This window comes from Vibrio sp. JZG10 (assembly GCF_054064075.1).
This window is the reverse complement of record NZ_JBSUGE010000002.1, coordinates 346,029-461,371: the sequence shown is the minus strand read 5'-3', so window position 1 is coordinate 461,371 and position 115,343 is coordinate 346,029. Positions and strand designations below refer to the sequence as shown.

The 115,343-nt window shown below is 44.5% G+C and carries 102 protein-coding genes and 3 pseudogenes (1 of these 105 only partly in view); 61 read left to right on the top strand and 44 right to left on the bottom strand.

Annotation, left to right across the window (positions count from 1 at the left end):
• Together ACWYVB_RS04585 and torT are read right to left on the bottom strand one after the other, a co-directional pair.
• Positions 1–109 carry the 5' end (the start) of a methylglyoxal synthase gene (locus tag ACWYVB_RS04585; RefSeq protein ID WP_005376571.1) on the bottom strand. It extends 347 nt beyond the left edge of the window, so the window shows 109 of its 456 coding nt (coding positions 1–109); its start codon is at positions 107–109; the stop codon falls past the left edge of the window.
• Positions 110–173: 64 nt separating this feature from the next.
• Positions 174–1,223 carry a TMAO reductase system periplasmic protein TorT gene (gene torT / locus ACWYVB_RS04580; RefSeq protein WP_080936816.1) on the bottom strand — a complete coding sequence of 350 codons (1,050 nt, stop codon included), beginning with the start codon at positions 1,221–1,223 and terminating at the stop codon, positions 174–176.
• 43 nt (positions 1,224–1,266) lie between these two features.
• On the opposite strand from torT, the gene torS reads away from it, so the two are divergent.
• Positions 1,267–4,230: a TMAO reductase system sensor histidine kinase/response regulator TorS gene (gene torS / locus ACWYVB_RS04575; protein ID WP_457528124.1), complete on the top strand. Its 2,964-nt coding sequence runs from the start codon at positions 1,267–1,269 to the stop codon at positions 4,228–4,230.
• Positions 4,231–4,279: 49 nt separating this feature from the next.
• Here torS and ACWYVB_RS04570 read toward each other — a convergent pair whose 3' ends face one another.
• The 3 genes from ACWYVB_RS04570 to ACWYVB_RS04560 form a co-directional block, all read right to left on the bottom strand.
• Entirely contained in the window at positions 4,280–4,471 is a 192-nt protein-coding gene (locus ACWYVB_RS04570; RefSeq protein WP_005376565.1) for a hypothetical protein, read from the bottom strand.
• Positions 4,472–4,489: 18 nt separating this feature from the next.
• Positions 4,490–6,844, bottom strand: a complete 2,355-nt coding sequence (locus ACWYVB_RS04565) for a fatty acid cis/trans isomerase (protein WP_317410458.1) — start codon at positions 6,842–6,844, stop codon at positions 4,490–4,492.
• 89 nt (positions 6,845–6,933) lie between these two features.
• Positions 6,934–7,305, bottom strand: a complete 372-nt coding sequence (locus ACWYVB_RS04560) for a winged helix-turn-helix domain-containing protein (protein WP_256954912.1) — start codon at positions 7,303–7,305, stop codon at positions 6,934–6,936.
• 330 nt (positions 7,306–7,635) lie between these two features.
• On the opposite strand from ACWYVB_RS04560, the gene ACWYVB_RS04555 reads away from it, so the two are divergent.
• Positions 7,636–9,183, top strand: coding sequence for an arylsulfatase (locus ACWYVB_RS04555; RefSeq protein ID WP_046875994.1), 1,548 nt, complete (start codon positions 7,636–7,638; stop codon positions 9,181–9,183).
• Between the two features lie 123 nt (positions 9,184–9,306).
• On the opposite strand, the gene ACWYVB_RS04550 is transcribed toward ACWYVB_RS04555, so the two are convergent.
• The gene (locus ACWYVB_RS04550) at positions 9,307–10,164 is read right to left on the bottom strand and encodes a LysR family transcriptional regulator (protein ID WP_206192075.1); all 858 of its coding nucleotides are present in this window, start codon (positions 10,162–10,164) and stop codon (positions 9,307–9,309) included.
• 139 nt (positions 10,165–10,303) lie between these two features.
• On the opposite strand from ACWYVB_RS04550, the gene ACWYVB_RS04545 reads away from it, so the two are divergent.
• The 11 genes from ACWYVB_RS04545 (at position 10,304) to yegS (ending at position 22,434) form a co-directional block, all read left to right on the top strand.
• Positions 10,304–11,830: an arylsulfatase gene (locus tag ACWYVB_RS04545; RefSeq protein ID WP_317410461.1), complete on the top strand. Its 1,527-nt coding sequence runs from the start codon at positions 10,304–10,306 to the stop codon at positions 11,828–11,830.
• A 115-nt stretch (positions 11,831–11,945) separates the two neighbouring features.
• The gene (locus tag ACWYVB_RS04540; RefSeq protein ID WP_258646294.1) at positions 11,946–13,247 is read left to right on the top strand and encodes an anaerobic sulfatase maturase; all 1,302 of its coding nucleotides are present in this window, start codon (positions 11,946–11,948) and stop codon (positions 13,245–13,247) included.
• Positions 13,248–13,332: 85 nt separating this feature from the next.
• Positions 13,333–14,316, top strand: a complete 984-nt coding sequence (locus ACWYVB_RS04535) for an AAA family ATPase (RefSeq protein ID WP_005396657.1) — start codon at positions 13,333–13,335, stop codon at positions 14,314–14,316.
• A gap of 12 nt (positions 14,317–14,328) precedes the next feature.
• Positions 14,329–15,291, top strand: a complete 963-nt coding sequence (locus ACWYVB_RS04530) for a DUF58 domain-containing protein (RefSeq protein WP_317410463.1) — start codon at positions 14,329–14,331, stop codon at positions 15,289–15,291.
• A complete protein-coding gene (locus ACWYVB_RS04525; RefSeq protein WP_317410465.1) occupies positions 15,292–15,870 on the top strand; it encodes a DUF4381 domain-containing protein in 579 nt (192 codons plus the stop codon).
• Positions 15,863–16,933 (top strand): vWA domain-containing protein, encoded by a 1,071-nt coding sequence (locus ACWYVB_RS04520; protein ID WP_317410466.1) that lies wholly within the window; start codon positions 15,863–15,865, stop codon positions 16,931–16,933. The genes ACWYVB_RS04525 and ACWYVB_RS04520 overlap by 8 nt, the downstream gene beginning before the upstream one ends.
• On the top strand, positions 16,926–18,656 hold the full coding sequence (locus ACWYVB_RS04515) for a vWA domain-containing protein (protein ID WP_317410467.1): 1,731 nt from the start codon (positions 16,926–16,928) through the stop codon (positions 18,654–18,656). Before ACWYVB_RS04520 ends, ACWYVB_RS04515 begins: the two co-directional genes overlap by 8 nt.
• Positions 18,653–19,969 carry a BatD family protein gene (locus tag ACWYVB_RS04510; RefSeq protein WP_317387997.1) on the top strand — a complete coding sequence of 439 codons (1,317 nt, stop codon included), beginning with the start codon at positions 18,653–18,655 and terminating at the stop codon, positions 19,967–19,969. The genes ACWYVB_RS04515 and ACWYVB_RS04510 overlap by 4 nt, the downstream gene beginning before the upstream one ends.
• Positions 19,970–20,018: 49 nt before the next feature.
• Positions 20,019–20,444, top strand: a complete 426-nt coding sequence (locus tag ACWYVB_RS04505) for a bifunctional diaminohydroxyphosphoribosylaminopyrimidine deaminase/5-amino-6-(5-phosphoribosylamino)uracil reductase RibD (protein WP_005498583.1) — start codon at positions 20,019–20,021, stop codon at positions 20,442–20,444.
• Between the two features lie 173 nt (positions 20,445–20,617).
• A complete protein-coding gene (locus ACWYVB_RS04500) occupies positions 20,618–21,523 on the top strand; it encodes a LysR family transcriptional regulator (RefSeq protein WP_264912288.1) in 906 nt (301 codons plus the stop codon).
• Positions 21,524–21,531: 8 nt separating this feature from the next.
• Positions 21,532–22,434 carry a lipid kinase YegS gene (yegS, locus tag ACWYVB_RS04495; RefSeq protein WP_048624961.1) on the top strand — a complete coding sequence of 301 codons (903 nt, stop codon included), beginning with the start codon at positions 21,532–21,534 and terminating at the stop codon, positions 22,432–22,434.
• 76 nt (positions 22,435–22,510) lie between these two features.
• Here yegS and ACWYVB_RS04490 read toward each other — a convergent pair whose 3' ends face one another.
• From ACWYVB_RS04490 to ACWYVB_RS04475, 4 genes are all read right to left on the bottom strand, one after another.
• Positions 22,511–22,846, bottom strand: coding sequence for a NirD/YgiW/YdeI family stress tolerance protein (locus ACWYVB_RS04490; protein WP_074190591.1), 336 nt, complete (start codon positions 22,844–22,846; stop codon positions 22,511–22,513).
• A gap of 15 nt (positions 22,847–22,861) precedes the next feature.
• The gene (locus ACWYVB_RS04485; protein ID WP_256952547.1) at positions 22,862–23,509 is read right to left on the bottom strand and encodes an AcfA family outer membrane beta-barrel protein; all 648 of its coding nucleotides are present in this window, start codon (positions 23,507–23,509) and stop codon (positions 22,862–22,864) included.
• A gap of 166 nt (positions 23,510–23,675) precedes the next feature.
• Positions 23,676–25,289 (bottom strand): VRR-NUC domain-containing protein, encoded by a 1,614-nt coding sequence (locus tag ACWYVB_RS04480; protein ID WP_317410472.1) that lies wholly within the window; start codon positions 25,287–25,289, stop codon positions 23,676–23,678.
• A 67-nt stretch (positions 25,290–25,356) separates the two neighbouring features.
• Positions 25,357–26,589, bottom strand: coding sequence for an L-lactate MFS transporter (locus tag ACWYVB_RS04475; protein ID WP_041853136.1), 1,233 nt, complete (start codon positions 26,587–26,589; stop codon positions 25,357–25,359).
• Between the two features lie 577 nt (positions 26,590–27,166).
• Here ACWYVB_RS04475 and ACWYVB_RS04470 point away from each other — a divergent pair.
• Positions 27,167–27,523 carry a hypothetical protein gene (locus ACWYVB_RS04470; protein ID WP_005398137.1) on the top strand — a complete coding sequence of 119 codons (357 nt, stop codon included), beginning with the start codon at positions 27,167–27,169 and terminating at the stop codon, positions 27,521–27,523.
• 68 nt (positions 27,524–27,591) lie between these two features.
• Here ACWYVB_RS04470 and ACWYVB_RS04465 read toward each other — a convergent pair whose 3' ends face one another.
• From ACWYVB_RS04465 to ACWYVB_RS04450, 4 genes are all read right to left on the bottom strand, one after another.
• Positions 27,592–29,481: a M48 family metallopeptidase gene (locus ACWYVB_RS04465; protein ID WP_170901751.1), complete on the bottom strand. Its 1,890-nt coding sequence runs from the start codon at positions 29,479–29,481 to the stop codon at positions 27,592–27,594.
• Complete coding sequence (locus tag ACWYVB_RS04460) at positions 29,481–30,071, bottom strand: LemA family protein (RefSeq protein WP_317410474.1); 591 nt, start codon at positions 30,069–30,071, stop codon at positions 29,481–29,483. The genes ACWYVB_RS04465 and ACWYVB_RS04460 overlap by 1 nt, the downstream gene beginning before the upstream one ends.
• Positions 30,072–30,297: 226 nt before the next feature.
• Positions 30,298–31,665, bottom strand: a complete 1,368-nt coding sequence (gene dcuC, locus ACWYVB_RS04455; protein ID WP_317410476.1) for an anaerobic C4-dicarboxylate transporter DcuC — start codon at positions 31,663–31,665, stop codon at positions 30,298–30,300.
• Between the two features lie 355 nt (positions 31,666–32,020).
• On the bottom strand, positions 32,021–33,145 hold the full coding sequence (locus tag ACWYVB_RS04450; protein ID WP_005398197.1) for an acyl-CoA desaturase: 1,125 nt from the start codon (positions 33,143–33,145) through the stop codon (positions 32,021–32,023).
• 272 nt (positions 33,146–33,417) lie between these two features.
• Here ACWYVB_RS04450 and ACWYVB_RS04445 point away from each other — a divergent pair, with 272 nt between their 5' ends.
• Positions 33,418–33,966, top strand: coding sequence for a GNAT family N-acetyltransferase (locus tag ACWYVB_RS04445; protein WP_005398196.1), 549 nt, complete (start codon positions 33,418–33,420; stop codon positions 33,964–33,966).
• Between the two features lie 86 nt (positions 33,967–34,052).
• On the opposite strand, the gene ACWYVB_RS04440 is transcribed toward ACWYVB_RS04445, so the two are convergent.
• Positions 34,053–34,670, bottom strand: coding sequence for an HAD family hydrolase (locus ACWYVB_RS04440; protein WP_074190595.1), 618 nt, complete (start codon positions 34,668–34,670; stop codon positions 34,053–34,055).
• Between the two features lie 367 nt (positions 34,671–35,037).
• On the opposite strand from ACWYVB_RS04440, the gene ACWYVB_RS04435 reads away from it, so the two are divergent.
• Positions 35,038–37,083, top strand: coding sequence for a response regulator (locus ACWYVB_RS04435; protein ID WP_006742321.1), 2,046 nt, complete (start codon positions 35,038–35,040; stop codon positions 37,081–37,083).
• Positions 37,084–37,186: 103 nt separating this feature from the next.
• On the opposite strand, the gene cqsA is transcribed toward ACWYVB_RS04435, so the two are convergent.
• Together cqsA and ylqF are read right to left on the bottom strand one after the other, a co-directional pair.
• Positions 37,187–38,368 (bottom strand): alpha-hydroxyketone-type quorum-sensing autoinducer synthase, encoded by a 1,182-nt coding sequence (gene cqsA / locus ACWYVB_RS04430; RefSeq protein ID WP_006742320.1) that lies wholly within the window; start codon positions 38,366–38,368, stop codon positions 37,187–37,189.
• Positions 38,369–38,708: 340 nt separating this feature from the next.
• Positions 38,709–39,653 (bottom strand): ribosome biogenesis GTPase YlqF, encoded by a 945-nt coding sequence (gene ylqF, locus ACWYVB_RS04425; protein ID WP_005395264.1) that lies wholly within the window; start codon positions 39,651–39,653, stop codon positions 38,709–38,711.
• A gap of 678 nt (positions 39,654–40,331) precedes the next feature.
• Here ylqF and ACWYVB_RS04420 point away from each other — a divergent pair.
• The 3 genes and pseudogenes from ACWYVB_RS04420 (at position 40,332) to ACWYVB_RS04410 (ending at position 44,033) form a co-directional block, all read left to right on the top strand.
• Positions 40,332–41,487, top strand: a pseudogene (locus ACWYVB_RS04420) (EAL domain-containing response regulator).
• Between the two features lie 160 nt (positions 41,488–41,647).
• Positions 41,648–43,009: a GGDEF domain-containing protein gene (locus tag ACWYVB_RS04415; protein WP_317410477.1), complete on the top strand. Its 1,362-nt coding sequence runs from the start codon at positions 41,648–41,650 to the stop codon at positions 43,007–43,009.
• A 136-nt stretch (positions 43,010–43,145) separates the two neighbouring features.
• Positions 43,146–44,033, top strand: coding sequence for a LysR family transcriptional regulator (locus ACWYVB_RS04410; protein ID WP_074190599.1), 888 nt, complete (start codon positions 43,146–43,148; stop codon positions 44,031–44,033).
• On the opposite strand, the gene ACWYVB_RS04405 is transcribed toward ACWYVB_RS04410, so the two are convergent.
• Entirely contained in the window at positions 44,030–44,638 is a 609-nt protein-coding gene (locus ACWYVB_RS04405; protein ID WP_005395257.1) for a response regulator transcription factor, read from the bottom strand. The genes ACWYVB_RS04410 and ACWYVB_RS04405 overlap by 4 nt on opposite strands.
• A 478-nt stretch (positions 44,639–45,116) precedes the next feature.
• Between ACWYVB_RS04405 and ACWYVB_RS04400 the strand changes: the two genes are divergently transcribed.
• Positions 45,117–46,097, top strand: a complete 981-nt coding sequence (locus ACWYVB_RS04400; RefSeq protein ID WP_025998672.1) for a chemotaxis protein — start codon at positions 45,117–45,119, stop codon at positions 46,095–46,097.
• A gap of 51 nt (positions 46,098–46,148) precedes the next feature.
• On the opposite strand, the gene ACWYVB_RS04395 is transcribed toward ACWYVB_RS04400, so the two are convergent.
• Positions 46,149–46,673: a prepilin-type N-terminal cleavage/methylation domain-containing protein gene (locus tag ACWYVB_RS04395; RefSeq protein WP_074190600.1), complete on the bottom strand. Its 525-nt coding sequence runs from the start codon at positions 46,671–46,673 to the stop codon at positions 46,149–46,151.
• Between the two features lie 446 nt (positions 46,674–47,119).
• Between ACWYVB_RS04395 and ACWYVB_RS04390 the strand changes: the two genes are divergently transcribed.
• The 4 genes from ACWYVB_RS04390 (at position 47,120) to ACWYVB_RS04375 (ending at position 49,970) form a co-directional block, all read left to right on the top strand.
• Complete coding sequence (locus tag ACWYVB_RS04390; protein ID WP_005395248.1) at positions 47,120–47,842, top strand: sulfite exporter TauE/SafE family protein; 723 nt, start codon at positions 47,120–47,122, stop codon at positions 47,840–47,842.
• Between the two features lie 101 nt (positions 47,843–47,943).
• Positions 47,944–48,849 (top strand): EamA family transporter RarD, encoded by a 906-nt coding sequence (gene rarD / locus ACWYVB_RS04385; protein ID WP_005395245.1) that lies wholly within the window; start codon positions 47,944–47,946, stop codon positions 48,847–48,849.
• A 207-nt stretch (positions 48,850–49,056) separates the two neighbouring features.
• Positions 49,057–49,443, top strand: a complete 387-nt coding sequence (locus ACWYVB_RS04380) for an MAPEG family protein (protein WP_012842326.1) — start codon at positions 49,057–49,059, stop codon at positions 49,441–49,443.
• Entirely contained in the window at positions 49,437–49,970 is a 534-nt protein-coding gene (locus ACWYVB_RS04375; RefSeq protein WP_258684735.1) for a DNA mismatch repair protein, read from the top strand. The genes ACWYVB_RS04380 and ACWYVB_RS04375 overlap by 7 nt, the downstream gene beginning before the upstream one ends.
• A 291-nt stretch (positions 49,971–50,261) precedes the next feature.
• Here the strand turns inward: ACWYVB_RS04375 and ACWYVB_RS04370 are convergent, their stop codons facing one another.
• Positions 50,262–51,626 (bottom strand): endonuclease/exonuclease/phosphatase family protein, encoded by a 1,365-nt coding sequence (locus ACWYVB_RS04370; RefSeq protein WP_005395241.1) that lies wholly within the window; start codon positions 51,624–51,626, stop codon positions 50,262–50,264.
• Positions 51,627–51,978: 352 nt separating this feature from the next.
• Between ACWYVB_RS04370 and ACWYVB_RS04365 the strand changes: the two genes are divergently transcribed.
• Positions 51,979–54,084, top strand: a complete 2,106-nt coding sequence (locus ACWYVB_RS04365; RefSeq protein ID WP_317410481.1) for a M4 family metallopeptidase — start codon at positions 51,979–51,981, stop codon at positions 54,082–54,084.
• A 150-nt stretch (positions 54,085–54,234) separates the two neighbouring features.
• Complete coding sequence (locus ACWYVB_RS04360; RefSeq protein WP_005395239.1) at positions 54,235–54,549, top strand: DMT family transporter; 315 nt, start codon at positions 54,235–54,237, stop codon at positions 54,547–54,549.
• A gap of 82 nt (positions 54,550–54,631) precedes the next feature.
• Here the strand turns inward: ACWYVB_RS04360 and ACWYVB_RS04355 are convergent, their stop codons facing one another.
• Positions 54,632–55,537, bottom strand: a complete 906-nt coding sequence (locus tag ACWYVB_RS04355; protein ID WP_317410482.1) for a DMT family transporter — start codon at positions 55,535–55,537, stop codon at positions 54,632–54,634.
• Positions 55,538–55,721: 184 nt separating this feature from the next.
• Between ACWYVB_RS04355 and ACWYVB_RS04350 the strand changes: the two genes are divergently transcribed.
• From ACWYVB_RS04350 to ACWYVB_RS04340, 3 genes are all read left to right on the top strand, one after another.
• On the top strand, positions 55,722–56,180 hold the full coding sequence (locus tag ACWYVB_RS04350; RefSeq protein WP_048624976.1) for an NUDIX hydrolase: 459 nt from the start codon (positions 55,722–55,724) through the stop codon (positions 56,178–56,180).
• Positions 56,181–56,294: 114 nt separating this feature from the next.
• Positions 56,295–56,867, top strand: coding sequence for a GNAT family N-acetyltransferase (locus tag ACWYVB_RS04345; RefSeq protein ID WP_049873552.1), 573 nt, complete (start codon positions 56,295–56,297; stop codon positions 56,865–56,867).
• Between the two features lie 125 nt (positions 56,868–56,992).
• Entirely contained in the window at positions 56,993–58,405 is a 1,413-nt protein-coding gene (locus ACWYVB_RS04340; RefSeq protein WP_317410483.1) for a coniferyl aldehyde dehydrogenase, read from the top strand.
• A 165-nt stretch (positions 58,406–58,570) separates the two neighbouring features.
• Here the strand turns inward: ACWYVB_RS04340 and ACWYVB_RS04335 are convergent, their stop codons facing one another.
• The gene (locus ACWYVB_RS04335; RefSeq protein WP_006742302.1) at positions 58,571–59,050 is read right to left on the bottom strand and encodes an aminoacyl-tRNA deacylase; all 480 of its coding nucleotides are present in this window, start codon (positions 59,048–59,050) and stop codon (positions 58,571–58,573) included.
• Positions 59,051–59,207: 157 nt separating this feature from the next.
• Between ACWYVB_RS04335 and ACWYVB_RS04330 the strand changes: the two genes are divergently transcribed.
• From ACWYVB_RS04330 to ACWYVB_RS04315, 4 genes are all read left to right on the top strand, one after another.
• Positions 59,208–60,749 carry a glutamate synthase-related protein gene (locus ACWYVB_RS04330; RefSeq protein ID WP_301640238.1) on the top strand — a complete coding sequence of 514 codons (1,542 nt, stop codon included), beginning with the start codon at positions 59,208–59,210 and terminating at the stop codon, positions 60,747–60,749.
• Between the two features lie 185 nt (positions 60,750–60,934).
• Positions 60,935–63,106, top strand: coding sequence for a catalase/peroxidase HPI (katG, locus tag ACWYVB_RS04325; protein WP_152814591.1), 2,172 nt, complete (start codon positions 60,935–60,937; stop codon positions 63,104–63,106).
• 177 nt (positions 63,107–63,283) lie between these two features.
• Positions 63,284–63,736, top strand: a complete 453-nt coding sequence (parS, locus tag ACWYVB_RS04320) for a type II RES/Xre toxin-antitoxin system antitoxin (RefSeq protein ID WP_006742299.1) — start codon at positions 63,284–63,286, stop codon at positions 63,734–63,736.
• 1 nt (position 63,737) lies between these two features.
• Complete coding sequence (locus tag ACWYVB_RS04315; RefSeq protein WP_005376497.1) at positions 63,738–64,208, top strand: RES family NAD+ phosphorylase; 471 nt, start codon at positions 63,738–63,740, stop codon at positions 64,206–64,208.
• Positions 64,209–64,288: 80 nt separating this feature from the next.
• Here ACWYVB_RS04315 and ACWYVB_RS04310 read toward each other — a convergent pair whose 3' ends face one another.
• Positions 64,289–66,139, bottom strand: a complete 1,851-nt coding sequence (locus ACWYVB_RS04310; protein ID WP_317410484.1) for an acyltransferase family protein — start codon at positions 66,137–66,139, stop codon at positions 64,289–64,291.
• Between the two features lie 241 nt (positions 66,140–66,380).
• Between ACWYVB_RS04310 and ACWYVB_RS04305 the strand changes: the two genes are divergently transcribed.
• On the top strand, positions 66,381–66,656 hold the full coding sequence (locus ACWYVB_RS04305) for a nitrogenase-stabilizing/protective protein NifW (protein ID WP_005498697.1): 276 nt from the start codon (positions 66,381–66,383) through the stop codon (positions 66,654–66,656).
• Positions 66,657–66,775: 119 nt separating this feature from the next.
• On the opposite strand, the gene ACWYVB_RS04300 is transcribed toward ACWYVB_RS04305, so the two are convergent.
• Complete coding sequence (locus ACWYVB_RS04300) at positions 66,776–67,876, bottom strand: alkene reductase (protein WP_457528104.1); 1,101 nt, start codon at positions 67,874–67,876, stop codon at positions 66,776–66,778.
• 11 nt (positions 67,877–67,887) lie between these two features.
• Positions 67,888–68,275: pseudogene (gloA, locus tag ACWYVB_RS04295) on the bottom strand (lactoylglutathione lyase).
• Positions 68,276–68,486: 211 nt separating this feature from the next.
• Between gloA and ACWYVB_RS04290 the strand changes: the two are divergent.
• Complete coding sequence (locus tag ACWYVB_RS04290) at positions 68,487–68,915, top strand: PaaI family thioesterase (protein ID WP_104970650.1); 429 nt, start codon at positions 68,487–68,489, stop codon at positions 68,913–68,915.
• A gap of 26 nt (positions 68,916–68,941) precedes the next feature.
• Entirely contained in the window at positions 68,942–69,331 is a 390-nt protein-coding gene (locus ACWYVB_RS04285; protein ID WP_025559410.1) for a MazG nucleotide pyrophosphohydrolase domain-containing protein, read from the top strand.
• Positions 69,332–69,376: 45 nt separating this feature from the next.
• On the opposite strand, the gene ACWYVB_RS04280 is transcribed toward ACWYVB_RS04285, so the two are convergent.
• Positions 69,377–70,252: a universal stress protein gene (locus tag ACWYVB_RS04280; RefSeq protein ID WP_104970652.1), complete on the bottom strand. Its 876-nt coding sequence runs from the start codon at positions 70,250–70,252 to the stop codon at positions 69,377–69,379.
• 211 nt (positions 70,253–70,463) lie between these two features.
• Here ACWYVB_RS04280 and ACWYVB_RS04275 point away from each other — a divergent pair, with 211 nt between their 5' ends.
• The 9 genes and pseudogenes from ACWYVB_RS04275 (at position 70,464) to def (ending at position 78,066) form a co-directional block, all read left to right on the top strand.
• Entirely contained in the window at positions 70,464–71,810 is a 1,347-nt protein-coding gene (locus ACWYVB_RS04275) for a magnesium transporter (protein ID WP_021448459.1), read from the top strand.
• Between the two features lie 269 nt (positions 71,811–72,079).
• Complete coding sequence (locus ACWYVB_RS04270; protein ID WP_258614571.1) at positions 72,080–72,616, top strand: AAA family ATPase; 537 nt, start codon at positions 72,080–72,082, stop codon at positions 72,614–72,616.
• A gap of 113 nt (positions 72,617–72,729) precedes the next feature.
• Positions 72,730–74,175, top strand: a complete 1,446-nt coding sequence (locus tag ACWYVB_RS04265; RefSeq protein WP_258614570.1) for an AGE family epimerase/isomerase — start codon at positions 72,730–72,732, stop codon at positions 74,173–74,175.
• A gap of 100 nt (positions 74,176–74,275) precedes the next feature.
• Positions 74,276–74,527: a DUF2999 family protein gene (locus ACWYVB_RS04260; protein ID WP_005395194.1), complete on the top strand. Its 252-nt coding sequence runs from the start codon at positions 74,276–74,278 to the stop codon at positions 74,525–74,527.
• A gap of 239 nt (positions 74,528–74,766) precedes the next feature.
• Positions 74,767–75,537 carry a hypothetical protein gene (locus ACWYVB_RS04255; protein ID WP_457528098.1) on the top strand — a complete coding sequence of 257 codons (771 nt, stop codon included), beginning with the start codon at positions 74,767–74,769 and terminating at the stop codon, positions 75,535–75,537.
• 1 nt (position 75,538) lies between these two features.
• The gene (locus tag ACWYVB_RS04250) at positions 75,539–76,078 is read left to right on the top strand and encodes a tetratricopeptide repeat protein (RefSeq protein ID WP_256954155.1); all 540 of its coding nucleotides are present in this window, start codon (positions 75,539–75,541) and stop codon (positions 76,076–76,078) included.
• Positions 76,079–76,520: 442 nt separating this feature from the next.
• A complete protein-coding gene (locus ACWYVB_RS04245) occupies positions 76,521–76,850 on the top strand; it encodes a YceK/YidQ family lipoprotein (protein WP_080253353.1) in 330 nt (109 codons plus the stop codon).
• 31 nt (positions 76,851–76,881) lie between these two features.
• Positions 76,882–77,340: an ABZJ_00895 family protein gene (locus ACWYVB_RS04240; RefSeq protein ID WP_457528095.1), complete on the top strand. Its 459-nt coding sequence runs from the start codon at positions 76,882–76,884 to the stop codon at positions 77,338–77,340.
• A 220-nt stretch (positions 77,341–77,560) separates the two neighbouring features.
• Positions 77,561–78,066, top strand: a pseudogene (gene def / locus ACWYVB_RS04235) (peptide deformylase).
• Between the two features lie 64 nt (positions 78,067–78,130).
• On the opposite strand, the gene ACWYVB_RS04230 reads toward def, so the two are convergent.
• Positions 78,131–78,538: a helix-turn-helix domain-containing protein gene (locus ACWYVB_RS04230; RefSeq protein ID WP_457528093.1), complete on the bottom strand. Its 408-nt coding sequence runs from the start codon at positions 78,536–78,538 to the stop codon at positions 78,131–78,133.
• Positions 78,539–78,622: 84 nt separating this feature from the next.
• On the opposite strand from ACWYVB_RS04230, the gene ACWYVB_RS04225 reads away from it, so the two are divergent.
• The 4 genes from ACWYVB_RS04225 (at position 78,623) to ACWYVB_RS04210 (ending at position 82,280) form a co-directional block, all read left to right on the top strand.
• Entirely contained in the window at positions 78,623–79,126 is a 504-nt protein-coding gene (locus tag ACWYVB_RS04225) for a DUF2938 domain-containing protein (protein WP_457528091.1), read from the top strand.
• Positions 79,127–79,359: 233 nt separating this feature from the next.
• Positions 79,360–80,388 carry a phospholipase A gene (locus ACWYVB_RS04220; protein ID WP_457528089.1) on the top strand — a complete coding sequence of 343 codons (1,029 nt, stop codon included), beginning with the start codon at positions 79,360–79,362 and terminating at the stop codon, positions 80,386–80,388.
• Between the two features lie 94 nt (positions 80,389–80,482).
• Entirely contained in the window at positions 80,483–80,941 is a 459-nt protein-coding gene (locus tag ACWYVB_RS04215; protein WP_005454292.1) for a hypothetical protein, read from the top strand.
• 334 nt (positions 80,942–81,275) lie between these two features.
• Positions 81,276–82,280, top strand: coding sequence for a metal-dependent hydrolase (locus tag ACWYVB_RS04210; RefSeq protein ID WP_457528087.1), 1,005 nt, complete (start codon positions 81,276–81,278; stop codon positions 82,278–82,280).
• A gap of 40 nt (positions 82,281–82,320) precedes the next feature.
• Here ACWYVB_RS04210 and ACWYVB_RS04205 read toward each other — a convergent pair whose 3' ends face one another.
• From ACWYVB_RS04205 to ACWYVB_RS04195, 3 genes are all read right to left on the bottom strand, one after another.
• Positions 82,321–82,713, bottom strand: coding sequence for a hypothetical protein (locus tag ACWYVB_RS04205; protein ID WP_150916693.1), 393 nt, complete (start codon positions 82,711–82,713; stop codon positions 82,321–82,323).
• Positions 82,714–83,217: 504 nt separating this feature from the next.
• Positions 83,218–84,978, bottom strand: a complete 1,761-nt coding sequence (locus ACWYVB_RS04200) for an ABC transporter ATP-binding protein/permease (protein ID WP_457528084.1) — start codon at positions 84,976–84,978, stop codon at positions 83,218–83,220.
• A gap of 173 nt (positions 84,979–85,151) precedes the next feature.
• Positions 85,152–85,766, bottom strand: coding sequence for a 3'-5' exonuclease (locus ACWYVB_RS04195; RefSeq protein ID WP_457528082.1), 615 nt, complete (start codon positions 85,764–85,766; stop codon positions 85,152–85,154).
• Between the two features lie 195 nt (positions 85,767–85,961).
• Here ACWYVB_RS04195 and ACWYVB_RS04190 point away from each other — a divergent pair, with 195 nt between their 5' ends.
• Positions 85,962–86,222 (top strand): DUF5062 family protein, encoded by a 261-nt coding sequence (locus ACWYVB_RS04190; protein ID WP_005376453.1) that lies wholly within the window; start codon positions 85,962–85,964, stop codon positions 86,220–86,222.
• 240 nt (positions 86,223–86,462) lie between these two features.
• Positions 86,463–86,957, top strand: coding sequence for a YcxB family protein (locus ACWYVB_RS04185; RefSeq protein ID WP_457528078.1), 495 nt, complete (start codon positions 86,463–86,465; stop codon positions 86,955–86,957).
• A gap of 331 nt (positions 86,958–87,288) precedes the next feature.
• Here the strand turns inward: ACWYVB_RS04185 and ACWYVB_RS04180 are convergent, their stop codons facing one another.
• The gene (locus tag ACWYVB_RS04180) at positions 87,289–87,579 is read right to left on the bottom strand and encodes a 3'-5' exonuclease (RefSeq protein ID WP_408678757.1); all 291 of its coding nucleotides are present in this window, start codon (positions 87,577–87,579) and stop codon (positions 87,289–87,291) included.
• Between the two features lie 193 nt (positions 87,580–87,772).
• On the opposite strand from ACWYVB_RS04180, the gene ACWYVB_RS04175 reads away from it, so the two are divergent.
• Positions 87,773–88,432: a hypothetical protein gene (locus ACWYVB_RS04175; RefSeq protein ID WP_025505871.1), complete on the top strand. Its 660-nt coding sequence runs from the start codon at positions 87,773–87,775 to the stop codon at positions 88,430–88,432.
• 99 nt (positions 88,433–88,531) lie between these two features.
• Positions 88,532–89,260 carry a hypothetical protein gene (locus ACWYVB_RS04170; protein ID WP_457528075.1) on the top strand — a complete coding sequence of 243 codons (729 nt, stop codon included), beginning with the start codon at positions 88,532–88,534 and terminating at the stop codon, positions 89,258–89,260.
• Positions 89,261–89,546: 286 nt separating this feature from the next.
• Here the strand turns inward: ACWYVB_RS04170 and gcvP are convergent, their stop codons facing one another.
• The 3 genes from gcvP to ACWYVB_RS04155 all read right to left on the bottom strand — a co-directional run bounded on the left by gcvP (position 89,547) and on the right by ACWYVB_RS04155 (position 94,269).
• On the bottom strand, positions 89,547–92,411 hold the full coding sequence (gcvP, locus tag ACWYVB_RS04165) for an aminomethyl-transferring glycine dehydrogenase (protein WP_258621955.1): 2,865 nt from the start codon (positions 92,409–92,411) through the stop codon (positions 89,547–89,549).
• Positions 92,412–92,539: 128 nt separating this feature from the next.
• On the bottom strand, positions 92,540–92,920 hold the full coding sequence (gene gcvH / locus ACWYVB_RS04160; protein ID WP_046876056.1) for a glycine cleavage system protein GcvH: 381 nt from the start codon (positions 92,918–92,920) through the stop codon (positions 92,540–92,542).
• Positions 92,921–92,973: 53 nt separating this feature from the next.
• The gene (locus ACWYVB_RS04155; protein ID WP_005395177.1) at positions 92,974–94,269 is read right to left on the bottom strand and encodes a serine hydroxymethyltransferase; all 1,296 of its coding nucleotides are present in this window, start codon (positions 94,267–94,269) and stop codon (positions 92,974–92,976) included.
• A 377-nt stretch (positions 94,270–94,646) separates the two neighbouring features.
• On the opposite strand from ACWYVB_RS04155, the gene ACWYVB_RS04150 reads away from it, so the two are divergent.
• Both ACWYVB_RS04150 and gcvT read left to right on the top strand, forming a co-directional pair.
• A complete protein-coding gene (locus ACWYVB_RS04150; protein ID WP_005395176.1) occupies positions 94,647–95,270 on the top strand; it encodes a helix-turn-helix domain-containing protein in 624 nt (207 codons plus the stop codon).
• 260 nt (positions 95,271–95,530) lie between these two features.
• Positions 95,531–96,649, top strand: coding sequence for a glycine cleavage system aminomethyltransferase GcvT (gene gcvT, locus ACWYVB_RS04145; protein ID WP_457528072.1), 1,119 nt, complete (start codon positions 95,531–95,533; stop codon positions 96,647–96,649).
• A 133-nt stretch (positions 96,650–96,782) separates the two neighbouring features.
• Here gcvT and vdeR read toward each other — a convergent pair whose 3' ends face one another.
• Positions 96,783–97,511, bottom strand: a complete 729-nt coding sequence (vdeR, locus tag ACWYVB_RS04140; protein WP_006742273.1) for an efflux transporter transcriptional repressor VdeR — start codon at positions 97,509–97,511, stop codon at positions 96,783–96,785.
• Between the two features lie 161 nt (positions 97,512–97,672).
• Between vdeR and ACWYVB_RS04135 the strand changes: the two genes are divergently transcribed.
• From ACWYVB_RS04135 to ACWYVB_RS04120, 4 genes are all read left to right on the top strand, one after another.
• On the top strand, positions 97,673–98,746 hold the full coding sequence (locus ACWYVB_RS04135) for an efflux RND transporter periplasmic adaptor subunit (RefSeq protein ID WP_457528070.1): 1,074 nt from the start codon (positions 97,673–97,675) through the stop codon (positions 98,744–98,746).
• Positions 98,746–99,807 carry an efflux RND transporter periplasmic adaptor subunit gene (locus tag ACWYVB_RS04130; protein ID WP_457528068.1) on the top strand — a complete coding sequence of 354 codons (1,062 nt, stop codon included), beginning with the start codon at positions 98,746–98,748 and terminating at the stop codon, positions 99,805–99,807. Before ACWYVB_RS04135 ends, ACWYVB_RS04130 begins: the two co-directional genes overlap by 1 nt.
• Positions 99,807–102,866 carry an efflux RND transporter permease subunit gene (locus tag ACWYVB_RS04125; protein WP_253658085.1) on the top strand — a complete coding sequence of 1,020 codons (3,060 nt, stop codon included), beginning with the start codon at positions 99,807–99,809 and terminating at the stop codon, positions 102,864–102,866. The genes ACWYVB_RS04130 and ACWYVB_RS04125 overlap by 1 nt, the downstream gene beginning before the upstream one ends.
• A gap of 175 nt (positions 102,867–103,041) precedes the next feature.
• Positions 103,042–103,755, top strand: a complete 714-nt coding sequence (locus tag ACWYVB_RS04120; protein ID WP_104970828.1) for a hypothetical protein — start codon at positions 103,042–103,044, stop codon at positions 103,753–103,755.
• Positions 103,756–103,837: 82 nt separating this feature from the next.
• On the opposite strand, the gene fruA is transcribed toward ACWYVB_RS04120, so the two are convergent.
• Genes fruA through fruB form a run of 3 tightly spaced genes read right to left on the bottom strand, consistent with a single transcriptional unit; the run spans position 103,838 to position 107,710 of the window.
• The gene (gene fruA, locus ACWYVB_RS04115) at positions 103,838–105,577 is read right to left on the bottom strand and encodes a PTS fructose transporter subunit IIBC (RefSeq protein ID WP_457528065.1); all 1,740 of its coding nucleotides are present in this window, start codon (positions 105,575–105,577) and stop codon (positions 103,838–103,840) included.
• Positions 105,578–105,595: 18 nt separating this feature from the next.
• A complete protein-coding gene (gene pfkB, locus ACWYVB_RS04110) occupies positions 105,596–106,567 on the bottom strand; it encodes a 1-phosphofructokinase (RefSeq protein WP_104972548.1) in 972 nt (323 codons plus the stop codon).
• Between the two features lie 9 nt (positions 106,568–106,576).
• On the bottom strand, positions 106,577–107,710 hold the full coding sequence (gene fruB / locus ACWYVB_RS04105) for a fused PTS fructose transporter subunit IIA/HPr protein (RefSeq protein ID WP_005397987.1): 1,134 nt from the start codon (positions 107,708–107,710) through the stop codon (positions 106,577–106,579).
• 374 nt (positions 107,711–108,084) lie between these two features.
• Here fruB and cra point away from each other — a divergent pair, with 374 nt between their 5' ends.
• Entirely contained in the window at positions 108,085–109,065 is a 981-nt protein-coding gene (gene cra, locus ACWYVB_RS04100) for a catabolite repressor/activator (protein WP_006742265.1), read from the top strand.
• A 9-nt stretch (positions 109,066–109,074) separates the two neighbouring features.
• Here cra and ACWYVB_RS04095 read toward each other — a convergent pair whose 3' ends face one another.
• Positions 109,075–110,028 (bottom strand): endonuclease/exonuclease/phosphatase family protein, encoded by a 954-nt coding sequence (locus tag ACWYVB_RS04095; RefSeq protein WP_257897903.1) that lies wholly within the window; start codon positions 110,026–110,028, stop codon positions 109,075–109,077.
• 226 nt (positions 110,029–110,254) lie between these two features.
• On the opposite strand from ACWYVB_RS04095, the gene ACWYVB_RS04090 reads away from it, so the two are divergent.
• Positions 110,255–110,788 (top strand): RNA-binding S4 domain-containing protein, encoded by a 534-nt coding sequence (locus ACWYVB_RS04090; RefSeq protein ID WP_053808449.1) that lies wholly within the window; start codon positions 110,255–110,257, stop codon positions 110,786–110,788.
• A 102-nt stretch (positions 110,789–110,890) separates the two neighbouring features.
• On the opposite strand, the gene ACWYVB_RS04085 is transcribed toward ACWYVB_RS04090, so the two are convergent.
• The 5 genes from ACWYVB_RS04085 to ACWYVB_RS04065 all read right to left on the bottom strand — a co-directional run bounded on the left by ACWYVB_RS04085 (position 110,891) and on the right by ACWYVB_RS04065 (position 115,163).
• A complete protein-coding gene (locus ACWYVB_RS04085) occupies positions 110,891–111,709 on the bottom strand; it encodes an EAL domain-containing protein (protein ID WP_046876068.1) in 819 nt (272 codons plus the stop codon).
• 92 nt (positions 111,710–111,801) lie between these two features.
• Positions 111,802–112,722 carry an amino acid ABC transporter permease gene (locus tag ACWYVB_RS04080; RefSeq protein ID WP_317410496.1) on the bottom strand — a complete coding sequence of 307 codons (921 nt, stop codon included), beginning with the start codon at positions 112,720–112,722 and terminating at the stop codon, positions 111,802–111,804.
• An 81-nt stretch (positions 112,723–112,803) separates the two neighbouring features.
• A complete protein-coding gene (locus ACWYVB_RS04075) occupies positions 112,804–113,622 on the bottom strand; it encodes a transporter substrate-binding domain-containing protein (RefSeq protein ID WP_046876070.1) in 819 nt (272 codons plus the stop codon).
• A 9-nt stretch (positions 113,623–113,631) separates the two neighbouring features.
• Complete coding sequence (locus ACWYVB_RS04070) at positions 113,632–114,429, bottom strand: amino acid ABC transporter permease (RefSeq protein ID WP_005397640.1); 798 nt, start codon at positions 114,427–114,429, stop codon at positions 113,632–113,634.
• Positions 114,429–115,163, bottom strand: coding sequence for an amino acid ABC transporter ATP-binding protein (locus ACWYVB_RS04065; protein ID WP_005397638.1), 735 nt, complete (start codon positions 115,161–115,163; stop codon positions 114,429–114,431). Before ACWYVB_RS04065 ends, ACWYVB_RS04070 begins: the two co-directional genes overlap by 1 nt.
• Positions 115,164–115,343 lie beyond the last annotated feature (180 nt).

Here is a 115,343-nt window from a genome sequence, read left to right as displayed (position 1 = left end):
GTTTTTCTTTGTTTTCTTTTACCCAGCGAAGTAGCTCAGGTTTGCAGTTGTCATGGGCAACCAAAGCCACATGTTTGTGGGTTGGCATGGTACGAATGGTTTTTTGCATCAAGATGTTTCCGTTTGTATGATTTTAAAATTGTTGTTATTCAATAGAACACGTTTTTTGTCTTTCAATCAACAGCCTTAACACGGAATGTCGGCCTATATTCTGACGGAGATAACGATTCTTCGATCGTATCGTCATGAAGTGTCTTCGGAGTCAGTGGCTTGATCGTTGGTGAGGCATGTTTGTCATACTCTTCACCCCTCAAGTAATGCGCTGCTTGCATGACGGAAAGCCTGCCTTGCTGCACCATTTTATCTGTTGGTGCGAAGAGCACTTTGTTACGCAATAGTCCTCGGTAAACACCATGACTTAAGTACACAGAAACCAAACCGATCTCCTCAGCTTTGCCTGCGCTACGCAGTTCACTGATAGCGGCTTCAATCGCAACCGCGCTGCCAACGATATAATCTATATTTCCCATATCAATCACACGTTGAACCAAGTTACGCTGTAACTCTTTGTCGTTGTCTGCCCAAAACGAGTCAACGATGTTGATATCACTTCCTTGGATCGCTTCATAAAATCCGGCAGTCACGGGCTTCGTGCCTCCACGAGTACGCGGCCCCAAAAGTAAGGCAATGTTTGTTTTTCCTGATCCCTTTGGATGGCGAGCAGCGAGATATTTTCCTGCTTCGTATCCCATCCAGTGCCAGTCAACACCGACCGTACCTTTTAACAGCTCACTTTGCTCTTCATCCAGATCGAGTTGGTTCACAGTAGCAAAGACAGGAATGTTTCCGACCCAATTCTTAAGCGAATGTTCATAGGCTTGTGGGTCCACGGTCCCAAGGACAATCGCATCTGCTCCCCATTGGCTGCACAGTGCGAGTTGTTGCTCTTGACGCGTTTTGTTTGGGTAGCCACCCGCTTCAAGGACTCTCAGCTCGACGCCTTCTTTTTTCGCTTCGGACACCATTCCATAGTTTACTGATAACCAGTATGAATCCTTTAGGTGAGGGTAAATGGCACATACTTTTTCTGCTGCAACCACTGGTAAAGAAGCGACAAGGGCTAATGTGACTGCAGAATGTTTGAAAATTGTGCGAAATGCGTGTTGATTTTTAACCATGAAATGAAGTTCGTTGGCATAGATTAAGTAAACACTGCAAAATATAACGTAATATGTCGCTGAACACGAACATTAAGGTCATGAAAATATGTTGCTAGCAACCGCAAGCATCGGTCGTAAACTCTTGTTGTCTTTCATTGCGATGGCAATGCTGGTTATGTTATCGGCACTTATTGGTGTGTCTGGATTTTCTTTAGTTGCCAAGACGGAAAGAAATGTCGTGGATTCTGCAATTCCCGCCATGATTGAAGCGAGGCAAGTCTCTGAGTTGAGTACTCGCATCATTTCGTCTGTACAACTGTTATCGAACGCAAGAAACGAGCAGGAAAGAAAAGAGTCTGGGCATGTGCTTTTCGAACAGCTCGAATCATTGCTTACTCATATCAAAGAGCTGGGGAGTGAGTCGTTTGATTCTCAATTGCTAGAAGATCTCGAGAATAACGTCCAGAACGTTATCGACAACTTGGCAGAACTTGGTGTTTCGGTTGAAAGAAAGCTGTGGCTGGCAAAAGAGATTGATACTCGTGTCGAAGAGATGCGCTTACTGAGTGAAGAGTTGGAACAGCTAACTCGGACGCAAGTTCAGAACACGAGCACCATTGCCGTTGCTAACGTCACACATATCTATGACTTATTAGAATCGAATAAAAAATCGCAAGTTTATCAGGCACTAGATGCGCTGGTGGAAGTGGATCTAGATCTGACAGAGCGATTGCATGAGCTGCACTTATTGGCTTTTAAAATGCTGAATCAAATTGAAGAAGCTCGCACATTAACCAATATTGAGCGCATCCAGCAGGTGCAAAGTGATTTTGAAAGTAATCTCAAAATCATGAAGCGCCGTGTGCTTGCCGTGGAAGATCCCACTCGCTCTAAACAAATGAGCCAACTACTAACAGAGCTCGGTAAGCGTCAGGTCGTGTTCACTATTTTGATGCAGCAGTATGAGAATAACGAACAATCTCAACAACTGATGCAAAAGACACTGGAATTGTTTTCGGAGCTGAATGGTACCGTAAACAAATTGGTTGATGATTCAAACAAAACGACAACCGTCGCTGTGGATGAATTGACGAGCACGCTGAAATTCGCTCAGTGGTCTCTAACGGTGATTTCAATTGTTGGTTTGATTGTGTTGGTGCTGATTTTATGGCGTGTTGTATACCTTTCTGTGGTTAAGCGATTGGCAGAGTACTCTGCTGCGTTGCTTTCTGTGGCGCAGGGTAACTTAGCCGTCGAGCTGGAGGTAAAAGGCAAAGATGAGCTAGCGCATATGGGGCAAGCTATCATCACGGCTCGAAATACAGCGCAAGCGCTAAAAGTGGTCGCAGAGGGAGAAGCTCAAGCCAAGCGAGAGCTCGAAGAGCACAAAGAGCATTTGGAAGAGCTCGTTGAGCAACGCACTTCGCAGTTAAAACAAGCGAACCGCCGTTTGAATGAAGAGGTTTTGAATCACGCGAAAGCTCGTAAGCAAGCAGAGCAAGCGAGTCGAGCTAAATCAGCATTCTTGGCGACCATGAGCCATGAGATCAGAACGCCGATGAATGGGGTGCTCGGAACGGCACGTCTGTTGATTGACTCCGGCCTCAATCCTATTCAAAAGCGTTATGCGGAAATCATCAACCGCAGTGGTAAAACGTTGCTCGCGATTCTGAATGATGTGCTGGACTACTCCAAGATTGAAGCTGGGCATTTAGAGATTCGCCACATGGGCTTCGATTTACACCAAATGGTTGAAGACACTTTCCAGTTGATGAACAGTCGAGCTCAAGAGAAGAGGCTGTTGTTTTCCTATCATATCGAAAGTGATGTAAGTCGCTATTGGAAAGGGGATGTCACCAGAATCAGTCAGGTGCTGAACAACCTCGTCGGAAACGCGATTAAATTTACTGACGAAGGTGAAATTGATATCTATGTTAGCCTCAACCCAGAGGATGAGTCGCAAGTCCTATTCGAAGTATCAGATACCGGGATAGGTATTGCCAAAAAAGATCAGAGAACGTTGTTTGATGCCTTCACGCAAGCCGAAGGTGGGATGAGTCAAACTGGAGGAACGGGGCTTGGCCTTGCCATCAGTAAACGAATCATTGAAGCGATGGGCGGTATTTTAGAAGTCGATTCTGAAGAAGGACATGGCAGTCGATTCTGGTTCTCCATCCCATTAGAGGAAAGTGAGCCTGTTGAAACCGGTGCAGTGGCAACCGCGCGCTGCAAAGTGAAAGCGAAAGTCTTGTTGGTAGAAGACAATGAAGTAAACCGAGTGGTTGCGGAAGGCTTTTTAGAAAGCATGGGCCACCAGGTCGTGATGGCAGAAAACGGCTCACAAGCAGAGCAACTGATCAGCACGCAGGATTTTGATATCGCTTTAGTCGACATCAACTTGCCAGACTGTGATGGAACCGAGTTAATCCAACGTTTGAAACAAATTGAATGTAACAAACCAGCCAATAAAGCCCTTGCTGCTACGCCTATGATCGCAGTGTCTGCACACGTTTTTGCCGAAGAAGTTGAGCGCTATTTAGCTGCAGGTTTTGACGGGTATTTACCTAAACCATTGGCAAAAGAAGCTCTAGCGGCATTGATTCAGGACGTGCTGGATGGAAAACCGTTGTTGTTGCCACAAAATGCCGACTGTACCCCGTTTGATCAAACTTCGCCTCAAGAACAAGCGATACAATCAAAGGTTGTTCAAGTCCCTAAAACAGAGGAATCAGATGTGGTCATCATTAACCCGAGCGTAATTGAGTCCGATATGAAAATCTTGGGCAGAGAGAAGATGTTGCACATCATTAATCTGTTTAGAACGACCAGTGCCGATGTACTAAGCAAGCTGCAAGCGTCTGCTGGTGGTAATGACAGTAAAGAAGTGAAGAACCTTGCTCACAAACTAAAAGGCAGCGCAGGGAGTTTAGGGCTTACGGCATTAATGAACTCATGCCAAGAAATTGAAGCTGCGCCTCAACCTTTAGATACCTACATGGCGACTAAAGATCAATTGGCATCTCAAGTGTCTGAATCAATTCAAGCTCTTGATGAGTTGATGGCGAAGTAAATCAATTGCATCCCAAAAACAAAAACCTCCGGCAAGCCGGAGGTTTTTTCTATTCGGTCATGTCATCTTCCCACTCGAATCGAGTGTCTAGGGCATAAGGGTCGTCATCAAAAGGATGCTCCACTTTGCCACGCAAGTATTCGAGTTGATGCTCAAGCATGTTGACCGTTTCGTAGTCTCCCTCAGAACAAGCAACGTAAATCTGTTGTTCAAGAGCGGCAATGTTATCTCGGATACCCATGAGAACCCCCTTAAATCATTATCGATTCTCAAAACGATTATAGTCAAGTAATCCAAATTCGATCGGTTGTTTTGTACGGTACCAATTGTGCAGACGATCGCTAAACGGCCAGAATTTTTCTGAGCTTCTGCGAATCGCAAAATTATCCAATAACTTAACGTAATCGGATTCATTTTGGATGGCACTAAATTGATCGACAAATTCTTTTACTTGATTTTCGTTGATCGAGAAAAATGCCGCAGGGTAGCTTCCCACAACGCCACGTACGATGGTCATATCATCGTTAGCAAAGTCCCGGTTGCTTTCTTCATCAAACAAGCTAGAGATATTCGTGTGTGCATTATTGTGAAGTAGGGTGAACAACTCATCTTTTCCAGATTGGCTTCTCACCATAAGCATGGTGATTTGCGGAACGGTTTTCAAGCCTCCTCCACGAACTTGGCCAATACGTTGGAGCTGTTTTTCACTTTGAGCAGAAAGCTCAGTATCTTTAATCTCGTAGCGCGGAAGAAGAACATCTGAGACTCGTTCTCTAAGCAACTCGACTAACTCTGTTTTTGGATCGTCAGTTTTGTACTCGACGCTGGTTGGTTGGTTAAATGGCTTCACGTTGCGTTGTAAAAAGTCACTTAACTGTGGACTTTGATCTTTATACCAGCTTGATTGCAGTTCATGACGCATGTCGGTTGGCAGCAACGAGATAAAGTTACTTTCGCCTTCCAGACGCAAGAAGTCCATGAACATTCGTGTCATGAGTTGGTGGCCGAAGTTGCCGTACACATCAAACCCAGCAACGAGCAAATAGTGGATGCGTTCTAGTAACGCGTAGTCAAGAATCCATACCGTTTTCGGCTGCTCGCCAACTAACCCTTGTACGACTGACGCGCTGTCAAAGTGGCGGAAAATGGTTAATGCCGCATTGTGGTTGGTGCCATTACCGTCCCAAATTACGTCGGTGGATAGGTTTTCGCCTTCCTTAAACCAGTTATTGGTAAATTCAGACTTGGCTTCTAGGTAGCGAGCTTGCTGACGCGCGTATTTAACCCAGTTGGTAACAGGCAGCGTATTGCTTTCCTGCTCTGCTGGCAGTCTTAGGTTATCAGCCTGAGATCGGTAAAACTCATTTACTTCAGGGATATCTGCTTTATCTGGATCTAGAAAGAATATCCAAAAGCGATCATTGATAACGTTCAGTGCAAGTTGGCCACGACAAACAGGCCCTTTAATGTAAGCCATGATCGTGTTTTGCGCGTTGTCCAACATAAACTTGAAGCGTGATTTAACCGGAAGATCGATAAATGATGTCATCGGGTTTGCAGCAACTTCAGGTTCATAACTCGGTAGTTGATTAACCATGTAATCAGCATCGATAAACCATGTGTTCCAGTTTTCAATACGTTGCTTGTTTAACGCGAACGGCATGTGCGTTTTATCTACAATCGTCCCTTGTTCTGGAATAATTCGATAAAACACGCGCTCAACCCCGGGATCATCGTATGGGCGACGTGTTGAAATACGTTTTACTGGTTGCCCCGGTGGAGTAGAAGAACGAACTAACGTAAAGAATCGAGGATCTTCAGTGAGTTCTGAAAAGTAGAGGTGAGACAAAAACAAATGCTCGTAAATATAGCGAGCCATCAGTTGATTTTTTAGATCAGCGCGATTGAGCAAAGTTTCATACTTGTCGATTTGAGCTTGCTCTTGTTCACTAATTGGTTGGTGAACGTTCATTATCGCGCCGTTTTCCAGCCAAGTCATCAGTGTGTGGTATTCACTGTTTGATAGGTTTGGCATACCAAAAGGCATTCCCCAGGTTGGGTTATCTTTTTCGTACTGTTCGTACTCTTCAATTGTTGGACAGGTTTGTTCTCGATCTATCGAAAAATCAAAACCTTCTAACTGGACTTGATCAGGCAGCGGGTGGCGTTCTTTTTGTTGTAGCAAACGTGCAATGAGGCCTGCATCAATGTTGGCCGCCATGCTCTGATCACGTTCGTTAAGTACCGGATGAAAACCCGCATCGCGCCACTCTTGGGTTGTTTCTGCATCTTCGAATAAGCGTGTTGGCGCGGCGGCAGTAAGTCTTGTTCCTTCATATACCAGTGCTTTGCTCGCGCCACGGTCAATACCCTCAACGGAAGAAAGCTTAAGCTGACATGGTGCATCGTAGCACGCATGACAGACGACACAGCGGTTATCCATAATGGGTTTGACTTCGCTTTGGAAGAAGTTTGCTTGAGGTGTAGCTACGTCCGCCGTACGTTCACGAACGAGCTGTGGACCAAACAGTTGGTCATAGTTAAGGCCCGCATAGGTTGCACAGCCAGCAAACAATGTAGCAATGCAAAGTATAAAAATTAAGCGCAAATTCATTGAGTTATTTTACGTGATTAGAATTTGCATTAATTAAAGCAAAATAAGCGGTCAATTACCAAAAGTTGGAGCAATTCGCCGCGATTTCTTTACTTTTTCGCATGCTTAAATACATAACCTTGTCGATGAACGGTCTGAATTCGATCCGCGTTAATCCCTTCGCTAACCAGTCGTTTTCTTATTCTACTAATGTGCATATCGAGTGCGCGGTCATGCTCTGAGAACGTGCGCTTCAGTACCGTTTCATAAAGGAAAGGTTTGCTAAGCACTTGATCTTGATAATGAGTCAGAGTACGGAGCAGCTCGAATTGAACGCTTGTGAGCTGAACAAACTTTTTGTCTGACGGACGATTTATCATCACAGTATGGCTGTGCTTATCCAGTACGAGCTCATATTCATTATTGAGACCGTTATCGGAAGCTGACGTCTTAGGAGCAGACGAAAGGGTAGACTCAAACATATTGGCATTTCAATTATTAATGATAGTAAAAACTATTATCATTAATGTTGGCGTGAGATCAATGCTGTATTTTATTTGTAATGCAATATGTCGGAGTCATATCAAAATTCTGATATGGAAGAAATAACTCTACGACGGAAAGAGCACCAATTTAAACCGCCAAATCAATAAGTACTACCACAATTTCTAAAGTAAATAATCAGCTACTTTGGGGACTAGAGCAGCTGTTAATGTCTCTAAAGTTCTTATTTCTAAGATTCGCTTATCCACTATTTCTAGACTATACATTCTGTTGCAAGAAGCTCTTTTCTAATACACACAGAGGTTTATATGACAGCGAAATATGGCGTAAAACGTCGATTAGCGATTCTTGCCGCCGCCTTAATTGGCGCGACAAGTAGCAGTATCGCGGCAGAGAAACCTAACATTCTCGTCATTTGGGGTGATGATATTGGCCAGTCCAATCTCAGTGCTTACACCTTCGGTTTGATGGGATACAAAACACCAAACATAGACAGCATCGCGAAAGAGGGCATGATGTTCACGGATTATTACGGTGAACAATCTTGTACTGCGGGCCGTTCTACTTTTATCACCGGCCAGACCGTCCTTAGAACGGGTTTAAGTAAAGTAGGGCTTCCTGGCGCAGATCTTGGCTTGAAGGAAGAAGATGCCACCATTGCCGAAATGTTGAAGCCGATGGGTTATATGACGGGTCAATTTGGTAAAAATCATTTAGGCGACAAAGACGAACACCTGCCTACTAACCACGGCTTCGATGAATTTTTTGGCAACCTTTATCACTTGAACGCCGAGGAAGAACCAGAAAACGTCGATTACCCTAAAGATCCAGAATTTCGTAAAAAATTTGGTCCACGAGGTGTTATTCGCTCGTACGCTGACGGCAAAATTGAGGACACCGGGCCTCTGACTCGCAAGCGTATGGAAACCGTGGATGAAGAGACGTTGGATGCGGCTCTCGATTTTATGGATCGTGCCGTCAAAGCTGAAAAACCTTTCTTCGTCTGGTGGAACGCAACGCGTATGCATTTCCGTACCCACGTGAAAGAAGAGAACTCGGGAAAAACAGGTATCAGTGAGTATGCAGATGGCATGGTCGAGCATGATAATCATGTCGGCCAACTACTGAAAAAAGTGGACGATTTGGGCATAAAAGACAACACGATAGTCTTTTATTCAACCGATAATGGTCCGCACATGAACTCGTGGCCAGATGCAGGTACAACGCCATTCCGTGGAGAGAAAAATACCAACTGGGAAGGTGCGTACCGAGTTCCTGCGATGGTACGTTGGCCGGGTAAAATTAAAGCTGGCTCTGTCTCGAATGATATCATGCACCATATGGACTGGATGCCAACTTTCGTTGCTGCCGCGGGTGATGACAGTATCAAAGAGAAATTACTCAAAGGCTATAGTGCGAATGGTAAGAAATTCAAAGTGCATCTCGATGGTTACAACTTCCTGCCATATTTAACTGGCAAAGAAGAGAAAGCACCGCGTGAAGAGATTTTTTACTTCTCGGATGATGGAGACTTAACCGCACTTCGTTATAACAAGTGGAAACTGGTTTTTATGGAGCAACGAGCAAAAGGTACGCTGCGCATTTGGGCGGAACCATTCACTACACTTCGAGTTCCTAAGATCTTCAACTTACGTATGGACCCTTACGAAGTGGCTGATATCACTTCCAACACCTACTATGATTGGATGCTAGACCGTGCTTATATGCTGGTTCCTGCCCAAGCTTACGTAGGACGATTCCTCGAAACGTTTAAAGAGTTCCCACCAAGGCAAAAAGCGGCAAGCTTCTCGCTCGATCAGGTGATGGAGAAATTAAAAGAGAACCCAAATAAGTAGGCTAGTGCTACGTAAGCAATACGATGCAACCATATAGAAAAGAGGCTCATATGAGCCTCTTTTTTCCATCTAATAAAAGCTTTCAGAGCAACGAATGGCAAAGAAAATGCGAATCAACAAGCACTATAAGGAAACAGGCTCGTAGTGGGCTGCCGTTAAGTTGGCTTTAATTTTTTCACGTAGCGCAATATGAGCAGGGTTGTTTACCTCTCGCTTATGGTAGACGAACTTGTAAGGGATAGAGCGTATCGAAATGGGGCAGGACAAAATTTGAAGTTTGAGCGCTTTTCTCCACTTGTTTGCAAAAGATTGAGAAACGATCCCTAAACTATCTCTTTGGGCGACATACAGCGCCATGCCCGCTAGCGAAGATGTGATCAAGTCGACTTTTCTTTCTTGAATTGTTTCCTTTGCTAGCTGCTCGAACCCCGACATGTTGTTCCATTTCCCTGAAAATAAACAGTGAGTTTCCTCATAAAATTGCTCTTTTGTGAGCGTGCCCTGAACACGGGGATGGTTCTCACGACAGATAATCACCGCCTCTTCTTCGTAGGCATCTTCAATAATAAACGCTGCATCTTTTGTGATAACAGTATCAATGACAAGATCGACTTTTTGTTGTCTTAGAAGCTCAAATAATAAGAACTTTTCGGGTGGCGATTCATAAAAAATAGTGTTCTTTATCGGGTCCATAATGTGCAATAAAATTTCGGAACAACACACTTCAAAATGATTCTTATCGGATATCGCATTATCAATGATATTAACCGCTTGCTGGAATTGCGGTAGTAGCTGATAGGCGGTAGATGTTAGTGCGATACCTCGCCCTTTTTTGACAAATAATTGCTTATCGACCACTTGTTCTAAACGCTTTATTGCAGCGCTCACAGCAGGTTGTGTCAGCCCCAATTGTTCCGCGGCTTTTGTATAAGATTGGAACTCCGCGACAACAAGAAAAGTTTGGATCAAATTCAAGTCCATAACGTTACTCATAAATTTAATTTATAGGTTAACTAATTCTGACTGCATTTATCGCCTGAAATTAGTGCTTTATCTTATATCAACAATGGTATTGAAAAGCGAATACCATTTTATGCACTAGCGAACTCTTGGAGATAATATGAAAAATGCGACCAAAACGAGCAGTAAAAAACTCGTACTTAACGCATGTACGTTAGCATTAGGCGCTGCATCTGCAGTTGCACACGCAGCGGACAAACCCAACATTCTTGTCATCTTTGGTGATGATGTTGGTTACTGGAACCTTAGTACCTACAACCAAGGCATGATGGCGTACAACACGCCGAACATCGATAGCATTGCTAAAGAAGGTGCGAAGTTCACTAACTTCTACGCACAGCAAAGTTCGACAGCAGGCCGTTCTGCATTCATTACTGGTCAAATGCCAAAACGTACTGGTCTATCAAAAGTGGGCTTACCAGGCGCTCCGCAAGGTATCTCGGAAAAAGATCCAACGATTGCAACCGTGCTTAAGCAAATGGGTTATGCAACCGGACAATTTGGTAAGAACCATTTAGGCGACCGAGACGAACACCTTCCTACCAACCACGGTTTTGATGAGTTTTTCGGCAACCTATATCACTTGAACGCGGAAGAAGAGCCAGAGAACGTGGATTATCCTAAAGATCCAGAGTTCAAGAAGAAATTTGGCCCTCGTGGCGTAATCCACTCTTACGCTGACGGCAAAATTGAAGATACCGGTCCACTTACCCGTAAGCGTATGGAAAATGTTGACGGTGAATTCCTTGATGCCGCGGAAACCTTCATAGAAAAACAAGTAAAAGCGGATAAGCCGTTCTTTACTTGGTTTAACACCACTCGCATGCACAACTTCACGCATGTTCCTGAAGAATACCAAGGTAAAACAGGCGCTGGTTTTTATGCAGATGGCGTGAAGCAGCACGATGATCAAATTGGTCACCTACTTAACAAGATCAAAGAGTTGGGTGTGGATGACAATACAATCATTGTTTACACCACTGACAACGGCCCTATGGTTGATTTGTGGCCTGATGCAGGGATGACACCATTCCGCTCTGAGAAAAACACTGGCTGGGAAGGCAGTTTCCGTGTGCCGATGTTGATTAAATGGCCAGGAAACATCGAAGCAGGTAAAACGTTCAACGGCATGATGTCATTAGAGGACTTCTTCCCGACATTGGTTGCTGCAGCGGGTGACACCAAAGTTAAAGATGAATTACTAAAAGGTAAGAAAGTTGGTGATATGGACTATAAAGTTCACCTAGATGGTTACAACCAACTGCCATATCTAACGGGTAAGTCAGACAAATCTGCTCGTAACGAATTCGTTTACTGGAGCGATGACGGTGATCTTGTGGCATTACGCCAAGGAAAGTACAAGTTCCACTTTATGATTCAAGAGAATGAAACAGGCATGGATGTATGGCGCAAGCCGTTTACTAAACTTCGTGTTCCATTGATTTTCGACTTGAGTATCGACCCATTCGAACGTGGTGACCAAGGTATGGGTTACTCTCGTTGGATGTACGAGCGTTCATTCCTAATGATGCCAGCGGTAGAGAAAGTGAAAGAGGTAATGGGTACGTTTAAAGAGTTCCCACCTCGCATGGAAGCAGGTTCATTCGTACCTAAGTCTTCTAAGTAATAAAGAACATCGATAATCCATAGCGCTTTTCGGAGCGCTATATACCCAAATAGCTTCAATTCCTGCTGAAATGTGATTACGAGGTTATTTGGGTATATTAAATAGTGAGAAACGTATGAGTAAAATTTCCCCTCGCCATTCTACTACCATGCCTATTGTTCCTCTTAAAACGGCGTCTAAAGCACCGGTTTCGGGTGCGTACGATCGTCGATTCCATGTGATGGCAAAGCCAGGCGGAGCAAAATGCAATATCGATTGTCAGTACTGCTTTTATCTGCATAAAGAAAATCTACTGCACCAAGAAAAGCAGCCAAAAATGGACGACGCAACATTGGAAGCGTTCGTGAAAAGCTACATCGAAAGTCAGGATGGCGAAGAAATTGTTTTCTCATGGCAGGGCGGTGAGCCAACGCTACTTGGGTTGGACTATTTCCGCAATGTTGTAGCTCTGCAAAAGAAACATCAGCCGAAAGGCGTTCGCATTGAAAACGACCTTCAGACCAACGGCATTTTGCTAAACGATGAGTGGTGCGCGTTTTTAAAAGAGCACAACTTCCTAGTTGGCTTGTCGATTGATGGGCCACGAGAGCTGCACGACAAATATCGCAAAACCCGCAGCGGTAAGCCGACGTTTGATCTGGTGATGAAAGCGGTAGATAAGCTCAAAGCGCATGGCGTGAAATTCAACGCGTTGGTCACGGTGAATCGTCACAATGCGAAATACCCGCTCGAAGTGTATCGATTTTTAACCCAAGAATTGGGTGTGACATACATTCAGTTTGCACCGGTGGTTGAAGCGAACGACTTCCAAACAACCGCGCCGCAGTTTTGGAACGAACAGATGATTCCAACCAAAGGCTGTGATCTGGCGAAACCGGGTCATCCAATGTCTGTTGTGACGGATTGGTCGGTTGATCCTGAAGACTGGGGACGCTTTTTAATGGCGACCTTTGAAGAGTGGGTGAATAACGATCTTGGCCGTGTACTGGTTAACCTGTTTGAAACCGCGGTAGCGCAAGTAATGGGGAAACCGTCTCAGCTTTGCGTGACGGCTGAGTTTTGTGGCAAAGGCTTGGCGATTGAGCACAATGGCGATGTGTTCAGTTGCGACCACTATGTGTACCCAGAATACAAACTCGCCAACATTCATGAACACTCATTGAATGACATGGCCTTCTCTACACGACAATACACCTTTGGCATGGCAAAACGCGAATCTTTGCCGACGTATTGTAAGCAGTGTCCCTACTTGCCTTATTGCTGGGGCGAGTGTCCGAAAAACCGTCTGATCAAAACGCCGAATGGCGAGCCTGGACTAAACTATCTGTGTTCGGGAATCAAAATGTTCTTTGATTACGCGTTACCGATGTTGGTTGGTCTTGCACAGCTTCTCCAATCTCAAGAACCGCAAAGATAACATAGTGAATATAACCTTAAGTTATTTCATTTGTTCTTATACTTAACTATCGAAAAGACGGCTTAAACCATTGAAAAGGTATCCTATGAACCACGCACAACAAGCGATAAAAGAACTCATCGAACAAACAGAAAAAAGCGTCATTGGACAAAGCCACGTGGTTCGAGCTTTAGTCATCGGGTTATTAACAAATGGGCATATTCTTCTAGAAGGTTTACCGGGAACGGCAAAAACACGTTCTGTAAAATCGTTGGCCAACTTGTTAAACACCAGTTTTGGTCGAATCCAGTTTACGCCGGACCTTTTGCCATCGGACGTGACGGGAACCGAGGTTTATCAAGAGTTGGATGGCAAGCCGCAGCTCCATTTTCAACCAGGGCCAATTTTTAACAGCATAGTGCTTGCCGATGAGGTCAACCGTGCGCCAGCCAAAGTACAAGCAGCACTACTTGAAGCCATGGCCGAAGGCACAATCACGGTAGGCGATAAAACTCACGTATTGCCAGACTTATTTATGGTGCTTGCAACTCAAAACCCAGTAGAACAAGAGGGCACGTACCCGCTGCCAGAAGCGCAAATGGACCGTTTTATCATGAAGGTTACCGTCGATTACCCAGAAGATGAAGCTGAACGTGACATCATTCGTTTGGTGCGCAGTGAAGAATTAGGTGCGGAAACCAGCAGCGAAATTATTACGCCAAAACACATCGAGCCAGACGTGGTGCTAGAAGCGCGCCGTCAGTTACCAAACATCGTGGTATCAGACCTAGTGGAGAACTACATTGTCGCGTTGGTGATGGCGACTCGTAAGCCAGAGCGTTATGCAGATTCAAACTTAGCAAAATGGATTGAGATTGGCTCTAGTCCTCGTGCTTCCATCGCACTAGACAAATGCGCTCGTGCGTATGCGTGGATGCAAGGACGTGACCATGTCACTCCTGATGATGTGCGAGCCATGGTTCCGTCTGTACTGGGCCACCGTTTTTCTTTGACCTACGATGCACTAGCAGACGGAGTCGATCACCAACGCGTCGTGCAAGAGCTGCTAGATTGTGTAGAAATTGGGTAAGCGGGAGGCATTATGGCTAAGCCAACTCTTGCGCCAAAATCACAGGGGATGGATCCCCGTTTGTACTGCGATTACGCTCGCTTAGTACGTCTGCAAGCACAAGCAGAATCATTCAGTTTACTTCCTCACCTAAAAGCGGGCAGCGTACTCTCAGGCCGCCACAATTCGCTGTTTCGTGGTCGTGGATTGAACTTCGAAGAGCTGCGCCATTATCAATTGGGTGACGACATTCGTAACCTAGATTGGAAAGTCACGATGCGCACAGGCAAACCGCACGTGCGCAGTTACACCGAAGAAAAAGATCGCAACGTGATCGTGTGTGTCGACCAGCGCAGCGCAATGTTTTTTGCTTCGACACAAGTCATGAAATCGGTTGTCGCGGCAGAAATCGCGGCCATGTGCGGGTGGCGTGTGTTAAAAGATGGCGACCGAATTGGTTTTGTCATTGCATCCCAACAGGCGTTGTTTCACAGCAAGGCGCAGCGTTCGCAAAACGATCTTCTGGCTCAACTTAAGCGTCTCGCTAAAGCCAATCAATCGCTCAATGTGGACTCCCGCAATTCCGAAAAAGTGACGTTCAGTCAATGGATTGAGCTCATTAAACGCATGAAGATCAAACAATCCACATTGATTTTTATCAGCGACTGGAGCGACTGCGAGGAGCACCATCTTGACCACCTTAAACAGCTACAACAGCACAACGATGTTCTCGCAGTGATGGTCAGTGACCCATTAGAACAAGCGCTACCAGACGATTTGGCAAAATCGAAATGGGTGGTTGGTGATGGGCAGTATCAACTCAATTTAGACAGCAAAGCAAAGGTAGAAGCCGCGAGCGCAAAGCTTGAGGCTCGAACCAGCTTACAGCGTCAATCACTCTCTCAACTTATGGCGATGAAACACCTTCCGCACATTGAACTCGATACGACTGGCGAGCACATTAAACAATTTCAAAAACTGGTAGGAGGGCGTTAAATGAGTGGTCTTCCTACGCCTCCGAGTACCTACATACTCAGAGAGTTACATGATGTGGCCGTGCCACCAAGCGTGAGTTGGTATCCGCAAACTATTGGCTGGAAAATTTTAGCGGCGGTTGCGCTCATTGCATTAGTGTATGTTGCGTATTGTTTGGCTCAACAGTGGTGGTGTAACCGCTACCGACAAGAAGCTCTGTTGACGATTTCGCAAATCAAACCGAGCGACAAAGGCATGCCTAAAGCATTGTTCTCTGTGCTTAAAATTGTGTTGATTCATGTTGATAGCCGTAACGCGAAATTGTTTGATACCGCCTTTTTGCGAAAGCTCGATGCGCTATATCCGCAAACCGGAGATTCTCAAGCAAACTCGCAAGTGGTCTTTAACGATGAGCTTTCAAAGCGCTGGCTACAAAGTATTGTTGACCCAAGCATTATGCTAACCAACGAAGAGCGAGTAACGCTTATTGCTCGTGCGAAAAACTGGGTGAGTGAGCACCGTTGTGATGCTAAAAAAAGCGCGGCAAAGAAATCTCCATTATTGAAACGCAAAGCAAATCAGGGAGGTCAACATGAATGATCTTCTTGTATCGCTAACTGGTTTGTCTGGTTTTGAATTTGCTCACCCAATGTGGTTTCTGATTTTGCCGCTGCCATTGGTGGTGTACTACTTGGTGCCTGCATATCGCACTAAGCAAATGGCGATCAAAGTGCCGTTTTTTAGTCAGTTGGTGGAAGCGATTGGCGAGACGCCGTCAGAAGGTGCAAGCCAGTTAACCCCAAGCTGGTGGCAACGAGCAACGTTAATTCTCTCATGGCTTTTGGTGGTGTGTGCGATGGCAAAACCCACCGTGTTAGGCGAGCCTCAAGTTCGCGAGAGTTTAGGGCGCGATGTTATGGTGGTGGTGGATCTTTCGGGTTCCATGGCTGAGCCTGATTTCACGTCTCGTACAGGTGAAAAAATTTCTCGCCTTGATGCGGCAAAAGAAGTGCTGACGGAGTTTGTTCAGTCTCGTAAAGGTGACCGATTAGGCTTGGTTCTTTTTGGTGATGCCGCTTTTGTGCAAACGCCATTTACCGCAGACCAAAAAGTGTGGCTCGAACTGCTTAACCAAACCGATGTGGCGATGGCAGGGCAGAGTACCCATCTTGGTGATGCAATTGGCTTAGCGATTAAAGTTTTTGAGCAAAGCGATAAGTCGCGTAGTGCTTTAGAACAAGATCAAAACCGTGAAAAAGTCGCGATTGTATTAACCGATGGTAACGACACGGGCAGCTTTGTCGAACCGATTGATGCGGCGAAAGTTGCGAAAGCCAAAGGCGTGCGAGTGCACGTGATTGCGATGGGCGATCCGGAAACGATAGGTGAAACCGCGTTGGATATGGACACGATTCATCGCATTGCAAAAGAATCCGGCGGTGAAGCGTTTGAAGCACTCAACCGTGATGAACTGTCGGCTGCCTACGACGAGATTGGCAAACTGGAACCTCAACTTTACGAAAGCACCACATACCGCCCAAAACAAAGTCTTCACCATTACTTGATGGCGTTAGTGGTCATCATGCATTTACTCGCGTTCAGCGTCGCGACACTCAAAAGAAGGGCTGCAACACGATCATCATTAGGAGAGAGCGATGTTTGATTCTCTTAGTTGGACGCAATTCTTTACGCAGTTTCATTTTATCCGACCGCTGTGGTTATTGGCTTTGATCCCTATGTTTTTCTTGGTGTGGTTGCGCTGGCGAGAAGAAAGCAAACCAAGCTGGAAGGATATTCTGCCCGAACATTTACGCAATGCTTTGACGATAGGCGAGCGAGGTTGGCGCAAGCAACTGCCGCTTAAGCTCTTGATGCTGATTGTGCTAATCGCCATTGTGATTTGTGCAGGCCCAACGTGGCAACGTGAATCTTCTCCCTTTGGTGAAGATAAAGCCTCTCTGCTTGTGGTGTTTGATAACAGCGATTCGATGCTGCAAAAAGATCTCCCACCAAGCCGCCTTGAGCGTTCCAAACAGAAAATACGCGATTTGTTAGTTGCGCGAAAAGGCGGAAAAACGGGTTTAGTCGTGTTTGCGGGCAGTGCTCATGTGGCGATGCCTGTGACTCAAGACAGCAAAGTGTTTGACCCATTCTTGGCGGCCATTACGCCAGAAATCATGCCCGTGCAAGGTAAGCTTGCTGAAAAAGCCTTGCCGTTAATTGATCAACAATTGCAAGGTCAACCAGGCTCCACCGTTTTGTTGGTGAGCGACGGCGTGAACCCGGCCACGATTAAGCAATACCAAGCGTATTTTTCAGGCAAACCTTATCAACTGTTAATTCTTGCTGCGGGGAATACAGACATCGTGAGTAACAACCCGATGGATTTGGATTCTCTGCAAAAACTGGCCAGCCAGACCAATGGTCGATTGGTGGAAGTGACGGTCGATAACAGTGACATCGAACAACTGAATCGATACGTTGAGCGCAATATGCAGCTTAATGGCGAATCTTCAATGCCTTGGAAAGACATGGGTTATCAACTGCTGTTCCCAATCGCGTTGGTCATGATGCTGTGGTTTAGAAAAGGGTGGTTAGTGCAGTGGTGCGTGATCGTAATGGTGAGCGGTACACTGTTGATGCCGACCAGTGCAATGGCGGAGAACATTTCTGTGAAAGCCGAGCAGCCACAAGTTGTGCAAAAAGTGACGACCTTCGACAAGGTGGCGCAATGGTGGTGGGATTTGTGGCTGACGCCAGACCAACAAGGACAGCGTTTGTTCAACCAACAAGCGTATTTAGAAGCTGCAAAACACTTTGTCGATCCATTACGCAAAGGCACGGCGTACTACTACGCTAGCGAGTTTGAGCTCGCGCACAGTGCGTTTTTGGAAATGCAAAACGACCCGTCCGAAGAGCTTAGAGATTACGGTCTTTACAATGCGGCGAGCGCATTGGCGCGTCAGCGAGAATATTTGGCTGCTCGTGACTTGTTAAAATCCCTAGCCAGTAAGCCAACGTTGAGCGATTCGTTAAGACCTGATGTTGAGCACAACTTGAAAGTGATTGCTGGCATCGTCGATGAGATAAATCAGATGAGTGAAAGTCAAGCCGGAACAGAGCAAGAGGCGTCAACCGAGCTAGGCGATAACCCTCAAACCGCAGAAGGAGCGGATGAACAAACGTCAGCAGAGTTGATGATTAAAGAGACGTTAAGCGCAGACGACATATTAGGCAGCCAAGAGTTAGCCGACAAGTGGCTAAAGCGAGTCGAAGCGGATCCGAAGTATTTCTTACGCGCTAAATTCCAAATTCAATTACGCTCGCCAACAACGGGTAGCTCGACTACGACAACGGAACACAATACAGAGGAGGCTGCCCAATGATGATGAATGCCCATCGCGTTACCTCTTTTGCACTTCCTGCAAGGATAGTGGCATGGTTAGTGGTTTGTTTGAGTCTGTTCGTAAGTCGTCACGTTTTCGCTCAGGACATTTACGATCTTCAACGCAATCATGGTGTTGAGTTGCAAGCGTGGGTTGGTCAACAACCAACGGCTGGAGAAAAGCGTAAAACGCCAAGTTTTAGTGTCAATGAGCAAGTCATTTTAACCATCGAAGTGGCAACGCCGCGCTGGTTTACGGGGGGGACGCGAATTGGCAGTATTGAAATGCCCAATGTTATCGCCAAACAGCGTAATCAGTTAGCCACTAACTTCACGGAGCACAAGGGCGGACAAACTTGGTCGCGTCAACGCTGGGAAGTGACTTTGTATCCGCAAGCATCTGGTGATTTTGTGATTCCACCTGTCGCAGTGGGCGTTCAGGTGTCAGCGCCGGACGGCGAGAAGGTGTCAGGCACCCTTTACACGCAGCCGATTAAGTTCAAAACTGTCTTGCCATCGGGATTGTTGAGCGGTGACACTCCTTGGTTTTCTGCAACGCACGTAGACGTAAAACAAGAGTGGGAAACCTCCACTGAGTCACTTAAAGTTGGGGATGCAATCACGCGTAAAATCACCATTTTGGCTCATGATTCGCTATCTGTGTTGCTACCAGACTTGTTGAAAGGAGAATCAACAACCCGTTACCAAGCGTATCCTCAACCGCACCGTCTTACAGATACGCAAACACGTGGTGATTACCAGTCAACACGCACAGAAGAGAGCGTGTACGTGATTCAACAAGGTGGTGAATTAACTCTGCCAGATTATGAGTTCCGTTGGTGGAACAGTAAGACTCAACAAGTGGAAACGGTGGTGTTAGAGGGCAAAACATTTGTTGCGAAGCACACGTTGAAATCCTTCATCAAAACGTACTTTGCATGGATTGTATCCACGCTTGTATTGCTGGGTTTTGTGATTATTTCATTGGTAGCCATTAAACGTTACTACCGCAACAGACCGACACCAGCATGGTTGACGTTCCACCGTTTGTTAAAGGCTAAACGCTGGTCTGAAGCAAGGGCCGTATTGTACAAACAATTGCGTTTAAATACGGCAGAGCTGGAAATGACCAAAGCCGATACGAGTAAATCGTGGCAAAAAAGTGCGTCGCGAATGCAAAATGGCGAAAATAGCGCTCATTTAATGAAGTCGATGTGGCGCAAGATCCAGACCAAACAACAACGCTTTAAATTCCGTATACCGCGAGCGTTACCAGAACTGGACAAAGTCATTGGAAGAGATGGCAATGAATAAAGCGGGGCGCTAATATAGCGCCTCGTTTTTATTAGAGAATAGATTTCAAATGAGCCAAGAGTTTATGCGCCGCGCATTGGAAGTGTCCAAAAATGCGCTTCCTGAATGTCAACCCAACCCGCCGGTTGGCTGCGTGTTAGTGAAAGACAATCAAATCGTTTCAGAAGGTCATACTCAAGCTATTGGTGGCAATCACGCGGAAGTAGAAGCGCTGAATGCATATCAAGGCTCGTTAGAATCGGTGACGGCATACGTTACGCTCGAACCGTGTTCGTTTGTAGGTCGTACGCCAGCTTGCGCGGTGACATTAGTAAAATCCGGTATTGGCAAAGTCGTCGTAGCCATGTTGGATCCAGATCCGCGCAACAGTGGTCGAGGTATCGAGATTCTAAAACAAGCCGGTATTGAGGTAGAAATTGGTTTATGCGGCGAGGAAGTCAGCGAGTTTCTTACCCCATATTTAGGCAAATCTTAATGTAAGCTTTGGCCTGCTCACTAGCAGCCCACTTATGCGGTGAATGGAGTACGTCAAAATTGAGTTAAAACTCATTAAAACAGGTCGTACCGCCCATTTCTTGTACTTGGCTGCGTTAACTATCATGCTGTTAGATTAAAATAGAAAAAGTGATTTTCGAAAAATTTAATAGCATGAAACCGACCGATCTTAATCTCATCCCTATCTTTATTGCCATCTATGAAGAGGGGAATTTATCTAAAGCGGCAGCACGTCTCAGTATCACGCAGCCCGCAGTCAGCAAAGCGTTGGCACGCCTTCGTGATATTTATGATGAACCTTTATTTCATCGCTGTACCAAGGGGGTAGAACCTACCTCTTTTGCTATGGATATTTACCCTGCGCTGCTTACTTCGGTGCAAAACTTTACTTCAACTCTGGCGGCTTCTAGCGAATTTGACCCTAAAGTGTCGAATCGAGTGTTTTCCATTGCTTGTGTCTCTGTTGCAAGTTTTGAGTTGCTCCCTCAAGTCATGAAACAGATCCGTGAGTTAGCACCACATATTGCTTTAGAGGTTCATCCACTCTTTACGGAAGATTTTGAAAGCGATCTACGTTTGCAACGTTACGACTTGATCATTGATATCGCGCCAAGAGCACGAACGGTTTTAAAAGTTGAAACTGTGCTTACTGAGCGCTTGGTGGTGGTGTCTAGCGAGGAGCACCCACGCTTAAAGGACGAGATTACGGCTGAACAATTTTTTGAAGAAGAACATGTGGTGGTTTCGCAGTGGCAGAGTCGTAAGAGCTTGTTAAACGCCGATGATATTGTCGACTTGGACAAAAGAAAGGTAAAGTATCGAGCTTCTGGCGTATTGGAAATGCTACCTGTTATATGCGGTAGTGAATATATTGGTTTAATGCCCGAGTCGATGATCAACTTGTTCAACCACACCTATCATGTTAAATCTTTATCTATGCCATTTGATGAACAAACCTATGAGCTCTGCACAATATGGCATCCTAGTCGGACAAACGACAGTGCCCATCAGTGGTTGCGATCACAGATTAAACAAGCAGGGAAAACCATCAACCAATAGGAAGTGCAATGAAGAAAACAATACGTGCCATCCTTAACGGCAAAAAAGCTGGGAACCCAGAGTTAAGAGATGCAATCATGAAAATGAGAGACAAGGGCGTCGATGTGCAAGTGCGAGTGACTTGGGAATCTCAAGACATGCCGCGCTTGGTGAAAGAAGCGGTTGATGAAGGGATTGAACGTATTGTTGTCGCTGGTGGCGATGGGACCGTCAATGAGGCGGCTTCTGCGATTATCCAAATTGAAGAAGAAAAACGCCCTGAGTTAGCCATTATCCCTCTTGGTACCGCAAATGATTTTGCCACCGCGATTCAAGTGCCAGCTTCTATCAAGGCGTCTTTATCTCTCGCCGTAGAAGGGCAGTCTGCTTTGGTCGATTGTGTCAAGGCTAACGATCGCTACTTTATTAACGTGGCAACAGCAGGGTTTGGCGCAGAAGTTACGGCAGAAACGCCTGTTGAACTGAAAAACTTTCTTGGTGGCGGCGCTTATACACTAACTGGTGTTGTAAAAGCGCTCGGCTTTAAACCTTATGACGGAACAATAACAATTGAAGGCGGGGCTTATCAGGGAGAAATGTTGCTTGGCGCTTTCTGCAATGGTCGTTTAGCTGGAGGTGGGCAAGAGTTAGCATCGAAAGCGATGATTAATGATGGCTTGATGGATCTAACATTGGTGCGCCCATTCTTACCTCATGAGCTGCCAAAAGTTATCGAAGAGATCAATAATCCTAGCGAGAAAGGTGAGTTTGTAAAACACACAAGAGCAAGCTGGTTGGAGATAGACTTCCCAAATCCACTACCGCTTAATTTAGATGGTGAGCCATATCATTCGAGAACAATACGGTTTGATGTTCAGCCTAAGAGTATACGATTAGTCTTGCCGCAAGATTGTCCTTGCTTGACCAGCTAAACGAGTAGTTTCCGGCTCATAAACAACACAGCCTCCAATATGTGGCTGTGTTGTTTGTGTTGAGGTGTCAGGCGAATTAAAGCTTTTGAATGGTCTCTACGTCGATCTGCGTTGTTGTCCACTCTGAGTCAACTTCGCCTCGAATCGTCACTTTATCGTTTGGACCAACGTCTAGCCCCATCCAATCTTCATTGTCGATTTCCACTTCGATTTCACCAGTCTCATCTTTGAACAAGTAAGTCTCGTTACCAAGAGATTGAACAATGTGCCCAGTGAGCATTACGGCGCTGTCTTCGGTTGCGTTTTGCGCATCTTTCACTGTGTTGATTACGCTGACTTCTGGGCCATTAAAAGCAGCGAAAGCCGAGCTTGAAAGTAGGGCAAACATGGATGCCAAAATCATTTTTTTCATTATCGTTTCCTTAAATTAAAAGTAGTAAGTTGTGCCTACGTTAAAGGATGCTGTGTTTGCGTAGCTGTCTAGTTGATATTTTGCGTTTGCACCTATGGTGAGCTGCGGGAAAATTCTGTATTCCGCACCCACTGAGAACATTGCGCCTAGCTCGTTGTTTTTCTCTGTGTTGTGGAAAAGCGTGTTGTTCATTTCCACATCGTCATTCGCGACAAGCTCATATTCTTGATGTTTCGAAACTTTGGTGTCGTATTGCGTGTACGTTAGACCCGCTTTGAATTTTGTTGTCCATTTATCATTTAATGTATAGTTAAACACAGGTGCCAACGACACTTGCTTGGCTTTGATTGACGCATCCCAATCCATTTCATGATGGTAATCTTTGCCATCAATTTGTTTGATACCAAGGTTCTTTGAACGATTATCATCAAGGTCAAATTGGCTGTAGCCCAACTCTAGCGCCCAGTTGTCATTGAACGCGTAACCGACAAAACCTGAGAAAATACCGTCTTCAAGCTCAGGGTTGAGTGTTACGTTGTCAGTTGAAAAGTGAGGTTCCAAATCATGGTCAGTGGTGCCTAGTCCATATTCCAGACCTACATAAGGAGCCGCAGATACCGAAACTGAGCAGGTAACAAGTAACGCAAGAAGTGTTTTGTTCATTTTATTTCGCCTCTTCAAATCAACTTAGTGAGTAGAAGCGCATTTTGTGTGAAGAAGCGTGAAGCGATCGTGAAGAAACGAAAAAAATGTTTAGAAAAAAGAGCAAGGGGCGATAACTGAGGGGCGGTTTGAGTGGACAAACACCAAGCTCTTTATATAGAGTAAGTTAAGTTGCGGCGACGTAACACACCGCAAACGGGACATTAAGGCGAGTAAACTCTTTGATCCAACGCCATTGGTTATCCTGGAGTTTATCGCCAGGGCCTTTCACTTCAATCCACTCGAACTCGTTTTCTTTAAAAGCAATGAGATCCGGCATCCCATTACGGTAAAGCTTAAGGTCGCTCAATTGTATTTTGAACAGCGCCATCAGCATATTGGTTGGGATAGTGTTGAGCGCTGTTTCGAGTAGCTCTTTACTTATTAAATTCCAATGTACAAATGGATTACTGATGCCAAACTTCTCATCGTATTTTGTCAATAACGTCTGGGTGTTGCCCGCTTCTAGTTCGGCAAAAGCGGTGTCTATCAAAACTTGGCGCTTGGTAACAAAATCCGAGTGATATAAATCTAAAGGACGGTGTTGATAAGCGTTAATGAATGCCCCTTCAATAGGAGCAAAAATCGCATCCCAGAATGTGAGTCCCAGTAGCGAGTTGAGCAATGCATTTTCAGTGTAAAACACATTCCAGCCTAAGGACTCAAAATACGCTTTGCTGGCAAGCTCGACTCGTTGTTGAGATAAATCCAGTTCAATATGGTATTCGGAGCAGAGTGGCTTCGCTACTCTTGGTACTTTCGCGCCTTGTTTTCGCTTCAACCGTTGCTCAAGTTTTTGTGCGACTTCGAGCTCAGACACATCAATTGGCGACTGTAGCATCTCTGTGACAATGTCACTAAATAAATCATCTTGGTTTAGTTTGTCATAGATACGTGCACGTCGTTCTCGGCTCGGAGCGAGCTGAGTTTGGCTAAATAGAGATAGGGCGGTCTCTAGATCATTAAGCCGTTCGTAATCACGTGCTATGTCATTCAACATGTGCTCACGTTTACGATCTACGTAATGGTGATTAACGGGCTGAGGCATTGCCTTAATTAATAAGTCGAGATTGGCTTTGTCTTTTCGATCAAATTGCCAGTACAGGTTGCTCAGTTGGCTCAGCTCAATTAAGCGGTCTATTTGCTCACGTGAATCAAAGAAACGGCGCACTTTACTCAATTGGTATTGCTCGAACTGATGTAGACCTAAGTCATCAAGCACAAACTGACTTAAGTCTTGATGGGTGTTGGCAAAAAATAGGGTGAGTAAAACATCGATCATGTGGGCGGAATTGAGTTTGATGATCGTAAACTCAAGCTGCTCAAAACGATCAAATTCCGTGTTGCTTAAACTCTCCACAAGGACATCTTTCTTTAATGACTTCGGTAGCTCTGGGTAAAGTGCAGAGATCTCCGGTTTCGTCAGTAAGCTAGACGCTAACTCTTGATGAGAGAGTGTTGGGGAAAGGGCCACAAACTCATGTTGACTCAATTCTGCCAGTGCTTCATTGATAGAAGGTATTTCTTGATAACTCAGCTTATCACTTCGAAACCAACACCCTTTTCGGCTGTATAAACGCACCAACAGGCATTGGGCGTGTTTGCTCAAGGAATCAAACGAGCAAAGCCAAGCGTGTTCATCCTCGACCAGTAAATCGCTGTACCAGGTTACTGCGTGGTGAGTCAGCTTAAAGAAGTTTTCTAGATAGTAGTCTGGTGCAAGTTCGATAGGGCTTTCCATAAACGACCTGTAACAAAAAAGGCTTAACCCATAGGTTAAGCCTTTTCGCTATCAAATCAATTCGCAATTATGCGTTTTTTAGCTGCGCTACCTTCGCTTCAGACAGTGGCTTAGTGATGAACGCAAGTACGATACATACTGCCATCATTGCTGAAGAAATAGTGTAAGCCAAGGTGTAGCCTTCGCCGTTCGTCATAGAGAAGCCAACAACTGCTGCGCCGATTGCACCACCGATACCCCATGCAGTGTAAAGCACGCCGTAGTTAGTTCCGTAGTTTTTCAAACCGTAGAACTCGGCCGTTAGAGTAGGGAATACCGCTAGAAGTGTACCGTAACCTACCGCTGCGATCGCAGTACCAATGATCAGAGTGAACTCAGAGTCGAACGTTGCGAACAGCACCATGTTTACGCCTTGTAGGACGAACGCAAGTAGAAGCGTACGAACACCGCCGATTTTATCTGCAAGCATACCCGCAGCAACACGGCCGCCTGAGTTAAATACAGCAAGAATAGACGCTAGGTAAACGGCGTTTGGTAAGTTTGCTTGAACGCTTGCGATTGTCGTGATGTTGCCGATGATCATTAGACCAACAGAAGCTGCGAATGCGTACATGATCCATAGAGAGTAGAACTGTGGCGTCTTCAGCATTGCTTTCCAAGTTAGGTCATCTGACTTTTGAACCGCTTTAGGTGCTTGACCTTCTTTTACTTTCGGCTCAGCAGGTGTGTAGTCTGCTGGTGGGTTGTTGATGGTTGCTGCAAGAGGAACCGCAATCGCTAGGATACCAACACCAAGAACCATAAAGCTCGTTTGAATGCCCATGCTGTCGATCAATGATGATGTTACTGGTGCTAGGTAGATAGCCGCTAGACCGAAACCAGCCGCAATAATGCCGTTAACCATGCCTTTCTTCGAAGCGTGGAACCATTTCATTGCAGAAGGTGATAGGCATGCGTAGCCAAAGCCGATACCTGCACCTGTGATCACACCGAAGGTAATGTTCAGCATGAGTGGAGTGTCAACAAAGCCAGATGCGATCATGCCTAGACCTGTAAGAACAGTACCTAGGATAAGGATCATACGCGGACCCATGCGGTCTTGAAGAATACCTGCAACAAGAAGACAGATAGAGAAAGTGATGGTTGCAGTTGCATAAGGTGCAGAAGCTTCTGCAGCACTCCAGCCTGATTCAGTTACCAGTGCCTTGTTGAATACACTCCAAGCATACAGGATGCCAAGACAAAGGTTGATACAGAACCCTGCTAACAGGATGCGCATAGCTTTATCAATCTTGCTCATTTTCATTCTCAGTTTTTCCTCTTGTTGGCAATGCCGCAAAGAGGGTTGGTTTAAAGATGTTTTTTCTCAAAATTAGTTTGCGTTTTTCAACGATTAACGCAATGAGCGCGGATTATAACCAATAAATATGTGATTGGAATCTCTTTTTGCCGTTACTGATAAAATAATTTGAAACATTAAAAGCGGATGTGAATTCATGGTTTTGTATGTGGTTGGAGTGTTATCAAAAAGTGATGATTTTTGTTGTAAGGAATGAGGAACTAGTCAAAACAGAGAATTCAGTGCGCAGTTGGGTGCACAGCTCACATTTCATATAAAAAATTTCAAAATGTTACCGTGTTAACTCTCTGTAACAAAAATGACTGAAATATCGTCTTATCGCCGTAAGTATTGGATGTAAAGGGTTTCTTAAATTTAAATTGTTAACCTTTTGTAATAACTAGAGCTGATTAGGTTTTTTGTGCACTAAGTGAACAAAAAAGTCACTTGTAATTGCAGATTATAGGAGCAGAATATAGCGAAAAATGAGATTTCATTTATGAAGGGATGCTTTTTTAGACTTGTTGTGAGGTGACTTATGAAACTGTTCCTATTACTCATGGCTTCGGTATCTGCTGGTGTCGCATCTGCAGACCACATCCATTCATTTATGTTGGGTCTATCTATTGCTTCTCTAGCGGTAGGGAGCTGTTATTTCTTTGCATTCCGTAGCTCGCGCTTTCCACAGCTTGCTTTATTCTTACTAATTTGCGGCATGCTTTCTAAGTTGACGATAACGGTTGTTGGTGTGATGTGGGGAATGTCGGCTGAATTAATTACGTCTCCAATCGTATTCGCACTTTCGTATTTATTCTTCTCTCTCGCCGTGACCTACTTATGGTTTAGTTATCGAGAGAGTATTACTAAGATCCCTGATCGATTTAAGTCAGCGTAAATCGTCAAATAAGAACACATAATGAAAAAACGCCAGCACTTTTGCTGGCGCTTTTGTTTAAAGCTAAGTCAGTTAGCTTGTTGTGTTTGGCTCGGTAGGGTTTGTCCAGTATTGACTGATACTGTTAGTGGCGGCTCTGGAACTTCTAAGAAGCAGGCGATTACTCTATAGAGTTCTCCTTCCGCAACGGTAACCTTTCCATCCGATTCAATCGCTAATCGACACGCTTTTACGAACAAGCGACGACTTTTCGGTTTGAGCTGCAGTAGGAGCTCTAAAGCGGCGCGATTTAGGCCCCAGTTCTTATTTGCGGGTTGTAACTCTGCATCATTAAAGCCCAAACAGGTTAGGGCGCTGCTAAATGCACGTTGAGCGTCTTCCGGTTGAGAGTGACTAACCCAAGCCAATTCGCGCAGTAGCCAAAACACACTCTCTTTTAATTGCTTTAAAGATTGGATCTGTTTTGTACATCCATACGATTCGAGTAGTTGCTTCTCCAATAAGTTGATGACACACCATTCTGCGAGTGAGTAGTGGTCATCAGTTTGAGAGAGTTCACGTAGCACCTGGCACAGTCTGTTTTTCTGACCCTCACTTAGCGATTTCAAGGCAGGAATGGAGAGTTCGAGTAATGGAAAGCGTAGATGAAGAGGCAAATCATAATCCAGCCATGGTAATAATTGTGCTTGAGACACATTTGGGATATGACTTTTTATCATCTCTCGCTGGAGTTCACTGCCATCAAATATCAAGGCAAAAGCAATAAAGCGCGCACTGTATGGTTCACGAGCGATGTCGACAAGTTCGGAAGGAAGTTGGTTAAGTAGTTGTTGACCTACTTCGCTGAGTTCTGCGGTGGTTGGTTTCTCAGGTTGTGTCGACGTCCCTGATGAGAATCCACTAACGTTATCATTCTCAAAGCTTGTCGTTGGACGATGCGAACTTTGAGAAAAACTTCCATCCCAACCAGGTTCAATTCGGCGAATCCGTTCTTCTAGTGGAGGGTGAGTAGCAAATAGGCCAGAAAAGCCGGAGAGTTTGCTTTGACCAAACATCATATGGCTCATCTCATCGCTTGCTTTTGTATTCAATGAAGAACCCGCCATATGGCTACCAATTTTCTTGAGTGCACCAGCAATGCCTTGATCGTTTCGAGTAAATTGAACGGCACTGGCATCAGCGAGAAATTCACGTTGACGAGAGATTGCAGCTTTGATCATCGAGCCAAACAAGGTGCCAATCCAGCCCAGAACCAAACAGATAATCGCAATCAGCATGATAACCGCAAAGCCTTTATCGGAATCGGAAGAACTTCTTGATACGCGGCTCGTATGATGAGTGTTATCTAAGACCAAGTGTCCAAAATGTGCAATGCAAGTGATGCCAAACAGTACGCCGATAAGACGTGTATTTAAACGCATATCTCCGTTTAAGATATGGCTGAATTCATGAGCAATGACACCTTGTAGTTCATCTCGCGTGAAGCTATCCAGTGCGCCTTGTGTGACGCCGATGACGGCATCATCAATGCTCATGCCTGCTGCGAAAGCATTGATACCGCGCTCTTCCTGCATCACATAGACGGGAGGAACCGGAATACCAGATGCAATTGCCATCTCTTCCACAACGTTGAGCAGTTGTCTATGTTTTGCATCTAAGGTGTTTGAGGAAATCAGCTTGCCGCCTATGCTCTCAGCAACACCTCGGCCTCCATTGGAGGTGAGGGCGGATAAGCGAACCGTTGAACTTATCGCAACAACCAGCAATACACCGGCAAAGCACAACAAGACGTAGGTAAGTGCGGTTTCTTGATCAAAGTGTTCGCCTGTTACTCCGTAATAGATACCAATCGATAATACGCTTACCAAACCAGTGATGGTGACAACTGCTAAGGAAAACAGGAACACCAAAAGCCCAGTGCGTTGACGCGCGGTATCTTGATGGTCAAAGAAATCCATTAGAACTCAACCTTCGGGGCCGCTTGTATTTCAGCACTGTCAGAAAACTCTAACAGTTTGCCATCTTGGAATCCGAATGCGTTGGAAAACAACACTGGCGGGAACGTTTGTTTGTATGTGTTGTAGCTGGTTACCGCATCATTAAATGCTTGGCGAGCAAACGCAACTTTGTTCTCAGTGCTGGTTAATTCTTCTTGAAGCTGACTCATGGTTTCATTCGCTTTAAGCTCAGGGTAGGCTTCCACTACAACATTAAGTTTGCCCAACGCACTTTGCAGCATGCCTTCTGCTTGGTTTAGTTGGCTAATTGCCGTATCACTACCAGGTGCGTCACTGGCTGCTTTCAGGCCAGCAATTGCTTGATTACGAGCTTGGATGACACGTTCAAATGTTTCTTTTTCGTGTTCCATATAGCCTTTTGCAGTATTAACTAAGTTCGGAATCAAATCGTATCGACGTTTTAATTGAACCTCTATTTGAGCGAAGCTGTTTTTGAAACGGTTTTGTAGAGTAACGAGCTTGTTGTAGATACTGACGGCGTACACCACAACGAGCAGGACAATAACGATAAAGACAATAAATGCAGTCATAATAAATCCCATTTTCTTAATGTATTCAGTTCTTATATAAACTGTTGAGATATTAAGCAAATGCTTCTGAAGAAGCGATGTAATAACCGAGAAATATGTCACGAGTTGAGTAACAATTAAAATGCATTTACAAAGCAATACAGAAAGAATAATGGCACTGGAGAGATGAAAGAAAAAGGCCCAGCTAGAAGCCGGGCCTTGTCGATAAGCGATATTGGCGATGCCGTTAGGCACTCATTGGAACAAGCACCATAGTACCAATTATAACTGTGATAAGACCGGCAAGAACCGGAACAGATGTTCGTTTTACAACCTCAAACGGGCTGATGTTCGCCATACCGGATGTCGCAACGATTACGCCAGACACTGGTGAGATAGTACGACCTAGGTTTGATGCTTGAAGCATCGGGATAATTAGGAACGCTGGGTTTAGTCCCATTTTCGCAGCCAAAGATGGTGCCAACTCCACAAATGCATAGAAAGGTGCGTTACCAGACCCCGTTGCAATCGCTGCTGCAACTGTCAATGCAGTAAGGATAAGCATTAAAGCAACACCGCCTGCTCCTGCACTGTCTGCAAGGTGAAGTAGGTTATCGATAGCGCCGATAGACATTAGACCTTGCGCAAAAACCCCCGCTGCAACCAAAAGCATCACAACGCCTTTGAACGCGTCAGCCATGCCAGCGTAACAAGAATCTAAATCTTCCAGTGATTTCTTACCATCAAACTTATTTACAACGTAATGGATCAGAGCGCCAAGGAAAATCGAACCGACCACAATAGTGTAAATGTCTAGGCTAAGTCCTGGAATGGTACGACCGTTGAATAGGAACACGCCGATGATAGGTAGAAATGGCAGTGCCGCATAAAACGCTGGTGCATCGGCTTTGATCTCTGATACGTCAATTTTTTCCATTGGCGTATTTTCTTTCTTATCTAAGTATTTGTTCCAGAAGAAAGCCGCGGCAGCCATCACGATGATTGCGCAGATAGAAACAGGCAACACTGTTTGTACCGCAAACACATCAAGCGCCAAGCCAGATTTTTCGGCGGCGATCACCACATCACCAGAGGTTGGAGAAAGAATGATTGCCGCAGGAGAGGCACAAACTGCAACCGCTGCTGGACGAGAGATCCCCATTGCGACCATCATTGGGAACAATGTCGCCATTAATAGTACGCCAAGGCCAGTTGCAGAACTTACCGCAAGAGACATCAAACACGCCACAATGTAAGCCGCTACCAAAAGGACATAAGGAGACTTGATAACAGAAAGCGGTTTAGAGAACTGTTTAACTACAACGTTATTCGCGCCGATGTGAGTCATATAGGAAGCGAAGCCACATAGCAACATGATTTGCATACCAAGGCCGCCGCCGCGGTATTGTAGCATGTATTTCACGTATTCTAGCGCGTCTGTCACCATGTTACCGGTTGAGGTGATTTTTGAGGGCAGCACGTCATGCCCCAATACGCCAGTCATAAGAAGTAAAGCAATACCAGCCGTCAGTAACACGCCCGCTGCTTTATAGCCTTTGACGATAAAGTAACCTACAGCAATGGTGACAACTAAGCCAATTAAGAGCTCTAACATAGGGATCTCCGAATGTTATGAAAAAAAGAAAGAAACTGTTTCAGTTTATGACAAGGAATTTACAGAATTCTTAACTGTGGCACGAGACAAATATGGGGCTTGCATGATCTGAGACAAATAATAATTTAATAATTAATTTCGTTAGATTGTATTGTTGGAATTTGGTTTTCTAAGTGTTATGTGCTGGTTTGAAGCTGTTTGCAGGAAGGAAAATATGACCAGAAATTTGAATAAATAGTGAGGGAATTGATTCAAAATGAGAAAAAGAAACAACTCAGTGAGTTGGAAGAGGGTAATAATCCTTGCAACAAAAAAGCTTCGCCGAAGCGAAGCTAAATCGTAAGGATGGGTTAAGTTAAGCGTATCGGCGCACCATGAGGTTCCAACTGCGTTGTTGCCGCTCGAACTCCGCTTTGATTTGCTGATACTTTATCTTGGTCACAGAGCACTCGTATTTTTTTACTACACTGGCTGTTTTTGCACCGAGTACTTCCTTTCGCATCTCATAATATTCCTGCATGTGATGAACTAGCGCATCAAACTCGTGTTGTAACTGATCGAGAATCGTCTGCGTATTCGGTTTTGCTCCCAGTTTTTCTTTTGCTTTCTTCAAGAGTTGAGTTGCGCGAGCTTTTTCAATTCTAAATGTAGGCGTTGTGCGCAACTTAGATGTGAGTCCAAGCCAAGAACAAGACTTAATCAACCACTTGGTCGGGTCGTAATGCCACCAATACACACCATTACGATAGTCATTCTCGAAGATATGATGGAAATTGTGGTAGCCCTCACCAAATGTGAAAAAGGCTAACACGCCGTTGTCGCGAGCGGTGTTTTTGTCCGTGAAAGTCTGTTTTCCCCAAACATGCGCAAGTGAGTTAATGAAAAAGGTCGTGTGGTGGCTCATAAAGAGTCGAGCGGCACCAACTACTAATAACATACCCCAAATATCGCCGTAGATAATACCAAGAGCGACCGGAAAGCCAATATTGGTGAGTAGAGCAAGTGGAACATAGTACTTATGTTGCCACATGACGATTTTGTCACGCTTTAAATCGCGGCAGTTGGTGTATTCGTTTTCCTGCGATTTGTTGTAGTCGCGTAACATCCAACCAATATGAGAATACCAAAAGCCACGTTTCGCTGAGTAAGGATCTTTGTCGTTATTGTCGACATGCTTGTGGTGTACACGATGATCAGAAGACCAGTGTAATGCACTATTTTGCAAAGAAAATGCTCCTCCAATCGCAAAAATAGCACGTAAAATTGGATGAGCTTCGTATGTTTTGTGGCTCCAGAGTCGGTGATAGCCTGCTGTAATAGAAAGATTCGTAAAACTGAATGCCATCACTCCCCAAACTAGATGCTCCCAACCCAGTCCAAAATGATATGCATACCAAGGCATTACAATAAAAGTCAGAACAAAACTGGAAGAAAATATCAATGTATTCAACCAGATAATGGGTGGTTTGTTTTGAGTCACAGGTGTATTCCTAACTTTGAGCTAACAACTGTTCGCCAGAATATCAGCGTACACGTGTAAGTCAAATTAAAGTTAGACAAATGTGACTGTTCCTTTGGATGTACATTAAGGAACTTGATGGGATATTTTGCTTTTAATTGAATAATGAGTAGTATTAAAAAATGAGCTCTGACTTAAGGTGTATAAAATCTGCCAAGAAACAAGTGTTATAAAGGTGGAATATGCCGAGACTCTATAAAGAAGTAAAAAATGTAAGAAAATAGGAATACGTAATGGATTTACGATTAGCGGAATATAAGGACTACGAGCGCATTGCGCATCTTCATGCGGATAGTTGGAAGCGTCATTACCGTGGCATTCTTAGTGATAACTATCTTGATAAAGAGGCGATTGACGACAAACTACTGATCTGGCAAACCCGTCTGACCAACCCACCATTCAACCAGCACATTGTCTTGGCGGAAGAGGGTGGTTTGTTGCTCGGCTTCGTTTGTGTGTTTGGCAACCATGACTTCGAGCGTGGAACCTTTATTGACGCACTGCATGTTGATGACAGCTACCGCGGTCGTGGTATTGGCAAGCAGCTATTACTTGCTGTCGCAGAATGGCAACAACAGTATTTTAAAGACACTGGTCTTTATCTAGAAGTCGTATCGCAAAACATTTCTGCAATTGAATTCTACCGCCATATTGGAGGTCAAGAATGTCAAGAGCGAACTTGGCGTGCGCCAGGTGGTACAGAAGTATTGGAGAAGGTATTCCGTTGGAAGAATGCTCAGTCACTAGTCAGTGGGATAGAAGAAAACGTTATTTACTCCTAGTCTGACGTTTTAGCTTAGCAATAAGAGCAGCATCAACGCTGCTCTTTTTTGTGCCTGCCCTAAAGTTTTGTGTTTCAGTGGGCGACTTAAAAGCAAAGCCCCATGGCTTTTAGCTCTGACTCGCATTGCTGAGCATTTTCAAACTGAATGGCTTCCATGCCTACCGCTCGGGCCCCTTCGACGTTGTATGGCATATCATCAAGAAATACCGTTTCCTCGGCCTGAAGCTGATATGTTGAAAGTAGGGCTTGGTAGATCTCAGCTTGTGGCTTTAGTAACTGCACTTCAGAAGAGATGATTGCACCTTCAAACAGCGGCCAGAATTCATAGGTAGCACGAAGATGCTCAACAATTTCGTTGACGTTGTCTGTGAGCGCATAAACGCGATATCCTGCACTTTTTATTCTTTTTAGCAGTTCGACACTGCCGTAAAGTAATATTTGTGTATGTTTTACGTAGTAAAAAAAGCGGTCCATTTCTTCCGCTGTCACTTTGTGCTCACGTTGATAGCACAGTTTGGCTTCCTCTTCGGAAATGATTCCTTTGTTTAAGTCTTTCCAGATTTGTGATGAAAACAGCAACTGGGCCATTTTTTCCGCTTCTACTGAGTGACCAAATGTTAAGCGAACAATCTCTACCGGAGACCAGCGTACTAATACATTTCCCACATCAAAAATTACGTTTTTTATTTGTAAAGGTTCCATAACACACTCCAAGCCAATTGTTCATCACCGCGTTACATCCACAGTGAATGCTGTCGTTAAATCTTTGGAAGTTCGAGCTAAAGGCGCTGTTTAAACGTCTCGAACGTATATGAGATTAACATCCCTTAGGATACAACGCGATTATCGCAAAATTACACTAAACTATATGCAACTTCATTTATTTGGTTGTAAATCAAGTGTCTCTATCTTAAAAGATTGAAATTAAAGACAAGCGTCGCGAAATATTTGCGCCATTTCGCGCTGCTTATAAGCGTTAAGTAATATATAATTACTTAATAATAAAACGATAAGAATGAATGCAAATCACACTATTGGGACGTCAGGCGGAGTAGGCAAAATAGATAATATGGACTCGATACGTAAGGTTTATCAATATGCAGAACCCAATCTGACTCTCGTTGGTTGGATGGGGTTTCTTGGCTTTCCGCTGTACTACTTTGTTTGGGATTTTGTTTTCCCACAGGCTTATGAAAACTTGCCGCTCAGATTGTTTTGTTCACTATTGTTCTTTGGCATCATTTTTAGAAATCGCCTGTCGTCAACGTGGCGAAAATATATCCATATTTACTACCAAGTGACGATAACGATCTGCTTACCGTTTTTCTTTTTCTATATGTTATTGATGAATGACTGGTCCAATGTTTGGGTCATGTCCTTTATGTCCGCGATTTTCTTGCACATTCTATTGGTTCATGTCACAAGAGTTATGTTCGCTCAAACTTTTGCCGGAATAGGTTTAGCGACGTTCTTTGCTTGGGTGGCGAAAGGGTTTCATCTCGATTTAACAATGGACTGGACGCATGTGCCAATCTTTCTCTTTATTTATGTATTTGGCAATTTATTCTACTTTCGGAACCAAGTAGAGCACGAAGCGAAAGTGTCGTTGGCCAAGTCATTCGGGGCCGGAATTGCGCATGAAATGCGTAACCCTTTAAGTGGCCTTTGTACGTCAATCGATGTTATCCAATCAGTCTTACCCAGTAAAAAAGAAGCCGAGAAAGACCAATATCTGATGAGCGGAGAGGATGTCACCCTGCTGCGCGAAGTTAGTGAGGATGCGATGAACATCATCCAGTCGGGCAACGAGACGATAGATTTACTTTTGACATCGATAGACGAAAACCGTGTCTCGCGATCCAGTTTCCAAAAGCATTCTGCTCACTCAGTGGTTGAAAAAGCGATTGAAAGCTTTAGTTATAAGCGTGCGACGGATCGCTTTGCTATATCCCTAGATGCGAGAAGTGAGTTTGATTTTCTTGGTAGCGATACCTTACTCAAATACGTTATGTATAACCTTTTCAAGAACGCCTTCCATCATCGCACATCTGAAGATTTCCACATACATGTCTCCATGACGAGTACGGAGCACTCAAACCAAATCGTTGTAACCGATAATGGTGCAGGCATTGCTCCTGATGTCCTACGTAATATATTTCAGGACTTTTACACAACTGGTAAGTCAGGCAGCTATGGTTTGGGTTTGCCATTTTGTAAAAAAGTGATGCGTTCTTTTGGAGGTAACATTGAATGCCAGTCTCAGCTAGGTGAGTGGTCTCAGTTCACGTTAACTTTCCCGCCGATCACATCTGATATCGTGACTGAAATTAAAAACGATTTGACCAAACTCAAAACCATCCTAACGGTGACTAATCAAGATATTCTTGTGTCGAAAGTGACGGACATTAGCCGTTTTATGGGTTTTGAATCAACGATCTTAGATGTTAATCAAGTGCTCAAAAAGAAAGAGTATGAGTTCGAATTCGACCTGATTTTTATCGATCTTGAGAGCTTGGATGCAAGAGCAAACCAATTGGATAGATTAGAATCTCTTTTGTCTTTCACGGAAGCTCGTATCGTTTATCTTTTTGAGCATCACCCGACACAGAGAGCATGCAAAGCGGCATATGAGCCTATTTGGGTCGAGACTCAAGCCTGGTTATTGAATACTAAGCCAACCATTGACCGTCTCTTGTATGATTCAAGCTATGTATCGACACCAACGGCCTCAGTGGCTTTGGATACGTCAAATAAGCGGACAATTATGGTCGTGGATGATAACGAATCTTTGCGAAAATTTACCGCGATGTTACTCGAAAAGCAGGGCTTTGAAGTGATTCAGAAAGAAGACGGGCAGCAAGCACTGGATACATTAGAGCAAGAGAACGTTGACCTCATTCTTATGGATATCGAGATGCCCATCATGGATGGTGTAGAAGCTTCAAGGCGAATTCGAAGCTCGGATAAAAACTATGCGTCGGTACCTATTATTGCGCATACTGGGGATAGCTCACCTGTTACGCTGGACAAAATAGGCTCTTCTGGCATGTCTGACTTTATCGTGAAACCAGCGGATAAAAATCGCTTATTCGACAAAATCGCAAACTGGATTTAATCACTCGCAACTGTGTTATCTTGAGACGAGTTGATCATAACGCGAATACGGATAAAGAGCTCAGCAAAACTGCTGAGCTCTTTATTTTTACCTACACTCTAGCTTATACAAACTCTAGATCGGGATGAACAAACGCTTCTTGGCAGGCGGAAAGAACGTGATCGACTTCGGCGGCAGTCATGTCCGCATTGACAGAAAAACGAATGATGTTCTTGTTTCTTCCTGTTGCAGGGCGACAGAAAACTGCACCAAAGACATTCCTTTCTTCTAGAAAGTCGCGAACTCGCTCAGTGTTTCTTTCGTTGCCACATTCTAGCGCGATAATTTGCGACTCACTGCGAATAGTAAACCCAATACGTTTTAAACCAACGGCTAGAGACTTCGCTCTTTTAAACAAAATCTCCCGCTTGTCATCGGCTTTTTTTATGACGTCCAGTGTTTTTTCTAACCGAATGATCTCTTGCGGTAACACGGTAGAACTGAAAATGGCAGGATACGCGACAAATGGAAGCGTCTTCGCCAGCTTTTCTGCCCCTAAAATTGCGCCAGCACGATAAGCAAATGTCTTTGCAAGACTTACGGTTACAAAGTCCACCATATGAGTCAAATCCAGCTCTTGCAGTAGCCCAGCGCCTTGCGGACCGTGCGTACCTAACGAGTGCGATTCATCCACAACTAAGCCGCAGTCAAACTCTTGTGCTATTTCGTAGATATCACGTAGAGGAGCAATGGTTCCGATAGTGCTGTAAACCGAATCCACAACAATAATTCCCGAACCATGGCGTGAAATCTGTTTTCGCAAGTGGTTGGTGTTGTTATGCATGAACGGATGAATTTGTGCTCCTGCGATACGTGCACCTTCCCATAAAGACATATGCGCAAAGAAGTCGATATACACAGGTATGTTCGGTGCACAAATAGTCTGTAATAAACCGACATTCGCAGCCCATCCTGATTGAGAAAGCAGACAGCTAGGCATGCCGACAAAACTGGCTAGTTGAGTTTCAAATGCAGGTTTCGACTCATCATCTTGCAAGAAAATCGCGGACATCACGACGTTGTCATCGTGTTGAGAAATCGCATCACGATGCGCGTTTTGAATCTCCTTGTTATGAGACAGTGCAAGGTAATCATTGCTTTGCATAACAACGGCATTACACGGTGGACGTTTACCAAGAACAAGGTGTTTCTTGTTCTCGTTCGGTTCAATTAGATCTTGAATATGAAAATCTAGGCGTTCCTCAATAAAGGAAGGAAGTGGTTTGCTTTGTATAGTTTCACTCATAATAAATCTCTTCTTCATATGGAAAAACGCCAGCGCTGACACTTATTCATATTGCGGATTTTGGGGAGAGTGTCACTAACCAGGTTGCATAAGTTTGCAGACCCTTGCAAACTCGACATTTGAGGGTTGGATGGTGGCTGTAACTCTATAGGGGCCCGGGGTCTAAACTAGTTTGTGCTTAAAGTTTATACGGCGATTTTTCGGTGTTTTTTTCGTGCTTCATATCTGGGTTTTGTATGAGGAATATAAAGTTTGAAAAGTGAAAAAATGGGCGCATTAGATAACAAAAAAGGCGCGAAAATCGCGCCTTAAAATATGATTGGGAAAAGATAATATCAGTTTATCGCTTATTACGTAGATAGCGCTTGCGGCGCTCTTCTTTACGCTTCGCTTTTTCTTCTTCTTTTCGAGCGGTTTCAATCTCGACTTCAATCAACTCTTGAGTGATCATTTCTGGGCGCTCTAGTGTAATTTGGCCTAGTATGCCTTGGCGAAGTTCGTGCAACAAAATCTCTGATACTTTGTGCAAGTCCACACGTCCACCTGCGCGTAGTGCACCACGGCGGCGACCAATCTCTTCCATGATCTCGATATCTGATTCAGGAAGCTCTTCGATTTGGTAACGCTCTTTAAGCTTGTCTGCATAGTGGGCTGCTAGGTACTCAATGGTGTAAAACGCAACCTCGTCGTATTCCATCGCAGTATCTTTTACAGCGCCAGTAGCAGCTAAACGGAAGCCACTGTGTGGGTTTTCCACTTTTGGCCACAGAATCCCTGGTGTATCGGATAAAACGATGCCATTTTGCAGGTTGATGCGCTGTTGACGACGTGTTACCGCTGGCTGGTTACCTGTCACCGCGATCGTTCGACCAGCTAGAGTATTGATGATTGTCGATTTCCCAACGTTTGGGATGCCCATGATCATGGTACGAATGTTTTTACCGATCTCTTCACGGTGTGGGGCAAGTTTACGGCAAAGCTCCATGATTCGATGCACTTCTTGCGGTTCTGACGTCGTGATTGCCATTGCTTTTACGTGTTGCTCTTGCTCCAAGTGCTCAATCCATAATTGAGTTAACTCAGGATCGGCCAAATCACGCTTGTTCAAGACTTTAACGACCGGCTTGTCACCACGGATTTGAGAAATCAAAGGGTTTTCACTACTGAAAGGAATACGAGCATCCAGTACTTCGATGATCACATCCACTTGTGGGATTGCTTCTTCGATCTCTTTACGTGCTTTGTGCATGTGGCCAGGAAACCACTGGATTGAGTTATTAACCATTTGAATTTAATACCTTAATTTTCTTACTGCTCCAACGGGCGTACGAGTAGTAATTTGAGCTTCGAGCAGCATAGTTTTAGACAGAGTGTGTTAAAACCGTACTTACTTTTGTGGCTCTGTACCGCAAAGTTGAGCGTTTCTTTCGTGTTAATGAGCTAGTTTATCACGGAATGAAGGCGAAGCATTCAAGATGGAGACAAAAAGCCACGGTTTACAAACGAGCAAGCAAACATTTGTTGAGTATGCTCGCCAACGGACTTACAACAAGTATTCACTTTGGTGAGATATTAAGCGCAAATATTGTGTAGTCAAAGGTGGATTGTTTTGTCGGTTTTTTCTGGCTTATTTCAAATTTTTATCTTTATATCAGCAATTTATATTTCATTTCGCTATTAGTCGAAATTTGACTTTTAGCCGACACAAATTAATCTGACTGCCCAGTCCGAGTAAGGCTTTATGCTCAGTACGATAAGTCGTATTACAGCGTTGTCCGTTGCCACATTTTTGCCAGTAGTTTCTTTTTTAACTCATTGATAGTGACAGTTATTGAGAACAGACAAGCAGACTGAGTTTTACATTGAGGCTGAGTAATGCTGGTCGATTTTGATCAGCGAGTGGCAGGATTAATTTAACCAATCGAGCAGGAGATCGAAAATATAGACTATTGGATAGAGATAAATGAATACACAGCTTAATGTGATGGTGATTGATGGTCATCCTCTACAAACCAAGATACTTACCCAAATATTGGGTCATAGTGGCGCTTCAGTCAGTACATTCAATTGTGTGGACACTGCTAGTCAATGTGCACAAGAGCAATATTTTGATGTGATCTTTTGCGATCTCCAGATGCCGGGAAAAGGCGGTATCGACATCTTGGAAGTATTCGACCAAATTCAGTATCACGGGCAAGTCGTGCTAGTCAGTTTGTTGGAGCAGAGCATCATCTCGGCAGTACGAGAAATGTGCGAAGGGTTTAGTTTTGAGATATTAGGAGAACTGCCTAAGCCGTACGACGAAATGCAAGTGGTTAAACTCCTCAACCAAATAAAAGATGAAAGAACGCGAAAAACAGCGTTTGCTCAACCTATCGTACTGCAAGACCAAGAGTTTTTGTTTGCTTTGGGTGAAGGGCGAGTGAAGAATTATTACCAACCTTTGGTAGACGCACACAGTGGTGAGCTTTTAGGTTATGAAGCGTTAGCGCGTTGGGTGCATCCCATTTATGGCGTGTTGTTACCAAACCACTTTCTTCCGATCGTAAAACGATGCCATTTGTCTTCTGAACTTTTTCAATCAGTGCTGATTAATACAATCTATGACATCAACAATAGGGGATTAACCCAAAAGGTCTCGATTAATGTCGACCACGAAAACTTGAACGACCCTGACTTCTCGCATCGTTTTATTCAACAATGCTCGGAAAGTGGTGTCGACCCGTCACAAATCACCATTGAGATTACAGAGCGGGAAGCTTTCCAAGCTAGCACGTCTATCTACAAAAACCTCATCAAACTCAGAATGAAAGGTGTCACGGTATCAATTGATGATTTTGGTACGGGCTCATCTACATTTGAAAAGTTGGCAAAGTTACCTTTTAACGAGATCAAACTTGACCCGCGTTTTTGTCTACGGAGCGAGTGAAGACCTGAAAAAGAAAAGCATTGTCATCGCTATTTGTGCTTTAGCGAAAAGCCTCAATATTCGTATTGTCGCAGAAGGTGTCGAAGACGAAGTAACCTATAAAACCATGCGCGAATGTGGAATAGACATCTGCCAAGGCTTTTACATTGATAAGCCCATGCCGTTAGAGGTAATCACTATTTTGAAGTAAAAATATGAAAAAATTGAACTGTTTGATCTTTGATGATCAAATGCTTATCTGTGTGGCTATCAGTGATAAAACCGTGAGTACCAAGAAACGTCGATTTTTAGACAAGTTTAATGTGAATGATGTTATTGAACTTGCAAAAGTAGTGGGAACATAAAGTGTTATGAATGTAAGAAGTTTTGTTTCTTCTTTTGCGGTTGCGATGTTGTTATTTATTGTATCGGTGACCATGATTGGTGCTGTACTCATCTCTTATGAGGAGAAGCAATTTAATACGTACGCTAACAATTTAGCAAAAACAAAGCAGAAGGTCATTCTGCTAGGCTTGTTGACCGAAGCTCAATTGGCGCAGTATGAAAACTTCAGCATCGAACAAATAGAAGTACTCACTGACTTCAGTTTTCAAGATGCAATTTATGCTTTAAGGCCGTATAAAAACCTAGATTATGTAGAAACTGTTGCTCGTAAAGCCCTACACCAAGCAGAAGCTCATTTGTCCAATGTCTACGATAGAGAAGACGCCATATTGTACTTTCGTTCTTACACTAGTGACAAACTCATCTTAGAACGACCAATCCCAGCTCTAGAGGGATCTAAAGAGACGTTTGATATAGAATGGTGCAGAGTGAATTACGCTTGTATTCTTGCCGCGTGGAAAGAGCAGCTCTCCGACCGAGTTCTTATCTCTAAGCCCTTCAAAACCACGTATTCTGATGAGATGGCATTAAGTATCATGAGTCCCGTCTACTATAGAGGGAAGCTTGTCGGCGAATTTTCGGAACAACTGTATTTATCATCGCTTTATAATGAAGGCAAAGCCGTTGACGTAGAGGTTAGTAACGGAAATAAGCAGATAATTATTTACTTTCCGAGCTACCCCTTAGCTCATTTTGCTTACACTCAATCCTATGTTGCCGACAATAATAATCTTGTTATTTACCAATATCCGTTTAGTAAAATAGTGGTGGACTACAGCTTTATTCTTGTCATCTATTTTGTCGTAGCGTTCGCCTATTATCGAAAAGCCAATGAATCTAAACAGAGCAAAATTCAATTAGAAAATGCTCTGAGTGATGTAACGCAAGATGACTTGACCGGATTATTAAATCGGCGAGTATTTAAAGAAGAGCGGTTTAAACATCGAATGGAGGTTGAACCATACTCTATCATTGCGATTGACGGAAATCGTATCAAGAAGATTAATGATCGTTACGGACACCATGTTGGCGATGAAGTCATTGTTATTATTGCAGACTCAATGAGAAAGGTTTTTCGGAACAGTGACTACTTAGTCAGGACTGGTGGTGATGAGTTTATTGTAATTTTGCCCGGATGCAGCATGAGCAAAGCTTCCATGTTAGCGAAAAAGCTCCGTGGCGCTGTTAAACACAATCGTTTAAATACATTAGATATAGAGATCAGCGTTAGTACTGGTGTTGCTATGCGCGAAGAGGATGAAACGATGCAAGAGGTGATCGTGAGAGCAGATGAAGAGTTATATGAAATGAAAAAACAGCGTGTTTGAGGACAACAATACATAACCATGACATAACTGTTTGATAAATTTGACCAAGCAGTACCCTTGGTCTTTTATATTAGTCGAGCAATGCATAATGCTCCTTTGATTGCTGATTATCATAAGACCCAACTGGTACTGTATCGTGAACAAAGACCTTGATCTAAACCTATTAAAAATACTGGTTCTGTTAGAAAAGCATCGTCAGCTTAAACCCGTAGCGAAAGCCTTGGGCAAGAGTGAGGCGTCGATCAGTAAATATCTTGCTCGCTTACGCATCCAACTTGGTGATGAACTATTCATTCGTCACCCACATCATTTAGAACCCACCAACTTTCTGATGCGTCAGCTACCCAAAATTGCAGATGCATTAGATAACTTAGAAACATGCTTAGTTCGATCAGAATTCAAACCAGAAAAATACAGTAAGGATATAACGGTCTGTTTACCCCAAACGGCTCAGTACTCATTTGGACACTTGTTGGCGATGGATTTAATGACGCTGTTTCCTAAAGCTCATATTACTGTCGCAACCATCACGGAATATACGGTGGACGAAATCCTTTTAGGCAAAGTGGATGCCCAGCTTCATTACTTCAATGATGAATTGCCAAAATCTATCCATCAGAAATTTATTGGCTACGCGCCTGCTGTGGTTGTTGTTCCGGAAGAGCTTGGGATCACCACTCTTGAAGAGGCTGCCAAACTGCCATTTATTATGCTTGAAATTATCGGTTGGAAAGAGAAAGAGCAGCTTGCAAAACGAGCAATGGAGAATCACGGTATGGTGATCAATCGAATTGCAGCGCTAGATAACGTGAGCAGTGTGCTAAAGCTGCTCAAACAAAAAAAGGCGGCGACGGTTTTTCTGGAGTATCAGGCGCCAATCGAAGGATACCGTTTTATTAGTATTCCTGAATCTTATTACCCCAACGGCTGGCCAAAGGTTGTACTTCAGATGAAGCAAAGCCATCGTCACGACGCAATGCATCAGATATTAACCGATGCCATTGCAAAATATATGAAGAACTAACGATCGCATTGAATGTTTTCAGCGCTTGGGATCGTATGCAGTAATTCAATCAATGAATCTGCATGGTATTTTTTCAAAATACGAGTTTTGTAAGTGCTGATGGTTTTAGCGCTGAGCGATAGTTGTTCTGAAATACGTTTATTTGAATAGCCCTGAGCTAAGTAGTGGAACACCATGGCTTCGCGATTGGATAGCGTGACATCACCAGTAGAAGGAGCGTGAGTAGACTTAAACATAGAGTACCCACGTGAGACACTCACAATCGCGTCAGCAATCGCTTCTTTTGTCTCGTTTTTATTCAAGAAACCATGAGCTCCCATCTCGTAAGCCGCTTTAGAAAGGCTGGAATAGTCGCGTGAAGAAATGAAAAGTAATTTACCTTGATAGCCCGTTGCTAAAATATTCTTCGCCAAACGCATACCATCTCGATCACCAAGGACAACGTCTAGAATAATAAAATCAATTTTTGTATTTCGAACTAAGTCCATTACTTCTGCGCTGTCTTTCGACTGAATGACTTCGGCTGTGTTGATTACGCTCTCAACAAGAGAAGTTAGTGCTTCGCTGTAAAGTGGTTGGTCATCAATGATAAGAACATTATTCAAATGGAGCCTCACTACTATCCGAACTGTCATACCGCCCAACGCAATATGATTGTATTAAGAGGGATTGTAGGAAAAACCTTTCTGATGGAAAGGAAAATGACATTTTCTATAATTGAAATTCACTGAGCACAATTGAATAAGATACTATCGAATACGCCAATACACGAGGGATTTCATATGTGTGGGTATAGTGATAGGCCAACGAAAAACATCAATATTAACCCTAAACTTTTCATCGAAATAGCCGCTAAAAGGGGGAAGGTAAGCTCGCACTAAGTTAACTCATGTTATCCTGTTCAAAAATGAGACATTTTTTCACAGTTTGATATGGAAATGTGCGTTGGCCGTCCTTTTGGTGGTTTACAAACTTTGTTGTAACGACTAAAAAGGATTCTTGGATTTTTAGCCTGAGAATGGCTTCTCATGGCGTTTGCATCAAACTTTTTCTGATGCGTATTTTGGTTGGATAATTGGCTTTATGAGTAACGTAACCAGCACCATTTTGACAGAAAGTGGTACCAATGAGCTTGAAATCATCGAGTTTCATTTAGAAAAAACATTGCCGGATGGCAGCACAAAAACTTGTTATTACGGCATCAACGTTGCGAAAGTACGAGAAGTGATTCGCGTACCAGAGACAACCGATTATCCAAACGCACAACCTCACATGATCGGGGTGTTTTCGTCCAGAGATGTATTGACGCCTTTAGTTGATTTAGCTGGTTGGTTAGGTGTACCAACACGCCAGGACCTAGAGCGTAAATTTGTTATCGTTACTGATTTCAACAAAATGACCAATGGCTTTCTGATTGATAGTATTTCACGTATTCATCGTATCTCTTGGAATGATGTGGAATCACCAAGTCAGTTTTTGGAAGCGGGCGAACAAGATTGTGTAGTGGCAGTTGTCCGCAAAGAAGGCAACCTGATCATGATTCTCGACTTTGAAAAAATCATCGCGGATATTAACCCAGAGCTGAGTATGGAAAAATACGATGTGAAAGGGGATAAGTCGGTAGATCTAAACCAGAGAATGGTGGGTAAGCGTAATGCTAAAACGATCATGGTGGTGGATGACTCAGCATTTATTCGCTCTTTGATTCAAGATACATTAGCTTCTTCAGGTTACAATGTGATCACTTGTAAAGACGGTGGTGAGGCTCATGAGAAATTAATGAGCTTAATCGAGGTCGCGAAAGAAGAAAACTTGCCAGTTAAAGAGCTGTTAGATGCGGTGGTTACGGACGTAGAAATGCCTCGAATGGATGGTATGCACTTAGTGAAGAGACTACGCGATACTGAAGCGTTTCATGAAATGCCGATCATTATGTTCTCATCATTGATGAGTGAGGATAACCGAGCCAAAGCACTGTCTCTTGGCGCAAATGATACGATTACCAAGCCAGAGATTGGCCGTATGGTGAATATGATGGATAAATACGTGTTTAACTTTGCGTAAACAAACCCGATAAGATTAAAAATAAGGCTGCCGATGGGCAGCCCTGTTGTTTTAAGAACAATGATTAATTACTAGAGTATAGTCTTGGTTTTCTCTAAGTGGTGGACCATAAATGATACTGCACTTCTCTTTTGACGCACTCTTGTCATCTCTTGCCATTATCGCTACGAGCCTTTTATCTTCAAAAGCCTCAATTTTCCAATCTGTTGTACCGTACTGATGTTCAAGTTCATGAACAAGCAACCCCAAAGCAGTCTCATCTGCATCAGGGTATCCGTATAAGAAGACGCATCGCTTGTTGGCGCCAATAGTACAGCCTTCGAAAGGCAGCTCTGCTTTGGTGAATTTATTATCAAAATTTGCAACATATGCTTTGCTCTCCAACCCTGCAATCGCCATTTTCCCATAACCGACACCGAGCGCTGATGCAATCGCGCCCTTCATGCCTTCTAATCGCGCTTCACGCGCATCACTTTGAAGGTTTAAAAAGCGTGGTGCGGCAGTGACAGCAAGAATGCCAAGCACGACAATAACTACGACTAACTCTATTAGAGTAAATCCAGTTTGTTTTCTCATATTATTTTCACAGCAAGTTAAAGGTAGAAAAAGTAACACTGACCGTACACTTGTTGTTGTGTAAATAAGTACGGTAATGACAAAATGATCAATAGTATAAAGCGATGAGTCATAAAGTGCTATACCGACGTAGTGAGAATCGATTACGCCTATATAGAGCGGGAGGAGGGTTCAAAGATCTAATGCGGCCGTTTTTGAGCAGTCATTAATTCCGTGGAAGAAATGCTGCATGAACAGTCGAGCATGAATTCGCCTAGATATAAGCATACGCGTACATCGGCTGAATGAAAGACGAAAAGAAGTGACGGCAAACCGCACAAATGGATTGTCTTTTTGTTCACTTTGATGAATGCTACGCGAGATTCATATCACAACACACTCGACGCATTCATCGTGCGAATGTGCTTTGCTTTCGTGTTTGGCTTTCAAATATAAGAATAATCTAAATGGAATTCGATTCGATAAACTTGCTTGCGATAGGGCTAATATTTCTTGGCTCTTATGTACAAACCGCAATAGGCTTTGGCTTGGCAATTGTTGCCGCACCTTTACTGATTCTTTGGGCGCCGGAGTATGTGCCTGCACCAATCTGTTTAGTCGCGTTATTTATTTCGTTGATGAATGCGATGAAGCACCGCAGTAGTGTTGAAATCGGCGGTTTAAAAATGGCATTGATTGGGCGTGTGCCCGGATCGGTCGCTGGCGGCTTGCTACTGTTTTTTGTCTCGACTCAAGCCCTTACACTTTGGATTGGTTTTTTGGTGTTATTCGCGGTTGTGGTGAGTGTTTTACCGTTTCGGGTTGAACCCACACCAGCGCGTATGACATTAGCAGGATTCTTTTCTGGATTGTTTGGTACCAGTTCGGCGATTGGAGGCCCGCCGATGGCGTTGTTGTTGCAACATCAAGAAGCAAATCAGTTACGTGGTAACCTGTCGGCATTTTTTGTTTTCAGTTCCATCATTTCGCTCGTTGTTCAAATTCCCGCTGGTTTCTTCACATTACACCATTTGGTGATTACTATTCCGCTATTACCTGCGGCAGCACTTGGGTATTGGCTCGCGATGAAAACCACCCAATCGTTACCAAAAGAAAAAATTCGGTTTGGAGCACTTATGTTGTGTTTTGTGAGTGGGTTTACAGCAGTAGTACAAGCGTTGAACCAGTAATGCCCTCAGCATCTTAAACTCACAGGGATATCGATCTCCTTTTATTATGCATAGCGCCATTTGTTTGCGCTGACTTGTTCGTTTAGATGAGCGATAGTTTTATGAATAACACTCGTTATGGCACTTTTATGGCAGCATTCTCCTTTGTAATTTGGGGGCTGCTACCCATTTATTATCGTTATTTACCGAATGCTTCAATGGATGAGTTGCTGGCATGGCGAATCATCGGCTCAGTTCCTGTCGGTTTTTTAATTGTGCTTGGTATAACCCGTCGAGGACCGAATTGGAAAGAAATCTGGTGTGACAAAAAATCTTTGTGGTATACGTTTGTCGCGAGCAGTTTGATGTGTATTTCATGGAGTGCGTTCACTTGGGCTTTGACTCACCATCGAGTCATTGATGCAAGCTTAGGCTTTTTTATTGGACCATTGGTTTCAGTGGCGTTAGGCGTGTTTATTCTTGGAGATAAGCTTTCAAAAGGCAAACTCATCGCAATTGTGCTAGCAACAATTGGCGTGATGTATCAAGTGATTCATTATGGCCAGTTACCTGTTATCGCACTAACGATGGGGTTGTTCTTTGCTTTGTATGGGTTGTACAAGAAGAAGATAACATACGACTGGAGCACCACCTTATTTGTTGAGGCGCTGCTATTGACTCCAGTTGCCGTGGCGTATTTGTTTTACAAACAATGGACAGTGGGTGAGTTGGCTTCAGGTGTAGATATCACAACATTGCTTTTGTACTTTGGCAGCGCACCGATCACGCTTTTACCACTGATTTTTTATTCTATCGCGATACGTATAACAAACTTATCGACAGTTGGTTTAATGCAATACATTGAACCAAGCTTGCAGTTTGTTTTGGCTGTCATGTTTTTCGGTGAACTGTTTGATGAAGTTAAAGCAGTGACCTTTGCCTTTATTTGGGTGGGGCTGTTATTTACAATCTTTGAAAGTATTGTCAAAGGGCATAAGCGTAAAAAGCTGGCCAATCATCCTTTATAGTGCACCATTCTTGAATATTCACGATTTCACTCTCACGTCCTCTATTCGAGGGCGTTTTTAGTTCCATAAAGTATTCTCTTACTCGTTTTCTTATATTCGAGTCAAAGCATAATTTGAGGTTAATTGACGCATTATCATTAGGATACCGCTATATTTATAGCCAAGTGACACGCTATATAATGAAAACCGGATCAAAAAGGACGACATATGATCACAGCTCTATACGCTAGCATTCTTGCAATACTGATTATTTGGTTGGCCGTTCAAGTGATTAAGCAGCGTCGCTTAAATCAGGTTGCTTATGCTGACGGAGGAGTAGAGGCTCTCCAAATCGCTCGTAGTGCACAGAGTAACGCGACAGAATATATCCCCATTACTCTGATTCTAATGGCACTATTAGAATTCAATAGCGCTTACCCAACCTGGATACATCTCACAGGCATTATTTTCGTGATCGGTCGAATTATCCATGCTCGAGGTATATTGAAAGAGGACTTAAAAAGGCGTGTTAGGGGCATGCAGGTGACATTCCTAGTGATACTTTCGCTGGTTGTGTTGAATATGATTTATCTTCCGTACGATAAGTTATGGTAAGTCTTCGTAGCTATATCCCGCCGCCATGGGTACTCGTTCTGATTGGGTTAGTACTGAATATTGGCGCGATCGTTCTTACTAGCTTGGTCCTTGATAGGCTTGGCAAACAGTATTCGCAACTCGCAGAGCAAAAGGCGGAAAACTTGTATTCCATCCAACTCGCGTGGAATAGCGTTGAAACTCTAGAAAGAAAAAGAGAGGCGTTGCTGCTTCACTTGCACATAGGTCAGAGCGCAGTGATACCTTCGGAGATAGAACAGATAGTGGAAGGGCACTTATCCTCTTGGACTCATCACGAATCGGATGAAATACAAATAGATAAACTCCCTCAGCTAATGTCAAAGATAAACCAAGCACAAGCTTCGTATAGAGATCGCATTGATGACTATTACATTGAGAATGTAGAGCTCAATGAGGTAATGGCAAAGCAAGATGAAAAGATCGCTTGGTACAAGAATATCGGGCTCTTCTTGCAAGTATTCGGACTCGCATTAATCCTCGCACGTGATTTGGCTAGGAAGCCATAGAACAAAAGTTAACGGTAGGGTTTATTGCGAAATGCCAATTATAATTTGCAAATTGCAATTCATTGCGTGAGCAAACAGTGGCTATTGGTGAAGTTTTAATGAAAGTGGTTAAATAACAACCTGTTTTTGTGCGCTACAAAGTTGGCACGTCTCATGCTTTAGTATGAGTGACCCTTTCTAAGCCGAGGGTCACCTAGCCAACTGACGTTGTTAGTGAACCACTTTGTTCACAAATATATACAGCCAATCACGAATCCTTGTGGTTGGCTTTTTTTATTTAAATGACACAGTTTAGAACTGTGCTTTAATCCAGATCATGCGATGGTCGGAAGACACATCTTTGCCATCACCATACTTGCCGATACGCGCATCGTTAAATAGCTTACGACCTTCTTCATAAGAAGCTGACCAGTATACACCAGAGTCCACCACATTTAGGTTTGCAGAAGGCAAGGCATAATCTACACCCAAGCCAAACGTCGAAGTGATGCGATTCGGATATGGGTGAGTGGAGCTGCGGTCAACAGCGTGTTCGGCTGCACCAAAGCTTGTCGGATAAAGCTCGCCATTCATCACGGTTTGGTTAACCAATGGATCATTATGCAGTTCTTGCATTACAGAGCTAATACCGTCACCGGCTACTGGATCAAGGTTTTGATCGCCCATCATTACGAATTTAGCCCCGCTCGCTAAGCCACCTTGCTTACCTGCATCGTCGTAGAAATAGTCTTTACCTTGAATGTAGTGATGCCAGAACTCTACTTCGGCTGCGTTTTGCGCTTTGTTTTTACCTGGGTCGAATACTGGTGGAGTAGGGTGCGACATCAGTAGATGCACAACTTCCTCGCCATTGCGAGTCGGAATGATAATTGGTGCATCTACGTGGTTTTTAGAAGATAGGCGTACTTGATCCCATTCTTCTGCAGAGTACCACTCATCACCACACTTCATGCCATCTGGAATCTTTTGTGAGCCGTCACAGATAGTAATGGTTGGAATCTTCGCACCTTCCATATCTTTCCATTTAAACGCTTGGAACGTACGCGTATTTGCCGTATCAATCTTGTATTTAGACATTAGGGCAAAGGCATATTGACCGTGGTACATGCCAAAGCCCCATGCATCGCCCGGCATTTGACCTGCTGTTCCATTGTTGTCGAGGTCAAACTCGCTTAGCAAACCTGTGTTGGTAGAGTAAGACTCCGCGTAAGGATATTCGATAGGTTCAAGGTTCGCTTCACCGCCTGCACCATTGATGCTTTGCGCGACAGACAGGTAGTTCTTCTGGAAGCCTTCAAGGGCAGCTTTGTTTTCGCCTGTTCCGTCGTTGTTGTATTCCGCCATCATAAGAACGTCAGGGCGATTCTTCTGAATAATCGCAGCAACGTTCCGAATTTGAATGACTTTTTCCGCAGTGGTTTTGTCTTCAGCGGCGATAGAACCGTCTAAATAGGCAGTAACCAATACAGTTTGCTGCGCTGGTTCAATTTGCATTTCACTCACTAAAGCTTCAAAAGTTGCACGGTCAAAAGAGAGGTTGTAAGTCGCTATTTTTACTTCTTTAGGCTGAACATTGACGTATTCAGTGTCGTCATTACATCCAGATAATAGAGCGGCGCCAACAAGGAGAGCGATAGAGGTTTTGATTGTTTTCATGGGTACGTCATACCTTATAATTGATTCGGCTGAATATTAAAGTCATCAGTAATTGTTTTAAGCGATATCAATCACACAAACGTTTTCATATTTACATGTTCAATTAGTTTTTGTGTGATTTGTGCAATAAACGCAACACTTTCAACACCAAAAGGTTATATGCAAATTGTTAAAAAACGGTGTCGCTTTTAATAGATGAAATGGCACTAAAACATAAGCTGTATGATTGTGTGTGCTAAAATCAATGAGCGGGATGATTACGATAAGTTTGACTTCACTTTCGGGTGAGAAACAAACAAATAAGAACTGGTCAGTTTGGCTTTGCTATTGATGCAAAATAGGGGGCTAACCGATGGGTTCAGTATCAAACTACCAGAGCAGGTTATTTGTCACGGCAATGCTTGCTTCACCACTTCTTTTTTCAACATCTTTATCCGCCGCTCAGTCCGAACGGCTAGAGCAAAACCATGGTCTTGTTGTTGCTTTAGAAAAACGCAACCTTGCAGCCACACAAAATATAGATCGTGTGTTAGGTTTACAAAATGGAAATCGTGTACAAAAGCTGAAAACCAACCAAGGTAAAAACGGCGGTACGCATAGTCGTTATCAGCAGATGTTTAAAGGCGTCCCGATTTGGGGCAAGCAAATTGTCGTACATCGTGATAAACAGGGCCAAATCAAGTATATCAACGGCACTCTCGTAAAGGATATTGCCCGAGATATCAATGATATGGTGCCTAAATTGTCGCTTTCTCAAGTAATGTCTTCAACGCAAAAGCCGTACCGTGAAAACGGATACCAAATAGAGAATCAGCGCCAAGGTTTGCGTATTTATGTCGATAAAAGTGACGTGGCGCACTTAGCTTATATTGTCCAGTTTTTTGCTGATAATGATCATGGTGGTAAGCCCACGCGTCCCACCTTTCTTGTTGATGCTAAAACAGGAAACATTTTGCTGCAATATGAAGGGTTAGCGCACGTAGAAGCGAATGGTCCGGGAGGAAACCAAAAAATTGGTCGTTATCATTATGGTGTGGACTTTGAGTCTCTATTAGTCCAGCAATCCGGTGATATGTGTTTGATGGACATTCCTGGCGTGGTCAAAACCATCAACTTGAATGGTAGGACGTCTGGCAATACACATACGTTCGTTTGTCCAACCAATAGTGTTAAAGAAATTAATGGAGCGTACAGCCCATTAAACGATGCGCATTACTTTGGCAAAGTGGTATACGACATGTACAAAGATTGGCTGAATACTGCTCCCTTAACGTTTCAGCTTCAAATGCGAGTGCATTACCGCAAACGCTATGAAAACGCCTTTTGGAATGGCTCGAGCATGACTTTTGGCGACGGTGCGAGTTATTTCTATCCTTTAGTGAGTTTAGATGTCTCAGCGCACGAGGTTAGCCATGGATTTACAGAACAAAACTCTGATCTGATTTATTCAGAGCAATCAGGCGGAATCAATGAGGCTTTCTCAGATATGGCAGGTGAGGCGGCTGAATTCTATTCACGTGGTTCTAACGATTGGAAAGTTGGGTACGATATTAGAAAGGCTGCCAATGCGGCGCTGCGCTACATGGATAATCCGCCCCTTGATGGTCGTTCAATTGATCACGCGTCTCAGTATGTGAGTGGCATGGATGTGCATTATTCAAGTGGTGTGTTTAACAAAGCGTTTTATCTATTGGCGGTTGAGTACAATTGGGGAACGCGACAAGCGTTCGAGGTTTTTGCGTACGCTAACCAGAACTACTGGACACCAAGCGAAACGTTTGACTCTGCAGCTGCGGGTGTATTGGCCGCCGCCCAAAGCTTAAACGTGGCGGCGAATGATGTAGCCGATGCTTTTGCTCAGGTCGGTGTTTCAGTTGATGGCGGAGTCGTCGAGCCACCATCTAGCACGTGTGAGGCTATCGCCCTAAACAATGGTGTTTCCAGCAACATAGACTCTTCATCTACTGGTGAGTGGCATTGTTTTACGATTGATGTGCCTACCAACAGTTCAGATTTTACTGTTACCACATCGGGAGCAAACGGCGATGCGGATCTTTACGTTAAGCTGGGAAGTGAACCAAGTTTAACCAGCTACGATTGTCGCTCATACAGTAGCAACAGTAATGAAGCATGTAGTATTACTTCTCCGAATGAAGGAACGTGGCACATTGGCGTGTACGCTTACAGCAGTTACAGTAACTTGAACGTGGAAGCAAGTTATGTAGGACAAGAAGCGCCACCACCATCTGATGAAGTTACTACACAATCAATCAACAATGGTAAAACATGGACGGCGATTATTACTGGTTCTGGATTGATGAATGGCGTGTGGAATGTTATTTCAAATACGCCGTGTGATAACGATAACGAGTGCAGTTTATCCGGTATCGGAAAGAAAACCAGTGAGGTTAGCTTTACGTTGACGGATGGTACCGTATTCATCATCGCTAAGCCCTAGCGATTTTTATGTAAATAGGCCCTGAAATATCAGGGCCTTATTTTTTTACGTTCAATTTTCTGTATATAATAGCGAGTCACAAAGAAGTGAGGACGACCTCACCGCTCTATCTTTTCTCGGGGACGACCCCATCTCGTTGGGAAATATGACATGGCTTGGGGAATTCTCTTCATTGCTGGCTTATGCGAAGTGGCATGGGCTGTCGGACTAAAATACTCACAAGGTTTTACCAAATTGGCGGCATCTGGCTTTACCGTTACGTTTATGGTGTTGAGCTTTTGGTTACTTGGAATTGCATTAAGGACGCTACCACTCGGTATCGCTTACGGCGTTTGGGTAGGTATAGGAGCGATTGGAACGGCAATCGTCAGTATCTACATATTTAACGAGCCCGCGACGCTGATAAAATTGCTGAGTTTACTGCTTATTGTTGCCGGTATCGCTGGATTAAAATTATCCGCTTAACGTCAGGTTAAACATAAAAAGAAAGCCAGAGTCGACTCTGGCTTTTTACGTTTTAGTGTTATCTCGCTTTGGGGCTGAAGGGTTAAGCGCTGCGCTTAACGAATGGCAATCGCAAATGGTGGCCAAATACGTTAATGAGTGCGCCCGATACAATTAGTGCACCACCGATGTACGTCCAGATGAGCGGGATTTCGCCGAAGAAAATGATGCCTAACAACACAGAAAATACGATCTGAATATACGAGTAAGCAGACGCTTTGCCCGCTTGCTGAGTTTGCATTGCTTTGGTTAATCCCAATTGCCCAACTTGGGTGAATACACCAACCAAAACCAACATGAAAGTCAGATACAGGTCGGGCATAACAAAATCATCGCCAATCAGTAAGAGTGAAGCGGGCAGAGCAACCAGAGGGAAATAGAAAATGATCACTGAACTATCTTCAGTTTGGCTAAGTTTTCTAACAATGACATAAGCAATTGAGCTACCAAATGCGCCCAAGATTGCAATCATTACGCTAAACATAGGTAAAGTGCGCTCTGCTTCTTGTCCTGTTTCTGGACTTACCATTATATAGATGCCGAGTAAGCACAAGGCAATACAAAGGAACGTCGATGGTTGAATGCGTTCCTTCAAGAAAAAGACGGCTAGGAGCGCAGTAAATACTGGGTGAATGTATTGGAATATGGTCGCTTCTGCCAAAGGTAAGGTAGTCACCGAATAATATACGCACATCAATGCCATGGTGCCCACTGCGCCACGCGCAAACAGTAATGGCTTATTATTGCCCCATACAGAAATTCGTTTTCGCTTAACATCTAAATAGCTGATAACAAGTGAGACGAGTGCCCTCGCTGCAACAATCTCAAATACAGGGATACCATGAAGACTGACATGCTTTACTGTGGCAGACATTAGCGCGAAACCGAATGCGGAGAGCACCATAAAGCGCACACCAATGGGAACCAGAGTGTTGAATGAATTAGACATTTTACTGCTCATTTGTTGCGACAGATCGCACTTTAGCATACTCAGCTCACAAAATGATCCGTGATATTCAAACACATCTGCCGAGAGTGAGAATAAGCAGTAGACTATGGGTTCTCAAGCAACCCTATCTTTCATTCGCGCATGGAGCGCATCTAGGAAATATCTAGATATTTAAGGAGCATACATGATCCCAGTACAAGCAACGCATACTTCTGGCGTTGTCATTTCTAAAATTGATGGCGTCGATAAAATGCTGTTGCTCAAACGTGTTAAAGGTGGTTATTGGTGCCATGTTGCTGGTGGTGTAGAGGCCGGTGAAACCGGATGGCAAACTATTCTCAGAGAACTGAAAGAGGAGACGCAAATTGACGATGTTGAGTTACATACTGCAGACTTTCTAGAACAGTTCTACGAAGCAAAAAATAACCGCATCATGGTTATTCCATGCTTCGTATTACTTTGTCCACCTAACCAATCGGTTGTACTTAACGAAGAACACACTGAGTATTGTTGGTGTACGCTTGAAGAAGCAAAGCGACTAGCGCCGTTTGCAAATCAGCACCACCTTTACGAACATGTGTGGAGGCATTACGTGGATGTGGAGTCGTTGACGCCATTTACGTTGATTGAACAAACAGACTAGACGAGATAACCATCCTTTTTAGCACGTTTGAAATAACGAATATGGAAGTTTGTTCTCAACGCAATGAGGCTGTAGGATTTGTGAGTAGTGTTTACTGAAAAAGGGATAATGTGGATGGATGAGGTCATGTGCCAAAAGGCGTATCAAGGAAATAGCATGCAGGCCAGTTTTTCTGTTTCAGACAGGGTCTCAATTGAGCCTCTTACCACCAAACACGCGACCGTTTTACTGGAAGTGGTGAACACGTATCGAAACAGCCTCTCTGGCTATTTGCCTTGGACGGACTTTGTGACCAACCGCAGAGAAGCGGTGAACTACATCTCTCAGCGCGTGAACAGCAAAGCGTTAGATGCCCACTGGTGCGCTATTTATTTTGATGGGCAGTTTACGGGTGTTATTGGCATTAAAGGTGTGGATTCGCACACACGCGTCACTGAGATTGGCTATTGGCTTGCCAACAATGGGCGAGGACACCGAGTGATCGACCAAGTACTCGCGGTGTTGATTCCTTTTTTGAAGCAGAAAGGGCACGCGCAATTCATCCAATTCCACTGTATGGAAGACAACATTGCCAGCATCAATATTGCTGAGCGTGCTGGTGCTACATTAAAAGAATACATTGATCACGAGTTCGAGACGCTTGACCGCTCTCAACGGCTCGGCATTTATGAGTTGCGTCTGACTTAGCTCCAAACCCACTGATATTTTAATCAGAGTTCGAACTCTAATTTCGCGAGCGCTACAATAGTAACATTGTTGCGCTCGTGTTAATTTGGAGCGTCATTGGTTGAAACTAGGTTAGGAGAAGCATCATGAACGCAATCGCAGAGGTTGAAGTGGACAACCTGTTACAACAAAGCCTTGATCGCTTAAAAGCGGCGTATGCCGCCGAACCTTATCCTAGTTTGGATGAGCGTAAGCAGCGCCTTGTCTTGCTAAAACAAGCTCTGATAGCGAATAAACAAGCATTGGTGGAAGCGCTGAGTGACGATTTTGGTTATCGTTCCGAATTTGATACCGCCATGACCGACGTTTTGCCGACGGTCTCGCACATCAATTACACCATCAAGCAGCTAAAAAAGTGGTGCAAACCAAGTAAGCGTGAATCCGGTCTGTTGCTTGCTCCGTCGAAAGTGACTGTTCAGTATCAGCCACTCGGCGTGGTCGGGATCATTTCGCCGTGGAATTTTCCTGTCATTTTGAGCCTTGCGCCTTTAGTTACTGCTTTGGCCGCAGGTAACCGTGTGATGATGAAGCTCAGCGAATTTACGCCCAAAACCAATAAAGTCATCGTCAATATTTGTCGCGAGTTGTCTGAATATGTCGAAGTATTTGAAGGTGAAGCGGACGTTGCACGATCATTCAGCCAACTGCGATTCGATCATCTTTTGTTTACTGGCTCGACAAATGTTGGTCGCGCTGTGGCAAAAGCAGCGGCTGAAAACCTGACTCCAGTGACGTTAGAGCTGGGCGGGAAGTCTCCGGTGATCATTGCAGAAGATGCAGACATGAAGATAACCGTTGATGCGATTTTGTTTGGTAAATGCATCAATGCCGGCCAGATTTGTGTGGCGCCTGATTACGCGTTTGTACCACAAGAACGCGTCGAAGAGTTCATCACGCTGTTCTTAAAACGTTTTGAAAAACTCTATTTGAAATCCAACAAGAATCAAAAGCTGACCCATATTATCAATCAACGACAGTATGATCGTTTGACTGCGCTACTTGAGGATGCCAAAGCTCAGGGCGCAAGCATCCATACTGTTGAAGCGTCACCTCAACAGGAAAGGCTTTTGTATCCTCATTTGATCACAGACGTGTCGACAGATATGCGCATCATGCAAGAGGAAATATTTGGGCCATTTCTACCCATCAAGCCTTACAAAGCGGTAGATGAAGTGATTGACTACATTAATCAGCACCAGCGACCACTTGCGCTGTATGTTATGTCGGACAACAAATCGACCATCAAGCATATTGTACGCAACACACACAGTGGCGGCGTCGGCATCAACGACACGGTATTACACGTTGGCGCTGAAGATGCGCCTTTCGGTGGCGTTGGTGAATCAGGCATTGGTCATTATCACGGAGTGGAAGGATTCAGAACCTTTAGCCACGCGAAAACCGTACTCCACACGCCGAAATGGCTGCCAAGGACGGGGGCATTAATGCGTCGCAGAGCTATGGCGATAAAAGCGATACAAAAGATTTTTGTTCGATAGTGGTTGGATTGTTAAAACCGCTCAAACGGGCGTTTTTTGCTTCTATGTGTTCTGAATTGCGGATTACCTAAGGTCGGGAAGTTTCCACCACGCGCTGCCAATAGAGAAAGAAAGGCTCTTTTTGAAAGAGCCTTTTTCACGAAATGTCGACAGATTTTTGGAAGTTTAATGCAGAACTTCACTGCTGAATCTTAAGTATTTGCAGTCGTTCATTAGCTCCTTAAATGCCTTTCTATCTAGCTTAATTAGAGTTTCATGATCGCCGGCTTCAAGATAGACATGTTCCAAGTTTGCTAATCTTTCATCACAAACGGTCGACATGTGGTAAGGACTACCAATCGGTGGAATCGCGCCGTGCTCACAATCAGTGAAGAGTCGGTAAACCATACGCTCTTTCACCAAGTGGAAAGTAGCGTTAAATTCATCGTTTAATCTCGACAAACTGATTTTGTTGTTGGCAGGTAAGACCGCCATCATATGATGCCCTTCATGATCCTCAAGAATGACGCCTTTTGCGATATTCATTAAAGGCACACCTGCGGCAACACCACTTTGTAGCGAGCTATGACTGTGGCTGTGATTCACGGTTTGAAAGTGAATGTTGTGCTCAGTCAAATATTCATCTAATCGGGTTGCAATCGTCATATAGCCTCCACGTGTATGAGACCCATAAAGAGTATAGGTGAGGCAAGCGACAATCGCGTATTTTACTCTGGTTTCGCTGACGCTCTTTCCGCTCCTGTTCTACGCTTATTGCAAGCCAGCGAGAAAGCGTGGTTAACAATAATAAACAGGGGGCAACATGAGCAAGCCAATCATCGCCGATAATAAGCCGATTAAAGTGAATCTAACCGAAGGGCGAGAATATTACTTTTGCCGATGTGGACGTTCTAAAAATCAACCTTATTGCGATGGGTCGCATTCGGGAACAGGCTTAAAGCCAATGAGCTTTACTGCGGAAAAAGATGAAGAAGCGTATCTCTGCCAGTGCAAGCATACCTCTAATGCCCCATTTTGTGATGGAACACATAAGCGTTTTTCTTCTGAGCAAGTCGGCAAAGAAGGCCCTGAGAAAAAACGAGAGAAAAGTGACAAACCGACTGCGTCCGCTACTCAAGAAGAACCAACCCTCGAGTTTATCCACCAATTAGCGAGAGAAGGGCTCTCTAAACTCGGTCATCATGGTCCGATGGCTGCAATGGGGGTTCCTAGGCATTTGCTACCACATTGGGATGCTATACAAATCATGGTGGCGCAAATGGCGACACAACCGTTGTTAGAAGACGTTCCCGTGTCTACCGAGTTGATTGTGGGGCCAAACGCGCGTAAGCCGCTCAAGCTCGCTATTCCTTTGTTGGTGTCGGACATGAGTTTTGGCGCACTTTCGGAAGAGGCGAAAATTGCGCTAGCAAAAGGTGCTGAGTTGGCAGGGACTGGGATTTGCTCCGGTGAAGGGGGGATGTTACCTGAAGAACAAGCTGCAAATTCGCGGTATTTCTATGAGCTTGCCAGTGCTCAGTTTGGCTACGATGAATCTAAGCTTCTTAATGTTCAGGCTTTTCATTTTAAAGGTGGGCAGGGCGCCAAAACAGGCACGGGTGGTCATCTTCCAGCAAATAAAAATGTGGGTAAGATCTCTCAGGTGAGAGGTATCCCCGAAGGCCAACCAGCAATCTCACCGCCAACATTTAAAGACCTTCATACTACTCACGATTTCAGAAAGTTTGCTGACAGAGTCCGTGGCATCACTGGCGGCATTCCAATTGGCTTTAAACTCAGTGCAAACCATATTGAGCAAGACATACAATTTGCGCTCGATGCGGGTGCCGATTACATCATCTTAGATGGTCGCGGTGGTGGCACGGGCGCGGCGCCAACTATGTTCCGTGATCATATTAGCGTGCCAACCATTCCTGCGCTAGCTCGTGCGCGTAAGTACTTAGATGAAAAAGGCGCAAGTGACCGCGTCACATTAATCATCACTGGTGGGTTGCGAGTTCCTATGGATTTTGTCAAAGCGTTGGCACTTGGGGCAGACGGAGTGGCGATAGCCAACAGTGCGATGCAATCGATCGGTTGCGTCGCGGCTCGCATCTGCAACACCAATAATTGCCCGGCAGGCATTGCGACACAAAATGCCGATTTGAGGCAGCGTCTCGATATCGAAAAATCATCTCAGCAATTGAAAAATTTCTTCGAATCCTCCGTCGAGCTCATGCAAGTCATGGCAAGGGCATGTGGTCACCACGCTCTGAATGAATTTAGTCGCCATGATTTAGCGACTTGGGATCACAACATGGCGAGGCTGTCTGGGATCAAGTATTCAGGTATGGACTTAAACTGATCTATATCCATATTTTCTGCATATAGGTACATGTTTGATAACAATTATTTATTAGCCGAGATATGGAAATTTTGACTTGGCGTTAACTAAAAATTCAGTGTATGAACTACGCTGTTTGAGGTGGATATTCGATTTGTTGAATAACAAAGAGTGGTTACCACAACCACGATACGAAGGAGCATTATATGAGCAACACAAACGGCGGTTCGGTAGGTAAATGTCCAGTTATGCATGGTGGGCAAACATCTACAGATAAGTCGGTGATGGATTGGTGGCCGAATGCCTTAAACTTAGACATCCTGCATCAACACGACTCCAAAACCAACCCATTTGGCCAGGACTTTAATTACAAAGAAGAACTGAAAAAGCTAGATGTCGAAGCACTTAAAAAAGACTTAAAAGAGTTAATGACTGATAGCCAAGACTGGTGGCCTGCCGACTGGGGACATTACGGCGGTTTAATGATCCGAATGGCATGGCACGCAGCGGGTAGTTATCGTATCGCGGATGGACGTGGCGGCGCTGCGACAGGCAACCAGCGTTTTGCTCCTCTCAACTCTTGGCCAGATAACGCAAACCTCGACAAGGCTCGCCGCCTTTTATGGCCAATCAAGAAAAAATATGGCAACAAATTAAGTTGGGCCGATCTGATTGTCCTTGCCGGTAACATGGCGTATGAATCCATGGGCTTTAAGACCTTTGGTTTTGGCTTTGGGCGAGAAGACATTTGGCACCCAGAAAAAGACACTTACTGGGGGTCCGAGCAAGAATGGTTAGCCACAAGTGACGCTGATAACAGCCGCTACTCTGGTGAGCGAGATTTAGAAAATCCACTTGCCGCAGTAATGATGGGGCTTATCTACGTCAACCCAGAAGGGGTGGACGGTAACCCAGATCCCCTCAAAACAGCACATGACATGCGTGTGACCTTTGCGCGAATGGCAATGAACGATGAAGAAACTGTCGCGCTCACAGCGGGTGGTCACACGGTCGGTAAGTGTCATGGTAATGGTGATGCCGCAAACCTTGGTCCAGAGCCCGAAGCCGCAGACGTTCATGAACAAGGTCTTGGCTGGATTAACCACAAAACACGTGGCATTGGCCGTGACACGGTAACGAGCGGCATTGAAGGTGCTTGGACGACACACCCTACACAATGGGACTACGGATACTTCCACCTATTATTTAAGTACGATTGGGAACTGAAGAAGAGCCCAGCAGGTGCATGGCAGTGGGAGCCAATCGACATTGAAGAAGAAGACAAGCCTGTCGATGTTGAAGACGGCTCTAAGCGCTACAATCCAATCATGACTGACGCCGATATGGCGCTCAAAATGGACCCTGAATATCGCAAGATTGCAGAAAAGTTCCAAAATGACCCAGCGTACTTTGATGACGTTTTTGCTCGTGCCTGGTTTAAGTTGACACACCGCGATCTAGGACCAAAATCATGTTATTTCGGACCTGATGTGCCAAGCGAAGATCTTATTTGGCAAGACCCAACGCCTGCAGGTAAGACAGACTACGATGTTGATTTAGTGAAAACAAAAATCGAAGCAAGTGGCCTATCCATTAGTGAGCTAGTAAGTACGGCGTGGGATAGTGCGCGTACTTACCGTGGCTCTGACCGCCGAGGTGGCGCAAATGGTGCGAGAATTCGTTTGGCTCCGCAAAAAGATTGGCAAGGAAACGAGCCAGAGCGTCTAAGTCGTGTTCTTGCTGTGCTAGAAAAAATAGCAGCAGAAGAGGGCTGTAGTGTTGCGGACGCTATCGTGCTTGCTGGTAACGTAGGTATTGAACTGGCTGCGCGTGCCGCAGGTCATGATGTTTCCGTACCATTCGCGCCAGGCCGAGGTGATGCCACCCAAGAGATGACGGATGTTGAATCATTCGAAGTTCTTGAGCCTGTTGCTGACGGTTTCCGAAATTGGTTGAAGAAAGACTACGCGGTTAAGCCGGAAGAGTTGTTGCTCGACCGAGCGCAGCTTATGGGTTTGACAGCACCAGAAATGACGGTACTCATCGGTGGTATGCGCGTTTTAGGCAGTAACTACGGCGGTGGAAAAGAGGGCGTATTTACTGACCGAGTAGGCACTTTGTCGAATGATTTCTTCGTGAACCTTACTGACATGTCATATATGTGGCAACCGGTAAGTGCTAATCAGTACGAAATCCGTGATCGTAAAACAGACCAAGTGAAATGGACGGCGACTCGAGTGGATCTTGTCTTTGGCTCAAACTCGATTCTACGTTCGTACGCGGAAGTGTATGCGCAAGATGATAATCAGGAAAAATTCATCCACGACTTCATCGCTGCATGGACGAAAGTCATGAACGCCGACCGTTTTGACTTGTAGTAAGTGAAACGATGCAAATCGGTAGATGCGTAAACAAAGTTGATGAATAAGTAAGAGAGGCGGGCGCAAAGCTCGCCTTTTTCTTTACCTGTCTTTTTACTTTGATTGTTACTTTGATTGAAAATTGAGCTCATTTGAACCATAATAACTAGACCATATGAACCATAGGAGCTTGATATGGCAACTGCAGCATTAAAAAGCTTTAAGCCGAAACAATCTCATAAAGCCAATTTCTGGCTTATGTTAGGTATTGAAGATGCTGAAACGGGTCGTATTGATGCGGTTCACAAAGGCTTTGAGCCCAAGGTATACCGGAACATTGTTGATCGAGTAAAGCTTTCTCAAAGTGAATTCCAACATGTGACACTGATTCCTGTTAGTACAATTAAGCGTCGTCTTAAAAATGATGAGCGTTTTAATACTCAAGAGAGTGATGCAATCTATCGATTAGCGATGTTATTGAAACTCGCAACAGAGTTGTTTGACGACGAAGAGCGCGCGTTAAAATGGATGAGAGAAAATGTGTACGGCTTAGGTGGAAAAAGGCCGCTAGACATGGTGTCGACTACGGTGGATTTTGAAATCGTAAAAGATTTGATCGGCCGTTTAGAGCACGGGGTGTTCTCGTAATATGAAGCTTTATCGTCTCACACAAAAGAAATTCGCTGACACGCCATTCAGCCCCGTTGGCGCAAAGTTATTTGGAGGGCGATGGAACTCAAAAGGAACCGAAGCCCTCTACTTCTCTGAATCGGAATCCCTTTGCTCGTTGGAAGTGTTTGTTCACGTAAACAACGACCCTGCCATCACCAAACTGTACGATTTATATCGTATTGAAATGCCAGAATACCTCATCGCCACCTTAGATGAAGAAGATCTCCCAGTGACGTGGCGAGCAATACCGGCGAGCGAGTCTACACAGTACATTGGTGACCAGTTTCTAAATGATCCTCATCCCGAGTTTGCCGCACTGCAAGTGCCTTCAACGATTTCACCTCGTGATAAAAACTACGTGGTGAACCCAAATCATCCCAAAATGAAAGAGATCATCAAGAAAGCCGAAAAGCTCGATTTCGCGTTTGACCCACGCATTTTCAAATAAACACGCTGGCTTTCTCTCGCTTTAAAATATTCAGCGCTTACCTGAGATAAGCGCTGAAGCATAAAAGCTTATTCTCTTGGTTATTGTCGGTCGTAAGTGAACTGTTGCGCTTCATTTGCACTATTGTGGTAATGCCCAAGCACCAACTCCGCACCTTTGTAAGATAAATGGCTGTCATCCGTATACATCGCGTTGTTCGCACCAACTTTCATTCGACATACGCCATTTCTGCAAATGGCATCGGTCAAGTCGACAAACTCAATGTGCTCAAATTGCTCAAAGTAGTTCACTAACTTCGCCACGTTTTGAGGGTGATGTCGCTTGGGAGAAAAATCGCATGCGGACTCTTTTGTCTCGCCAAACAAACGCGCTTTCCAAAGGCATTCTCCTACCGCAAAAGGTGCAGAAGGCGTTGGTCCGAAAACGACCACTTCTTTCCCTTCCAGTTCATTCAACAATCCAGTTAATGATGTCTCATAATCGGCTTGTGAAAGCTCTTTATTGAAGTTGGAAGAGATAACGACGCGACGAATAGAAGGGGTACGCAAAATGGTATCGACTGCCTGTTTGAAGAACTGTCGGCAAGAAATTGATCCAGCATCTTTGATGATGTCGACATAACCGACTGCACAGGAATCTTGAGTAAGTTGCACCACGCCAGTTGGTGTTACTTCGGACAGACGCTTCACGTAAACCATGCTGTGACTATTGCCTAACACAGCGATGGTGGGCTGCGGCGCAGACGAGCACACATCGTTAACGTCAGTGTTGCCGTTGCAATTTAAACCGTAACCGTTATTAACGCGCATGGCCTCGAAAAATGCGCTTCTTTCTGGAAAACCACCGTTTTGATGACCGATAACGCCGAACGTCAGCAAGGGTAACGTCAAAACCGCAATAACCGCAGACACAGTGCGCATGCTCATGGCTTTCCGGCTGCGGAACGGCTTTTCCACAAAGCGCCAAGTGAAGTAAGACAGTACAAAAAGAGCGGCAATGTAAAGCGAGATATTGACGTCTTGAGTTGCGTCCAGCATGTAGCGGTAAAACACAAATAGCGGAATATGCCACAAGTACAAGCTGTAGCTGATTAAGCCGACGAACACGACCCATTTTAGGCTCAGCAATTTACCGCAGACATTGTCTTTAGAGGCAAACAAAATCACTAACGCGCTACCGATGACTGGCACCAGCAAAGTGATACCAGCGCCATCTTGCGATTTTTCAAACAAAAGTGCAGAAGCCAATATCAAAACGATGCCAATGGTTGCCAGCGTATCGTTGGATTGAACTTGGGTTTTTCTCATTACTAATGCGAGTAATGAACCGGTTGCCAGCTCCCAAGCACGAGAGAAGATCATGTAGAAGGCGAAATCAGGATCGTTGCTCGCATAGACAATAGTCATCAAACTCAGCGCAAATACCGCGACAAAAAAAGTCAGGAAAAACGCGTTTTTGCCACGAGCGAGAAGCATGAGTAGCAAAGGAATGACAATGTAGTATTGTTCTTCAACGCCCAAGCTCCAAGTGTGAAACAGCGGATTGGCTTGATCTTCTAAACCGAAGTAATTGTGGCCTTTTAAATACAGAAGAATGTTGGATGAAGAAAGAATAGAAGACACTGCGAACTGACCAACGTCTTTGTGCGCTTGTGGCAAAAATAACCACCAAGACATCAAATAGCTTACGGCAATCACCACCAGTAGCAGGGGAAGTATGCGGCGAATGCGTCGCTCATAAAAATCACCGAGGCTGAACTTCTGGTTTTCCAAATCGTTAATCACGATGGTGGTGATCAAATAGCCGCTGATAACAAAAAATACGTCGACGCCAATAAAGCCACCAGCGAACTGCTCAACTCCTGCATGAAACAAAATCACCAACGTGACAGCAATCGCCCTTAATCCGTCTACTTCCGCTCTGTAAGTCATATCGTGTCCCTCCAACATTCCGTTTAACGAAGTAGAGCAAAATATGAACCAGAAATAATGTTGCTTTAAATCAGCACCTTAAATTGATTATCAAAATGAAAAGGCTGGGGGAAATAACGAATTCCTAAATTGAATTTCAATATGGAAATCCCAGAAAGAGTGATGTTAAGAAGCGCCAAATCAAAGAACGTAAAGCGCCAGGCTCTTAGACTTCATTGAAAATGATAACGCTAAAGAAACAATGACAGAGAATACGATTCAGGAAAAAATTGCCAGCTTTACTTGTATCGAAGAAGCGCTGGATTACTTCGAAATCGAGTTTGATAGCCGATTTATCGAAAACAACCGAACCGAGTTGGTTAAGAGATTTAATGGCTACTTAATCCTCACTAAACCGGATGATTGGTTTTCAGGCCGCCGCGCACTGAAAAATGCCTACTGTAAAGTACAACGCAGTTTACTAAGTAAAACGACACGTTCTGCGTGCCGAGGTTGTACATCTTGTCAAAGACGTTAATTCTTGGTGGCTTGCCTAAAAAAGAACCCTGCATCTTGGCGTCACAGGGGGAAGAGCAAGGTTCTTTTGGGTTAGCTATTGGTTTGTCGCGAGTTGCGAATCAGCTTTACGCAGATGAATTAACCCGCATGATACGCAGGGTAGTCCACTAAGCCTTTTTCACCGCCGCCGAACAATGTGGCAGAGTCATGTTCTGCCAGTGGGTAGTCATGCTTGATGCGGCTTGGTAAGTCTGGGTTTGCAACAAACGGACGACCAAAACCGATCATGTCGGCTAAGCCACTTTCAATCGCGTGTTGCGCCTTTTCTGCGTTGTAACGACCGGCATAGATCAGTGTGCCTTTATACGCCTCACGAACTGCGGTTTTAAAGTCATGCGGAGTATCTGGCGCGTCGTCCCAATCCACTTCTGCAATGTGAATGTAAACCACATTGAGTTTATCAAGCAGCGCAGCGGCAGCGGTGTAGGTGTCGACTGGTGTGCTATCAACGGTGCCGTTTAACGAAGTGAATGGTGCAAGACGAACACCAACACGCTCTGCGCCAATGGCTTGCGTCATTGCTTCGACCACTTCACCAAGAAAACGCAGACGGTTTTCAATTGAGCCGCCGTATTCATCGGTGCGGTTGTTCGCTTCAGAATCGATAAACTGGTTAACCAAGTAGCCATTTGCTGCGTGAAGTTCGACACCATCAAACCCAGCTTCTATCGCGTTTAATGCGGCTTGTCGATATTCTTCAATAACATTCTTGATGTCTTGTTTGGTCATTTCACGTGGCTCAGCCACGTCGACGAAGCCAGGTTCCTCTGTGTCATTGTCGATAAATACTTTCACGTTTTCTGCTTTGAGCGCAGAAGAAGAAATAGGTTGCTTGCCGCCGATGTTGTCAGGATGAGTCACACGACCAACGTGCCATAATTGCGCGAAGATAACGCCGCCTTTCTCGTGCACTGCATCAGTTACTTTTTTCCAGCCAGCAATTTGCTCTGGGCTATAAATGCCCGGTGTCCACGCATAGCCTTGACCCATTGGTGAAATTTGTGTGCCTTCTGCAACGATTAATCCCGCTTCGGCGCGTTGAGCGTAGTAGGTCGCCATCATGTCGTTAGCGACATTACCCGGTTGAGAGGCTCGAGAGCGCGTCATCGGAGGCATAACGATGCGGTTTTTTAATGAGAGAGAGCCAAGTTGAATCGGTTGAAATAATGCGTCTGTCATAGGAAACCTCGTTATTGTTTAGTTTGAATCAGTTCGATTGGGTAGCCGTCGGGATCTTTAATGAAGGCGATGTGCGTTTCTCCTCCTTTCATTGGACCGGGTTCGCGAGTGACGTTGCCACCAAGCGCTTTGATTTGTTCGCAAGCTGCGTAAATGTCTTCACACCCAAGCGCTATGTGTCCGAATGCGTTACCTAAGTCGTAACTGCCGGCATCCCAGTTATAAGTTAGCTCGATGGTCGCGCCATCTGGTTGATCAGGGCTCCCAACAAACACCGGTGAGTAACGGTATTCTTGGTTTTCAAAAACGATCCAAAACGCTCATTCCCAGAACGTTTGTATAAAATTCGATAGATTTGTCTAGGTCAACAACACGGATCATCGTGTGGAGAAACTTCATAAGTCGCCTTTCATAACGTTGCGTAATCACGATGCAAACCTTATCGCCACTCTAAATAAACTGGAAATTATCGTTAATTATAAAAATGATTATTTAACGTTATGGACAATGAGGTTGTTGGCCCTACAACGTGCAAACAAAGATTACTCGCCATTTCTTTTTAATAATTGGCATATGCTAATTACTCCTTTTTACAAGCCGAGTACTTAACATGTCCGTAAATAGTCACTTTCATTCCACTCACGAAGCTCATTATCAATGTGCGGTTTGTTCTTCCATCGATGCGAATCCGAACTCTTTGGCTGTGAACTACCAGTGTCTAGCCGATGGTTCTGTTGTCGGAGAGTTTCACGTTTTACCTCGTCATCAAGGTTACACAGACCTGTTGCATGGTGGCATTGCGAGTTCGCTGCTCGATGGTGCAATGACACACTGTTTGTTATTTAGAAACATTCAAGCCCTTACAGCGCAGTTGGATGTGCGCTACCATGCACCTATCGAGCTAGATGAGCGCGTCACAATTACTGCACACTGTGAAGGTGAACGCCGCGGTATATATCAACTGGTGGCTCAATTACTGGTCAATAATGAAGTTAGAGTGACGGCAAAAGGGAAGTTTATTCGTCCTAAAGAGGCGTAAATAAAAACTCGTTCTACGGAGAGATAATGAAGAAATTTGATGAGCTGTACGCAATTGCGACGAGAAAATCTCAATATGACCAAACCAACACTTGGTTTAAAGGCGTAGAGACTTATCTGGAGGCCATTGGCAAAGAAGTCGATGAAGTCCGTGAAGAGATTCGTGAGGACCGCCTTTGTCATTTGGAAGACGAGTTAGGCGATGTGTTGTGGAACTATCTTAACGTATTAAAAGTGTTGGAAAGAGAAAAGGGCATAGATCCTGAGAAAGTACTCGAAAGAGCCTGCACTAAATACGAGCAGCGTGTATCTGCGATTGAATCGGGACGCAGTTGGGATGAGGTTAAACAGCAGCAGAAACAAGCCTTGAACGCGGAACATGAAGCCGCGCAGTTAGAGACCATGAAGAGCCAATAACTGCGCGTGATATTATTTAAGATGCGGCGGGATGGGGAAGCCTGATCAATCCTTCGTGCTATTGACGAGCAGCAGGTCACAAGGCGGTTGATCAAGTAACGTGTCTACAGTGCTGCCAGACCAAAATTGGGATGACATGCTTCGTTTACATGCGCCCATAATCAGAATTGCCGCTTGTGATTGCTTAACTGCTTTTGGTAACGCCGTTTCAGGGTTTCCTTCTGGCAGCAGTAGTGGTACTCGTGTTAACTTTTGCGCAGTAATAAAGTCCGTAATGCCTGCTTTTTGATTGCTCAAAATCTCTGCACGATAGCGAGATAGATAAGGCGCAACGTAGCGGCAGTAAACTAACGTCATTTTTCCGCCCAAGGTTTTTTCTAGCTTTGAGCCTCGCGATACAATGGCTTTATCTACGACCGATTTTGCATCTCCGCGATGAAGCGGATCTATCGCGCAAAGCATGTTGGCGTGAGAAGGCCATGAACGCTCATTTAATAGCAATAAATCACAATCGTTTTTTGCTAGTTCGGTGAGTAAGGTTTGAATGTCGTGCTTGTTAAAATGCCCCACGAGCAGTAAATCTGTGTGGTCGACAAGACGTTTCGCAACTTGAGCAATCCAATGACTCCCTTTGAAATGCTCGTAAGAGAGGGTTGGCGTTTCAACTTCTTCTTCTTCACAAAGTTCGATAACGAAGTCTTTAAATTTTGATGTCCAAGCTTCAAACTCAGCTTGTCTCTTTTCTATATGGTCAGAGTTGAAACTAAGGAAATGCGCGAACGCGTGATCTTCACTCCGGCGGTGATCTTCCACCAATACCACGATGGGTTGAGCCAGCGCTGTCGCAAACTGAATCACTTTACGAAGCACCTTACGACTTGGTAAGGCGGCTTGCTGAGTCAGAAAAAATACTGGTGCCATTGATTACTCCATTATCAAACGAGGCAAATGCGCCTAATGCACACTAAAGTTTATACCATCCCCTTATGCAAAGACGTTCTGTTTCTGCGAGCAAAATATAAATTCCGCAATTGTGCGTGCCATTGCCTAGAATTTTAACATCAGGATCTCATGCCTTTAGGTAATAGACATCGTGTTGACACTAACGTGATGCCCAAGGAAATCGGTGACAATGATGATAGATTCCAGCCAATTACAAATTAATCGCAAAGTGCCTCATTTGCTTGCCGAGATCATTAAAGCGATAGAGTCGACCGAAGACCTCGGTTTTTTGAAAGACTATCAGGAAGCGCAAATCGCGAACATTTTGGAGTCGGTCAACATTGCTTATCGTAAACGCGTGATAGAAGCGGTGCCGCCAGAGAAGTACTGGACGGTATTAAATTTGCTGCGATACGACACCGCCAAGCACATTCATCAATCACTCAACAAAGAGCTACAACATGAACGCTTAGCGTACATCACTGATTCGGAACTGATCATCTTTGCAGACTTTCTACCGACCGAATTTGTGGATGAGTACCTTATCGACCAAAGTGAAGAGTCGGTCGCGCACATTCAACAAGCGCTGTCGTATGAAGATAACAAAGTGGGGAGATATGCCGAGCCGCATTTTTTAGTCGCAAATCCTAAAAACAGCGTAGGAGGCATCAAAACCGAGTTGTTAAAACGTGGACAAAGCCCGGTGCGATTGATCATCGTGCGTGATGTCGGAGGCGTTATTGGGACGATAGAACCTCAAACCCTGTTGCTGCATGAGAACCATACCAAACTCACAGACTTGACCGTAGTCACGCCAATTCTGGAAGATATCCAAACGATTCAAAGCGTCAGTAAACAGGTCTCGATTGATGGTGGAGCGCATTGGTTTCCTATCATGGCTGGTGGCAAAATTATGGGCGTTTTGTCGATGGCGACCATCGCGATTACTTTGCGTGAACTCAGCTTACAAGCTGTAGTGGCAGAAAACGTACGAAGCGAAGAGGATTTGTTCACACCATTAACTGTGGCGACAAGGCTAAGAGCACTTTGGTTGGTGATTAACTTGCTGACCGCTTTTGTTGCCTCTGCCATCATTGGTATTTTTGATAATGTGGTCGAGCAAGTCGTTGCGCTTGCGATCTTAATGCCCGTCGTGGCGAGTATGGGCGGCATCGCAGGTAGCCAAACCTTAGCGGTGGCCATTCGGGGTATCGCATTGAATCACTTGCACCAAAGTAACTTGAAGCTATTGGTGAATAAGGAATTAAAAATCGCCACCATTAATGGCTTGATCATGGGATTAGTCATCGCGGGTGTCGTCTACATGGTGTTTGACTCTTGGCCATTGGCGCTTATTATCTGCTGCGCAATTTTTCTCAATAGTCTGGCGGCTGCGGCATCGGGTACGCTGATACCATTCACGTTGAAGAAGTTTAACATTGACCCTGCCGTGGCTGGCTCGGTAGTATTGACAACCGTTACCGATGTCGTCGGTTTCTTTGCGTTCTTAGGCTTAGGTGCCATCTTCTTGATATAGAAAGCCAATTGACGCGTTAACCTGATGATCCAATCTCTCCATTTCCCAACCCAATATTTGGGGCAAGTTTGATTCGCTCAAAATTCCTCCGTTTTTATAAACGCTGAACACGCCGTTTAAGCTTTCATTTCATCAATATTTTTCACTGCTCATTTCTATCCCAAACTTTCGACTGCCGATCTCGCTTAACGCTGGCGTGCCAAATGCCATGCCAATTTTCTTGGCTGTACACGCATTACTTCACTCAAACAAAAAATAAGGAAAAGATTTTGAACAAACTCATCGTATTCACTGGTGGTCCCGGTGCAGGAAAAACCTCGGTTATCGAACAACTAAAAACACAAGGCTTTATCTGCGCGCCAGAAACCGGTCGTCACGTGATACAAATGCAGGTTGCGAATCACGGTTCAGCATTACCTTGGAATGACAAACAAGCCTTTAGAGACGAAATGACAAAAGAAGAAGTGGGCAATTACCGAGCTTTCAATGTGCACCAAGCGGAGGTGTTTTTTGATCGCAGTATTGTGGACGTATATGGCTACAGCAAGTTGGAGCGGCTGCCAATTTCGCATGAGCTTATCACGCATTGCCAGACGCTTCGTTATCATTCTCAAGTATTCATTTTTCCACAGTGGGCATCGATATTCAGCAACGATGAAGAGCGAAAGCAAGATTTTTCTGAAGCGGTCGCCACGCATAAACAGATGGTCAACGCTTATCACAAGTTTGGTTATCAATTGATCGAAGTGCCCAAAATGTCAGTCGAAGACAGAGTGGCGTTTATTCTCGACTCAGTCATCGAATAAGGCAGACAGATGAATAATGCAAGCAAATGCGTAAGGCGATTGTGACCACGACGACAATATGCGTAAAGGGAGTTATTTATACTGGATAAAATTCAATAGCTTAATTGAGCATTATGTCTTTTAAATATCTTACCTTATTGCTCGCAACGACGAGCATGAACAGCTTTGCTGATGTGGATCTGCCTTCGGGGGATGATTGGTTGAACCATGTGACGAATGGCCTAGCCCCATATTGGATGATGGAAAGCGCGCATGGGCAACCTGCGGGGAATTTTCCGACATTTCGTTGTGATAACGGTGTCATTCTCGACCCACAAAAGCCGTGTGAAGAATTAAACAAAGGGTGGATTAGCCCGCACTTCGATCGCGAATACACACGCATGAAATCGCGCCAAACTTACGCTTATGGCGTGCTTTTTCATCTTACGGGTGACAAACAAGCATTAGAGCTGGCAAAGAAAGGGGCTTATTACCTGATTGATCATCTACAAGATGAGAAAAACGGCGGCTTCGTGAGCTTTACGCGTAGTGGAAAACCGGGGATGGAGTGGCAACAGCGAACTTCTCAAGACCAAGCTTACGCCTTGGTAGGCTTGGCGATGTACTACTACTTGACGCAAGATCCAAAAGTTGAGCAAGCACTTATCGACCAACAAGCGTTTATATTTAAACAATACCGACGAAGCGATGATCGCGGTCTGGCGTGGGTTTTGAAAGATGGTGATGGAGAAAGTGAGAAGCAGCAAGAGTTAGTCGCTCAACTTGACCAAATCAATGGCTACCTGTTGTTAACGGCGCCACTTTTACCAGAACCAGCGCAAGCCAAGTGGAAACAAGATCTGGAGTGGCTGACGCAAGTGATGCTGGATAACTACCACTCCGACAAAGAGCAGCGCTTTTATGGCGCGATACACCACAAAGCGGTAATGATGCCAGATGCGAAGCACAATGATTTTGGACACACCATCAAAGCGTATTGGATGACGTATCTCACTGGTCAGTTGTTGGAGAATTCCAATTGGACAGAGTTTGGTTTCAAAGGAATGAAACATACGCTTAAACAAGCGCAATACCAGCAAAACTTTGAGCAAGTCAAAGCGTTCTTCTCGCCAGAATGGCAGAGTAAATGGACGCAAGAGAGCATTCCTGCTTGGCAATCAAGACCGCACAAACACTATAGCTCGTCTTGGGAATGGGCAGAACTCGATCAAGCGGCGATGACGGTTTCTCTTGTCGATGATTCGATGAAAGAAACGTTGCAATACACGTTACCCACCTTTATGGACGTGTGGGTGGATCATCAATACGGAGGTGTTGGTCTGAATCCTAAATCAACCAAAGCGTTCCATTGGGGAAATGGTTACCACCAGTTTGAACATGCGTTGGTCGGGTATTTGTACGCGCAACAAATGGCAAAACAGCCCGCTAAGCTTTACTACGCGCGACCAGCCGAGAGTAAAATACCACTTAATCCATATTACTTTAACGCGGATATAAAAGCGCTTTCATCGCAAAGTGATGGAGTCACTACCGCAACGTTCACCAATATTCGACCATAACTTGGTCGATGGTGGTGTGGTGGTTAAAGTCTGCGTGCAAACTAACAAAACCCAATGGTAAACTGCGGGTCTGTTTTACATAGTATTTAAAGGTAATTTGATGAACCCGATTCTTGCGATGTTGAAAGAAAACAATATTAGCGACGAGCAAATCAACGAGCTATTTCAGGCGTTAACTCAAAACCCTCTGGCTGCAATGGCAACTATCAGCCAACTAGGTCTGCCACAAGATCAGCTTCAAGCATTAATGGCGCAGGTAATGCAAAATCCTGTACTGATTAAAGAAGCAGTGGAAGAGCTGGGCCTAGACTTCTCCAAAGTAGTAGAAGCCAAAGCGAAGCTACAGCAGTAATATCAATAAAGGCTAACCAATTGGTTAGCCTTTATTTTAAATGTTCTTAAATGTAATGGTTACAACACATGTAGATTATAGTTAAAGAATGTTTATTTGTAATGTTCACCAAGTGTTTTTAATAAGCATTTAACGATAAATTAACTTTTATTGTTTAGGGAATATCTCACAACTAGGACAACTTAGAGCTTTGAAAGTTATGCATTCTTGTTCATAATGGTGGTTTTGAGAGGATCATTATGTACATTTCTATACTAACACATGAGAGAGATACGCCGTTATCAATAAACTACATTAATTACATGTATCCAGCGGACAAACTATTTAACTCTTGTGTCGAACTAAGAAGCAAAATAGACAATGAGAAAATTCCCGTTAGTACCATAAAAGATACTTCTCTTGCGGGACCATTACGTAAGCTTCCAAATGATATTACTGGTGAGAAAAGGTTACAAAAGCTTAAGGAACAGATAGATCGCAACATGGCCGTCAAGTCTAATAAGTTAACAGATCGAATGCACTGGAAAAACAAAGCTGTTATTCCTTCACGTAATTTTTCGTCTCTAGCTCCAATACAGCCGTCAACTCTAGCTTCTACTGCAATGAAAGCAAATAGTGGAAGGGCTATGGCCTTAGGGATGGTTTTACAGAAAGGCAGAGCTATGCTTCTCTTTGATATTATCCGACAAAACGTTAGAGCGCTAGCTAATAGAGTACACAATGCAAATCTAGAATCATCTGGCTGCATTTTGATTGTGAATGTGAAGTATTTGAAAGTCGAGAGGGAATATGGGAAAGCGCCTCAACTATCTCGAGTTTCATTAGCAAGTATAATTTCTCAAGAAGACAAATATAACTTTGATTCGAGTGCCTATGTTCGTGGTCAAATTGCCAATATATGTGAAGCTAGTGCTAAAGCTCCGATCAATACAAAGTTTCAAATTGTAAGCGGTCAGTATGACGATTCATACTCGACAGCGGTCTTGTTTATCAAATGTACATGGGAATAACATGAGAATTGTTAACGTTTTATTAGTAGCCCTCTTTGTTACGGCATGTAACGATACTACGTCAAAGTTTGAGGCAACTAAAACGACAGAAAGCCTCCTAGTTAAGAACCGAGAAGCTACAGAGAAGTTGTATAGCGAAGCAAATAAATTTTATGAACAAGGTGATGTGCAAGGAGCAAAGTCTTTATTGATCAAAGCTATTGAAGTAAATGATGTATATAGTAAAGAGCTTTTAGGGATCATCCTTCTAAAAGAGCCAAAAGTCATGGATGTTAAGAGGGGCTTTTCTTTAATCTCAGAGGCTGCTGATGATGGGTTGGCGAGTGCACAATTTTATTTAGGATCATGTTTGTATGATGATGGCTGTAGTTTACCTGAAAACAAGGTGCTTTCGGCCTATTACCTGACTCAAGCGTTAAATAACGGCGAAGGAGGCGCACAAATGTTACTTGGATTTCTAGATGAAGAAATAGGTGATACTGCGATTGATCAAAAAACATATGCGGTAGAGCTGAATCGCTACATAGAACAACTCAATTAATATTTCAGGCTTCATTGAAGTATAACGGTACTTTTAATGTTTTATAGGGTTTTAATCGAGTCTCAAACGCAGAGAGTGCTAGACTTCGCCAAAGTAGTAGAAGCCAAAGCTAAGCTACAGCAGTAATCGAGTTTTCGATAAAAACAAAAGCCGCCAGAGCCAAATGGTTCTGGCGGCTTTTTTACATTAGATGAAAGGTACGCGACTCCAACGGGAAAACGAATAGGTTGATCTTAACTTGGTGCTTGCATAAAAAATTAAGTGCGATTCTAGTCACGTCGCATGAACTCACGGGTGCTATTGGAAATAAATGAATTGTTTCTAATACATAGAACGTATTAACATGGTTGCACTAGACCTATATGAGTAAATTCATTGAATATACAATTTGAGAGAGAGGGTTTAGTTTTAAAAAATAATAGTTAGTTGGAATCTAGGTTAAATGAAAATAAATATATTTAAAAAGCTACAAGTTGTATTTCTTGTGGTGTCAGCATCTTTAATGGTGGGGTGTTCATCTATAGATGCGCATGCTGGTGGCGGATACGGAAAGCCGTTTTCAGGCACCGCGTTATCAGTCGCACGACAACCTTGCTATTTAAGATCTGATATTACTTCCATCGCGTTATATCCACTTTCATTGATTGACATCCCTTTGTCGTTAGCAACGGACGTTGTGTTTCTTCCTGTTGATTTAGTCATGGTAGCTACACCCACAACGAGTTATGGCGGCGTTGTTTCTCTAGGTTGTCCAAGCGGCAGCATGATCTAAAGTCTGATTTTATTGAAATAAATGGAAGGAAATGAAAGTGGAATCGAAAAATAATTACTCAACAGAAAACAACGCTCCCTCGGTGCTCGTTGTAACGTCGCTTTTGTGTTTGGCATCAGTTTGTTTGGCCATACTGCTATTTATTATTGAGTACATTTCTGGCATGGAAATGAACGGTGTCGGCTTTCTTGGGACGTTAATACCAGCGATGAGTGTAGGATATTATTTTGGCTATAAAACAGGGAATATAATGCCTTCGACAACGAGATGGTATTCAGTGCTGCTTTGGAATTTATCGAGCTTAGTGGTGTTTTCTCTCATCTTAATGTTTTTGGGTATTTCTATATTTGAACTGATAGCGGAACTAGGCTGGTTCAGTATTATTATCGTTGTATTAACGTTAATAACCGTTTGTCTCGGGTACTTTATTTTCAAGAGTGGTGAAAAAATGGCGATTAAGGTTTTGCTAAAAGCGCAAAAGAGTGCGTAACTCACATATAACGAACGCTTAAAGATAGATACGTAAAAAAGCCGCCAGCCATATCGTGCTGGCGTTATTGTCTTCTCTTTCTTTGTGCCTCTTTGGTCTCTAGCAAAATCGAATGTTTTAGACGAAACGGTATTTCCACGAAAACTCAACCTGTTTATGTCTGCCCAAACGTGTGTATAATTCGCCGGAAATTACGATTTACAGATAACGAAAGGTAAGTATGGCAGTCCTCGAAATTCTCTCCATTCCAGACCCAAGACTTAAAGTAAAAGCAGAAAAAGTCACTGATGTATCGACAGTACAAACGTTGATCGACGATATGCTAGAAACACTTTACGCAACGGGCAATGGCATCGGTTTAGCTTCACCCAAGTTGGTAGAAAAGAGGCGGTTGTTGTCATCGATATCTCTGACGAACGCAATGATCCTTTAATCTTAGTCAACCCAGAAGTTGTGAGCGGAGAAAACAAAGCGCTTGGTCAAGAAGGGTGCCTATCTGTTCCCGAATACTATGCCGATGTAGAGCGTTACACATCAGTTGTTGTTTCTGCACTAGACCGTGGTGGCAACCCGATTACAATCGAGAGTGATGAGTTCTTAGCGATTGTGATGCAGCACGAAATCGACCACTTATCTGGTAACTTGTTCATTGATTATCTTTCACCGCTAAAGCAAAAAATGGCGATGAAAAAAGTGAAGAAGTACGTAAAAGCGCAAGCTAAGTAATATGAAAGGAAGTAACTCACAACCGCGAGTTACTTCCTTTTACATCAAGAATAAGTAGAGTGCTTTATCGCGTTTTTTTGGGGACATAACGCTTCACGATCTTCATAAGCTTCTGAAATGAAGAACAGTCCATATGTGACTCATGAGGGCAGGTGGCAACATGGTTTAGGCTGTCTCGCACCGCTTTCGAACGTGTTATTTGCTCATCAATTTCAAGCGCCTTTTTCGCCAGTAAGTCACGATCAATGTATGGTTTTGAACCTTCTGAGTGATTCAACATTTCTGCCATTTCGTTAAGTGATATTCCAGCGATACGCCCCAAACTAATGATGTTGAGTTTATTGAGTACCTCTGGTGAATATTGACGTCTCAATCCATTCCTTCCTATCGAGCGAATTAACCCCAACTGTTCGTAGTATCTGAGCGTTGAGGTCGGCAATCCTGATTTTTTAACCACTTCTGCAATATCCATATTATTCCTCATTGACTTCAAGTTGGCTTTAAGTTGTAGCATGCAACTAAGACCTTAACAAATCAAAAACTTGAGGAGCGAAAAATGCTGTTTTTAATAGGATTACAAGCGGCGCTAATAGGGATTGGTGCGACTTTGATAATGGATTTATGGGCTTGGATACAAAGGAGAGTGTTTGGTATTCCCTCATTAAACTATGCATTGGTTGCGCGCTGGGTTTTGTACATGCCCAAAGGAAGGCTTATGCATGCGCCAATTATGGCAACAGACCCGATGTCGGGAGAAAAAGCACTCGGTTGGTTTTTGCACTATGCCATTGGTGTTGTTTTCGCTTTGGCTCACATTGCTGCTTTTGGGCATCATTGGTTGGTAGAGCCTAGTCTAGTGCCCGGCTTAGTCACTGGTGTGGTAACGTTGGTCTTCCCATTTTTTGTCATTCAACCTTGTCTAGGATTTGGTTTTGCTGCCAGTAAAACCCCAACACCTTGGAAAGCCCGTTTTCTTAGCACATTGGCGCATTTAGTTTATGGTTTGGGTTTATTCATAGCCGGGTTTGCAATCAAAGTGGCGAGCCAGTATTTTGCATAGGGAATATGAGCATCATGCAAACGAGTTGTTTTTGTTTTTATTTATGATGCTCAACTCTTGGTCGTTTTTGGCGCTTTGCTCATAGTGAGCCGATATGTTTGAGGTCTATCGTATTTTATTCAAGACGTAAAGTCGGCGAATATTTAACATTGCCTTAACGCCAGAATGGCAAGCGGTTTACCAAGAAAAATTAAAATTATCTGGTTTGACATCAAGAATATTAAGGGTTTCAGATGGCTTCAAAAGTGGCAGGGATATCAATACTGAGCTTATTGGCAGCGCCAGTTGCGATGGGAGAAACAGCCAGTGCTTATGATTTATGTTTGCTAGACAAAATCAAGCAAAGCAAAGGTGAGGAAACCATAAAGAGCATTCGCTCGCAGTGTGAGCTCGATGCAGTAACAAGTACAGTGCCCGCTGATCCAGAAATTGAAGAACCTGAGGAGCTTCAGGAAAGCTTGGTCGACAAGCGTTTGGAATCAGAACGAGAAAACGCCTTTGAACCATTTAGTTTGGTGGCGCATCGTGTTAACTACATCTTGCCGTTCACTTACAGTGATCGCGTAAATAAGCGTGCTTATGCGGACACTAAGTACGGAGATGAGTTGCGTAAGGAAGAAGCGGAGTTCCAAATTAGTTTTAAAGTGCCAATGAACTACGACGATTTGTTGTTTGATGGGGATGGTTTGTTCTTTGGTATGACGCTAAAGTCATTTTGGCAGGTGTACACAGGAGCAGCATCGCGTCCATTTCGTGAAACCAATTATCGTCCTGAGCTTTTTTATTATACCCCGACAGACTGGAAGCCACTTGATGGTTCGACTTGGTTAGGTTTTGGTATTGAACATGAGTCGAATGGGCAGAGACAAGAGTTATCGCGCAGTTGGAATCGTGTTTACGCCAACTTAACCTTTGCGAAAGACAATTTTGCGGTTTCTCTTCAACCGTGGTGGCGTATACCTGAGGATGAAAAAACATCTCCGAATGATCCTAAAGGTGATGATAACCCGGATATCGAAGATTACATGGGGCACTTTGAGCTATCGAGTGCGTACAAATGGAATGGTTATGAGTTTACCTTCTTAGGCCGCCAGAACTTCCAAACGCATAAAGGCTTTGCCGAATTAGGGGTGTCATTTCCGATCTGGGGCAAACTTCAGGGATACGCACAGTACTCGACGGGTTATGGTAAGAGCTTGATTGACTATGATCATAATCAGCAGCGTATTGGTGTTGGTATTGCGATCAACGGTGTTCTGTAGTTTTTCGGTAGCCCAATAGAAATAAACGCTGGCAATTGAGATTTCAGTATTTAGAATGCGTGGCTGAAATTGATTTCCAACCTAGAGTGATTTTATGCTTCGTGATTACACCTTCGATTGTCTTGTAACCATGCCTCGTCATGAACTGGAAGAGTTTAGTGCTCGCATGATCAGTAAAATGGTGCCTGAAGACGTGATGAATGAGCTATTTACTTTCGATCAAGAAGAAGTGGATAGCGAAGACCGTATGTTGTCTGCACGTCTTGATGCCATGTTACGCATGACAGCAATCGCACTGAGTGAAATTCAACAAGCGTTTGATGACTCAGACAATGCGAAGCAAAATAGCGAGCGAATGACGCGACTGGTTCTTTGGCATTTCTATGCGATTTCATTCCATTTGGAAGAGGCAATCACGCTAGAAACACACTGTGAACTAGTAGAAAAACTACTCGAAAATACACCTTCGGATGTTTTTGCGTGGGTGAAAACTCTGACAGAGCTTCTGCACACTTACGCTGAAATCAACGCGAAAGAAAACCCTCAAGACTAAGGTTTTTTTGTCGTTAATCGTTCAGTAAACAAGGCGAGCTATCTGGTTCGCCTTGTTTTATTTTACGTCTGTAAAATCCGCCGTTTTGGACTTCTGACGTACACATCGATCCTCGCTTTAGGTTCGCTTCTCACTAGCGAATAGGGCGATTCCTTCTTACACTAAAATCAAAGTGTTTGTTTTCGAACACTTTAATGCGTCATTAAGGTGTGTCTTCCAATCCACTTAAATACGGATAATTTATGTCGGAGAACGTTCTGGTTTTTAAATTTGAGCCTATTTTGAAGCGTATATGCCTTCTATCTCGGCTACATTTTCGTTGCGGGCGTAAATAATGGACCCGTTAACGCAAGGTTTACTTGGCGCTGCTTTGCCACAGTCTGCAAGTAACAAGCGGCACATTGTGGCTGCTGGCGTGTTAGGCGTGGTTTCAGGGATGGCACCGGATTTGGATGTACTTATCCGTTCATCAACTGACCCATTGCTGTTTTTGGAATATCACCGACACTTTACCCATTCATTGTTGTTTATCCCTTTTGGCAGCTTTCTCTGTGCTTTAGTGTTGTATCCGTTGTTTGCAAAAAGCCGAGGGCTAAACTTCCGACAGAGTTGGTTTTATTGTGCCCTTGGTTATAGCACCCATGCGCTGTTAGATGCTTGCACCAGCTATGGGACTCAGCTTTTTTGGCCGATAAGCAACACACGCTATGCTTGGAATACGATCTCTGTTATCGATCCCGCTTTCTCACTTCCGATTTTGATCCTGCTTTTGTTTGCCGCACTGAAGCGAAATCGAAATTACGCGCGTGTCGCATTTCTATGGTCTCTGGCTTATCTGACTCTTGGGGTTATTCAACGAGATAGAGCAGAAGCGGCCGGGTGGAAAATCGTCCAAGAGCGACAGCACAGTGCTGTGCAGCTAAAAGCAAAACCAACCTTCGGCAATCTTTTGGTCTGGAAAGTGATTTATGAAACGGAAGATAACTACTATGTGGATGCAGTAAGAGTGGGGCGCTCAATAAAAATCTATCCTGGCGAATCCACACCAAAGCTCAATGTGAAAACACAATTTCCATGGCTCGACCCGCAATCGCAACAAGCGAGAGATATTGAACGTTTCCGCTGGTTTTCAAATGGTTTTGTAGTGCAAGACCCGGATGACGAAATGCGAATTGTTGATGTGCGTTACTCCATCGTGCCAAACCAAATTAATGCGCTGTGGGGCATCAATCTATCCCCAAAAGCCAGCGCGGATGAACACGTCGAATACACTGCTCATCGAGGTAGTACAGCGGAAGACCGCCAAACTTTTCTCAATATGCTTACGGATTTTGAGTGATGGTTTTGCTTTGGATGCCGATGCGGTGTCGTAATAACTATTACGCTGACTGAAAGTCCTTCACTAGGGTCGGCTTGCTGGCGAAGAAAATTTTGCCAAACAGAGACTTATACTTCCATCCAAGAGACAACAGTCGTTTTGCTAAGCTTTTGTTTTCAATGATAGCGACTTCAACGCCTTGGTAATGATATGGATGGCTTTTAATGTAGTCGATAAATGCAGTAAGCACACCTTGCCCGCGAACGGAGGGCACGAAGTTTACTGCAACAATGGAAAAGCGCTGACTGCCAACAGGGCAACGGACAAAGCAGTGTCCAAGCGGATGAGTGATGGTCTCGGAAAACTCAGGAAACGCGCGAGACTCTAGTTCTTGAGAAAGCGCATCGTATTGCTGACATAAATGATAAAAAAGTTGTTTCGCTTCACTGTTCATCTCGGTGCCACTTACTTGTAACTTGGTTTAAAGGCATTGATTTCACGAACATTGTAACCATAGGCAGCAAGACAAAACGCGGTGAATTTTTACAGTGGTAATTTCCTATTTTTGAAACCTAACTTGTTACAAATGAAGTTGATTGGATTTTATATGGTACTTGGGGATGAGTGTTTCTAGTTGAAGGGAGAGTACGCTGGTTACTGGATTCTTACCTGAGTTCCTGTATTAAAACGAGAACCACTTGGTTTAATGCCGCTCGTTTAACTACGAGTGGCATCTTTTTGTATTTCGTTATCTTGTACAGCGGCGAAGGTGCGTGATATAGGATCTTCTATCCTAGCTCTTTATGGTCAAAATTGTCTCGTTAACCACTCCTCAGCACGTTGCTATTAGATTCCTAGTCTCGCCAAGGCTCGCTGGAATGACACAAAAACATCGTTAAGCTATTGGCATTAAATCACTTGGTCCGTTTTTGCTTATTCTTGAGGGCTTAACTAGGCGTTACTCTAAGTGCTTAAATTGTAACGCCACAAGTCGCTGATACAACTCACAGCTTTGCATTAATGATTGGTGGTTACCAACATCGACTAACTCGCCATTGTCGAGCACCGCAATTTTATCCGCATGTTGGATAGTTGAAAGACGATGAGCAATGATCAGCGTTGTGCGTCCTTTCATCAGTGCTTCAAGTGCTTGCTGAACGTGATGTTCACTTTCACTATCAAGAGCGCTGGTAGCTTCGTCTAGCAGTAAGATTTTTGGATCTTTTAGAATCGCGCGAGCAATCGCAATGCGCTGCTTTTGACCGCCTGATAGCCTAACGCCGCGCTCACCTAAAAAGCTGTGATAGCCTTCGGGAAGCTTCTCAATAAACTCATGGGCATGGGCTTTTTTGGCGGCTTCGATGACTTGTTCATCCGTGGCTTCTGGATTGCCGTAACGAATATTGTGAAACACATCATGGCTAAACAGCGCTGGTTGTTGAGGTACGAGTGCCATTTGGCGTCGAAGCTCGTTTGGATAGAACTGTCGAATGTCTTCGCCACCAAACAACACTTGCCCCTGTTGTGGGTCATAAAAGCGTTGCAGCAGTTCGAATAGCGTTGTTTTACCTGCACCGGAAGGGCCAACCAACGCCAATACTTTGCCTTGTTCAGCGGTTAGGTTTAATCCTTTGATAACAGGTTGATTTGGGCGAGAAGGGTAGTTGAAATTCACCGACTTAAAGCTAACTTCAGCAGACATGTCTGAACGGACAGGCAAATGGTTGCTTGGTGCTTTAATATCGCTTTCTACTTGAAGGATCTCAATCAGTCGCTCGGTAGCGCCAGCGGCCCTTTGCAGTTCACCCATGACTTCAGAAATGGTTGCAGTCGATGAGGCAACCATAATGGCATAAAACACAAACGCTGCTAGGTCTCCCGCAGACATCTTTCCGTGAATCACATCGCTGCCGCCAACCCAAAGCATGCCCGCAATTGCGCTGAACACAATCACAATAACGCCAGATATCAGGATCGCGCGCTGTTTGACTCTCTGTCTGCCCACTTCATACGCTTTTTCCACCTCGACAGCGAAAGCCGCTCGTTCGTACGGCTCTGAGCTAAAACTTTGCACGGTTTTAATATGTTCTATCGCTTCACCTGCGTAGCTGCCGACATCTGCCATTGAATCCTGACTTTGGCGAGAGAGCGCACGCACGCGTCGTCCATAAAACAAAATCGGAACCAAAACCAAAGGCACAGAAGCAAGCACAATCAGCGTGAGCTTAACGTTGGTGGCAAACAACATTATGATGGCCCCAAAGCACATCAAAGCGCTACGCATTGCCATCGAGAACGATGAACCAATAATGCTTTGCAGCAACGTGGTATCGGTAGTCAGGCGCGACATAATATCGCCGCTACTGTTGGTCTCAAAATAGCTCGGATGCAGCGTAATCACATGGTTAAACACCGCAAGGCGAATATCCGCACTAACGCGCTCACCTACGGAAGAGACAAGGTAAAAGCGAAAGAACGTCCCAATGGCAATACACAATGTGACACCGACAATAAACTGAATCGCATTGGTAAGCTCTTGCAATGATTGCTGAGCAAAGCCTTGGTCGATAAGAATACGTACTCCATAGCCAACGGATAACGTCAAACTTGCTGTCGCGACAAGGGCAACCAAGGCCGCCGCAACCCGCCATTTATAAGGTGCAATAAAGGTGTTGAGTTTAAGAAGAATGCTGAGATTTTTGTTATTTTTTCTGCTCATGAGTGACTCACAAAGCGTTTTAGGTACCTGGCATAGTAAGCCAGTTTGGTTGGTGAGACCAGCGAACTGCCGCTTTCGGATCAGGAAATTAACTGGGATAACCAATATCGCATGTATATCGAAAATCACTTAAACGTCTAAGAGACTAGAATCAGCTTTTAGTTCGGAGGGTGTTACGCACGGCTTTTGGCGAGTAGCAGGTCGACTTTTCCTTTGGCTGTTTTACTGACCGTTTGCATCAACTGAAAACTTGGTTTTTCGACGCCTGAGTTTTCTATCCCTTCGACCATTAAGAGCCAAAGCTTGGCTGTCATTTGCGCATCGGCTAGTGCACGGTGGAAAACGCCGTCGTTGTCGATATTTTTATAGCGAACAAGTTCACCTAGCTTATGTGATGGAGCTTCTTGAATGAGCCGTCTTGCCACCAGTAAGGAGCAAGCAAACTCACCCGAATAACTACAGTTGATTCGTTCAAGCTCTGCATCTAAAAATCGTTTATCGAAGGACGCGTTGTGAGCGATAAGGTTTTCGCCTGCAATGAATTCACTAAATGACGCCATTACCTCTTCGCAGCTTGGTGCCGATCGCAACATATTGTCAGTAATGCCGGTGTAGTTCTCAATGAAAGAACTCACTCTGAAGCCGGGATTCATGAGTTGCTGAAAACTATCGACAACCTCGCCATCGACTAACTTTACTGCACCAATTTCTATTGCGCGATCACCTAAAGTAGGAGAGAGACCTGTGGTTTCAAAGTCGAGTACGACCACAGAGTTTGCTTGAGGCATAAAATTTTCCAGCTGAGTAATATTGAGCAAGAGTATTATCGAAAGCGACAGAAAAAGAAAGGCGAACCAATTGGTATATCTTTATCGATGTAGATTCCAAAAAATCGACGCTACGTAATCAATATGAGAGTTTTATAACACGTTATTGGCGATACTTAATGTATTCTTAGCCGAAGCGAAGAAGAGGATTTATCAATGTCAAAAAGCTCCAAGCTTCACAATGAAGACAAACTGGTTAAGAAGGCACTAGAGATTGGTGGGAAGATGGCGAAACTACAAGGTTTTGACCTTCCACAGTCACCACAACCTCTGAGAGTAAAAGCGATTTACCTATTCTTGGTCGATGCAAAACAGATAACGCCACTACCGGAAAGTAAGCTAGACGGCGCAAGCATCAAACACCGACTGGCAGTATGGATACACAGTGCATTGCCAGACAACGACCCTCTAAAGTAGAAAACTCAAGAAGTCACATAGGTCATTACTTAACACAGGCCATTAATTAACAAGGCGAGCCAAATGGTTCGCCTTGTTTGATCTTGGCGAGTGCACCGAGGTCTTTTTGCGTGGCGGTATCATTGATTTACAAAACAGCATCAAAAGGGCTAAAGATAAAGTCAGAGAAGCGCTACAATGCTCGCGTTGCAAGAGTGCAACCAAGAATACTCATTTACAGAAGCCTTGAAGTAACCATACATGTCTAAAGATTTCGAATTCACTACAGAATACATACTCGACAAACCTTTCTTTGCTGAGTGTTATGATCAAACTAGCCAACCAACGAAGTTTCCACAGGCGTACCTAAAAGGGATGCTGTTTCTTATCTTTGGTGTGGTTTTATTGGAGTTTGAACTGCTACCTAACGGTTATGTCGGTTGGTTCTTTATCGTATTGAGTGTGATTGAAGCGTGCAGCGTTTACTTCAAAAGAACTTGGTGGCTGTGGCGTCAAACCATCAGCTCAAGTCGCGGCAGTAAAGTGGCTTTTGAAGTGAATGCAGACGGAGTGCGCTATAAAAGCGGTAAAATTGACCGTAGCCTCGCTTGGAATGAAATCGACCAACTCGAGCAAACCGATTTGGGCTTAATCCTTCACCTTGGTAAACAGCGCCAATACATCAGCAAATCTTGCTTAAACGAAGAAGTCATTGCGTTTATGGTAGAGCAGCACGCCGGATCAAAAGCGAGCTAACAAATCCTTACTGACAAAAGAGGCGAGCCAATGGGTTCGCCTTTTTTGATCTAGGCACAGAGTTTTAAAAAGGTTGTTAGGAAGAAACTGCGACGCTGGCTAACTCGGTTGTGCCCCTAAATCATTCAGAGCTTATACTCTACAATATCTAGGAGCGTGCGTTTTCCCTATCAAATCTAATCCGACGCAAGAGGATAAGACCATGCTCATTTGGGGTGTGAGCAGGTTGAAAATCGTGTTTCTCAGAATCCGCCGGAGTTATCCGAAAGTTTCGGCAATTTCCGACCTTACATTAGCGAGGCTAGGCAGTTTCTTAATATGACTGTCCTCGCTAATTCTCTAAAGGGCTTTGAGTTACGATAATTAAAAGAGCCAATGATTCATCCGATAGGTGTTGAGTGATAAGCACTGTCAAGTTACGTTTGGGTCTTGAGCACGCGACGTAAAAGAGGTTTCGATTTCTTTCTAATGCACCTATTCTGTTTGCTAGACATGTCGTATGCAACCACGTAAGTAATTGACCCCAGTTGTATAAGTTCCACCCTCTGCCTAAAACAACTAGAACATTGTCAAACTCTGCACCTTTCACTCCGTGCTTAGTGGAAAATGGTGTGTGTGAAATATAAACACTTTGACAATCAACTATGCATTGGATATCTTATCCAGCGGCTATATGGCAGCCAGCCCACTCCAAAGGCAAACTCCAATATTGGAACCATGAACATATCTATCGTTTTAGCTGATCTTATTTTGATAAGCGGAATGACTGATGATTAGGAGTGAATCTAAAGGTTAATCCGTGTAGGAATAAGACCATGACTAAAATTGCCCGACCATCCATTTCTAAAGTAAAATCTCGTGCTAAAGCTATCAAAAAAGAGAAGAAAATCGGTCACATGAAAGCACTTGAAGTTGCCGCTCAAGAGATTGGTTATCCATCTTTCCATGCTTTAGATACCTACCTGAAAAGACTCAAAAAAAACGAGTTTAGCGCTACCATCAATCCGTTTAACCCTGACCTGCAAAGTTCCTTACTTGTAGTGTTCAACGATGATTTGGAGCTTTTTGACTACAAAGAGGTTGAAGGTGATTTCATAACGACTAGAAAGAGCTTCCAAGAGGAATACTTAAACAAAGGCTTCGCTGAACGTATCGGTGCACGTTTGCTCACAGTAGATGAATTACAACAACGTGGTCTAATCGCTCCCGGCGGGTCGGAGAATGGCGACAAAGATTATCTGCATGATTGGGGCTATATCTGCATTGAGTTTGTCAGAGAGAAAGATAACCCGTGGACAATCGAAGATGCTGAGAAGCTTGTGATTGAACAAGTGGAGAGCGAGATTGGGCGCAATTACCGAGAGTTCTTCTATCTAGACGGCAAGCTAATTAACAATCATATTTCCAGAGCGTGGGACGCTGAATGGGATAATTACGTGGACGTTGATTACCATCCTGCAATAGATGGCTATTAAATGAATCGTAACTCCCAAAGATAACAGTCACTGGCCACAAATATGGACAAAATAATTGTGGCTGTTGATGTTCCACCAACACCAGAAATGGAATGAAGTATGAGCACTACCGCTAATAAGTTTGTTTTGGACCCAACACCTCCTATTGATCAGAAGTATTCAGTAAAGGTAAGAAAGTTTCTACAAAGGGAATGCGTTGAAAACCTCAAGAAGATACACATCAAAGAGAAGGGCGAAAAGAACCTCAGAAAGCAGGTAAAGAATCTCTTTCAAGATAAAGCAATGTCAGGCTTCTACATCGAGGAGAAAAACATCTATGGCATGATTGTCCTGTTCGATGAAAGCTCCCTGAAGTTCGCTGGTGCATACATAGCCAGGATCAATGGCGTGTTGTCCATCTATGACAGCAATATTAGGTTTTCGGTCCACTCAGTAGAGAGACTAATCCTACGCCTACAAATGAAAAACCCAAGGCTGGGGATTGCTAAAGCCATTCACTCAGTGACAAAGTATCTTTTCTGCCCTGAGAAAGACTTCGCCATCAATATTGAAGAAAAGTGGAGAACTCCAGGATTGAATGAGGTGGACATAGCCAAGCCGTATTTGGGTGACAATGATGAGTTACTTGGCATGTTTTTCCTTACATCCATTAGTAATTTAAACTGTACCAGAGTTGAGGCTGGTGTTGTTAAGACATTTGTTGATACAAACAAACTAAGGGAAGAGCAGTATAGCAAGTGTATGGAAGTTTACGAAGCTCAAAGAAACGCATTTATATCGGGTAAGGCTAATGTTGAGATGAGTAGAATGGACTTGCTTATGAGCTAAATAACGGTGTGATAGGTCGAGGTAGGAGTTTATACTGGTACGTACTGCATACATACTAGAAAATCAAATTTAGCCTGGAGTTAAACATATCGGGTGATAGCTTTTTCCAGTTCCGAGCAAATCGACCACCGTAAACAATGGTGGTCTTTGATGTTTTTGGATACGAAAAGTTATCTGAAGGTGGGAGTCTAGCCGATTTAATCTAACTAGCTTCTGTCCAGAAGTGAGTTAAAAACAAAAAGGCGAACCAAACGGTTCGCCTTTGTCGATTTAGAGACTACAAAAATTAATCTTCGTAGTTATCGATGCTTGGGCATGAGCAGATTAGGTTACGGTCGCCGTATACGTTATCTACGCGGTTTACCGTTGGCCAGTACTTCCAAGATTTGGTTGCTTTAGAAGGGAAGCAGCCAAGCTCGCGAGAGTAAGGACGGTCCCACTCTTCAGCAGAAAGGTCAACTTGCGTGTGTGGCGCATTAACGAGAGGGTTGTTCTCTAGTGGCCATTCACCGTTTTTCACTTTTTCCATTTCTTCGCGGATAGCGATCATCGCATCACAGAAGCGGTCTAGCTCTTCTAGATCCTCCGATTCCGTTGGCTCAACCATTAGCGTGCCCGCTACAGGGAACGACATAGTTGGTGCGTGGAAACCGTAGTCCATTAGACGCTTCGCAATGTCTTCTTCGCTGATGCCTGTTTCTTCTTTCAGTGGACGAATGTCGATAATACATTCGTGCGCTACACGACCATTTTTGCCACGATAAAGAACAGGGTAGTGTTGGCGAAGTGTTTCCATCACGTAGTTTGCGTTCAGAATTGCTACTTTTGTTGCATCTGTTAGGCCTGCTTCGCCCATCATTGCGATGTAAGCCCAAGAGATCGGTAGGATAGAAGCGCTACCCATATCTGCTGCTGATACTGCAAAATCTTCGCCTTCTACGCCGTCTTCAATATGGCCTGGTAGGAAAGGCGCCAGGTGAGATTTCACACCGATAGGACCCATACCCGGACCGCCACCACCGTGCGGGATGCAGAAGGTTTTGTGTAGGTTTAGGTGAGAAACGTCTGAACCGATGAAGCCTGGTGATGTTAGACCAACCTGCGCGTTCATGTTAGCGCCGTCTAGGTAAACCTGACCGCCAGCGGCATGAACCATTTCACACACTTCTTTCACTTTCTCTTCGTAAACGCCGTGCGTAGAAGGGTAAGTGATCATAATGCTTGATAGGTTGTCTTTGTGTTTCTCGATTTTCGCTGCTAGGTCGTCGATGTCGATGTTGCCTTCTTCATCACACTTAACCACGACAACTTTCATTGACACCATAGATGCTGTCGCAGGGTTAGTACCGTGCGCAGAGCTTGGGATCAAACATACGTTGCGGTGACCTTCGCCACGGCTTTCGTGGTAACGTTGAATAGCGATAAGACCTGCATACTCACCCGATGCGCCAGAGTTTGGCTGAAGTGAGAATGCGTCGTAGCCTGTGATCTCACAAAGCTTTTCTTTAAGATCTTTTGCGAGTGCTGCGTAACCAGTTGCTTGTTCTGCTGGCGCGAATGGGTGGATAGAACCAAACTCAGGCCAAGTGATTGGGATCATCTCTGCTGCTGCGTTCAGCTTCATCGTACAGCTGCCTAGTGGGATCATGCCGTGCGTTAGCGAGAAGTCTTTGTTCTCTAGCTGTTTCAGGTAACGCATCATTTGCGTTTCGCTATGGTGCGTATTGAATACAGGGTGAGTCAGGTATTCTGTTGTGCGGCGTAGCGCTTCTGGAATTGCCGCAAACTCGTTGCCTGCGATTTCCGTCGATAGTGCTGCTACGTCTTCTTTTACACCAAAGACTGCAAATAGTGCTTCTACATCAGCGACCGTGGTTGTTTCGTCACAGCTAATACCTAGCTTGCCAGGTAGTAGACGTAGGTTGATGTCTGCTGAAAGTGCTTTTGCGTAAAGCTCTTCTGTTTTTGAACCTGTGTTGATGGTGATGGTATCGAAGAAGCTGTTATGAGCAAGTTCAAAGCCGCCTTTGGTTAGGCCAGCGGCGATAATCGCAGTCATATGGTGTGTACGGCGAGCAATAGTGCGTAGACCTTCTGCGCCGTGGTAAACCGCGTAAAAAGACGCCATGTTCGCAAGCAATGCTTGAGCGGTACAGATGTTCGATGTCGCTTTTTCGCGGCGGATATGCTGCTCACGAGTTTGCATTGCCATGCGCAGTGCTTGGTTACCGTTGGTATCGATGGAAACACCGATAACACGACCTGGCATGGTACGCTTGTGTTTGTCACGCGTTGCCATGAATGCCGCGTGTGGACCGCCGTAACCCATAGGAACGCCAAAACGTTGTGCAGAACCGATTGCTACGTCTGCGCCCATTTCACCAGCAGGTTTCAATAGGGTAGAAGCAAGCAGGTCAGTCGCAACAGTGACAAGCGTTTTGTTGGCTTGCGCTTTTGCGATGATGTCCGTTAGGTCACGAACTTCACCTGTTGTGCTTGGGTATTGAACTAATGCGCCGAACACGTCTTGCTCTGGTAGGGATTCTAGCGAACCGACCAGAACTTCAAAGCCGATGAATTTTGCACGAGTTTTTACTACTTCTAGCGTTTGTGGGTGAACATCGTCAGCCACAAAGAATACGTTGCTCTTGCTCTTACCTGCGCGCTTACACAGAGTCATTGCTTCTGCTGCCGCTGTTGCTTCGTCTAGCAATGAGGCGTTTGCGATTTCCATACCAGTTAGGTCGATGATCATTTGTTGGAAGTTTAAAAGGGCTTCCAAGCGACCTTGAGAAATTTCAGGTTGGTAAGGTGTGTAAGCGGTATACCAGCCAGGGTTTTCTAGCACGTTACGTAGAATGACGTTTGGAGTAAACGTGTTGTAGTAGCCCTGGCCAATGAATGTACGTTTAATTTGGTTTTGTTTAGCAAACTGCTTCATCGTCACTAGCATGTCTGCTTCGCTTTTCGCTTCTGCCAACGTCATTGGTTGTTCTAGGCGAATTTGTGCAGGCACGGTTTCTTCGATGAGGGCGTCAAGGCTTACCGCGTTGATGGCATCCAACATTTTTTGTTGGTCTGATTTGCTTGGTCCGTTGTGGCGTCCAACGAACTCATTTTGTGTGCTGAGGCTTTGAAGTAATTCAGTCATTGTCCTTTACCTACTCCTTGGCTCGGGTAACGGAAATGGTCGTTAGTGACACATTTAATTATACGTCCGAACCTAGAAAAAAAGCTGCTCTCTAAACAGGCTAGGGAACAGCTTTCGTCACATCCTAATTACTCTTCTTCGATAGAGTTTAGGTATTCTTCCGCGTCTTTTAAGTCATCCAACTCAGATGGGTTTGAAAGCTTCACTTTCACAATCCAACCACCTTCGTACGGTTCTTCGTTGATTAGCTCTGGGCTGTCTTCTAGTTCTTCGTTGATTTCTACGATTTCACCGGTAACAGGAGAGTAGATATCTGACGCTGCTTTTACAGACTCAACCAAAGAGAAGCTTTCACCTGCTTCTACTTCGTCTTCTACGTCTGGTAGGTCAACGAATACTACGTCACCCAACATTTCTTGCGCATGCTCAGAAATACCAAGTGTTACTGTGCCGTCACCGTTGTCACGTACCCACTCGTGGCTATCTGTAAACTTCAGTGTTTTGTCCATTGCTTAATCTCCAAATAACTTGTCAGGAATTATTGTGATTTTTAAAAAATCGTTTATTGGTAAAGAGGGAAGCGACTGCAAAGTTCTTTTACTTCTTTGCGAACGCGTTTTTCAACGTCTGCGTCACCTTCTGGGTTATTCACCAAACCATCCAGTACGTCACCAATCCAATTACCGATGAGTTTGAATTCTTCAGCGCCAAAGCCGCGGCTTGTACCCGCAGGCGTTCCTAAACGGATGCCCGATGTAATCATAGGCTTCTCTGTATCGAATGGGATGCCATTTTTATTACATGTGATCCCAGCACGTTCTAGAGCTTCTTCTGCTTTGTTGCCTTTCAAGCCTTTAGGGCGAAGGTCAACCAGCATTAGGTGCGTGTCTGTGCCACCAGTTACGATATCGCAACCGCGAGTTTGCAATACTTCCGCTAGGACTTTTGCGTTATTGATCACCGAATCAATATAAGTTTTAAATTCAGGGCCAAGCGCTTCTCCAAATGCAACCGCTTTTGCTGCGATAACGTGCATCAGTGGGCCGCCTTGTAGGCCAGGGAATACGGCGGAGTTGATTTTCTTAATGATGTCTTCGTGGTTAGTCAAGATCATACCGCCGCGAGGGCCACGCAATGTTTTGTGTGTTGTGGTGGTCACAACATGTGCATGTGGCAATGGGCTAGGGTGTGCACCTGTTGCGATAAGGCCAGCAATGTGCGCCATATCGACCATAAGAATTGCGCCAACTTCGTCAGCGATTTCACGGAACTTAGCAAAATCGATAACGCGTGGAATAGCACTGCCACCCGCGATGATCATCTTTGGTTTGTGTTCTACTGCAAGTGCACGAACGTCGTCGTAGTTGATTTCCAGTGTTTCGCGATCAACGCCGTATTGAACTGCGTTAAACCATTTACCAGAAAGTGCTGGGCGTGCACCGTGTGTTAGGTGGCCACCAGCGTCCAAAGACATGCCAAGAATGGTGTCACCTGGTTGAAGAAGAGCCAGTTTCACCGCACCATTTGCTTGAGCGCCTGAGTGAGGTTGAACGTTTGCGTATTCGCAATTAAAAAGTTTTTTCGCGCGTTCGATAGCAATGGCTTCCACTGTATCTACGTGCTCACAACCACCGTAATAACGACGACCTGGATAACCTTCAGCGTATTTGTTAGTTAGGCATGTGCCTTGAGCTTGCATTACCGCTTTAGAAACAATGTTCTCAGAAGCGATAAGTTCGATTTGTTCGTTTTGGCGAGCGGATTCCGCCTGAATTCCAGCAAAGACAGCATCATCTGTCGCAGAGAGGTTGGTAGAGAAAAAGTTTTCCAAGCTGTGGTTAGGGTAACTCTTATTCATGGTAGTTGACCTTCCAAATCTTAAAATGAACCCGCAATAGATGAATTATGATTTGCGGTTGTGGTTCATTTGTCCTCAAAACAGCTGAACTGCATAGCAGAACAGAGTGAACATCCGGCCCTAAATGTGGGCAAAAACTCCGTCGGATTGCGTGTTTCCTTTACCAATCTCTTACGGAAATATGCATCTCTACATCTAACAAGTTGGTAACATAGCGCCTGCGGCGGGAACAATCAACCAAAAATTTCCTATAGGAAACAAGATTTCAAAAATTGTTAACAAGAGCACGGTTTAATTCACTTGGTGGACTTTTATCCACTATGTGCTTCATGCACAATGCGAGTAGGACAAAAATAAGGATATCTATAGAGGGATTTATGGCAGAAAGTATTTACGATGAATACCCATCGATGACGTTAGCGAAAGAGCAAAATGATCAAAATATCGAGCCGTTAAAGCTGGGTCAGCGTATCAAGGATATCCGCTCAAAACTTGGTATTACACTAGAAGAAGCCAGTCAGCGAACAGGGCTTGCTCGTTCTACACTAAGTAAAATAGAAAATGAGCAGATCTCTCCGACATTTCAAGCAATGCAAAAATTGGCTCTTGGCTTACAAATTGATATGCCACAACTCTTTGAACCGCCTAGAAAAAAAGTTGCAACAGGGCGTAGAGATGTTACCAAGAAGAATGAAGGTAAACCACACCCAACGCAAACTTATGAACATGAGCTGCTCGCTACTCAACTTTCCAATAAGAAAATGATGCCGTTTAAGAGCCAAATTCGTGCTCGCAGTTTTGATGAATATAAAGACTGGGTTCGTCATGATGGTGAAGAATTTCTGCTTATCTTATCTGGTGAGGTCATGTTCTATTCTGAGTTCTATGAACCTGTTGTTCTAAGCGAGGGCGACAGCGTCTATTACGATGCGAACATGGGACATATGTTGACCAGTGTTAGCGAGGAAGATGCGCACATTTTGTGGGTGACAGCCAAATAGTGATAAATAGTTGTAAATTTCCTATAGTGAAAGCAAACGATTGCTGTTGCTGATCGTTATGATGAAAAGGCGCTTTTTTGATGAGAATATACTCATTAAAGCGCTTTTTTTGTACGATTTGTTGTGATTAAAATGTTAAGAGTCACACTTTTGCAAGTCGATCTACGTCTTGTTCGTGCAAAATAGAATGAGCCATGTTTATTATTGGAAACACATCGAATGCCGATAGCATTCTCGGGTCTATCTAAATGGAGACGAAAATGACTCAAGAACTACTGAAAACACCACTACACGCACTTCACGTTGAAGTTGGTGCCAAAATGGTCCCGTTCGCGGGTTACGATATGCCTGTTCAGTATCCTCTAGGCGTAAAAAAGGAACACTTACACACTCGTGATGCCGCAGGTCTGTTTGATGTTTCTCATATGGGACAACTTCGCCTACTTGGTGACGGTGCAGCTGCGTTCCTAGAAACATTAGTGCCAGTGGATATTGTGGATCTTGAGTCTGGTAAACAGCGTTATGCGTTCTTCACTAATGAAGAGGGCGGCATCATGGATGACTTGATGGTAGCGAACCTAGGCGATCATCTTTTTGTGGTTGTGAACGCGGCATGCAAAGAACAAGACATTGCACACCTACAATCGCATTTGCCATCTGGTGTTGAGTTAGAAATTATTGAAGACCGTGCTCTGCTTGCGATCCAAGGCCCTAAAGCGGCAGCTGTATTGGCGCGTTTTGCCCCAGAAGTTTCTGACATGCTGTTCATGGATATTCGTAAAGTCGATATTTTAGGCGCCGAATGCATTGTTTCTCGTAGTGGCTACACTGGCGAAGATGGTTACGAGATCTCGGTTCCTGCTGACAAGGCAGAAGATCTCGCACGTAAACTGACCGCGGAAGAGGAAGTTGAATGGATTGGCCTTGGTGCTCGTGATTCACTTCGTCTCGAGTGTGGTCTTTGCCTATACGGTCATGACCTAGACACAACAACTACACCTGTAGAAGCAAGCTTGTTATGGGGCATCCAAAAGGTTCGTCGTATCGGCGGTGAACGTGAAGGTGGTTTCCCAGGTGCGGATATTATTCTTAAGCAGATCGAGACCAAAGATGTGGCGCGCAAGCGTGTCGGTTTAGTTGGCCAAACTAAAGCACCAGTACGTGAAGGCGCGGAATTGTTTGATGCTGATGGCGTTAAAATTGGCGTTGTCACCAGCGGCACTGCGGGTCCAAATGCAGGTAAGCCTGTCTCAATGGGTTATGTGCGTGCTGATCTTGCTGCGATTGGTACCGAATTGTTCGCTGAAGTACGCGGAAAAATGCTACCAATGACGGTTGAGAAAATGCCGTTTGTACCGCAACGTTACTACCGCGGTTAGGTTACTCATTATTGTCATTCTTCGCGTATTCGCGAGGCAAGAAACAAGCAAAAATGCCGAGCTTTCTAGCTCGGCATTTTTATGTATATCGGCTTTATATATATGCTTGGAAGTTATCGTAGTTTCTGCAGCCTTATCCGACCGCTTTGTCTATTGTACAACACATGTCGATAACGATATCTTCAAGTTTTTCCGGATGAATCATGTCTTCTTTTGCAATCCCAAACTGAGACGCCATGATCGTATTGAACAACTCCCAATGTTTGATCAGCATTTTTTCGCGATTATCAGCGATGTCAGGCCATGTCTCTTGCATCATCGGAGTAAGACTGATTGCACCATGTGCAAAAATCAACATCTGCCACTTTGATTCCCACTGATCAAATTGGGCGTTAGGGTTTTCACTGTTGTACTGCTCAAAAATTCCGGTAAATATCGCAGCAAACTCATCTTTTGACTTTAAGAAATACTGCAGCAGGGCACCATCATCGCCTTGGCGAATAGCATCAGCAATCATCTGTACTGGGTGAGGATTAACGAGCGCAAATGCCAGCATGCGAACCATAAACAGATAAATTTTTCTATTCGAAGGTGTGTTCTCAGGCATCTCATTGATTAATTCAGCCATATAGCACTGCATGAATTCATCCATCGCGTCGCTAACCGCTTGCCAAATCTTCTCTTTGCTGCCGAAGTGGTGACGGATCAAACTATGTGAAACACCAGCCTTTTCACTGATATTGCGCAGTGAGACACGCTCGTAACCAAGTTCACAAAACATATCTGCTGCCACCTTAAGGATCAGACACTTAGTTTGTTCTGCGGCTTCAGCACTTCTACGCCCCTGCTTTCTTTCATTCATAGTTCGAATTTTCCCGAATATTAATCAACGCGCTTACTTTTACCAGAAACCGGACGCTTTGACTAATTAATTTGCTTTCCACCTGGAAAATATGTTGATCAATTTCAAATTCTGCATATACTGCACGACTGTGTAATATATAAAACCTACGGAGAAAGCGGGTGCGAAAACAATATTTAAAGCGCACTTTAGTTGGTGCTGTGGTGACATTAAGTCTCTCTGGCATGCTAACTGGGTGTAACAAAGCCATTTCCGAGCCGTCTGAACCTTTAATCAAACCTGTAAAATTACTGGCGGTGAAAGATCTAGAAGTTGAAGACTCGCATGCCTTTTTAGCGCGTATTGATGCGACACATCGCGCACAGCTTTCTTTTCAGGTTGGTGGTGAGGTCGATGAATTACTTGTTCGCATGGGCCAAGAGGTAAAAAAAGGTGAAGTGCTTGCAACGTTAGACCCTAAAGATCTTCAGCTTGCGTTAGACGCCTCTCAAGCACAATTCGCGTTAGCAAAAACGCAATGGGAGCGCGCGAAAAACCTTTATGGAAAAAAGCTGATTAGTACAGATGAGTGCGACCAGAAAGAAACTCAATATAAAGCGGCATTGGCAAACTACGAACAAGCCAAAACAGATTTGAGTTATACCAAGATTCACGCACCTTTTGATGGCATCGTGTCATACACCTATGTCAACCCGTTTCAAGTGGTCGCAGAGAAGCAAGAGATCCTGAATCTTATCGATAACACGACCTTAGATGTGTCGTTCACACTGCCAGTCAGTTATGCGGAATCCGTATCACTTGAGTCACTGCAAAATTCCGATATGTGGGTGACGATGGATAGCGAGCCAGGAAAACGTATCCCTGGAAAATTTAAAGAAATTTCGACTCAGCCAAATGTCGATACCAACAGTTATGAGGCGATCGTAACCATCACTCGACCAGAAGATCGCAATTTGCTAACAGGTATGACAGGGCAGGTACACATAGCTAAACAACATCTATCGGACGCGATGACGTTGCCTCAATCCGCTTGGGTAAACAAAAAAGAGACGCAAGGCGAAGTGTGGGTAATGGACAGAAACACACAGCAAGTTAATAAAGTCACAGTGTCTCTTGATGCCTCTGGAGGTGTGAAAGCAGGGCTTGATAACAATGATTACGTTGTTGTTGCTGGCGTTGAGCGACTGGTCGAAGGACAAGTCGTGAAAGCTTGGGTTCGTGAGGGAGGCATTTAATGAAACGATCTCTATTTACGATCTCTGCAATTGCGCTTGCAGTTTTAACGGGTTGCAAAAATGAAAACCAAGCTTTCGTCGAGCAGCCGCTTTTTGTGTCGACTATCTCTGTGGATGCGCCGGTACAAAGCCAATATCGAGCTTTTAAAGGAATAGTTGTACCAGCAGAGCAAACACCTATGGCATTCCGCCGCGCGGGAGAAATTCAACACGTGTTGGTGAAAGCGGGCGACGTTGTTAAGCAAGGCCAAATGATCGCAAAGCTGGATGACAGTAAAGAAAAGCAAGCCGTAAATGACGCAGAAGCGCAATATACACTGGCGATACGTCAGCTCAAACGCGGCGAAGACCTACACGCACGTCAGATGATCTCAAAAGCCGAGCTTGATGAGCTAACAGCTAATAAAGAGTTGGCAGAGGCTAATTTCTATAACGCCACCAATCAATTGAACTACACCCGTTTATTAGCCCCGTTTGCCGGTAAAGTGTCTGACGTTTTCAAAGAGCGTTTTGAACGTGTGGCAGTTGGGGAGCCGGTGTTGAACCTATATCAAAACGATTTGGTGTACGTGCGTATTGAGCTTTCCGACAATGTTCTCGCTATGGTGGACCCAAATTCAGATAACATGAGCTACAAACCTAGAGCAACTTTCTCCGGCATTAATGACACATTTGCTTTGGACTATTTAGAGCACACAAGTGAGCCTAACTCCGAAACTCAAACTTACGAAATGTATTTGACGATGCCACAGCCAAAAGCAGAGATTCTACCGGGAACCAGCGTCAGTGTTTTGGTCGATATGGTGAAAGCGGGGATTACCTCCATCGATGGTTACAGTATTCCAGTAACGGCGCTTCAAGCGGGCAGCGAAGAGAATGAGTTCTTTGTATGGAAAAAAGAGGGTGACGTTGTCACTCGGGTGCCTGTGATGATTTCCCAAGTGAATGGCAACGGAGCCATTGTGTCGTCAGGAGTTAAGCAAGGCGACGTTCTGATTAATTCAAACCTACGTAAATTACGTGAAGGTAAACATGTGGATGTTGTGGAGAATAAACAATAATGAACATTGCTGAGTACTCAATAAAAAATAAAGTCATCAGCTGGTTGTTTATTATTATCCTTGCTGTTGGTGGTCTAACGTCGTTTTTGGAGCTTGGGCGACTAGAAGACCCGGCATTTACGATTAAAGATGCCATGATCATTTCAACATACCCTGGTGCGACGTCGAAAGAGGTTGAAGAAGAGCTGACGTATCCTTTAGAAAAAGAGATTCGAAAACTCCCTTATATAGACAAAATTACCTCTACGTCTTCTGATGGTATGTCTCAAATCACGGTCAGTATGGAAATGGACTATGGTCCTGATGAACTGCCGCAAATTTGGGATGAAATGCGCCGCAAAATTAATGACTTGCGACCAACTTTGCCTCAGGGCGTACAATCTTTGCAGATCATTGATGATTTCGGTGACGTTTATGGCGTGATGTTAATGCTCACTGGTGACGATTACGACTATGTGGAGCTAAAACGCTATGCTGATTACCTGACTCGTGAAATCGAGCTGGTTGATGGCGTAGGAAAGGTGGATATCACGGGCGATCAACAAGAAATGCTGTTTGTTGAGATCTCTCTTGACCGCCTTGCCGCGCTGAACTTAGACATGAACGTGGTTGCGAGCTTGTTGAACCAACAAAACAATGTGGTTTCAGCAGGGGAAGTGATGGTCAATGGCGAAAGCCTGGTCATTCGTCCAAGTGGCACCTTAAACACCGTAGAAGCGCTAGAAAACTTGATCATTCATGGTCGTGACACAGGGAACCTAATTCGTCTAAAAGACGTAGCAACGATTTCTCGTGGTATCCAAGAGAAGCCAAGCAACGTCGTACTCTTTAACGGTCAAAAAGCGATTAATATCGGTATCTCGTTTGCGTCAGGTGTGAACGTGGTTGAGGTTGGCGAACGTTTGGATGCGGAGCTTGCGAGCCTTGAGTCTATCAAGCCTGCTGGCATCGATATGAACTACTTTTACAACCAAGCCAATGAAGTGGATGAGTCCGTTAAAGCGTTCGTAATTAGCCTAGCAGAGGCAGTGGCGATCGTTATCATCGTTCTGCTGTTTACGATGGGCTTACGCAGTGGTGTCATCATTGGCGTCGTGCTGTTATTGACGGTGTTCGGTACCTTCATCTTGATGAATTACAACAATATCGAGCTGCACCGTATTTCTCTTGGCGCGTTAATTATTGCTCTGGGCATGCTGGTTGATAACGCGATTGTGGTCGTGGAAGGCATCTTGGTTGGCCTAAAAAAAGGGCGCACTAAAGTTCAAGCGGCCGTCGATATTGTAAAGCAAACACAGTGGCCTTTGCTTGGCGCAACCATCATTGCGATTACGGCTTTTGCACCTATCGGTTTGTCGCAAGATGCAACGGGTGAGTTCATGGGCTCTCTATTCTGGGTGCTGTGTTTCTCACTATTTTTGAGCTGGATTACCGCTATTACGCTGACGCCATTCCTCGCAGATCTATTGTTGAAAGAAGAGGACAGGGGCCAAGATACCAACGAAGAAGATCCCTATAAAGGTTGGCTGTTTGTTGTATTTGGCGCATCGCTAAAATTCGCACTGCGATTCCGTTGGCTAACGGTTGCTGGCATGGTCGCGCTATTAGTGGGTGCTGTCGTGGCATTTGGTAATGTAAAACAGCAGTTCTTCCCACCATCGAACACGCCGATGTTTTACGTTGATATGTGGATGCCAGAAGGTACGGATATCCGCGAAACGATCAAAAAAGCCGAAGAAGTGGAAAGCTACATTCGTCAGCAAGACGATATTGACTTTGTTTCTGCTTCAATTGGGCAGGGTTTGCAGCGTTTTGCTCTTACGTATCAGCCAGAGAAAAGTTACGAAGCGTACGCCCAGTTCCAAGTTCGCGCCACTGATCGTGAGAGCATGTTCGGTTTGTTGCACAAGTTAGATGCTAACCTTGCGAAGACGTTTGATGCACCGACATTTCAATTTAAATTGATGGAATTTGGCCCTTCACCAGCGTCTAAGATCGAAGCGCGTATTACTGGTCCCGATCCACAAGTTTTACGTGATTTAGCGGTGCAAGTTGAAGACATCCTTCATACCGACCCTGGTGCCCGAAACATTCGTCACGATTGGCGAGAGCGTACTAAGGAGCTTGTGCCTGTTTTCAATGAGTCTAAAGCTCGTCGCTTGGGCATTTCGAAAGAAGATCTTTCAAGCACACTGCAAATGGCGTTTGGTGGTAGCACGTTGGGTTACTTACGTGATGGTACACACACGTTGCCAATTATGACGCGCCTTCCTGAAGAAGAACGCGTGGACTTTGAATCACTACAAAACGTGACCATTTGGAGCCCATCACTGCAAACGTACATTCCGGTCGACCAAGTGATTGATGGCGTTAAATTGGATTGGAGCGAGCCGCTAATTCAGCGTCGTGACCGCAAGCGCACGTTAACTGTGCTCGCTGACCACGATGTGTTGAGCGACGACACGGCGGCAAGCTTGTTTGCGCGTGTGCAGCCTAAAGTGATGGCACTGCATATTCCAGAAGGTTACGAAATCACATGGGGGGGTGAGTATGAATCATCGAAAGATGCGCAAGAAGGTCTGTTTGGTTCGTTGCCGATGGGTTACTTGTTGATGTTCATCATTACTATTTTGCTGTTTAACTCAATTAAAAAGCCGTTGGTCATTTGGTTCACCGTGCCGTTGGCGATCATTGGTGTTGCTTTTGGTTTGCTTACCACAAATATGCCGTTCAGCTTTACAGCATTCCTTGGTTTGCTGAGCCTAAGTGGCATGATTTTGAAAAACGGTATTGTGTTGCTTGATCAAATTAACCTTGAGTTGGAGTCAGGGAAAGAGCCTTACCTCGCGATTGTCGATAGTGCGATCAGTCGTGTTCGTCCGGTAAGTATGGCTGCTCTGACGACCATCTTGGGGATGATTCCACTCGTCTTCGATGCCTTCTTTGGATCGATGGCAATAACGATTATGGCAGGTCTTGGTTTTGCTACAGTACTGACACTGATTGTAGTGCCAGTAATGTTTGCGATTCTGTTTAGGGTAAAACCGACCACTGCATAGGGACTCCTGGCTGTTTGCCAGCTTCCTGCCTAGCCCTGAAGGTTTTCTTCAGGGCTTTTTTGATCTTACCAATGTACAGCAATCCATTCATTTACTTGATTCTAATGATTTTCTTACGAATGCAATGCAAATCATGCGTATACTGATGGAACGATACATCAAAGAGCGAGATAACATGAACAAGCGCGTATTACACGGACTCTTCTTCGTCGGTTCTTTCACCTTGGTCGGCTGTACTACGACAGACAGTATGACTACAGAAGAGGCTAAGCAAGCCATTCCTAAAATCAACAGCGTTAGCACTGAAGTCATCTCCAACTGGATTGATAGCAAGGTTTTAGCGCCTGAAGGGCTTTCACTCGAACAAGACAATCTACGTTATATATCGGGTAGCGCCGACTTAAACAGCGATGGCAATGCAGAACACATTGTATTGCTACAAGACCGTTATTTCTGTGGCAGCGGTGGTTGTGCAGCTTATATGTTTGATAATGAGGGGAATGTTATCAATCGAATGTCTGTCACTCGCACGCCTATTGTACTAGCCGACAGTTACAGCAATGGCTGGCAAGATTTCATCGTTTGGAGTAATGGCTCATATCGACTCATGAGTTACAACGGTGAATCTTACCCGAGTAACCCTTCTTTGGAGCCAAAGGTGGATCGTGACTCAAACCAGCAGGCGGCAATTGCGAATGTAATGGCGACAGAGCTTTATCAGCAAGATGGCTATGACATTATGCCCGCTGATTCGAAAACTTTGTGGACGCCGGCCAATGTATACCACTTCACCTTTAAACATTACGGTGATCCGCATAGTACTTATAAAGCTACCGTGGATATGAACAGTGGGGAAGTAGACATTGTTGCCGTTCCGGCTGCGGAATAAAAAACACCTCCCTTAACCGGAATTAAAGGGAGGTGCTGAATGCCAAATTCGAGGGTGGCATTGTTAAGCGGTGTAATTCTGTTTATGCCGCGACTTCTTGTTTGGCTTCTGCTTTGCTTTTTAAGAAAGCGTAAGTAAAGCCAGTTACTGCTGTACCAGCTGCGATAGCCACTAAGTACATTAACACTGGTGAAATGGCGTTAGGGATTAACAGTACGAACAGACCGCCGTGTGGTGCCATTAATTTTGCACCGAACAGCATTGATAGGGCACCAGTAAGCGCGCCACCTGCCATACAAGATGGAATCACACGCATTGGATCTTTCGCGGCAAATGGAATAGCACCTTCAGAGATGAAACACAGGCCCAATACAAATGATGCTTTACCAGCCTCACGTTCATTTTGTTCAAATTTGTTCTTCGCAATGAAGGTCGCTAAACCCATACCTAGCGCAGGAACCATACCAGCAGCCATGATTGCTGCCATTGGCGCGTAAGTTTGCGAAGCCAATAGACCGACGCCAAATGCGTAAGCGGCTTTGTTTACTGGGCCACCTAGGTCGAAACACATCATTGCGCCAAGGATAATACCCAGTAGTACTGCACTGTCAGAACCCATGTTGTTTAGGAAGTCAGTCAGGCCGTTCATGATGCCTGAAACTGGGCCGCCTACGATGTAGATCATCACAAGACCAGTGAACAATGTTGCCACAAATGGAATGATCAGAATCGGTTTAAGCGCTTCCATCGATTGTGGCAGTTTCACCTTATCTGCGAGGAGTTTCGCTGCGTAACCGGCAATGAAGCCAGCTGCGATACCACCTAGGAAACCAGCACCCGTTGAACTTGCTAGCATGCCGCCAACAAGACCAGGAGCCAGACCCGGACGGTCAGCAATCGAAAACGCGATGTAACCCGCAAGCACAGGAATCATCAATGCGAATGCAGAGCCACCACCAATGTTCATCAATGCTGCAGCTAGCGTGCCTTCTTCTTTAAATGCTTCAATGCCAAACACGAACGATAGGGCGATGATCAAACCACCAGCGACAACCACAGGCAGCATGTGCGATACCCCTGTCATCAAGTGTTTGTAAGCGCCTTTCTTCTCGTCTGCTGCCGAAGCAGAATTTGCAGAACCTGAATGTTGGTAAATCGTGGCTTGCTCGAATGCTTTGTCCATCTCTTCGGCTGTTTTCTTCAGAGCTGGGCCTGTTTTCGTGCGGTACATCTTTTTGCCGTTGAAGCGATCAAGTGGCACTTCGATATCTGCAGCAATGATCACTAGATCAGCGTCTGCGATGTCTTGATCTGTCAGTTGGTTTTTCGCACCAACTGAACCACGAGTTTCCACCTTGATTTGATGGCCACGGCGTTTGCCTTCTTCTTCTAGCGCTTCTGCTGCCATAAAGGTATGCGCAACGCCAGTAGGACAAGCGGTGATTGCGACAATTTTCTTTGCTGCTGATGTTACTTCAGGAGTGATAGGGGCTGCAAGTGTGGTTGCTTTTTCAAGTAAAGTGGCGTTTTCAACCGCTTGCTGGAGAAACGCAGCTGCGTCTTTTGCTACTTCGCTGATTTCCGCTTGGTAAACCTTTTTCCCTACGAAACGAGAAGTATCCACGCTAGTATTTGCCGCAATGATAATGACTTCTGCTTGTTCAACGTCAGCTTCCGTCAGCGGTGTAGGTTCAACCACACTTGATTGACATTCGATTTTTGCATTCCAGGTTAATTTTGCGGCTGCTTGTTCTAGTAACCCTGCCGCAAGGATGCTATTTGCAACACCGCTCGGACAGGCAGTAATAATGGCAATATTCATACGATAACCTTCTGTTCCTTAGTTTTGTTCTAAGTTTGTAATAGGGTAAAGCTCGCTAACTTCAGTTTGCTGCTTGATGTTCTCCAGTTCTTCCTGACTGGTTAGCCCTACGCCGACTTGACTAACTGCCAAGGCAGAAAGTGCTGTAGCGAAGCGCAATAAATCGTTTTTCGGCATCAGTTGCATGTGGCCCCAACACAAGCCAGCAACTAGCGTATCGCCTGCGCCAACGGTGCTTACCACATTCATTCGAGGGGGTTGTGCACGAAGCCATTTGCCTTGGTTTAGCCACATCACACCGTCAGCGCCCATCGACACAACAATGTTCTCGATGCCTTTGTCACTCAGTGTTTGCGCGGCGGCTTGGCATTGTTCTGGTGTTTCTAGGTGTTCGCCAACAAAATCACCAAGTTCTTCATCGTTAGGCTTAATCAACCATGGGTGAGCCTCAATACCTGATTTCAATGCGGCTTTACTGCTGTCGAACAACACCTTTTTGCCTTGTTGATGCAGTGCTTTTATCCACGCAGCACATTGTTCGGCGGTTACGCCTCCAGGTAAGCTACCCGCAAGCACAAAGTAATCGTGAGTCTCTGCGAGACGGAATAGCGTCTCCTCAAAGCGAGCAATTTCGTCAGCCGTTACTTGAACACCAGGGAAGTTAATGTCACTAACGTTGCCACTAGCCTCAACGAGCTTGACGTTGATACGAGTGGCACCTTGTACTTCTACAAACTCATTCTTAACGCCGATGTCATTGAAAAGCTGATGGAATAGCTCAGGGTTATCTTTACCAAGAAAGCCGGTAACCGTGACATCTGCGCCTAAATCGCTCAACACTTTTGCTACGTTGACACCTTTACCTGCAGCATGGAGATTGCTTTGCTGCACTAGGCTCACGGAACCAACGTTTAGCTCATTTACTGAACCTGTTAAATCTAATGCCGGGTTGAGCGTAATAGTGACAACTTTACTTGTTTTGTTCGTCATATCGGCTCCTTAACCTTCACCAAGGCCAGAAGCGATAGCATTCCCGATAGACTCCAAGGCTTGCGGTGCATCAGGGCCTTCCGCAGTAAATTGAAGTTGATGACCGTGCTTAACGCCAAGCGCAATGACTTTCATTAGGCTCTTCGCGTTTACTGTTTTGCCATCACCGTCTAGGTTGGCAACGCGAATAGTGGATTCAAATTTTTTCGCTTCCGCCACTAACATTGCACCCGGACGAGCATGTAAACCATGAGAGTTTTTGATTTTAAATACAGCGGTATTGCCTTCTTCTGAGGATGCGGCTGTGACTTCTTCACCTTTAAACAAAGCAAGAATCTGTTCTACTGATGCATCTAAAAGCTTGCCGTGCTCATTGTTAAACACGATATTAGAAAGCGTTTTTAGGATAGGCTGGTGAGCATTGTTACATGCCGCAAACGCGACAAGTGCACGCACTTTTTGACCTTCATATTCGCAGTCGTTTGCCGTCGAGACAAATGACACGCCTGTGCGAGTTACATGTTTGTCACTGCCAATTAACCAAAGGCCATTACCTAAGTGAGTTGGTGTTTTGGTAACGAGATCTGCGACGAACTCGTTATCAGCACAGCCCGTGTTTTTCAAAAGACCACCAGCGACAGCACTCATTTGTAGCATATCGCTCGCAGGGAACATAAGTTGAATTAAAGAAGCGTCAAAGTCTGCTTCAAGCTGAACATCACCGTGGAGCAGGGCAATAATCTCGTCTTCATTTTTTGCATTACGTAGGCGTTCTTCTACGCCGTCAGCGCCTAGCACTTTCGTTAGCTGTTTAAGAATGCCAAGGTGCTCATCAGATTTAGCTGCAATGCCGATAGCGACGAATACCGTGTTACCATCACCCCAGTCGACACCTTGTGGAAAGTGGTGCACAGCAACACCCGTTGTTTTCACCATTGAGCGAGTGTCAGTCGTGCCGTGCGGGATGGCAATACCGTTCCCCAAAAACGTAGAGTTTTGGTTTTCACGGTTTAGCATGCCTTCCACATAACCTTGTTCAACAAGGCCCTTGTCTGTCAGGCTTTGCGCAATATTCTTGATTGCTGCAAACTTATCTGTCGCTGATTGCGAGAGGGTAATGTCGTTCTTATTTAGCTTAAGCATGGTGCTTCTCCAGCCTTAAGGTATCAATTTAAAAATGTATTCTGTGTGAGAAGTTGAACGCTGCTTCTGCTGAGCGCTTATCACTCCTCAAACCTTCTTATCTTTTAAGCTAAATCGATTCAGCTTATTGGTAAATTTTTTAAAAGACTCAGAAAAACTATTTTAAAAACTGACGTTAACAAACGAGTCTTTGTTGCTGTCCTATAGCCTAGCCTACAAATTAGTTTGTTGTGTATTCAGGTGATTTACGTCAATTTTTAAGTTTTGCTGAATCCTTTCAGCTTTTATACTGAATCGGTTCAGCTTATAATTCAACTTATCGAAAGATCGCTGATGTATTAATATGATCGCGCGCACAGAATAAGGTTTAGAATATGACACTGGATGAAATAGCCAAATTAGCAGGCGTTTCTAAGACAACTGCAAGCTATGTGATTAACGGAAAAGCGCAGAAATACCGCATCAGCGAGAAGACTCAGAAGAAAGTGATGGCCGTTGTAGAAGAATACAATTATAAGCCAGATCATGCGGCGTCTTCTTTGCGAGCAGGTAATTCACGCTCATTTGGGCTTATCATCCCAGACTTAGAAAACACCAGTTATGCGCGTCTTGCAAAACTGATTGAGCAAAACTCGCGTAAAGCGGGGTACCAAATTTTAATTGGCTGCTCTGATGATGATCCTGATACAGAGCAAAAGGTGGCGGAAGCGTTAGTCAGTCGTCGCATTGATGCGTTATTTGTGGCAAGTGGTATGCCCACTGCAAACGAGTATTATCTTAAGTTGCAAAATTCTGGTACGCCAGTTATCGCGCTAGACCGCCCAATGGATGATGAGCACTTTTGTTGTGTCATCAGCGAAGATTTTGACGCCGCACTTGAACTCACTCAGTCAGTACTGTCCGAGGATATAAAGTCCATTGGCTTAATCGGCGCATTGCAAGATCTTCAAGTTTCAAAAGAGCGTGAGCTCGGTTTTCGATCCGCTTCTCAACAAGGTGGCAAAACGGCAACAGTCGGTTATGGGCAGCACTTCTCCCGAGAAGAAGGTAAGAAAGTCTTAGAGAGATGGCTAGCAGAGAACGAGCTGCCAGATGCCATTGTCACAACGTCATACACACTGTTAGAAGGTGTGTTGGATGTGATGCTCGAAAAGCCAGAACTCATGAGCAAAGTTCGCCTAGCGACGTTTGGTGATAATCGACTGCTGGACTTCTTGCCAGTGAAAATCAACTCTTTACCTCAACAATTTGAGTTGATCGCGGACAGCGCAATGGAGTTAGCGCTCAACGCTTCCGCTAAACGTTATAAACCGGGTGTTGAGTTGATTCCACGTAAAATTGTTAAACGTCACTAAACAGGTTACTCAAAGCTTTACTTCAGCCGTCAGCGCCACAAATGCGTGGTCGCTGGCGTTTTTATCTCTGTCATAAATCGGGTTGATCAGATGTTGGTTAGACACCTGATAGTCAACAACCTCGGCAACCGATATATCTGATAAGGTGTCAAACTCTTGAGAGAGCAAGATATAGTCGAGCACATTCCCAGTGGAAAAATGATAATGCGTAGCGGGGCGTTCATCCTTCAGAACGTCACTTTGTAATGACCATCCATCTTTGAGTTGCAGTTCAGTGACGCTGTCACCAGCATTGGATACCAATGCGCTATTAACACTGGTTGGTGTGATAGGTTGATTCATATCACCCATTAACACCGTTGGCATTGGCTCCTTTCTATACCTTTTTTGCATCGCGTCTCTTAACATCGCAGCTTCCCAACCTCTTTGCTGGGTGGATAACCAGCGCCCAATAATCGTGCTAGACGTTTCTGGTTGTTCTGAGTCGGCTGGGCGTTGAGATTTTAGGTGCGTCACGTAAACGGCGACATGACCGAGTACAGGATGTATGACTTGGGCATAGATAGGTTTGCGACTGAACTCTGGAGCAACACTTACTCCAAAAGGCTCAAGCGTTGCTAAGTCAAACTCTACCGCTTGTACTTTTTCTATTGGAAACCGAGATGCGATTGCCACAACAGGGCTTGAGTAAATGTACTCATCCTCAACATGTGGGGTGTCAACGGTCGCAAAGTAGGGGTAGCCGAAGGTTGAAAAGAATGCGCGAGTTTGCTCAATACTGAACACCTCTTGTAAGCCAATCACGTCAGCTTCGAGCTTTTCAATTTGGCGTTGCGTCCAAGCAAGTTTGTCTTGCCATTGCTCTAACGAGTAGATGTTTTCGAAATCATAGTAGGCATCAGGAGGTGCGACAAAATTAAACAAGTTAGCCGTGACAAAGGTAATTCTGCTTGGTTGAGACAAAGTATTCGCTCTTTTCAACAATAACTTGAAGAGTATATACCTTCAGACTGCGTAATTGCAGCTTCGTTTGAACCAAGCCTCGACATACAAGCTAACGAGCAGCAAGTTAAATGGGTTAAGAGGTACTCAAATGCCAAGGCTAATCGGTGATTGAGCATCGGCAGAGGTTTCTATTTTTAAGCATTGCGTTTAAACTTCAGGGCATCAAATAGTAAGAGTAAGTAACATGACCCAAGATTACGACCACGAAGAGTATTTAGAAGGCGAAGAGATTGAGATCGAAGCGATTGGCATCGACGTTGATGCGCATCCGATCGAACTGTACAAGCTTTTTAAAATCGCGAACTTGGTCAGCGGTGGCGGCGAAGCAAAGCATATCATCGAAGAAGGTTACGTCGCGGTGAATGGTGAGCTAGAAACACGTAAGCGCCGCAAGATGTATGATGGCGACTTTTTTGAGTTTAACCAGGAATATTATGTTGTGGTTTGCGATGCGCCAGTAACCGAACCTGAAACGGCAGAGCAAAAAGCGGAAAAGAAAGCGAAGAAAGAAGCGCAATCTGCACGTAAAGAAAAATCTCGCCAAAGCAAGTCAGCTAAAGGCTCTGGACCTAAGTCAACAGGCCGAAAAGCAGCGCATAAAGAGCGCAAAGCACAACAAAACGCGCTGTCGCAATCGGCGAAGAAAGGTAAGAAAGCTGAAAAGCCGCAAGCGACTCGTGATCCGAAGAGCGGACGTAACTCTATTGACTTTTTCTAAGCAAATTAATACCTAGCTAGGCAGATCATCGCCAAGCAAAACCCAAAAGCGCCGAGTATATATCGGCGCTTTTTTGGTTTTACTGTATCGTAAGGGGTAGTGTCAATGCACTGTCGTCTCAATGTTTAGGCTATCGGTCCAGTGATGAATGGCGCAAGGCTTACCTAAGTAAAAGCCTTGGTAATAATCCAAATCAAGTTGATACATCGCTTGCAGCTGCACGTCTTCTTCTACCCCTTCTATGATCACTTTTGCTCCCATATGAGCCGCGAGCTCAACGGCGCTATGTATGGAAAAGGTTTCTCCGGCGCAGTAATCAAGTAGATAGGAGCGATCGATTTTTATGATGTCAGGGCAGAGCTGCTGAACACGTGCGATATCAGAATGTTGAGCGCCAAAATCATCGATAGCAAAGATAAAGCCATTCGCTCTCATTAACTGCACGGCTTTGATCAGTAAATCAGTATCACCGCATGACTCTTCGACTACTTCAAACACCACGTCTGATGGGCTCATACCAAGTTCGGAAAGGCGCTTGTAAAGCAGGCCGTTGTCTTTAAAGCCCATGTCTTTGGTTAGGGTGAGTAGGGTTTGAGGCATGACATTGAGAAACAGTTTGATAGGCGTTCCTGCGAAACAGCGTGCAAAATTTCGAATGTGCATTGCTCTGGATAAAAACTCAACACACAATCGAAAGTAGGGATCGAGGCCATTGTTGGCCAGAAATACATCAGGACGAATTAACGAACCATCAATGCCACGAATTCGCAGTAGAGCTTCCATTCCAATAATACGCTGGTGCTTATCAAAAATCGGCTGATAAACACTGTGAAAAGTGAATTGATTGAGAACTACGTAATATTCACCAAGATTATCTTGCTTAATGTATCGCTCGTAGTCCGATTGATTCTTTAACTCCATGAAAAACGCCGAAAATTTAGCATCTTTTCAATGTAACAGGATGCAATTCTGATTTGAAGATTCAAATGTGTCTAATTACATATACGGTTGAGTTAATTTGAAATGGATTCCGATTTTGCTTCAATGTAGCGAAAAATAAGTGACAACCCGAAACAAATCAAAAAGTAAGCAAGGCCGACAATGAGCCAAATTTCAAAGATATACCCTGATGAATTTGCCATTTCGGTACCAACAAACGTCATTTCTTGTATCGAGATCAGTGAAACGATAGAGGTGTCTTTCACTAGAGAGATGGTTTGACCTGCAAGTGCTGGGGTGATGACTTTGAGCACTTGCGGCGCGATAACGAATCGGTATTTCACCCACCGAGACAAGCCCAATGAATCTGCCGCTTCCCACTGTCCTTGGTCGATACTTTGTAAACCTGCACGCACCACTTCTGCAACGTAGGCAGAAGATAGTAGGCCGACGCATAACACGCCAGAGGCAAGATTTTCCCAAAGGTTATAAGGCCCAAAAAGAAAGCTCTGTAGCGCATTTGGTTCGCTGTTATAGTTTCGTAGAATATCTTCCAAACCGAGTAACGGGATCAACTGGTTAGAAATGAAAAAGTAGAAAATAAAAACAAAAACCAACGGTGGGATGTTTCTTACCAACTGGATAAATGTGTTTGCAGGTGTGCGCAACCAAACGGAGCGAGAGAAGCGAGCTAAGCCTAGCAACGTGCCAAGTACTAACGCGAAGCTGATGCCCCAAATACTGAGCCTTAACGTCGAAATCAAACCTTGGAAGAAGTAGGGCAAACCACCATCGGATCTTGGCGTAAAAAGTAGTTCAAACGCCTCTTTCCACTGCCACAAATAATGTACACCAACAGTGGAGCGATGGTACAGCCAAACGCCACCAATACCACAGATAATAAGCAGTACCCAATCTAGCGTGTTTAACCGCGATAGAAAGGAACCTGTGTTGGAATTAGTGGGTACTGTGCGAGTGGTGGTTTGTTCGCCCAAAAATTTGACTCCGATAGATGATGAAAAAGTAAAATGGATGATTGGAAAGTATAGGCTCGCGAAGACCACGAGCCACTCAGATTACTGACCTTGCGCGACTTGATCTTGCCAATCTAATGTCGAGAACCAGTATTCATAACGTTGTTTTAACCATCCATCTTGGGTTCTTGCTTCAATCCATTTATTGAAAAAGGCTTTTTTATCTTCTTCCCCCAAGCGAACTGCAAAGGCTTCGTTACCTTTTGATAATCGCTCAGAGAATGGAAGGAATAGTTTGTCGCTGTGTTTCACTGTCTCATGTTCTGGTTTTGGGCTAGAAGCAATGACCGCATGGGCGTTACCATTCAGCACCTCTTGGAACGCTTGCGCATCGTCATCAAATTGCAGAATCTTCGCTTTCGGGAAGGTTTCTCTGGCGACTTGAACGGTGAATGCGCCGCGACGAGCCGCTATTTTTACGCGTCGTGAGTCAAAATCCGAGAATTCGCTAAAACCAGAAGCCAGCTCTTTATTTGCTGCTACTTGAACACCGGAGTGTGAATAGGGTTCAGTAAACAACACGCTTTTGGAACGCTCGGGCGTGACCGACATGCCACCGATGATCACGTCGAACTTTTTCGCCAGTAGTGCGGGAATAATGCCATCCCACGCGGTCGGTACAAATTCCACTTTCAAACCTGAATCTTCTGCTAAGCGTTTGGCAACATCGATTTCAAAACCGATTAACTCACCTTGCTTGTTGCGCATTGCCCAAGGGACAAATGTTGACATACCAACGCGCAAAGTGCCTCGTTCTTTGATTTGATCTACATTGGGTGTGGCAACATCTTCTTTCGCGATTGTAGGCATAGCGATGGCTAGCCCTAATAATGCAGTAATGGTCGCTTTGAATAACTTCATGTTATCTCCTTATAATTTGCGCCAACTGGCTCCGAGTTTGTGTTCTAGCCATGCAGACAAGCCAGAAAGTGATAGAGTGAGAGCAAGATAAATTGCTGCCACGGTAAACCAAATTTCAAACGGCATCGCCGTCTCAGAGACGATGTTGCGTGCCTGTGTTGTTAAATCAAAAATCGCCATCACACTTACAATGGAAGAGTTTTTGATCAAAGAAACCACTTCATTGGTCAAAGGCGGTAATGTGCGCTGTAAAACCTGAGGCAAAATCACGTCTTTGTAAGTGTAAAACGGTGATAACCCGAGTGTTTGTGCAGCTTCGAATTGCCCTTTAGGAATACTGTTTAAACCTGCGCGGAATATTTCCGCAGTGTAGGCACCTTGGAAAAGGGACAATGCCAAAACGGCGGTGTTGAATCGGTCCAAACCAATCACGGGGCCAAACACGAAGTAGAGTAAATAGATTTGCACCAACAACGGCGTGTTACGTATTACCTCGACATAAGTGGTGCCAATAACATTGCCGATTTTCGAATCGCTAAGCCTTAGTAACGCGGTGACCAACCCCAACACTAAGGTGAAGAATAGACTAATAGCCGAGATGTTAAGCGTGACCAATAACCCATCGATAAGTTCTGCTGGCCACCATTCGCCATCTTCATAAAAAGCGATGTAATCAGGTACGCGTTCCCATTGCCATTGATAGCCCATAGCATCGGCACCAGAGTCCAACACCCACACAATCGCGATGAAGAGGAGCATCATTTGCAGCAAAGCTTGAAGGACGGGTTTGATTACGCGAACTATCATCAGTAACTTAAAATTTGGTTCAAAAATGCTTGGGTTCGTGGATGCTTTGGTGTTTCAAATAAGGCGGTCGGTGAGTTCATTTCCACAATTTTGCCTTCATCCATAAATACCACGCGGTTCGCTACTTTTTTGGCAAATCCCATTTCGTGCGTGACGCAAATCATCGTCATTCCGCTTTGTGCCAGTTCAACCATGACATCCAACACTTCGTTGATCATTTCCGGATCAAGCGCCGAAGTCGGTTCGTCAAAAAGGAGTAAGTCCGGTTCCATACATAAGGAACGGGCAATCGCGACGCGCTGCTGCTGACCGCCGGAAAGCTGGATGGGGTATTTGCTCGCTTGTTCTTCAATATTGACGCGCTTGAGGTAATGCCGTGCGCGTTTTTCAGCTTCTTGTTTTGACAATTTGAGTGTGCGAATCGGCGCTAAGGTAAGGTTTTCCAGTACAGTCAAATGAGGAAAAAGGTGGAAGTGCTGGAACACCATGCCGATTTTACCGGGCTTGAGGGATTTTGCATGAGAAGGCTGGTCAAACACATAAAGTTTGCCGTCTTGAATCGATTCAAGATGGTTGATGCAACGAATGAGCGTTGATTTTCCTGAACCAGAAGGGCCACACACAACGACGATCTCGCCATAATGTACGGAGAAGTTGATATCTTTTAGAGCGTGGTAATCGCCATACCACTTGTTTACGTTGCTAAATTCGACGACGGGAGTGTTCTCTTTCAAAGGGGCACGCTTTTAGGGATAACAATCGCTCTACAATAACAAGTTGTGAATGCGATTTCATTAAGTTAACGCTCATATTCCAAGAGTCAGCGAATGGTTGGTTATATCGTGCGCAATAAAAAAGACCTGCCATTTGGCAGGTCAAGTCCCTGTGGAGCAAGTTATGGGGGAGAAATTCAA

What these genes read in the sequence shown, in the direction of transcription:
- torS (WP_457528124.1), top strand. Translation starts at nt 1,267, where the DNA reads ATGTTGCTAGCAACCGCAAGCATCGGTCGTAAACTCTTGTTGTCTTTC.
- ACWYVB_RS04570 (WP_005376565.1), bottom strand. Translation starts at nt 4,471, where the DNA reads ATGGGTATCCGAGATAACATTGCCGCTCTTGAACAACAGATTTACGTT.
- ACWYVB_RS04565 (WP_317410458.1), bottom strand. Translation starts at nt 6,844, where the DNA reads ATGAATTTGCGCTTAATTTTTATACTTTGCATTGCTACATTGTTTGCT.
- ACWYVB_RS04560 (WP_256954912.1), bottom strand. Translation starts at nt 7,305, where the DNA reads ATGTTTGAGTCTACCCTTTCGTCTGCTCCTAAGACGTCAGCTTCCGAT.
- ACWYVB_RS04555 (WP_046875994.1), top strand. Translation starts at nt 7,636, where the DNA reads ATGACAGCGAAATATGGCGTAAAACGTCGATTAGCGATTCTTGCCGCC.
- ACWYVB_RS04550 (WP_206192075.1), bottom strand. Translation starts at nt 10,164, where the DNA reads ATGGACTTGAATTTGATCCAAACTTTTCTTGTTGTCGCGGAGTTCCAA.
- ACWYVB_RS04545 (WP_317410461.1), top strand. Translation starts at nt 10,304, where the DNA reads ATGAAAAATGCGACCAAAACGAGCAGTAAAAAACTCGTACTTAACGCA.
- ACWYVB_RS04540 (WP_258646294.1), top strand. Translation starts at nt 11,946, where the DNA reads ATGAGTAAAATTTCCCCTCGCCATTCTACTACCATGCCTATTGTTCCT.
- ACWYVB_RS04535 (WP_005396657.1), top strand. Translation starts at nt 13,333, where the DNA reads ATGAACCACGCACAACAAGCGATAAAAGAACTCATCGAACAAACAGAA.
- ACWYVB_RS04530 (WP_317410463.1), top strand. Translation starts at nt 14,329, where the DNA reads ATGGCTAAGCCAACTCTTGCGCCAAAATCACAGGGGATGGATCCCCGT.
- ACWYVB_RS04525 (WP_317410465.1), top strand. Translation starts at nt 15,292, where the DNA reads ATGAGTGGTCTTCCTACGCCTCCGAGTACCTACATACTCAGAGAGTTA.
- ACWYVB_RS04520 (WP_317410466.1), top strand. Translation starts at nt 15,863, where the DNA reads ATGAATGATCTTCTTGTATCGCTAACTGGTTTGTCTGGTTTTGAATTT.
- ACWYVB_RS04515 (WP_317410467.1), top strand. Translation starts at nt 16,926, where the DNA reads ATGTTTGATTCTCTTAGTTGGACGCAATTCTTTACGCAGTTTCATTTT.
- ACWYVB_RS04510 (WP_317387997.1), top strand. Translation starts at nt 18,653, where the DNA reads ATGATGATGAATGCCCATCGCGTTACCTCTTTTGCACTTCCTGCAAGG.
- ACWYVB_RS04505 (WP_005498583.1), top strand. Translation starts at nt 20,019, where the DNA reads ATGAGCCAAGAGTTTATGCGCCGCGCATTGGAAGTGTCCAAAAATGCG.
- ACWYVB_RS04500 (WP_264912288.1), top strand. Translation starts at nt 20,618, where the DNA reads ATGAAACCGACCGATCTTAATCTCATCCCTATCTTTATTGCCATCTAT.
- yegS (WP_048624961.1), top strand. Translation starts at nt 21,532, where the DNA reads ATGAAGAAAACAATACGTGCCATCCTTAACGGCAAAAAAGCTGGGAAC.
- ACWYVB_RS04490 (WP_074190591.1), bottom strand. Translation starts at nt 22,846, where the DNA reads ATGAAAAAAATGATTTTGGCATCCATGTTTGCCCTACTTTCAAGCTCG.
- ACWYVB_RS04485 (WP_256952547.1), bottom strand. Translation starts at nt 23,509, where the DNA reads ATGAACAAAACACTTCTTGCGTTACTTGTTACCTGCTCAGTTTCGGTA.
- ACWYVB_RS04480 (WP_317410472.1), bottom strand. Translation starts at nt 25,289, where the DNA reads ATGGAAAGCCCTATCGAACTTGCACCAGACTACTATCTAGAAAACTTC.
- ACWYVB_RS04475 (WP_041853136.1), bottom strand. Translation starts at nt 26,589, where the DNA reads ATGAGCAAGATTGATAAAGCTATGCGCATCCTGTTAGCAGGGTTCTGT.
- ACWYVB_RS04470 (WP_005398137.1), top strand. Translation starts at nt 27,167, where the DNA reads ATGAAACTGTTCCTATTACTCATGGCTTCGGTATCTGCTGGTGTCGCA.
- ACWYVB_RS04465 (WP_170901751.1), bottom strand. Translation starts at nt 29,481, where the DNA reads ATGGATTTCTTTGACCATCAAGATACCGCGCGTCAACGCACTGGGCTT.
- ACWYVB_RS04460 (WP_317410474.1), bottom strand. Translation starts at nt 30,071, where the DNA reads ATGACTGCATTTATTGTCTTTATCGTTATTGTCCTGCTCGTTGTGGTG.
- dcuC (WP_317410476.1), bottom strand. Translation starts at nt 31,665, where the DNA reads ATGTTAGAGCTCTTAATTGGCTTAGTTGTCACCATTGCTGTAGGTTAC.
- ACWYVB_RS04445 (WP_005398196.1), top strand. Translation starts at nt 33,418, where the DNA reads ATGGATTTACGATTAGCGGAATATAAGGACTACGAGCGCATTGCGCAT.
- ACWYVB_RS04440 (WP_074190595.1), bottom strand. Translation starts at nt 34,670, where the DNA reads ATGGAACCTTTACAAATAAAAAACGTAATTTTTGATGTGGGAAATGTA.
- ACWYVB_RS04435 (WP_006742321.1), top strand. Translation starts at nt 35,038, where the DNA reads ATGGACTCGATACGTAAGGTTTATCAATATGCAGAACCCAATCTGACT.
- cqsA (WP_006742320.1), bottom strand. Translation starts at nt 38,368, where the DNA reads ATGAGTGAAACTATACAAAGCAAACCACTTCCTTCCTTTATTGAGGAA.
- ylqF (WP_005395264.1), bottom strand. Translation starts at nt 39,653, where the DNA reads ATGGTTAATAACTCAATCCAGTGGTTTCCTGGCCACATGCACAAAGCA.
- ACWYVB_RS04415 (WP_317410477.1), top strand. Translation starts at nt 41,648, where the DNA reads ATGAATGTAAGAAGTTTTGTTTCTTCTTTTGCGGTTGCGATGTTGTTA.
- ACWYVB_RS04400 (WP_025998672.1), top strand. Translation starts at nt 45,117, where the DNA reads ATGAGTAACGTAACCAGCACCATTTTGACAGAAAGTGGTACCAATGAG.
- ACWYVB_RS04395 (WP_074190600.1), bottom strand. Translation starts at nt 46,673, where the DNA reads ATGAGAAAACAAACTGGATTTACTCTAATAGAGTTAGTCGTAGTTATT.
- ACWYVB_RS04390 (WP_005395248.1), top strand. Translation starts at nt 47,120, where the DNA reads ATGGAATTCGATTCGATAAACTTGCTTGCGATAGGGCTAATATTTCTT.
- rarD (WP_005395245.1), top strand. Translation starts at nt 47,944, where the DNA reads ATGAATAACACTCGTTATGGCACTTTTATGGCAGCATTCTCCTTTGTA.
- ACWYVB_RS04380 (WP_012842326.1), top strand. Translation starts at nt 49,057, where the DNA reads ATGATCACAGCTCTATACGCTAGCATTCTTGCAATACTGATTATTTGG.
- ACWYVB_RS04375 (WP_258684735.1), top strand. Translation starts at nt 49,437, where the DNA reads ATGGTAAGTCTTCGTAGCTATATCCCGCCGCCATGGGTACTCGTTCTG.
- ACWYVB_RS04370 (WP_005395241.1), bottom strand. Translation starts at nt 51,626, where the DNA reads ATGAAAACAATCAAAACCTCTATCGCTCTCCTTGTTGGCGCCGCTCTA.
- ACWYVB_RS04365 (WP_317410481.1), top strand. Translation starts at nt 51,979, where the DNA reads ATGGGTTCAGTATCAAACTACCAGAGCAGGTTATTTGTCACGGCAATG.
- ACWYVB_RS04360 (WP_005395239.1), top strand. Translation starts at nt 54,235, where the DNA reads ATGGCTTGGGGAATTCTCTTCATTGCTGGCTTATGCGAAGTGGCATGG.
- ACWYVB_RS04355 (WP_317410482.1), bottom strand. Translation starts at nt 55,537, where the DNA reads ATGTCTAATTCATTCAACACTCTGGTTCCCATTGGTGTGCGCTTTATG.
- ACWYVB_RS04350 (WP_048624976.1), top strand. Translation starts at nt 55,722, where the DNA reads ATGATCCCAGTACAAGCAACGCATACTTCTGGCGTTGTCATTTCTAAA.
- ACWYVB_RS04345 (WP_049873552.1), top strand. Translation starts at nt 56,295, where the DNA reads ATGGATGAGGTCATGTGCCAAAAGGCGTATCAAGGAAATAGCATGCAG.
- ACWYVB_RS04340 (WP_317410483.1), top strand. Translation starts at nt 56,993, where the DNA reads ATGAACGCAATCGCAGAGGTTGAAGTGGACAACCTGTTACAACAAAGC.
- ACWYVB_RS04335 (WP_006742302.1), bottom strand. Translation starts at nt 59,050, where the DNA reads ATGACGATTGCAACCCGATTAGATGAATATTTGACTGAGCACAACATT.
- ACWYVB_RS04330 (WP_301640238.1), top strand. Translation starts at nt 59,208, where the DNA reads ATGAGCAAGCCAATCATCGCCGATAATAAGCCGATTAAAGTGAATCTA.
- katG (WP_152814591.1), top strand. Translation starts at nt 60,935, where the DNA reads ATGAGCAACACAAACGGCGGTTCGGTAGGTAAATGTCCAGTTATGCAT.
- parS (WP_006742299.1), top strand. Translation starts at nt 63,284, where the DNA reads ATGGCAACTGCAGCATTAAAAAGCTTTAAGCCGAAACAATCTCATAAA.
- ACWYVB_RS04315 (WP_005376497.1), top strand. Translation starts at nt 63,738, where the DNA reads ATGAAGCTTTATCGTCTCACACAAAAGAAATTCGCTGACACGCCATTC.
- ACWYVB_RS04310 (WP_317410484.1), bottom strand. Translation starts at nt 66,139, where the DNA reads ATGACTTACAGAGCGGAAGTAGACGGATTAAGGGCGATTGCTGTCACG.
- ACWYVB_RS04305 (WP_005498697.1), top strand. Translation starts at nt 66,381, where the DNA reads ATGACAGAGAATACGATTCAGGAAAAAATTGCCAGCTTTACTTGTATC.
- ACWYVB_RS04300 (WP_457528104.1), bottom strand. Translation starts at nt 67,876, where the DNA reads ATGACAGACGCATTATTTCAACCGATTCAACTTGGCTCTCTCTCATTA.
- ACWYVB_RS04290 (WP_104970650.1), top strand. Translation starts at nt 68,487, where the DNA reads ATGTCCGTAAATAGTCACTTTCATTCCACTCACGAAGCTCATTATCAA.
- ACWYVB_RS04285 (WP_025559410.1), top strand. Translation starts at nt 68,942, where the DNA reads ATGAAGAAATTTGATGAGCTGTACGCAATTGCGACGAGAAAATCTCAA.
- ACWYVB_RS04280 (WP_104970652.1), bottom strand. Translation starts at nt 70,252, where the DNA reads ATGGCACCAGTATTTTTTCTGACTCAGCAAGCCGCCTTACCAAGTCGT.
- ACWYVB_RS04275 (WP_021448459.1), top strand. Translation starts at nt 70,464, where the DNA reads ATGATGATAGATTCCAGCCAATTACAAATTAATCGCAAAGTGCCTCAT.
- ACWYVB_RS04265 (WP_258614570.1), top strand. Translation starts at nt 72,730, where the DNA reads ATGTCTTTTAAATATCTTACCTTATTGCTCGCAACGACGAGCATGAAC.
- ACWYVB_RS04260 (WP_005395194.1), top strand. Translation starts at nt 74,276, where the DNA reads ATGAACCCGATTCTTGCGATGTTGAAAGAAAACAATATTAGCGACGAG.
- ACWYVB_RS04255 (WP_457528098.1), top strand. Translation starts at nt 74,767, where the DNA reads ATGTACATTTCTATACTAACACATGAGAGAGATACGCCGTTATCAATA.
- ACWYVB_RS04250 (WP_256954155.1), top strand. Translation starts at nt 75,539, where the DNA reads ATGAGAATTGTTAACGTTTTATTAGTAGCCCTCTTTGTTACGGCATGT.
- ACWYVB_RS04245 (WP_080253353.1), top strand. Translation starts at nt 76,521, where the DNA reads ATGAAAATAAATATATTTAAAAAGCTACAAGTTGTATTTCTTGTGGTG.
- ACWYVB_RS04240 (WP_457528095.1), top strand. Translation starts at nt 76,882, where the DNA reads ATGAAAGTGGAATCGAAAAATAATTACTCAACAGAAAACAACGCTCCC.
- ACWYVB_RS04230 (WP_457528093.1), bottom strand. Translation starts at nt 78,538, where the DNA reads ATGGATATTGCAGAAGTGGTTAAAAAATCAGGATTGCCGACCTCAACG.
- ACWYVB_RS04225 (WP_457528091.1), top strand. Translation starts at nt 78,623, where the DNA reads ATGCTGTTTTTAATAGGATTACAAGCGGCGCTAATAGGGATTGGTGCG.
- ACWYVB_RS04220 (WP_457528089.1), top strand. Translation starts at nt 79,360, where the DNA reads ATGGCTTCAAAAGTGGCAGGGATATCAATACTGAGCTTATTGGCAGCG.
- ACWYVB_RS04215 (WP_005454292.1), top strand. Translation starts at nt 80,483, where the DNA reads ATGCTTCGTGATTACACCTTCGATTGTCTTGTAACCATGCCTCGTCAT.
- ACWYVB_RS04210 (WP_457528087.1), top strand. Translation starts at nt 81,276, where the DNA reads ATGGACCCGTTAACGCAAGGTTTACTTGGCGCTGCTTTGCCACAGTCT.
- ACWYVB_RS04205 (WP_150916693.1), bottom strand. Translation starts at nt 82,713, where the DNA reads ATGAACAGTGAAGCGAAACAACTTTTTTATCATTTATGTCAGCAATAC.
- ACWYVB_RS04200 (WP_457528084.1), bottom strand. Translation starts at nt 84,978, where the DNA reads ATGAGCAGAAAAAATAACAAAAATCTCAGCATTCTTCTTAAACTCAAC.
- ACWYVB_RS04195 (WP_457528082.1), bottom strand. Translation starts at nt 85,766, where the DNA reads ATGCCTCAAGCAAACTCTGTGGTCGTACTCGACTTTGAAACCACAGGT.
- ACWYVB_RS04190 (WP_005376453.1), top strand. Translation starts at nt 85,962, where the DNA reads ATGTCAAAAAGCTCCAAGCTTCACAATGAAGACAAACTGGTTAAGAAG.
- ACWYVB_RS04185 (WP_457528078.1), top strand. Translation starts at nt 86,463, where the DNA reads ATGTCTAAAGATTTCGAATTCACTACAGAATACATACTCGACAAACCT.
- ACWYVB_RS04175 (WP_025505871.1), top strand. Translation starts at nt 87,773, where the DNA reads ATGACTAAAATTGCCCGACCATCCATTTCTAAAGTAAAATCTCGTGCT.
- ACWYVB_RS04170 (WP_457528075.1), top strand. Translation starts at nt 88,532, where the DNA reads ATGAGCACTACCGCTAATAAGTTTGTTTTGGACCCAACACCTCCTATT.
- gcvP (WP_258621955.1), bottom strand. Translation starts at nt 92,411, where the DNA reads ATGACTGAATTACTTCAAAGCCTCAGCACACAAAATGAGTTCGTTGGA.
- gcvH (WP_046876056.1), bottom strand. Translation starts at nt 92,920, where the DNA reads ATGGACAAAACACTGAAGTTTACAGATAGCCACGAGTGGGTACGTGAC.
- ACWYVB_RS04155 (WP_005395177.1), bottom strand. Translation starts at nt 94,269, where the DNA reads ATGAATAAGAGTTACCCTAACCACAGCTTGGAAAACTTTTTCTCTACC.
- ACWYVB_RS04150 (WP_005395176.1), top strand. Translation starts at nt 94,647, where the DNA reads ATGGCAGAAAGTATTTACGATGAATACCCATCGATGACGTTAGCGAAA.
- gcvT (WP_457528072.1), top strand. Translation starts at nt 95,531, where the DNA reads ATGACTCAAGAACTACTGAAAACACCACTACACGCACTTCACGTTGAA.
- vdeR (WP_006742273.1), bottom strand. Translation starts at nt 97,511, where the DNA reads ATGAATGAAAGAAAGCAGGGGCGTAGAAGTGCTGAAGCCGCAGAACAA.
- ACWYVB_RS04130 (WP_457528068.1), top strand. Translation starts at nt 98,746, where the DNA reads ATGAAACGATCTCTATTTACGATCTCTGCAATTGCGCTTGCAGTTTTA.
- ACWYVB_RS04125 (WP_253658085.1), top strand. Translation starts at nt 99,807, where the DNA reads ATGAACATTGCTGAGTACTCAATAAAAAATAAAGTCATCAGCTGGTTG.
- ACWYVB_RS04120 (WP_104970828.1), top strand. Translation starts at nt 103,042, where the DNA reads ATGAACAAGCGCGTATTACACGGACTCTTCTTCGTCGGTTCTTTCACC.
- fruA (WP_457528065.1), bottom strand. Translation starts at nt 105,577, where the DNA reads ATGAATATTGCCATTATTACTGCCTGTCCGAGCGGTGTTGCAAATAGC.
- pfkB (WP_104972548.1), bottom strand. Translation starts at nt 106,567, where the DNA reads ATGACGAACAAAACAAGTAAAGTTGTCACTATTACGCTCAACCCGGCA.
- fruB (WP_005397987.1), bottom strand. Translation starts at nt 107,710, where the DNA reads ATGCTTAAGCTAAATAAGAACGACATTACCCTCTCGCAATCAGCGACA.
- cra (WP_006742265.1), top strand. Translation starts at nt 108,085, where the DNA reads ATGACACTGGATGAAATAGCCAAATTAGCAGGCGTTTCTAAGACAACT.
- ACWYVB_RS04090 (WP_053808449.1), top strand. Translation starts at nt 110,255, where the DNA reads ATGACCCAAGATTACGACCACGAAGAGTATTTAGAAGGCGAAGAGATT.
- ACWYVB_RS04085 (WP_046876068.1), bottom strand. Translation starts at nt 111,709, where the DNA reads ATGGAGTTAAAGAATCAATCGGACTACGAGCGATACATTAAGCAAGAT.
- ACWYVB_RS04075 (WP_046876070.1), bottom strand. Translation starts at nt 113,622, where the DNA reads ATGAAGTTATTCAAAGCGACCATTACTGCATTATTAGGGCTAGCCATC.
- ACWYVB_RS04070 (WP_005397640.1), bottom strand. Translation starts at nt 114,429, where the DNA reads ATGATAGTTCGCGTAATCAAACCCGTCCTTCAAGCTTTGCTGCAAATG.